A 115,343-nucleotide genomic window follows, 5' to 3' on the forward strand; every position below is an offset into this window, starting at 1 on the left:
GCCGTCAGGGGAGTCGAGGGCGATCCTGTGGAGGGCGTCTTCATCCGCGCCCCCTGGGTCGAGTCCGTCGGAGCCGAGGCCGAGGTGCTCGCCGAGCACGACGGCCACATCGTCGCGGTCCGCCAGGGCAACGTGCTCGCCACGTCGTTCCACCCGGAGCTGACCGGAGACCACCGCGTGCACGCGCTCTTCGTCGACATGGTCCGCGAGAACCGGACGCCGTAGTCCTTGTAGGATCTGCGGCGGTACCCCTCAGGCTCTCCCAGCGCCGGGGGAGTCCGTTCAGGATTGGGTTACGCGAAGGAGACAGGCAGATGTCCGGCCACTCTAAATGGGCTACGACGAAGCACAAGAAGGCCGTGATCGACGCCAAGCGCGGCAAGCTCTTCGCGAAGCTCATCAAGAACATCGAGGTCGCGGCCCGCATGGGCGGCGTCGACATCGAGGGCAACCCGACGCTCTACGACGCCATCCAGAAGGCGAAGAAGCAGTCGGTCCCCAACAAGAACATCGACTCCGCGGTCAAGCGCGGCGGCGGCCTGGAGGCCGGCGGCGCCGACTACGAGACGATCATGTACGAGGGTTACGGCCCCAACGGTGTCGCGGTGCTCATCGAGTGCCTCACCGACAACCGCAACCGCGCCGCCTCCGACGTCCGCGTCGCCATGACCCGCAACGGCGGCAACATGGCCGACCCCGGCTCGGTGTCGTACCTGTTCCACCGCAAGGGCGTCATCATCGTCCCCAAGGGCGAGCTGACCGAGGACGACGTGCTCGGCGCCGTCCTGGACGCCGGTGCCGAGGAGGTCAACGACCTCGGTGAGTCCTTCGAGGTGCTCAGCGAGGCCACCGACCTGGTCGCGGTCCGTACCGCCCTCCAGGAGGCCGGCATCGACTACGACTCCGCCGACTCCAACTTCGTCCCGACCATGCAGGTCGAGCTGGACGAGGACGGCGCCAAGAAGATCTTCAAGCTGATCGACGCCCTCGAGGACAGCGACGACGTCCAGAACGTCTTCGCCAACTTCGACGTCAGCGACGAGGTCATGGAGAAGGTCGACGCGTAACGCGCCGCGAGCTTCGCAGTGGTCATGGGCCGACGGGGAATCCCGTCGGCCCGTCGCCGTTGCCGGGGCCCGGTTGCGGGGCGTTGTCGGTGGCACCCGATAGCCTGCACAAACAAGTGATCGAGTCCAGGGGGCAGCAGGTGCGCGTACTCGGGGTCGACCCCGGACTGACGCGGTGCGGGGTGGGTGTGGTCGACGGGGTCGCGGGGCGCCCGCTCACCATGGTCGGCGTCGGGGTCGTCCGTACGCCCCCCGATGCCGAGCTGAGCCACCGGCTGCTCGCCGTGGAGCAGGGCCTCGAACAGTGGCTGGACGAGCACAAGCCCGAGTTCGTCGCCGTGGAGCGGGTCTTCAGCCAGCACAACGTCAGCACCGTCATGGGCACCGCCCAGGCCAGCGCCGTCGCCATGCTGTGCGCCGCCCGGCGCGGCATCCCCGTCGCCCTGCACACCCCCAGCGAGGTCAAGGCCGCCGTCACCGGCACCGGCCGCGCCGACAAGGCCCAGGTCGGCGCCATGGTCACCCGGCTGCTCCGGCTCAGCGCGCCCCCCAAGCCCGCCGACGCCGCCGACGCCCTCGCCCTCGCCATCTGCCACATCTGGCGCGCCCCCGCGCAGAACCGGCTCCAGCAAGCGGTCGCCCAGCACACAGCCCGGCACACCGCCCACGCAACGAAAGGCCGAACGGCATGATCGCCTTCGTCAGCGGCACCGTCGCCGCCCTCGCCCCCGACTCGGCGGTCGTCGAGGTCGGCGGGGTCGGCATGGCCGTCCAGTGCACGCCCGACACCCTGGCGAAGCTCCGCCTCGGCCAGGAGGCCCGGCTGCACACCTCCCTCGTCGTCCGCGAGGACTCCCTCACCCTGTACGGCTTCGCCGACGACGACGAGCGCCAGATCTTCGAGCTGCTCCAGACCGCCAGCGGCGTCGGCCCCCGCCTCGCCCAGGCGATGCTCGCCGTGCACCGCCCGGACGCGCTGCGCCGCGCCGTCGCCACCGCCGACGAGAAGGCCCTCACCGCCGTGCCCGGCATCGGCAAGAAGGGCGCGCAGAAGCTGCTGCTGGAGCTGAAGGACCGGCTCGGCGCCCCCATCGGCGCCCCCGTCGTCGGCGCCCCGGTCACCCAGGGCTGGCGCGACCAGCTGCACGCGGCCCTCATCGGCCTGGGCTACGCCACCCGCGAGGCCGACGAGGCCGTGTCCGCGGTGGCCCCCCAGGCCGAGGCGGCGGGCGGCACCCCCCAGGTCGGCCAGTTGCTCAAGGCCGCCCTCCAGACCCTGAACCGCGCCCGCTGACGCGCCACTGCTAGGAGCACCTGAAGTGAACTGGGACGACACGACGGACGGCGCCGCCGCGGAACGGCTGGTGGACACCGCCGCCGACCGGGAGGACCAGGCCGTCGAAGCCGCCCTGCGCCCCAAGGACCTCGGCGAGTTCATCGGCCAGGAGAAGGTCCGCGAACAGCTCGACCTCGTGCTGCGCGCCGCACGCGCGCGTGGCGCCACCGCCGACCACGTCCTGCTCTCCGGCGCGCCCGGCCTCGGCAAGACCACCCTGTCGATGATCATCGCGGCCGAGATGGGCGCCCCCATCCGCATCACCTCCGGCCCCGCCATCCAGCACGCCGGCGACCTCGCCGCGATCCTCTCCTCCCTCCAGGAGGGCGAGGTCCTCTTCCTGGACGAGATCCACCGCATGTCCCGGCCCGCCGAGGAGATGCTGTACATGGCGATGGAGGACTTCCGGGTCGACGTCATCGTCGGCAAGGGCCCCGGCGCCACCGCCATCCCGCTGGAGCTGCCCCCGTTCACCCTGGTCGGCGCCACCACCCGAGCGGGCCTGCTGCCGCCCCCGCTGCGCGACCGCTTCGGCTTCACCGCGCACATGGAGTTCTACGAGCCGCGCGAGCTCCAGCGGGTCGTGCACCGTTCGGCCGTCCTGCTGGACGTCGAGATCGAGCCGTCCGGCGCCGCCGAGATCGCCGGCCGCTCCCGCGGCACGCCCCGTATCGCCAACCGGCTGCTGCGCCGGGTGCGCGACTACGCCCAGGTCAAGGCGGACGGCCTGATCACCGAGGACATCGCGGCCGCCGCCCTCGCCGTCTACGAGGTGGACGCGCGCGGCCTCGACCGGCTCGACCGGGGCGTGCTGGAGGCGCTGCTGAAACTGTTCGGCGGCGGCCCGGTGGGCCTGTCGACACTGGCCGTCGCGGTGGGGGAGGAGCGGGAGACGGTGGAGGAGGTCGCCGAACCGTTCCTGGTGCGTGAGGGCCTGCTCGCCCGCACCCCGCGCGGGCGCGTCGCCACCCCCGCCGCCTGGGCGCATCTGGGCCTCACCCCGCCCCAGGGACGGGCCACGGGAAACGGACAACAGGACCTGTTCGGGGCGTGAGACGGGCGCATTGGCCCCAGGAGGAACCCAGGTGCCATGCTGAGCGTTGTTCCATGCACGCGGACTCGCTTAGACTCCGCCGATGCCGCCCTTGTGGGCGACGCCGACCAGCCCCCTCCAACAGGCCGCTCACCGCGCGGTCGCGCGAAGGAAATTCCGTCTCGTGAATGTCTATACCCTTCTCCCCTTCATCGTGCTCATCGCGGTCATGTTCCTGATGACGCGCTCGGCCAAGAAGAAGCAGCAGCAGGCCGCCAACATGCGTAACGAGGTGCAGCCCGGTTCGGGCGTCCGCACGATCGGGGGGATGTACGCGACGGTCAAGGAGGTCTCGGAGGACACCGTCCTCCTCGACGCCGGGCCGGGCGTCGAGCTGATCTTCGCGAAGAACGCGATCGGCGCCGTCCTCTCCGACGACGAGTACAACCGCATCATCCACGGCGTCGAGCACGACCTTAAGTCGGACTCCGACCTCGTCCCGGACGACGCCTCCTCCCTCACCGGGACCGACGCCGACCAGGCCGACCACAAGGCCGTCGACTTCGGCAAGAAGGACACCGCCGAGGACGCCGCTCCGGCCGAGGACAAGACCGTCGCCGAGACGGCCGAGGCCGCCGACAAGGCCGAGGTCAAGGACGACGCCGTCGCCGACAAGGCCGAGCCCGCCGAGGCGCCGAAGAAGACCGACGGCGACACCGACGCGAAGTAGTCACGTCTCCGGGGCGTCCCGGCGCCTTTCACCGGGCGCGCGGCACGCCCCGGACGCCTCTGTTTCCCGCACGGAATCCCGACACCATGTCATGGCCACCGGCGCCCACGGCGTACCGGGAGGCCCGAGAGGGAGTACGAGAAGGTGGCAGCACCTAAGAAGGGCCGGGGCGCGAGCGCCCAGAGCAAGCCAGGGCGCTCGCTGGTCCTCATCCTGATCGCCATCGTGGCGATGACCGGAGGCATGTTCCTCTCCGGCCACACCACCCCGCGTCTCGGCATCGACCTTGCCGGCGGTACGAGCATCACGCTCAAGGCGAAGGCCGACCAGGGGTCGGCGATCAACAAGGCCAACATGGACACCGCGGTCGACATCATGAACCGCCGTGTCAACGGCCTTGGTGTCTCCGAGGCCGAGGTGCAGACCCAGGGCGACGATCACATCATCGTCAACATCCCCAAGGGCACCAACTCCAAGGAGGCCCAGCAGCAGGTCGGCACCACCGCCAAGCTGTACTTCCGCCCGGTCCTGGCCAGCGAGCCCAGCGGCGGCGCGACCCCCAAGCCGTCGCCGAGCACCTCCTCCGGCGCCAGCGGCTCACCGAGCCCGTCCGCCAGCCCCTCCGGCGACCAGAAGGCGTCCGCGCCCTCCGGTGCCGCCTCGCCGAACGCCTCGGCCACCTCGCAGGGCCGCGCCGTCAGCGACGCGCTGAAGGCCGACGCCACCCCGTCGCCCACCGGCTCCCCGAGCACCAAGCCCTCCGGCGCCCCGGCGAGCCCCTCCGCGCCCGCCACCGGTGACACCGCGAAGCTCCAGGCCAAGTACGCGGCCCTGGACTGCAGCACGCCCGCCGAACGCGCCAAGGTCGGCCAGGCCGGCAAGCCCGGCGAGCCCGCCGTGGCCTGCGGTGAGGTCAACAAGGTCTGGTACAAGTACCTCCTCGGCCCCGCCGCCGTGGACGGCACCGAGGTGAAGAACGCCAAGGCGGTCTTCGACACCCAGGGCGCCTCCGGCTGGCAGGTGCAGATGAACTTCACCTCCTCCGGCGCCAAGAAGTTCGCCGACATCACCGGCGAGCTGGCCAAGAACCAGCCCCCGCAGAACGAGTTCGGCATCGTCCTCGACGGCGACGTGGTCTCCAGCCCGTTCGTGCAGCAGGCCATCACCGGCGGCCAGGCGGAGATCTCCGGCAGCTTCAAGCAGGAGGAGGCCCAGAGCCTCGCCAACATGCTGTCCTACGGCGCGCTCCCGCTGTCCTTCCAGGAGGAGACCGTCACCACGGTCACCGCCGCGCTCGGTGGCGAGCAGCTCAAGGCCGGTCTCCTCGCCGGTGCCATCGGCCTCGTCCTGGTCGTGATCTACCTGGTGGCCTACTACCGCGGCCTGTCGCTCGTGGCCATGGCCTCCCTGCTGATCTCCGCGATCCTCACCTACGTGATCATGTCGCTGCTCGGCCCGGCCATCGGCTTCGCGCTGAACCTGCCCGCCGTCTGCGGTGCCATCGTCGCCATCGGTATCACCGCGGACTCGTTCATCGTGTACTTCGAACGCATCCGGGACGAGATCCGCGAGGGCCGTACGCTGCGCCCCGCCGTCGAGCGGGCCTGGCCGCGCGCCCGGCGCACCATCCTGGTCTCCGACTTCGTGTCGTTCCTCGCCGCCGCGGTGCTCTTCATCGTCACGGTCGGCAAGGTCCAGGGCTTCGCGTTCACGCTCGGCCTGACCACCGTCCTCGACGTCGTGGTGGTCTTCTTCTTCACCAAGCCGCTCATGACGCTGCTCGCCCGCCGCAAGTTCTTCGCGGACGGCCACAAGTGGTCCGGGCTCGACCCGCAGAGCCTGGGTGCCAAGCCGCCGCTGCGCCGCACCCGCCGTCCCTCCGGTCCCTCCGCGGGCCCCGTCGACCCCAAGGGGGCGTGAGCGATGTCGAAACTCGGTAACCTCGGCGCGCGGCTGCACCGCGGTGAGGTCAGCTACGACTTCATCGGCAAGCGCAAGATCTGGTACGGCGTCTCCATCCTGATCACCATCACGGCCATCCTCGGCCTGGCGGTGCGCGGGCTGAACATGGGCATCGACTTCCAGGGCGGTGCCGTCTTCACCACGCCGACCAAGATGAGCGCCTCGGTCGCCCAGGTCGAGGAGTACGCCCGCGACGCCTCCGGCCACGAAGCGGTCGTGCAGAAGCTCGGCAACGGCAGCCTGCGCATCCAGATCGCCGGCATCGACACGGGCAAGTCCGACGAGATCAAGGAGACTCTCGCCAAGGACCTCAAGATCGACTCCGAGCGCCTGAACGCCGACCTGGTCGGCCCGAGCTGGGGCGAGCAGATCGCCAACAAGGCGTGGCAGGGCCTGGCGATCTTCATGGTGCTCGTGGTGATCTACCTGGCGATCGCCTTCGAGTGGCGCATGGCCATCGCGGCCCTCGTCGCGCTGATCCACGACATCACCATCACCGTCGGCATCTACGCCCTCGTCGGCTTCGAGGTCACGCCCGGCACGGTGATCGGTCTGCTGACCATCCTCGGTTACTCGCTCTACGACACGGTCGTCGTCTTCGACAGCCTCAAGGAGCAGACCAAGGACATCACCAAGCAGACCCGCTTCACCTACAGCGACATCGCCAACCACTCGATCAACAGCACCCTGGTGCGCTCCATCAACACCACGGTGGTCGCACTGCTCCCGGTGGCGGGCCTGCTGTTCATCGGCGGCGGTTTCCTCGGAGCGGGCACCCTCAACGACATCTCCCTGTCGCTGTTCGTCGGCCTCGCGGCCGGCGCGTACTCCTCGATCTTCATCGCCACGCCGCTCGTCGCCGACCTCAAGGAGCGCGAGCCCGCGATGAAGGCCCTCAGGAAGCGGGTCCTGGCCAAGCGTGCCCAGGCCGCGGCCGGAGAGGCGCAGGGGGAGTCCCGGTCCGCCGCCGGAGAACCGTCCGACGACGCGTCGCCCGCCGTGGTGGGCCCGCGCGACCAGTCCGCGCCCCGCAACCGGGGCCGCGGCCGACCCTCTGGAAAGCGCCGATGACCTCCATCCAGGAGCTGCTGCTCAGCCGTATCCGCGACGTGGCCGACTACCCGGAGCCGGGCGTGATGTTCAAGGACATCACCCCGCTCCTGGCCGACCCCGCCGCGTTCACGGCCCTCACCGACACGCTGGCCGAGCTCGCCACGAACACCGGGGCGACCAAGATCGTCGGCCTGGAGGCACGGGGCTTCATCCTGGGCGCGCCGGTCGCCGTCCGCGCGGGCCTCGGCTTCATCCCCGTCCGCAAGGCCGGCAAGCTCCCCGGAGCGACGCTGCGCCAGGCGTACGACCTGGAGTACGGCTCGGCCGAGATCGAGGTGCACGCCGAGGACCTGTCCGACGGTGACCGCGTCTTCATCGTCGACGACGTGCTCGCCACCGGCGGCACCGCCGAGGCCGCGATCAAGCTGATCGAGCGCGCCGGCGCGCGGGTCTCCGGCGTCGCCGTCCTCATGGAGCTGGGCTTCCTCGAAGGCCGCGCCCGCCTGGAGCCCGCCCTGAACGGCGCGCCCCTGGAGGCGCTGCTCCAGGTCTGACCGATCCGAGCGGACCGTGAGCGGCCGCGAGCGCGGGCCAAGCCTTCCCCGGCCCGCGCTCGCGGCCGCTCCGCGTCCCGGGGCCGGGCCCGCGGAATCCCCCAGCCGCCCCACGTGTTCCACTGGTGGACCGCTCTCCCGTCAGGCTGAAGGAGATGGTGAGGCGCGGGATCGCTACCATGGGGTTTCCGGAGCCTGACCGGGGGACCCGGACCGCGCACTAGGAGTCCTCTTGCCAGACGAGGCCCAGCCACTGACCGCCGCCAAGCCGGAGCCCGCTTCGGCCCCCGCGGTGAAGCCCGCGCCGAACGCGTCCGACGCGAAGAACGACGCGCGCGGATCGGTCGAGCACGCCCAGTCCGCGCCGGTGGAGAAGAGCGCCGACACCGTGCGCCCCAAGCCGGCCCCCGTGCGCCCGGCGGCCGGTCAGGCCACGCCCCGCTCCGGCTCCTCCAACCGCGTCCGCGCCCGCCTGGCCCGCCTCGGCGTGCAGCGCGCCAACCCGTACAACCCGGTGCTGGAACCGCTGCTGCGGATAGTGCGCAGCAACGACCCCAAGATCGAGAACGCGACGCTCCGCCAGATCGAGCGCGCCTACCAGGTCGCCGAGCGCTGGCACCGCGGCCAGAAGCGCAAGAGCGGCGACCCGTACATCACACACCCGCTCGCCGTCACCACCATCCTGGCCGAACTGGGCATGGACCCGGCCACGCTGATGGCCGGGCTGCTGCACGACACCGTCGAGGACACCGAGTACGGCCTGGACGACCTGCGCCGGGACTTCGGTGACGTGGTCGCGCTGCTCGTGGACGGCGTCACCAAGCTGGACAAGGTCAAGTTCGGCGAGGCCGCGCAGGCCGAGACCGTGCGCAAGATGGTCGTCGCCATGGCCAAGGACCCCCGCGTCCTGGTCATCAAGCTCGCCGATCGCCTGCACAACATGCGCACCATGCGCTACCTCAAGCGCGAGAAGCAGGAGAAGAAGGCGCGCGAGACCCTGGAGATCTACGCGCCGCTCGCCCACCGGCTGGGCATGAACACCATCAAGTGGGAGCTGGAGGACCTGGCCTTCGCCATCCTCTACCCCAAGATGTACGACGAGATCGTGCGGCTCGTGGCCGAGCGCGCCCCCAAGCGCGACGAGTACCTGGCCATAGTCACCGACGAGGTGCAGGCCGACCTGCGCGCCGCCCGCATCAAGGCGACCGTCACCGGCCGCCCCAAGCACTACTACAGCGTCTACCAGAAGATGATCGTCCGCGGCCGTGACTTCGCGGAGATCTACGACCTGGTCGGCATCCGCGTCCTGGTGGAGACCGTCCGGGACTGCTACGCGGCGCTCGGCACGATCCACGCGCGATGGAACCCGGTCCCCGGCCGGTTCAAGGACTACATCGCCATGCCGAAGTTCAACATGTACCAGTCGCTGCACACGACGGTCATCGGACCCAACGGCAAGCCGGTCGAGCTCCAGATCCGCACCTTCGACATGCACCGCCGCGCCGAGTACGGCATCGCCGCGCACTGGAAGTACAAGCAGGAGGCCGTCGCCGGCGCCTCCAAGGTGCGCACCGACGCGCCGAAGACCTCCGGCAAGGGCAAGGACGACCACCTCAACGACATGGCGTGGCTGCGCCAGTTGCTCGACTGGCAGAAGGAGACCGAGGACCCCGGCGAGTTCCTGGAGTCCCTGCGCTTCGACCTGTCCCGCAACGAGGTCTTCGTCTTCACGCCCAAGGGCGACGTGATAGCGCTCCCGGCCGGGGCCACCCCGGTCGACTTCGCCTACGCGGTGCACACCGAGGTCGGCCACCGCACCATAGGAGCGCGGGTCAACGGGCGCCTCGTACCGCTCGAATCCACCCTGGACAACGGCGACCTGGTGGAGGTCTTCACCTCCAAGGCGCCCGGCGCCGGACCGTCCCGCGACTGGCTGGGCTTCGTCAAGTCACCGCGCGCCCGCAACAAGATCCGCGCCTGGTTCTCCAAGGAGCGCCGGGACGAGGCGATCGAGCAGGGCAAGGACGCGATCGTCCGCGCGATGCGCAAGCAGAACCTGCCCATCCAGCGCATCCTGACCGGCGACTCCCTGGTCACGCTCGCCCACGAGATGCGCTACTCCGACATCTCCGCGCTGTACGCGGCGATCGGCGAGGGCCATGTCTCCGCGCAGAACATCGTGCAGAAGCTGGTCCAGGCGCTCGGCGGCGAGGAGGCGGCCACCGAGGAGATCGAGGAGCCGGTCCCGCCGACCCGCCGCAGCCGCAAGCGCCGCTCCAGCTCCGACCCCGGCGTCGTCGTCAAGGGCGTCGACGACGTGTGGGTGAAGCTGGCCCGCTGCTGCACCCCGGTACCCGGCGACCCGATCATCGGCTTCGTCACGCGGGGTAGCGGCGTCTCGGTGCACCGCAGCGACTGCGTCAACGTGGAGTCCCTGTCGCGGGAGCCCGAGCGCATCCTCGACGTCGAGTGGGCGCCCACCCAGTCCTCGGTCTTCCTGGTAGCCATCCAGGTCGAGGCGCTGGACCGCTCCCGGCTGCTCTCGGACGTCACCCGCGTCCTGTCCGACCAGCACGTCAACATCCTGTCCGCGGCCGTGCAGACCTCCCGCGACCGGGTCGCCACCTCCCGCTTCACCTTCGAGATGGGCGACCCCAAGCACCTCGGCCACGTCCTGAAGGCCGTCCGAGGCGTGGAGGGCGTCTACGACGTCTACCGCGTCACCTCGGCCCGCAACCGCACCTAGCGACCGCATACGCCGAGGGCTCCGTACGCTGCGTACGGAGCCCTCGGCGTATGCGGTGGGGGATAAGTCAGCCCCCGAACTCCTGGAGGCCCTTCAGAGCCTGGTCCAGCAGCGCCTGGCGGCCCTCCAGCTCACGCTCCAGCTTGTCGGCGCGGGAGTTGTTGCCCTGGGCGCGCGCCTGCTCGGCCTGGCCGCGGAGCTTGTCCACGGCGGCCTGGAGCTGACCGGTCAGACCCGCGGCACGCGCACGCGCCTCCGGGTTGGTCCGGCGCCACTCGGTCTCCTCGGCCTCCTGGATCGCCCGCTCGACCGCGTGCATCCGGCCCTCGACCTTGCCACGTGCGTCCCTCGGCACATGACCGATGGCCTCCCACCGCTCGTTGACCGAACGGAAGGCGGCACGCGCGGACTTCAGGTCCCCGACCGGAAGGATCTGCTCGGCCTCATCGGCCAGCGCCTCCTTCAGCTTCAGGTTCTCCCCCTGCTCCGCGTCCCGCTCGGCGAACACCGAGCTGCGCGCGGCGAAGAACACGTCCTGCGCGCCCCGGAAGCGGTTCCACAGGTCGTCCTCGTTCTCGCGCTGGGCGCGGCCCGCGGCCTTCCAGTCCGCCATCAGCTCGCGGTACCGGGCCGCCGTGGTGCCCCAGTCCGTCGAACCGGACAGCGCCTCCGCCTCCGCTACCAGCCGCTCCTTGACGCGCCGGGCGTCCTCGCGCTGCGAGTCCAGCTGCGCGAAGTGCGCCTTGCGGCGCTTGGAGAACGCCGACCGGGCGTGCGAGAAACGGTGCCACAGCTCGTCGTCGGACTTGCGGTCCAGCCGGGGCAGCCCCTTCCAGATGTCCACCAGGGCCCGCAGCCGCTCACCGGCCACCCGCCACTGGTCGGACGCCGCCAGCTGCTCCGCCTCCGCGACCAGCTCCTCCTTGGCCTTGCGGGCCTCGTCGGACTGCTTGGCCCGCTGCGCCTTGCGCTCCTCGCGGCGTGACTCGACCTGCTGGACGAGCTTGTCCAGGCGGGTCCGCAGCGCCTCCAGGTCGCCCACCGCGTGGTGCGCGTCCACCTGCTCGCGGATGTGACCGATCGCGGTCTGGGCGTCCTTGGCGGACAGATCGGTGGTCTGCACACGCTTCTCGAGGAGGCCGATCTCGACAACCAGGCCCTCGTACTTGCGCTCGAAGTAGGCAAGCGCCTCCTCGGGGGAGCCGGCCGCCCACGATCCGACGACCTGCTCGCCCTCGGCCGTACGCACGTACACGGTCCCCGTCTCGTCGACGCGGCCCCACGGGTCGCTGCTCACAGCGCCTCCTCCACATGATGCCTGCGAGGTGCCTCCCGGCCCCCTGGCATCGTCCACAGTTTCGTCATCGCCAACATAGGCGACCAGCAGGTTGCCTGTCCGCATCCGGCGGCAGCGAATTCCGCAGGCGACCGGCCCGCGAGCGCGGACCGGAACGCCGCGGCGGCGTCAGGACTTCGTGACCGTCGCCTTGTCGATCACGACCGTCGCGTTCGGGGCGCCGTCGCCCTGGCCGGTGTTCTCGCCCGCCTTGGCGATCTTGTCGAGCACCTTCAGCCCGGCCTTGTCGATCGTGCCGAAGGGGGTGTACGACGGCGGCAGCGGGCTGTCCTTGAAGACCAGGAAGAACTGGCTGCCGCCGGTGTGCGGCTGCCCGGTGTTGGCCATCGCCACCGTGCCCGCCGGGTACGTGTTCTTCTTGAGGCTCTTGTCCTTCAGATTCTCGTCCGGGATCGTGTAGCCCGGCCCGCCGGTGCCGGTGCCCGTCGGGTCGCCGCACTGCAGGACGTAGATCCCGTTCGTGGTCAGCCGGTGGCACTTGGTGTGGTCGAAGAAGCCCTTGTCCGCGAGGTAGGAGAAGGAGTTCACCGTGTGCGGGGCCGCCGAAGCCTTCAGGTCCACACCGATGTCACCGCAGGTGGTGGCCAGCTTCATGGTGTAGTCGGCCGACGTGTCGATCGACATCGCCGGCTCCTTCTTCCAGGACTGCTTCTTCACCGAGCCCTTGGCCGGCTTCGCACACGGGTCCGGCGCCTTGCTCGGGCTCGCGTTCGCGCTCGGCGACGCGGCGGCCGCGTCCACCTTCTTGTCGTCGTCGCCCTTCATCACGCCCGTCGTGTACAGCGCCACGCTGCCGATCACGATCACGCCGAGCACCGACGCGATCACCGAGTTGCGCATGCGCGCCTTGCGTCGCGAGTCCGTGCGCCGCTGCTGCTGCCGCAAGAACTTCTCCCGTGCGAGCTGACGCCGTCGCTGCTCCTGGCTGACCACCGGGTTCTCTCCTCATGCGTGTCGTATGCCGACCGGTACGCGTGCGTCCTGTGATCCGACAGGCGCGTGTAGCCCCGTACCGTATATGGGTTCGCTGAGGAAACGGCAGCGCCGGTAGGCTCTGGGACCACGGGCCGCCCGCGCGCGAGCCCTCCCGTACCGACACAACGAAGGACGATCGTGCTCATTGCCGGGTTCCCCGCCGGGGCCTGGGGGACGAACTGTTATCTCGTCGCCCCCGCCGCCGGTGAGGAGTGCGTGATCATCGACCCCGGCCATCAGGCCGCCCCCGGCGTCGAGGAAGCGCTGAAGAAGCATCGCCTCAAGCCCGCCGCCGTCGTCCTCACCCACGGCCACATCGACCATGTCGCCTCCGTCGTCCCGGTCTGCGGCGCGCATGACGTGCCCGCCTGGATCCACCCCGACGACCGCTACATGCTGAGCGACCCCGAGAAGGCGCTCGGGCGGTCCATCGGCATGCCGCTCATGGGCGAGCTGACCGTGGGGGAGCCGGACGACGTCCGGGAGCTGACCGACGGGGCGAAACTCCAGCTCGCCGGGATGGACTTCTCCGTCGCGCACGCGCCGGGCCATACCAAGGGGTCGGTGACCTTCCGGATGCCCGAGAGCGCCGACATCCCGTCGGTCTTCTTCTCCGGGGATCTGCTGTTCGCCGGCTCCGTGGGACGCACCGACCTGCCGGGCGGATCGGCACAGGACATGCTCGGGTCGCTGGCGCGCGTGTGCCTGCCGCTCGACGACTCCACCGTGGTGCTGTCCGGCCACGGCCCCCAGACCACCATCGGCCAGGAACGCGCCACCAACCCCTATCTGCGGCAGGTGGCCGCCGGCCAGGGAGCCGGCCCGGCTCCCCGACGAGGAATGTGACGAGAGAGCTTCCGTTGAGCACCTTCAAGGCCCCCAAGGGCACGTACGACCTGATCCCGCCGCAGTCCGCCAAGTACCTCGCCGTGCGCGAGGCCATCGCCGCCCCCCTGCGCGACTCCGGGTACGGCTACATCGAGACCCCCGGCTTCGAGAACGTCGAGCTGTTCGCGCGCGGGGTCGGCGAGTCCACCGACATCGTCACCAAGGAGATGTACGCCTTCGAGACCAAGGGCGGCGACCGGCTCGCCCTGCGCCCCGAAGGCACCGCCTCCGTGCTCCGCGCCGCCCTGGAGGCCAACCTCCACAAGGCGGGCAACCTCCCGGTCAAGCTCTGGTACTCCGGCTCCTACTACCGCTACGAGCGCCCGCAGAAGGGCCGTTACCGCCACTTCTCCCAGGTCGGCGCCGAGGCGATCGGTGCCGAGGACCCCGCGCTCGACGCCGAGCTGATCATCCTGGCCGACCAGGCGTACCGCTCGCTGGGCCTGCGCGAGTTCCGCATCCTGCTCAACAGCCTGGGCGACAAGGAGTGCCGTCCGGTGTACCGGGCCGCGCTCCAGGACTTCCTGCGCGGACTCGACCTCGACGAGGACACCCTGCGCCGCGCCGAGATCAACCCGCTGCGCGTCCTGGACGACAAGCGCGAGTCGGTGCAGAAGCAGCTCACCGGCGCCCCCCTGCTGCGCGACTACCTGTGCGACGCCTGCAAGGCGTACCACGAGGAGGTCCGCGAGCTGATCACCGCGGCCGGCGTCGCCTTCGAGGACGACGCCCGGCTGGTCCGCGGCCTGGACTACTACACCCGCACCACCTTCGAGTTCGTCCACGACGGCCTCGGCTCCCAGTCCGCCGTCGGCGGCGGCGGACGCTACGACGGCCTCTCCGAGATGATCGGCGGCCCCGCGCTGCCCTCCGTCGGCTGGGCGCTCGGCGTCGACCGCACCGTCCTCGCCCTGGAGGCCGAGGGTGTGGAGCTGGACCTGCCGTCCGCCACCAGCGTCTTCGCCGTCCCGCTCGGCGATGAGGCCCGCCGGGTGCTGTTCGCCAAGGTCACCGAATTGCGCAAGGTCGGCATCGCGGCCGACTTCTCCTACGGCGGCAAGGGCCTGAAGGCCGCGATGAAGGCCGCCAACCGCTCCGGCGCCCGCTACACGCTGGTGCTCGGCGAGCGCGACCTCGCCGAGGGCCTCGTCCAGGTCAAGGACATGGAGTCCGGCGAGCAGACCGCGGTCGGCATCAACGAGGTCGTCGCGGAGCTGGAGTCCCGGCTCTGACCCCTCCGGGGCAGCGAGCGGTCGACGGGCCGGGCGGCGGACAGCCGTCCGGCCCGTCACCGTTCGATCGCCTGTGCTGCCGTCCGGGCCGAACCGGCCGAAAATAGAGGCAGCGTGCCCCGCCCGCTTCGAACTTATGCACAGCGAACGGTGCGCGGGGGCGCCTGTGCGGCACAATGACCGATGCCCGAAGCAGGTCCGATCTAGCGAGTGACGGAATCGGCGTGATGAGCAAGACGACAGTCAACGACGTCTCCACGGAGTCCGGGCCCGAACGTGCTCGCGGCACGGCCCGCGTCGAGGGCGGCAGCCGCGCCTTCGCCCTGATGCTGCTGATCACCGGCGCGGCCGGACTGCTCGCCGCCTGGGTCATCACGATCGACAAGTTCAAGCTGCTGGAAGCCAAGGTCGAGGGCAAGACCTTCGTCCCCGGCTGCAGCCTCAACCCGGTCGTCTCCTGCGGCAGCGTCATGGAGAGCAAGCAGGCCGCCGCCTTCGGCTTCCCCAACCCCATGCTGGGCCTGGTCGCCTACGGCATCGTGATCTGCGTCGGTGTGAGCCTGCTCGCCCGCGCCCGCTTCCCCCGCTGGTACTGGCTGACCTTCAACGCCGGCACGCTCTTCGGGGTCGCCTTCTGCACCTGGCTCCAGTTCCAGTCCCTGTACCGGATCAACGCCCTGTGCCTGTGGTGTTCGCTGGCCTGGGTCGCCACGATCATCATGTTCTGGTACGTGACCTCGTTCAACGTGCGTCAGGGCTTCCTGCCCGCCCCACGCCCGCTGAGGTCCTTCTTCGGCGAGTTCACCTGGGTCCTGCCCGTGCTGCACATCGGGATCATCGGCATGCTGATCCTGACCCGCTGGTGGAGCTTCTGGACGAGCTGACCGGGCTGGCCGAGCCGGCGACCGGCGGGGCCGTTGTCAGTGGCGTGATTTAGGGTTTTCAGCGTGGAAGCCGACCTGTTCACCGCCGCAGCCGAAGAACGCCAGGAGAAGGACCCCGCGGGCAGTCCCCTGGCGGCGCGCATGCGCCCGCGCACTCTGGACGAGGTGGTGGGCCAGCGCCATCTGCTCAAGCCCGGCTCACCGCTGCGCAGACTGGTCGGCGAGGGCGGCGGCGGCCCGGCCGGACCCTCCTCGGTGATCCTGTGGGGCCCGCCCGGCACCGGCAAGACCACCCTCGCCCATGTGGTGTCCAGGGCCACCGACCAGCGCTTCGTGGAGCTGAGCGCCATCAGCGCCGGCGTCAAGGAGGTCCGCGCGGTCATCGACGGCGCCCGCCGTGCCACCGGCGGCTTCGGCAAGGAGACCGTCCTCTTCCTCGACGAGATCCACCGCTTCAGCAAGGCCCAGCAGGACTCCCTGCTCCCGGCCGTGGAGAACCGCTGGGTCACCCTGATCGCGGCCACCACCGAGAACCCTTACTTCTCGATCATCTCCCCGCTGCTCTCCCGCTCCCTGCTCCTCACCCTCGAACCGCTCACCGACGACGACGTGCGCGAGCTGGTGCGCCGCAGCCTCACCGACGAGCGGGGCCTCGGCGGCGCGCTCACCCTCCCCGAGGAGGCCGAGGAGCACATCCTCCGGGTCGCCGGCGGCGACGCCCGGCGCGCCCTCACCGTCCTGGAGGCCGCCGCCGGCGCCGCCCTCGACAAGGGCGAGAGGGAGGTCGGCCTGCAGACGCTGGAGGAGACCGTCGACCGCGCCGCCGTGAAGTACGACCGCGACGGCGACCAGCACTATGACGTGGCCAGCGCCCTGATCAAGTCCATCCGGGGCTCCGACGTGGACGCGGCCCTGCACTACCTGGCCCGGATGATCGAGGCCGGCGAGGACCCGCGCTTCATCGCCCGGCGCCTGATGATCTCCGCCAGCGAGGACATCGGCGTCGCCGACCCGGGCGCCCTGCCGATAGCCGTCGCCGCCGCCCAGGCCGTCGCCATGATCGGCTTCCCCGAGGCGTCGCTCACCCTCAGCCACGCCACCATCGCGCTCGCGCTCGCCCCCAAGTCCAACTCCGCGACCATCGCGATCCGCGAGGCCATGGCCGACGTGCGCAAGGGCCACGCGGGACCGGTGCCCCCGCACCTGCGGGACGGCCACTACAAGAGCGCCAAGAAGCTCGGCCACGCCCAGGGCTACGTCTACCCGCACAACCAGCCCGACGGCATCGCCGCCCAGCAGTACGCCCCGGACGCCCTCAAGGACCGCGAGTACTACACCCCCACCCGGCACGGCGCCGAGGCGCGGTACGCGGACGCGGTCGAATGGACCAGGAAGCACCTCGGTCGAAAGCGGTCCTGAGCGCCCTGTAGACTGCCTCGAAGTGCTGAGTCCCGTGTCCGGGCCCTCGTCTCGGGGGAACGGCTCACCAGAGCGGGACATCCAGCCGGAGAGTCCGGCCCTCGGGCGGGGTTCTCCAGGAGCGTCGCGCACCGTCGAAGGTGTCGCGGGCAGCCCACCACCCTCCGGCAGCAGCCGGAACGGGCCGGTGGGCCACTCGCGTGCTGCACGTATGTGCCCAGTTCGGGGAACGGCTGCCCGGCCCGTCCGATGAGGACAGGCAGGGTCTCCCCGGCTGCGGATGCGACCTCCCCTAACCCTGGTGAAGCCGTATTCGCACAGATAAAACGAGGTGTTTGGTTCATGGCGAACCAGTCCCGCCCCAAGGTCAAGAAGTCGCGTGCCCTCGGCATCGCGCTGACCCCGAAGGCCGTCAAGTACTTCGAGGCCCGCCCCTACCCGCCGGGCGAGCACGGCCGCGGCCGCAAGCAGAACTCGGACTACAAGGTCCGTCTGCTCGAGAAGCAGCGTCTGCGCGCGCAGTACGACGTGTCCGAGCGCCAGCTCGTCCGCGCCTACGACCGTGCCTCCAAGGTTCAGGGCAAGACCGGTGAGGCCCTGATCATCGAGCTCGAGCGCCGCCTCGACGCGCTGGTCCTGCGTTCGGGCATCGCCCGCACGATCTACCAGGCCCGCCAGATGGTCGTCCACGGCCACATCCAGGTCAACGGCCAGAAGGTGGACAAGCCCTCCTTCCGTGTCCGTCCGGACGACGTCGTGCAGGTCCGCGACCGCTCCAAGGACAAGACGCTCTTCCAGGTCGCCCGCGAGGGTGGCTTCGCCGCCGACGGCGAGACCCCGCGCTACCTGCAGGTGAACCTCAAGGCCCTGGCGTTCCGCCTGGACCGTGAGCCGAACCGCAAGGAGATCCCGGTGATCTGCGACGAGCAGCTCGTCGTCGAGTACTACGCCCGCTGATCCCAGCCCCGGCGCAGCACCACAGCCCGCCGTCCCCCCGCCCTCCGGCGGACGGGACGGCGGGCTCGCGCGTTCCCGGAACCCGCGCCCCCGCCGGGGCCCGGTAATCCGGTACGGAGCCCCGCCCATGGCGCGATAGGCTCGGTGCACGAATTTATCGATGCTCAAGCACGTTTCAGGGAGCTGGTGCGCACAGTGTCCGGTGGAGAGGTTGCCGGGATCCTGGTGGCCGTCTTCTGGGCGATCCTGGTCTCCTTCCTCGCCGTAGCGCTGGCGAGGCTGGCCCAGACGCTCAAGGCGACCACCAAGCTGGTGGCGGATGTGACCGACCAGGCCGTCCCGCTGCTGGCCGACGCGTCCACGGCGGTGCGCTCGGCGCAGACCCAGATCGAGCGGGTCGACGCGATCGCCTCCGACGTGCAGGAGGTGACGTCGAACGCATCCGCGCTCTCCTCCACCGTCGCCTCCACCTTCGGCGGCCCCCTGGTCAAGGTGGCCGCCTTCGGCTACGGCGTCCGCCGCGCGCTCGGCGGCCGCGACGAGGCCACGCCCGCGAAGACGCCGCGACGTACGGTGATCGTGGGCCGGACGGTCCCGGCCGCACGGCGGGGCAAGCGAAAGAAGGACTGAGAACCGCGATGTTCCGCCGTACGTTCTGGTTCAGCACGGGCGTCGCCGCCGGTGTGTGGGCCACCACCAAGGTCAACCGCAAGCTGAAGCAGCTGACTCCCGAGAGCCTCGCCGTCACCGCGGCCAACAAGGCCCTGGAGACCGGTCACCGGCTCAAGGACGCGGCGGTCGGCTTCGCGCTCGACGTCCGCGACAACATGGCCCAGCGGGAAGCGGAGCTTGAGGAAGCGCTCGGCATCCACGAGAACCCCGCCCTGCCGGAGCCCCGGCGGATCACCGCCATCGAGAACAACAGCAGCACAGTGAAGTACATCGAGAACACGACGTACTCGTACAACCGGAATGAGGACCACTGATGGAGTCGGCCGAGATTCGCCGCCGCTGGCTGAGCTTCTTCGAGGAGCGCGGGCACACCGTCGTCCCTTCGGCGTCGCTCATCGCGGACGACCCGACTCTGCTCCTCGTCCCGGCCGGCATGGTGCCCTTCAAGCCCTACTTCCTGGGTGAGGTCAAGCCCCCCTTCGCGCGCGCCACCAGCGTGCAGAAGTGCGTGCGCACGCCCGACATCGAAGAGGTCGGCAAGACCACCCGCCACGGCACCTTCTTCCAGATGTGCGGCAACTTCTCCTTCGGCGACTACTTCAAGGAAGGCGCCATCAAGTTCGCCTGGGAGCTGCTCACCAGCCCCCAGGACAAGGGCGGTTACGGCCTCGACCCCGAGCGCCTGTGGATCACCGTCTACAAGGACGACGACGAGGCCGAGCGCATCTGGCACGACGTCGTCGGCGTGCCCAAGGAGCGCATCCAGCGCCTGGGCATGAAGGACAACTACTGGTCCATGGGCGTCCCCGGCCCCTGCGGCCCCTGCTCCGAGATCAACTACGACCGCGGCCCCGAGTTCGGCGTCGAGGGCGGCCCCGCCGTCAACGACGAGCGGTACGTCGAGATCTGGAACCTCGTCTTCATGCAGTACGAGCGGGGCGAGGGCATCGGCAAGGACGACTTCGAGATCCTCGGGGACCTGCCGAGCCAGAACATCGACACGGGCCTCGGCCTGGAACGCCTCGCCATGATTCTGCAGGGCGTGCAGAACATGTACGAGATCGACACCTCCATGGCCGTCATCGAGAAGGCCACCGAGCTGACCGGCGTGGCCTACGGCGACGCCCAGGCGTCGGACGTCTCCCTGCGCGTGGTCACCGACCACATGCGCACCGCCGCCATGCTGATCGGCGACGGCGTCACCCCCGGCAACGAGGGCCGCGGCTATGTGCTGCGCCGCATCATGCGCCGCGCCATCCGCAACATGCGCCTGCTGGGTGCCACCGGTCCGGTCGTCAAGCCGCTGATCGACGTCGTGATCGCCATGATGGGCCAGCAGTACCCCGAGCTGATCACCGACCGCGAGCGCATCGAGAAGGTGGCCGTCGCCGAGGAGAACGCCTTCCTCAAGACGCTCAAGGCCGGTACCAACATCCTCGACACCGCCGTCACCGAGACCAGGCAGTCCGGTGGCAGCGTCCTCTCCGGCGACAAGGCGTTCCTGCTCCACGACACCTGGGGCTTCCCGATCGACCTCACCCTGGAGATGGCCGCCGAGCAGGGCCTCGCCGTGGACGAGGCCGGGTTCCGCCGCCTGATGAAGGAGCAGCGGGAGCGCGCCAAGGCCGACGCCCGCGCCAAGAAGACCGGCCACGCCGACCTCGGCGCCTACCGTGAGATCGCGGACGCCTCCGGCGCCACCGACTTCATCGGCTACAGCGACACCGAGAGCGAGACCACCATCGTCGGCATCCTCGTCGACGGTGTCTCCTCCCCGGCCGCCACCGAGGGCGACGAGGTCGAGATCGTCCTCGACCGCACCCCGTTCTACGCCGAGGGCGGCGGCCAGATCGGTGACACCGGCCGCATCAAGGTCGACACCGGTGCCGTCATCGAGATCCGCGACACCCAGAAGCCGGTGCCGGGCGTCTACGTCCACAAGGGCGTCGTCCAGGTCGGCGAGGTCACGGTCGGCGCCAAGGCCCAGGCGTCCATCGACGCCCGCCGCCGCAAGGCCATCGCCCGCGCCCACTCGGCCACCCACCTCACCCACCAGGCGCTGCGCGACGCCCTCGGCCCGACGGCCGCCCAGGCCGGTTCGGAGAACCAGCCCGGCCGCTTCCGCTTCGACTTCGGCTCCCCGGCCGCCGTTCCGACGGCCGTGATGACCGACGTCGAGCAGAAGATCAACGAGGTGCTCTCCCACGACCTGGACGTGCACGCCGAGGTCATGGGCATCGACGAGGCCAAGAAGCAGGGCGCCATCGCCGAGTTCGGCGAGAAGTACGGCGAGCGGGTCCGCGTGGTCACCATCGGCGACTTCTCCAAGGAGCTGTGCGGCGGCACGCACGTCCACAACACCGCCCAGCTGGGCCTGGTGAAGCTGCTCGGCGAGTCCTCCATCGGCTCCGGCGTACGCCGTATCGAGGCGCTGGTCGGCATGGACGCCTACAACTTCCTCGCCCGTGAGCACACGGTCGTCAACCAGCTCAGCGAGCTGGTCAAGGGACGCTCGGAGGAGCTGCCGGAGAAGGTCTCCGCGATGCTCGGCAGGCTGAAGGACGCCGAGAAGGAGATCGAGAAGTTCCGCGCGGAGAAGGTGCTCCAGGCCGCCGCCGGTCTCGCCGAGTCCGCCAAGGACGTGCGCGGGGTCGCCCTGGTCGCCGGTCAGGTCCCGGACGGCACCGCCCCGGACGACCTGCGCAAGCTGGTCCTGGACGTGCGCGGGCGCATCCAGGGCGGCCGGGCCGCCGTGGTCGCCCTGTTCACGGTGAACAACGGCAAGCCGCTCACCGTCATCGCCACCAACGAGGCGGCCCGCGAGCGCGGCCTCAAGGCCGGTGAGCTGGTCCGCACCGCCGCCAAGACCCTCGGCGGCGGCGGTGGCGGCAAGCCGGACGTCGCCCAGGGCGGCGGCCAGAACCCGGCCGCCGTCGGCGAGGCCGTCGACGCCGTCGAGCGCCTCGTCGCCGACACGGCGAAGTAGGCCCGGCACCATGCGCAGAGGACGCCGGCTCGCCATCGACGTCGGGGACGCCCGGATCGGGGTCGCCTCGTGCGACCCCGACGGGATCCTCGCCACTCCGGTGGAGACGGTTCCCGGACGTGACATCCCGGCCGCGTACCGCAGACTGCGGCAGCTGGTCGAGGAGTACGAACCGATCGAGGTCGTCGTCGGCCTGCCTCGCTCCCTCAAGGGGGGCGAGGGCCCGGCGGCGGTCAAGGTGCGCGCGTTCACGCAGGAGCTGGCGCGCGGCATCAAGCCGGTGCCGGTACGGCTGGTGGACGAGCGGATGACCACGGTGACGGCCAGCCAGGGACTGCGCGCCTCGGGCGTGAAGTCCAAGAAGGGCCGTTCCGTCATCGACCAGGCGGCGGCGGTCATCATCCTCCAGCAGGCCCTGGAATCCGAACGGGTGTCAGGTGAAGCACCCGGTGAGGGCGTCGAAGTGGTCATCTGATCGCGGTGCGGTAACGTTCCGCGCGATGCGGCGGTGTTCGAACAGCCGCCGCACAGCAAGAGGCGGAACGGAAGCCGGTCCTGGAGCCGGGCGACCGTCGACCTCGCGGCTCTAGGGGATCGATGACTGAGTATGGCCGGGGCCCAGGCACCGAACCGTGGCATCCGGAGGACCCGTTGTACGGGGACGGCGGATGGGGAGCGCAGCAGGCCCACGGGGGCCAGCAGCACCCCTACGGCGGCCAGCCGCAGCATCCGCAGCACCAGCAGTACGGCGAATGGTCCCAGGACCAGCAGCCGGGCTACGGCGGCCAGCAGTACCCGCAGTACGACGGGCAGGGCCAGCAGCACTTCGATCCCCAGCAGACCGGTCAGCAGCACCAGCATCACCAGCAGCACCAGGGCGGCTGGGACGCGACGGGCACCCACGGCCATGTGCCCTACGCCGCCGACCCGGGCGACCCCTACGGGCAGCACCCCGCGGCCTACGGCGCCGAGCAGCCCGACCACTACGTCACCGAGGACGCCTACCCGCCGCCCCAGCCCCCCGGCCACCGGCACCCCGAACCGGACCACGAGGCCGGCTGGGACCCCCAGGCGGACCCCGACGAGCACCCCCTGCCCGCCGGAGGCGACGACGACGGCGACCCCGAGGCCGACGGCCGGGAGCCGCGCACCGAGCGGCGCGGCAAGGGCCGCAAACCCGTCAAGAGCAAGAAGGGGCGCACCGGTTGCGCCCTGATGGTCGTCATCGTGGTCTTCGGCGGCGGTCTCGGCGGCGTGGCCTACTTCGGCTACCAGTTCTACAAAAATCGTTTCGCCCCGGCCCCGGACTACGCGGGCAGCGGCAACGGCGAAGCGGTGACGGTCGAGATCCCCAAGGGCGCGGTCGGCGTCGACATCGGCCGCGAGCTGAAGGAGGCCGGCGTCGTCCAGAGCGTCGACGCCTTCGTCTCCGCCCAGCTCGCCAACCCCAAGGGCAAGTCCCTCCAGGACGGCGTCTACACGCTCCAGAAGCACATGTCCGCCGCGAGCGCGGTGGAACTGATGCTCAGCCCGAAGAGCCGTGACAACCTCGTCATTCCCGAGGGGAAGCGCAACATCTGGGTGTACCAGGCGATCGACACCCGCCTGAAGCTCGCCAAGGGCACCACGGCGAAGATCGCCAAGGACGACTGGAAGGACCTTGGCCTGCCCTCCTGGGCGAACAGCGACAAGGACGTCAAGGACCCCCTCGAGGGCTTCCTCTACCCGTCCAGCTACGCGGTGGCGAAGGGCATGAAGCCCGAGGCCGTCCTGAAGAGCATGGTCGAGCGCTCGAACGAGCAGTACAAGAAGTACGACCTCGCGGGCAAGGCTCAGGACCTGGGCCTGGACAGTCCGCTCCAGGTGCTCACGGTGGCGAGCCTCGTGCAGGTCGAGGGCAAGTACAAGCACGACTTCGGCAAGGTCGCCCGCGTCGTGTACAACCGTCTCAAGCCGGACAACGTCGAGACGGCGGGCAGGCTGGAGTTCGACTCCACGGTCAACTACCTGAAGGGTCAGAGCACCCTGGACGTCGGCTCGGTCGCCGATCTGCGGAAGATCGCCGATCCGTACAACACGTACGACATCAAGGGACTTCCGCCGGGTCCCATCAGCAACCCCGGCAGCGAAGCGATCGAGTCCGCGCTGAACCCCACCCCGGGTCCTTGGTACTACTTCGTGTCGATCAACGAGAACGAGACGGTGTTCGCCGTCACCAACGAAGAGCACAACCGGAACGTGGAGAAATACCAGGAGGCCCGGAAGCAGGCGGGTAACTGATGACTGCAGGGGCAACCGACCTCCGCCGGGCCGCCGTGCTCGGCAAGCCCATCGCCCACTCGCTCTCCCCGGTGCTGCACCGGGCGGCCTACGCCGAACTCGGGCTCACGGACTGGTCGTACGACCGGTTCGAGGTCGACGAGGCGGGGCTGCCGGGCTTCTTCGAGGGGCTGGGGCCCGAGTGGGCGGGCCTGTCGCTGACCATGCCGCTGAAGCGGGCGGTCATGCCGCTGCTGGACGAGGTCAGTGAGACGGCCGCCTCCGTGGACGCGGTCAACACGGTCGTGTTCACCGAGGACGGGCGCAAGGTCGGCGACAACACCGACATCCCCGGCATGGTGGCCGCCCTGCGGGAGCACGGCATCGAGGAGGTGGAGTCCGCCGCGATCCTCGGCGCCGGCGCCACCGCCTCCTCCGCGCTCGCCGCGCTGTCCCGGATCTGCGCCGGCGAGGTCGTGGTGTACGTCCGCAGCGCCGCCCGCGCCGCCGAGATGCGGGAGTGGGGCGAACGGCTCGACGTGGAGGTCCGCACCGCCGACTGGGCGGACGCGGCCGAGGCGCTGCGGGCACCCCTGGTGATCGCCACCACGCCGGCCGGCACCGCGGACGCCCTCGCCACCGCCGTACCCGAGCGCCCGGCCACCCTCTTCGACGTGCTGTACGACCCCTGGCCCACCGAGCTGGCCGCCCGCTGGTCCATGTTCGGCGGTGCCGTGGTCGGCGGTCTGGACCTGCTCGTCCACCAGGCCGTGCTCCAGGTGGAGCGGATGACCGGCCGCACCCCGGCCCCGCTGGAGGCCATGCGGCACGCGGGCGAACGGGCCCTCGCCGCCCGCTGAGTGCCCGCCGCCCGGCCCCGCACCCAGGTCCCGGTATCCGGACCGAGGCCCGGATACCGGGCACGGCGTGGGAGGATCGGAGGTGGCGGGCCGGGATCGCGCACCCGGCCGAGCCGCCGCCGCGGGCGCGGACACGCGTGAGCGGGGCAGTAGTGGGCGCGAGAACTGAGGAGCACCGTTGAGCAGGCTGCGTTGGCTGACCGCGGGGGAGTCCCACGGTCCCGCACTCGTCGCGACGCTGGAGGGTCTTCCCGCCGGCGTGCCGATCACCACGGAGATGGTGGCGGATCATCTCGCGCGGCGGCGGCTCGGCTATGGGCGTGGCGCGCGGATGAAGTTCGAGCGTGACGAGGTCACGTTCCTCGGCGGTGTACGGCACGGGCTCACGATGGGCTCCCCGGTGGCGGTCATGGTGGGCAACACCGAGTGGCCGAAGTGGGAGCAGGTCATGTCGGCCGACCCGGTGGACGAGGAGGTGCTGGCCGGTCTCGCGCGCAACGCCCCGCTGACCCGCCCGCGCCCCGGCCACGCGGACCTCGCCGGCATGCAGAAGTACGGGTTCGACGAGGCCCGGCCGATCCTGGAGCGCGCCTCCGCGCGGGAGACGGCGGCGCGGGTCGCGCTCGGCGCGGTGGCGCGGTCGTACCTGAAGGAGACCGCCGGGATCGAGATCGTCAGCCACGTCGTGGAGCTGGCCTCCGCGAAGGCGCCGTACGGCGTGTACCCCACCCCGGCGGACGTCGAGCGGCTCGACGAGGACCCGGTGCGCTGCCTGGACGCGGACGCGTCGAAGGCGATGGTCGCGGAGATCGACCAGGCCCACAAGGACGGCGACACCCTCGGCGGTGTGGTCGAGGTGCTGGCGTACGGCGTCCCGGTCGGCCTCGGCTCGCACGTGCACTGGGACCGCAGGCTGGACGCCCGGCTGGCTGCCGCCCTCATGGGCATCCAGGCGATCAAGGGCGTCGAGGTCGGCGACGGCTTCGAGCTGGCGCGGGTGCCGGGCTCGAAGGCGCACGACGAGATCCTCGCCACCCCCGAGGGCATCAAGCGCGCCACCGGCCGCTCCGGCGGCACCGAGGGCGGTCTGACCACCGGTGAGCTGCTGCGGGTGCGCGCGGCCATGAAGCCGATCGCCACCGTGCCGCGCGCGCTGGCCACGGTCGACGTCGCCACCGGCGAGGCCGCGCAGGCGCACCACCAGCGCTCCGACGTGTGCGCCGTCCCGGCCGCCGGCATCGTGGCCGAGGCGATGGTGGCCCTGGTCCTCGCGGACGCGGTCGCGGAGAAGTTCGGCGGCGACAGCGTGGCCGAGACCCGCCGCAACGTCCGCTCCTACCTCGAGAACCTGGCGATCGGATGAGCGCCGTGCCCGTGGTCGTCCTGGTGGGGCCGATGGGCGTGGGCAAGTCCACCGTGGGGCGGCTGCTGGCCGACCGGCTGGGCGCCGCGTTCCGGGACACCGACGACGACATCGTGGCCCATGAGGGCCGCACCATCGCCGAGATCTTCGTGGACGACGGCGAGGACGTCTTCCGCGCGCTGGAGAAGCGCGCGGTGGCCGCGGCGGTCGCCGAGCACGCGGGCGTGCTCGCGCTGGGCGGCGGCGCCGTCCTCGACGCGGACACGCGGGCGCTGCTGTCCGCGCAGCGGGTGGTCTACCTCTCGATGGACGTCGAGGAGGCCGTGCGCCGCACCGGGCTGAACGCCGCCCGGCCGCTGCTCGCGGTCAACCCGCGCCAGCAGTGGCGCACGCTGATGGACGCCCGCCGCCATCTGTACGAGGAGGTCGCCACCGCCGTCGTGACGACCGACGGGCGCGGCCCCGAGGACGTCGCCCGAGCCGTCCTGGACGCACTGGAGTTGAAGGAAGCATGAGCGAGGCAGTCACCCGCATTCAGATCGCCGGGACGGCCGGCACCGAGCCCTACGAGGTTCTGGTGGGCCGCCAGTTGCTGGGCGAGCTGGCCGGGCTGATCGGTCCCAAGGCCAAGCGGGTCGCCGTCATCCACCCCGAGGCCCTCGCCGAGACCGGGGACGCGCTCCGCGCCGACCTGGCCGGGCAGGGCTACGAGGCGGTCGCCATCCAGGTGCCGAACGCCGAGGAGGCGAAGACCGCCGAGGTCGCCGCCTACTGCTGGAAGGCGCTCGGCCAGTCCGGCTTCACCCGCACCGACGTGGTCGTGGGTGTCGGCGGCGGCGCCAGCACCGACCTCGCCGGGTTCGTCGCCGCCACCTGGCTGCGCGGGGTGCGCTGGATCGCCGTCCCGACCACCGTGCTGGCCATGGTGGACGCGGCGGTCGGCGGCAAGACCGGCATCAACACCGCCGAGGGCAAGAACCTCGTGGGTGCCTTCCATCCCCCGGCCGGCGTCCTGTGCGACCTGGCCGCGCTGGACTCGCTGCCGGTGCACGACTACGTCTCCGGGCTCGCGGAGGTCATCAAGGCCGGCTTCATCGCCGACCCGGTGATCCTCGACCTGATCGAGTCCGACCCCGAGGCCGCCCGCACCCCGGCCGGTCCGCACACCGCCGAGCTGATCGAGCGCTCGATCCGGGTCAAGGCGGACGTGGTCTCCTCCGACCTCAAGGAGTCCGGCCGCCGGGAGATCCTCAACTACGGCCACACCCTCGGCCACGCCATCGAGAAGAACGAGCGGTACAAGTGGCGGCACGGCGCCGCCGTCGCCGTCGGCATGCACTTCGCCGCCGAACTCGGCCGCCTGGCGGGCCGGTTGGACGACGCCACCGCCGACCGGCACCGCGCGATCCTCGAATCGGTCGGCCTGCCGCTGCACTACCGGCACGACCAGTGGCCCAAGCTGGTGGAGGCGATGAAGGTCGACAAGAAGTCCCGCGGCGACATGCTGCGCTTCATCGTCCTGGACGGCCTCGCCCGGCCCACCGTGCTGGAGGGCCCCGACCCGGCCGTCCTCCTCGCCGCCTACGGCGAGGTCGGCCAGTAGGTCCCGTACCGCCCGGTGTGCCCGATTACCCACCTGGGGCGGGCACTTCGCACCGCCCCAGGCCGTTTCACCAAACGACGGCCGGGGGCGGTACCGTTCGGTAGGGTGCGGGCTCCGTACCCGCCTTCCGGCGCCGAGTGTGTGTACGAGATGGAGTGGCAACGGATGCAGCACGCAGTGGGATCTCCGCTGCCGCCGCCCCACCAGCCGGGGCACGGGCCGCACACCGGCTGGGCACCGGCCGCGGGGGCGCCGCAGGGTCCGGCCGCCGGGCCACCGGGGTTCTCCGGAGCGGGCCCCGTACCGCCGGCGCCGCCCACACCTCCGGCTCCGCCCGCGCAGGTTCCGGCCCCGCAGCACCCCCTGGCCCCGCAGCACCCCGTGCCCTCGCAGCACCCCCTGGCCCCGCCGCCCGCGCCCGACGTCTCCGGGCATGTGAGGCTGCCGCCCGGCGGTCCCGTCGGTGTTCCCACGGCGCCGCCCGCGATGACCGCCCCCGACCCGTCCGCCACCACGCTCGCCGTGCTGCTGATCGGCCCGGCGGGCGCGGGCAAGACCAGCGTGGCCAAGTACTGGGCCGACCACCGCCGGGCCCCCACCGCCCACATCAGCCTGGACGACGTCCGCGAGTGGGTCCGCTCCGGCTTCGCCGACCCGCAGACCGGGTGGAACGACCACTCCGAGGCCCAGTACCGCCTGGCCCGCCGCACCTGCGGCTTCGCCGCCCGCAACTTCCTGGCCAACGGGATCTCCTGCATCCTCGACGACGCCGTCTTCCCGGACCGCCCGGTCGTGGGGCTCGGCGGCTGGAAGCGCCATGTGGGCCCCGGCCTGCTCCCGGTGGTCCTCCTGCCGGGCCTGGACATCGTCCTGGAGCGCAACGCCGAGCGCTCCGGCAACCGCCGTCTCACCGACGAGGAGGTGGCCCGCATCCACGGCCGTATGGCCGGCTGGTACGGCTCCGGGCTGCCCATCATCGACAACTCCCAGCTGGACGTCCCCGGCACCGCACGGGTGCTGGACGAGGTCCTGGCCCGCGCGATCGCCAGCCCGCCGAACTGGTAGGGACGCCGCCCCCAGCAAGGCGGGCCGCCCACTCGGCCCCCGCCAACCGGCACGAACCGGACATAACTTCTACGCTCGTCTCATGTCAGAGGTGTACGCGACCCGTCGATCCCGGCTGAGGGAACGCTGCAACGCGGCCGGTACCGCGGCAGCGCTCATCTCCCGCCCCGCCAATGTGCGCTACCTGGCGGGCGCCGCGCCCCAGGGCGCCGTCCTGCTGCTCGGCAGGCACCAGGACCAGCTGGTGTGCCCCGTCCCGCCGGAGGACCGGCCCGTGGACGGGCGCCCCGACGAATCCCTGGTCCTGCACGTCCTGTCCGCCCCCGGCCGCGACCCGGCCGTGGCTGCCGCCGACCTCGCCGGGAACCAGGGCAGCGACGCCCTCGCCGTGGAGGAGCACCACCTCACCGTCGCCCGGTACCGCGCCCTCGACGCGGTCGCGCCCGGACTGCGCCTCGCCGGGCTCGGCACGGCCGTGGAGCAGCTCAGGCTGGTCAAGGACGAGGAGGAGATCTCCTGTCTGCGCATCGGCGCGGAGATCGCCGACCAGGCCCTCGGTGAGCTGCTGGAGTCCATCCTGGTCGGCCGCACCGAGCGGCATCTCGCGCTGGAGCTGGAGCGCCGGCTGGTCGACCACGGCGCCGAGGGTCCGGCCTTCCCGACCTCGGTCGCCACCGGTCCCAACTCCGGCCGCTGCGGCCACCGTCCCACCGACCGCCGGGTGGAGGAGGGCGACTTCCTCTCCGTCTGCCTCGGCGCCGCCTACCGCGGCTACCGCTGCGAGATCGGCCGTACCTTCGTCATCGGCACCTCGCCCGCCGACTGGCAGATCGAGCTGTACGACCTGGTGTTCGCCGCCCAACGGGCCGGGCGCGAGGCCCTCGTTCCGGGCGCCGCCTGCCGCGACGTGGACCGCGCCGCGCGCCAGGTGCTGGACTCCGCCGGATACGGCGCCGCCCTCCAGCCGGTCACCGGACACGGCGTCGGACTCGAAATAGACGAGGACCCGCAGCTCGCCCCCGCGGCCATGGGTAAACTTGACGCTTGCGTGCCGGTCACCGTCGAGCCGGGGGTCCACCTTCCGGGCCGGGGCGGAGTCCGGATCGATGACACGCTCGTCGTCCGCCCCGAGGCGGACGGCGGACCCGAGCTACTCACCATCACGACCAAGGAACTGCTCGCCCTGTAGACAGGTGCGTGCGCCGGGGTCCTACGTCAGTCCAGGAGATTCCGCAACCGTGGCTTCCACGAACGACCTCAAGAACGGCATGGTGCTCAAGCTCGACGGGGGCCAGCTTTGGTCCGTCGTCGAGTTCCAGCACGTCAAGCCCGGTAAGGGCCCGGCCTTCGTGCGCACCAAGCTCAAGAACGTCCTCTCCGGCAAGGTGGTCGACAAGACCTTCAACGCCGGTGTCAAGGTCGAGACGGCCACTGTCGACAAGCGCGACATGCAGTTCTCGTACAAGGACGGCGAGTACTACGTCTTCATGGACATGGAGACGTACGACCAGCTGCACATCGACCCGAAGGCCGTCGGCGACGCCGCGAACTTCCTGATCGAGGGCTTCACCGCCGTCGTCGCGCAGCACGAGGGCGAGGTGCTCTTCGTCGAGCTGCCGGCCGCCGTCGAGCTGGTCATCTCGGAGACTGAGCCGGGCGTCCAGGGCGACCGCTCCACCGGTGGCACCAAGCCCGCCACGCTGGAGACCGGCCACCAGATCCAGGTCCCGCTCTTCATCACGACCGGCGAGAAGATCAAGGTCGACACTCGCACGAGCGACTACCTCGGCCGGGTGAACAGCTAACCGTGGCCGCCCGCAACACGGCCCGCAAGCGCGCCTTCCAGATCCTCTTCGAGGGTGACCAGCGCGGCACCGACGTCATCACGGTTCTCGCCGACTGGGTCCGGCTCTCCCGGAGCGACACCCGGCAGCCCCCCGTGAGCGAGTACACGATGCAGCTCGTCGAGGGGTACGCGCAGCGCGCCCGCCGTATCGACGACCTGATCGCCCAGTACGCGGTGGGGTGGACGCTCGACCGGATGCCGGTCGTCGACCGCAACCTGCTGCGCCTCGGCGCGTACGAGCTGATCTGGGAGGACGAGACCCCGGACGCGGTCGTCCTCGACGAGATGGTGCAGCTCGCCAAGGAGTTCTCCACGGACGAGTCGCCGGCGTTCGTGAACGGCCTCCTGGGCCGCTTCAAGGAGCTCAAGCCGTCCCTGCGCCGGGATGAGGCGTAAACGGTACGACAAGACGCCGGAGGGCCCGCAGCGCGCCTGCTGCGGGCCCTCCGGCGTCTTCGCCACCATCGGAAAAACCGCCGGGGTGGCCGGAACCGCAAAGTTCCGGCCACCCCGGCGGCACGTTTCTGCTCAGGTGCGGGACGGTCAGCCCTCGTCGTGCGCCACCGCGCGGCGCGCGTCCGCGTCCAGGACGCCCCAGCTGATCAGCTGCTCGGTGAGGACCGAGGGGGACTGGTCGTAGATGACGGCGAGGGTGCGCAGGTCGTCCTGGCGGATCGACAGCACCTTGCCGTTGTAGTCACCGCGCTGGGACTGGATCGTCGCCGCGTACCGCTGGAGGGGGCCCGCCTTCTCGGCCGGCACCGTGGACAGCCGCTCCAGGTCCAGGACCAGCTTCGGCGGCGGCTCGGCGGCCCCGCCCGGCGTGGTGCCAGGCAGCAGCTCCTGCACCGGAACGCCGTAGAAGTCGGCCAGCTCGGCCAGGCGCTGCACGGTCACGGCACGGTCGCCGCGCTCGTAGGAACCGACCACCACGGCCTTCCAGCGTCCCTGGGACTTCTCCTCGACGCCGTGGAGGGAAAGGCCCTGCTGGGTGCGGATGGCCCGGAGCTTGGCCCCGAGCTGTTTGGCGTATTCGCTGGACATATAGCTCCCGGACACTGTGTAGACGCGGTCGGCAGGTGTTCCCACCGCGCGGCTGGTAACTCACTGTGAGGTTACGCAGCGTGATTCTCCTGCGTCAAGCCGAATGGTCCACACCGACTCTTCCGTGGTAGTGGCGGCCCGTTGGGCCAAGCGGGTGAACGGGGCCTCCCGGCGACCTGCTAGTGTGGATGGCGCAAATCCGACGTCCTTTAAAGTCCGTCCCGTGAGGCGGAGAAGGGGGTCCGTTTCGTATGGACACGCACGCCAATCCGCTCAACTCCGATGCCCGGCCCGTGCTCGAAGGGCCCGACATCGCCCGCGTTCTCACCCGCATCGCCCACGAGATCGTCGAACGCGCCAAGGGCGCCGACGACGTGGTGCTCCTCGGCATTCCCACGCGAGGCGTCTTCCTCGCCCAGCGGCTCGCCGTCAAGCTGGAGCAGGTCACCGGCCGGAAGATCCCGGTCGGCTCGCTCGACATCACCATGTACCGCGACGACCTGCGCATGCACCCCCCACGCGCCCTCGCCCGCACCGAGATCCCCGGCGACGGTGTCGACGGCCGCCTGGTGGTGCTCGTCGACGACGTGCTCTTCTCCGGCCGCACCATCCGAGCCGCCCTCGACGCCCTGAACGACATCGGGCGCCCCCGCGCGGTCCAGCTCGCCGTCCTCGTCGACCGCGGACACCGGGAACTGCCGATCCGCGCCGACTACGTCGGCAAGAACCTCCCCACGTCGCTGCGGGAGACGGTCAAGGTCCAGCTCGCCGAGGAGGACGGTCGGGACACCGTGCTGCTCGGTGCCAAGTCTGCCGACCAGTAGCGAACAGAGGCGTACGGGCCGCTCCGGCGTGCCCTCACAGCGCCCCGCTCCGCCCGAATCCTCCCGTTTGAACTGCCTTACGGAGCCTGACAGATGCAGCGTCATCTCATCTCGGCCGCCGACCTCACCCGCGACGACGCCGTCCTGATCCTCGACACCGCCGAGGAGATGGCCAGGGTCGCGGACCGGCCGATCAAGAAACTGCCGACCCTGCGCGGCCGCACGGTCTGCAACCTCTTCTTCGAGGACTCGACCCGCACCCGGATCTCCTTCGAGGCCGCCGAGAAGCGCCTCTCCGCCGATGTCATCAACTTCGCGGCCAAGGGCTCCAGCGTCTCCAAGGGCGAGTCCCTGAAGGACACCGCCCAGACGCTGGAGGCGATGGGCGTGGACGCCGTCGTCATCCGGCACAGCGCCTCCGGCGCCCCCTACCGCCTCGCCAACTCCGGCTGGATCGACGCTCCCGTCATCAACGCCGGCGACGGAACCCACCAGCACCCCACCCAGGCCCTGCTGGACGCCTTCACCATGCGCCGCCGCCTGATCGGCCCCGACGCCGGACTCGGCCACGACCTCGCGGGCAAGCGCGTCACCCTCGTCGGCGACGTGCTGCACAGCCGCGTGGCCCGCTCCAACGTGGACCTCCTGCACACCCTCGGCGCCGAGGTCACCCTCGTCGCCCCGCCCACCCTGGTGCCGGTCGGCGTGGAGACCTGGCCCTGCGAGGTGTCCTACGACCTCGACTCGACGCTGCCCAAGTCCGACGCGGTGATGATGCTCCGCGTCCAGCGCGAGCGGATGAACGCCGCGTTCTTCCCCACCGAGCGCGAGTACTCCCGCCGCTACGGCCTCGACGGCGACCGCATGGCCCGGCTGCCGGAGCACGCCATCGTCATGCACCCCGGCCCGATGGTCCGGGGCATGGAGATCACCGCCGAGGTCGCCGACTCCGACCGCTGCACGGTCGTGGAGCAGGTCGCCAACGGCGTCTCCATCCGCATGGCCGTCCTCTACCTGCTGCTCGGCGGCAACGAGCCCGCCGGCACCGCCCACCTTCGTACCGAGGAGAAGTAAGACCCATGAGCAAGATCCTGATCCGTGGTGCGAAGGTGCTCGGGGGCGAGCCGCAGGACGTACTGATCGACGGCGAGCTGATCGCGGCGGTCGGCACCGGCCTCGACGCCGAGGGCGCGGAGGTCGTCGAGGCCGACGGCCGGGTGCTGCTGCCGGGCCTGGTCGACCTGCACACCCATCTGCGCGAGCCCGGCCGCGAGGACTCCGAGACCGTGCTCACCGGCACCCGCGCCGCCGCCTCCGGCGGCTTCACCGCCGTCTTCGCCATGGCCAACACCTTCCCCGTCGCCGACACCGCCGGCGTGGTCGAGCAGGTCTGGCGGCTCGGCAAGGAGTCCGGCTACTGCGACGTACGCCCCATCGGCGCCGTCACCGTGGGCCTGGAGGGCCGGAAGCTCGCCGAGCTGGGCGCCATGCACGACTCCGCCGCGCAGGTCAGCGTCTTCTCCGACGACGGCAAGTGCGTGGACGACGCGGTCATCATGCGCCGCGCGCTGGAGTACGTGAAGGCGTTCGGCGGCGTCATCGCCCAGCACGCCCAGGAGCCCCGGCTCACCGAGGGCGCCCAGATGAACGAGGGCGTCGTCTCCGCCGAGCTGGGCCTCGGTGGCTGGCCGGCCGTCGCCGAGGAGTCGATCATCGCGCGGGACGTGCTGCTCGCCGAGCACGTCGGCTCCCGCCTGCACATCTGCCACCTCTCGACGGCCGGCTCGGTGGAGATCATCCGCTGGGCCAAGTCCCGCGGTATCCAGGTCACCGCCGAGGTGTGCCCGCACCACCTGCTCCTGACCGAGGAGATGGTGCGCACCTATAACCCCGCCTACAAGGTCAACCCGCCGCTGCGCACCGAGCGCGACGTACGCGCCCTGCGCGAGGCGCTGGCCGACGGCACGATCGACATCGTCGCCACCGACCACGCCCCGCACCCGCACGAGGACAAGGACTGCGAGTGGGCCGCGGCCGCCATGGGCATGGTCGGCCTGGAGACCGCGCTGTCCGTGGTGCAGGAGACCATGGTCGAGACCGGCCTGCTTGACTGGGCCGAGGTCGCCGACCGCATGTCCTTCGCGCCCGCCAGGATCGGCGAGGCCACCGGCCACGGCCGCCCGGTCGCGGCGGGCGAGCCCGCCAACCTCACCCTCGTGGACACGGCCTACCGTGGACAGGTGGACCCCGCGCGCTTCGCCTCGCGCAGCCGCAACACCCCGTACGAGGGCCGCGAGCTGCCGGGCCGTGTCACCCACACCTGGCTGCGGGGCAAGGCCACGCTCATGGACGGGAAGCTCACGTGACACCTGCAACTCAGCTCGCCGTATCGCTCGCCGCGGGACTGGCGGACGAGAAGAAGTCGGCCGCGGTGACCGACTGGGCCGCCCGCCTGGGCTGGCTCATCGGACTGGCCCTCTTCGTCGCCCTCGTCTACTGGCTGATGCGCGAGGGCTGGAAGTGGCGCGGCACCCTCCAGAGCGACCTGCCCGAGCTGCCCGAGGTGCCGGAGAACCCCGGCCCCGCGAAACTGACCATGAGCGGCCGCTACCACGGCTCCACCACCGCCGGGCAGTGGCTGGACCGGATCGTCGCCCACGGCCTGGGCTCCCGCAGCCGGGCCGAGCTGACCCTCACCGACGCGGGCCTGGCCGTCGAGCGCCCCGGCGCCACCGACTTCCTCATCCCCGTCGACGCGCTGCGCGGCGCCCGGCTCGACAAGGGCATCGCGGGCAAGGTCCTCACCGAGGGCGGACTGCTCGTGGTGACCTGGGCGCACGGCGAGAAGCTGATCGACTCCGGCTTCCGCTCCGACCACGCCGCCGAACACACCACCTGGGTCGAGACCCTGAACCAGATGACCAGCCACACGGAAGGCGCACGATGACGACCTCCACCAGGGGAGCCGCCAGGACTCCCGCCGTACTCGTCCTGGAGGACGGCCGCACCTTCCGCGGCCGCGCCTACGGGGCCGTGGGGGAGACCTTCGGCGAGGCCGTGTTCTCCACCGGCATGACCGGCTACCAGGAGACCCTGACCGACCCCTCCTACGACCGCCAGATCGTCGTCGCCACCGCCCCGCAGATCGGCAACACCGGCTGGAACGACGAGGACGACGAGTCGAGGCGCATCTGGGTCTCCGGCTACGTGGTGCGCGACCCCGCGCGCGTGCCGTCCAACTGGCGCTCCCGGCGCTCCCTGGACGACGAGCTGACCGCCCAGGGCGTCGTCGGCATCAGCGGCATCGACACCCGCGCCCTCACCCGCCACCTGCGCGAACGCGGCTCCATGCGCGCCGGGATCTTCTCCGGCGACGCGCTGGCCCCCGACGCCGAGCTGGTGACGCGGGTCCAGGCCCAGCCGCACATGAAGGGCGCGAGCCTCTACGAGGAGGTCGCCACCAAGGAGGCGTACGTCGTCCCCGCGGTCGGCGAGAAGAAGTTCACCGTCGCCGCGATCGACCTCGGCATCAAGGGCATGACCCCGCAGCGGATGGCCGAGCGCGGCATAGAGGTGCACGTGCTCCCGGCGACCGCCACGGCCGAGGACGTCTACGCCGTGGACCCCGACGGTGTGTTCTTCTCCAACGGCCCCGGAGACCCGGCCACGGCCGACGGCCCGGTGGCCCTGATGACCGCCGTCCTGGAGCGGAGGACGCCGCTGTTCGGCATCTGCTTCGGCAACCAGATCCTCGGCCGCGCGCTCGGCTTCGGCACCTACAAGCTGAAGTACGGCCACCGGGGCATCAACCAGCCGGTCCAGGACCGCACCACCGGCAAGGTGGAGGTCACCGCGCACAACCACGGCTTCGCCGTCGACGCCCCGCTCGACCGGGTCAGCGAGACGAAGTTCGGCCGCGCCGAGGTCTCCCACGTCTGCCTGAACGACGACGTGGTGGAGGGACTCCAGCTGCTCGACCAGCCCGCCTTCTCCGTCCAGTACCACCCCGAGGCGGCGGCCGGTCCGCACGACGCCGCCTACCTGTTCGACCGCTTCACGTCTTTGATGAGCACAGTCCGGGAGGGCCAGCGTGCCTAAGCGCTCCGATATCCAGTCCGTCCTGGTCATCGGCTCCGGCCCGATCGTCATCGGTCAGGCCGCCGAGTTCGACTACTCCGGCACCCAGGCGTGCCGCGTGCTCAAGGCCGAGGGCCTGCGCGTGGTCCTCGTCAACTCCAACCCCGCGACGATCATGACCGACCCGGAGATCGCCGACGCCACCTACGTCGAGCCGATCACCCCCGAGTTCGTCGAGAAGATCATCGCCAAGGAGCGCCCCGACGCCCTCCTGCCCACCCTGGGCGGCCAGACCGCCCTGAACACCGCCATCTCCCTGCACGACAGCGGCGTGCTGGAGAAGTACGGCGTCGAGCTGATCGGTGCCAAGCCCGAGGCGATCCACAAGGGCGAGGACCGCGACCTCTTCAAGGGCGTCGTGGAGGAGGTCCGCAAGAAGACCGGCCACGGCGAGTCCGCCCGCTCGGTCATCTGCCACACCATGGACGACGTCCTGCAGGGCGTCGAGACGCTCGGCGGTTACCCCGTCGTCGTCCGCCCCTCCTTCACCATGGGCGGCGCCGGCTCCGGCTTCGCCCACGACGAGGACGAGCTGCGCCGCATCGCCGGCCAGGGCCTCACGCTCTCCCCGACCACCGAGGTGCTCCTGGAGGAGTCCATCCTCGGCTGGAAGGAGTACGAGCTGGAGCTGATGCGCGACAAGAACGACAACGTCGTGGTCGTCTGCTCCATCGAGAACTTCGACCCGATGGGCGTGCACACCGGCGACTCCATCACCGTCGCGCCCTCGATGACGCTCACCGACCGCGAGTACCAGCTCCTGCGCGACGTCGGCATCGCGATCATCCGCGAGGTCGGCGTGGACACCGGCGGCTGCAACATCCAGTTCGCCGTCAACCCCGAGGACGGCCGGGTCATCGTCATCGAGATGAACCCGCGCGTCTCCCGGTCCTCCGCGCTCGCCTCCAAGGCCACCGGCTTCCCGATCGCCAAGATCGCCGCCAAGCTGGCCGTCGGCTACACCCTGGACGAGATCCCCAACGACATCACCCGGGAGACCCCGGCCTCCTTCGAGCCCACGCTCGACTATGTCGTCGTCAAGGCCCCCCGGTTCGCCTTCGAGAAGTTCCCGCAGGCCGACTCCACGCTGACCACCACCATGAAGTCGGTCGGCGAGGCCATGGCCATCGGCCGCAACTTCACCGAGGCGTTCCAGAAGGCGCTGCGCTCGCTGGAGAAGAAGGGCAGCCAGTTCACCTTCGTGGGCGAGCCCGGCGACAAGACCGCCCTCCTCGAAGAGGCGGTGCGCCCCACCGACGGCCGGATCAACACCGTCATGCGGGCCATCCGCGCGGGCGCCACGCCGGAGGAGATCTTCGAGTACACGAAGATCGACCCGTGGTTCGTGGACCAGCTCTTCCTGATCAAGGAGACCGCCGACGAGCTGGCCGAGGCCCCCGAGCTGACCGCCGAACTGCTCGCCGAGGCCAAGCGGCACGGCTTCTCCGACCTCCAGATCGGTGAGATCCGGGGCCTGCGCGAGGACGTCGTCCGCGAGGTCCGGCACGTCCTCGGCATCCGCCCGGTCTACAAGACGGTCGACACCTGCGCCGCCGAGTTCGCCGCGCAGACGCCGTACTTCTACTCCTCCTACGACGAGGAGAGCGAGGTCGCGCCGCGCGAGAAGCCCGCCGTGATCATCCTGGGCTCCGGCCCCAACCGCATCGGCCAGGGCATCGAGTTCGACTACTCCTGCGTCCACGCCTCCTTCGCGCTCTCCGACGCCGGGTACGAGACCGTGATGGTCAACTGCAACCCGGAGACCGTCTCCACCGACTACGACACCTCCGACCGGCTCTACTTCGAGCCGCTCACCCTGGAGGACGTGCTGGAGATCGTCCACGCGGAGTCCCTCGCCGGCCCGATCGCCGGTGTGATCGTGCAGCTCGGCGGCCAGACCCCGCTGGGCCTCGCGCAGGCGCTGAAGGACAACGGCGTGCCGGTCGTCGGCACCCCGCCCGAGGCCATCCACGCCGCCGAGGACCGGGGCGCCTTCGGCCGCGTCCTCGCCGAGGCCGGCCTGCCCGCCCCCAAGCACGGCACCGCCACCACCTTCGCCGAGGCCAAGGCCATCGCGGACGAGATCGGCTACCCGGTCCTGGTCCGGCCCTCCTACGTCCTCGGCGGACGCGGCATGGAGATCGTGTACGAGGAGGAGCGGCTCTCCGCCTACATCGAGGAGTCCACCGAGATCAGCCCGTCCCGGCCGGTCCTCGTGGACCGCTTCCTGGACGACGCCATCGAGATCGACGTCGACGCCCTCTACGACGGCGAGGAGCTGTATCTCGGCGGCGTCATGGAGCACATCGAGGAGGCCGGCATCCACTCCGGCGACTCGGCGTGCGCCCTGCCCCCGATCACGCTCGGCGGCTTCGACATCAAGCGGCTGCGCGCCTCCACCGAGGCCATCGCCAAGGGCGTCGGCGTACGCGGACTGATCAACATCCAGTTCGCCATGTCGGGCGACATCCTCTACGTCCTGGAGGCCAACCCGCGCGCCTCCCGCACGGTCCCCTTCACCTCCAAGGCGACCGCAGTCCCGCTCGCCAAGGCCGCCGCCCGCATCTCGCTGGGCACGAGCATCGCCGAGCTGCGCGCCGAGGGGCTGCTGCCCGCCACCGGCGACGGCGGCGAACTCCCGCTGGACGCGCCGATCTCCGTCAAGGAGGCCGTGATGCCCTGGTCCCGGTTCCGGGACATCCAGGGCCGCGGTGTGGACACCGTGCTCGGCCCGGAGATGCGCTCCACCGGCGAGGTCATGGGCATCGACTCCGTCTTCGGCACGGCCTACGCCAAGTCGCAGGCGGGCGCGTACGGCCCGCTGCCCACCAAGGGCCGCGCGTTCATCTCGGTCGCCAACCGCGACAAGCGCTCGATGATCTTCCCGGCCCGCGAGCTGGTCGCCCACGGCTTCGAGCTGCTGGCCACCTCCGGCACCGCCGAGGTCCTCAAGCGCAACGGCATCAACGCCACCGTCGTGCGCAAGCAGTCCGAGGGCACCGGCCCCGACGGCGAGCGGACCATCGTCCAGCTCATCCACGACGGCGAGGTCGACCTCATCGTCAACACGCCCTACGGCACCGGCGGCCGCCTCGACGGCTACGACATCCGCACGGCGGCCGTGGCCCGCTCGGTCCCCTGCCTGACCACCGTCCAGGCGCTCGCCGCCGCCGTCCAGGGCATCGACGCCCTCGGCCGCGGGGACGTGGGCGTCCGCTCCCTCCAGGAGCACGCGGAACACCTGAACGCGGCCCGCGACTAGCCGCGCCGAGGGGGACACCGGAAACGGTGTCCCCCTCTTCATGAGGCACGCCCGCCCCGACCGGCCCCTTTGAGGACTCCCCACATGTACAAGCTGTTCTTCCGGCTGCTCTTCAAGCGGATGGACCCGGAACAGGCGCACCACCTCGCCTTCCGCTGGGTCCGCGCCCTCGCCCGCGTCCCCGTCCTGCGCACCTTCGCCGCCGCCGCGCTCGCCCCCCGGCATACGGAACTGCGCACCGAGGCCCTCGGCCTGCGCATGCACGGCCCCTTCGGGCTCGCGGCCGGCTTCGACAAGAACGCGGTCGGCATCGACGGCCTGTCGATGCTCGGCTTCGACCATGTCGAGATCGGCACCGTCACCGGCGAGGCCCAGCCCGGCAATCCGAAGCAGCGGCTGTTCCGGCTGGTCGCCGACCGCGCCCTGATCAACCGCATGGGCTTCAACAACGAGGGCTCCCTCGCCGTCGCCGCCCGGCTCGCCTCCCGGCGCCCGGTCTTCCGTACGGTCGTCGGCGTCAACATCGGCAAGACCAAGGCCGTCGCCGAGGCGGACGCCGTCGCCGACTACGTGAAGTCCGCCGAGCGGCTCGCCCCGCACGCCGACTACCTCGTGGTGAACGTCTCCTCCCCGAACACCCCGGGTCTGCGGAACCTCCAGGCCACCGAGGCGCTGCGCCCGCTGCTGAGCGCCGTGCGCGAGGCCGCCGACCGCGCCACCGGGGACCGCCGCGTCCCGCTCCTGGTGAAGATCGCCCCCGACCTGGCGGACGAGGACGTCGACGCCGTCGCCGACCTCGCCGTGGAACTCGGTCTTGACGGCATCATCGCCACCAACACCACCATCGCCCGCGAGGGCCTCGGCCTGCGCTCCGCGCCCTCGCTGGTGAAGGAGACCGGCGGCCTGTCCGGCGCCCCGCTGAAGGCACGCTCCCTGGAGGTGCTGCGCCGCCTGTACGCGCGCGTGGGTGACCGCATCACCCTGGTGGGCGTCGGCGGCGTGGAGACCGCCGAGGACGCCTGGCAGCGCATCCTGGCCGGCGCCACCCTGGTCCAGGGCTACAGCGCCTTCGTCTACGAGGGCCCCTTCTGGACCCGCGCCGTCCACAAGGGCCTCGCCGCCCGGCTGGCCGCCAGCCCCTACGCCACCCTCGCCGACGCGGTCGGCGCCGATGTCAGGAACTCCGCATGAGCGAGCCTTTCGGTACCCGTCTGCGCCACGCCATGGACGAGCGCGGCCCGCTGTGCGTCGGCATCGACCCGCACGCCTCGCTGCTCGCCGACTGGGGCCTGAACGACGACGTGAACGGCCTGGAGCGGTTCAGCCGCACCGTCGTGGAGGCGATCGCCGACCGGGTCGCCGTCATCAAGCCGCAGAGCGCGTTCTTCGAGCGGTTCGGCTCGCGCGGTGTCGCCGTCCTGGAGCGCACGGTGGCCGAGGCCCGCGCGGCGGGCGCCCTGGTCGTGATGGACGCCAAGCGCGGCGACATCGGCTCCACCATGGCCGGGTACGCGGAGGCGTTCCTGCACAAGGACGCCCCGCTGTTCTCGGACGCGCTCACCGTCTCCCCGTACCTCGGCTACGGCTCGCTCGCCCCGGCGTTCGAGCTGGCCCGCGAGAACGGCGCCGGGCTGTTCGTGCTCGCGCTGACCTCCAACCCGGAGGGCCCCGAGGTGCAGCACGCGGTCCGCGCGGACGGCCGTACGGTCGCCGCGACCGTGCTGGGCCACCTCGCCGCCGAGAACGCGGGTGCCGAGCCCCTCGGCTCCTTCGGCGCGGTCGTCGGCGCCACCGTGGGCGACCTGTCCTCCTACGACCTCGCCATCAACGGCCCGCTGCTCGCCCCCGGCGTCGGCGCGCAGGGCGCGACCCCGGCCGACCTTCCGGCGGTGTTCGGGCGGGCCGTGGGCAATGTGGTGCCGAACGTCAGCCGGGGTGTGCTGCGGCACGGTCCCGGCATCGAGGCGCTGCGGGCGGCCACCGGGACCTTCGCCACGGAGATCCGGGCCGCCGTCGCGGGTGTCTGAGCACGGCGGACGGGCTCGACCGGGGGTCCGAGAGACGAATACATCCCCGAATCATGGGCAGTATGCCGGAAAAGTCCGGCCTCACGGAGGCTGACCAGGACTTTTCCGCTGTTCTCGCTGACTCCGGCGAACTTGCCCGCTAGTCTCCGAGCAGTGAGAGCGGGCGAGCGTGTTGCTCGTCGCTCCCCAGGTGTGGGGCGACTAGGTTCCTCACCGGTCCGTATCCGACAGTTCGACATCCGAGGTGACGTAGGCGTGGCTCTTCCGCCCCTTACCCCTGAACAGCGCGCAGCCGCGCTCGAAAAGGCCGCCGCGGCTCGCCGGGAGCGGGCCGAGGTCAAGAATCGACTCAAGCACTCCGGCGCCTCGCTGCACGAGGTCATCAAGCAGGGCCAGGAGAACGAGGTCATCGGCAAGATGAAGGTCTCGGCCCTGCTGGAGTCCCTGCCGGGCGTGGGCAAGGTCCGCGCCAAGCAGATCATGGAGCGTCTGGGCATCTCCGAGAGCCGCCGTGTCCGCGGTCTCGGTTCCAACCAGATCGCTTCCCTGGAGCGTGAGTTCGGCAGCACCGGCTCCTGAGTCCGGGCGCTGCCCGGACCGGAGTCCCGGACACTCCGGGATTGCTGGAATAATCGCTGCATGGCTGGAACATTCCGGGGGACGTCCCCCGTACCCCCGGACGCACGTCCGCGGCTGACCGTGCTCTCCGGCCCCTCCGGGGTCGGTAAGAGCACGGTCGTCGCCCATATGCGCAAGGAACACCCCGACGTCTGGCTGTCGGTGTCCGCGACCACCCGCAAGCCGCGCCCCGGCGAGGAGCACGGCGTCCACTACTTCTTCGTCAGTGACGAGGAGATGGACAAGCTGATCGCCAACGGCGAGCTGCTGGAGTGGGCCGAGTTCGCCGGCAACCGCTACGGCACGCCCCGCGCGGCCGTGCTGGAGCGGCTGGAGAAGGGCGAGCCGGTGCTGCTGGAGATCGATCTCCAGGGCGCCCGTCAGGTCCGCGAGTCGATGCCCGACGCCCAGCTGGTGTTCCTGGCCCCGCCCTCCTGGGAGGAGCTGGTGCGCAGGCTCACCGGTCGCGGCACCGAGTCGCCCGAGGTCATCGAACGCCGGCTGGAGGCGGCCAGGACGGAACTGGCGGCCGAGCCCGAGTTCGACGTGACCCTGGTCAACACCTCCGTCGAGGACGTGGCCGCGGAGCTGCTAGCCTTGATGGACGTTGTGTGATCGTGACCGCCGTCCGTCAATCGGACCCACCGGTCGCGGCGATTCTCACCGACTGAATCTTTCCCACCCATCGGAAGGCAGAGCGTGTCCTCTTCCATCACCGCGCCCGAGGGCATCATCAACCCTCCGATCGACGAGCTCCTCGAGGCCACCGACTCGAAGTACAGCCTCGTGATCTACGCGGCCAAGCGTGCCCGCCAGATCAACGCGTACTACTCGCAGCTCGGTGAGGGTCTCCTCGAGTACGTCGGTCCGCTCGTCGACACCCACGTCCACGAGAAGCCGCTGTCGATCTCCCTGCGGGAGATCAACGCCGGTCTGCTGACGTCCGAGGCCATCGAGGGCCCGGCCCAGTAGTTCCTTCTGGTTGCGGTCGTACTTTCAGATCGCGGCTGACTTATCCACAGGCCCGGCAGTCACCCTGCCGGGCCTGTGGTGTGTCATGGGTGTCATAGGTTCTCGAAGGTTCTCGAAAGTCCGGGGAGAGACGGTGGACAAGCCGAAGGTCGTACTGGGCGTCAGCGGTGGCATCGCGGCGTACAAGTCCTGTGAGCTGCTCAGACGGTTCACCGAGTCGGGCCATGACGTGCGGGTGGTGCCGACCGCCTCCGCGCTGCACTTCGTCGGCGCCGCCACCTGGTCCGCGCTGTCGGGCAACCCGGTCTCCACCGAGGTCTGGGACAGCGTGCACGAGGTCCCGCACGTCCGCATCGGCCAGCACGCCGACCTCGTGGTCGTCGCGCCCGCCACCGCCGACCTGCTCGCCAAGGCCGCGCACGGCCTCGCCGACGACCTGCTCACCAACACGCTGCTCACCGCGCGCTGCCCGGTGGTCTTCGCCCCGGCGATGCACACCGAGATGTGGGAGCATCCCGCCACCCAGGAGAACGTGGCCACCCTGCGCCGCCGGGGTGCGGTCGTCATCGAGCCCGCCGTCGGCCGCCTCACCGGCGTCGACACCGGCAAGGGCCGGCTGCCCGACCCGGCGGAGATCTTCGAGGTCTGCCGCCGGGTACTGACGCGGGGTGTGGCCGAGCCCGACCTCGCGGGCCGCCATGTGGTGGTCTCGGCGGGCGGTACCCGTGAGCCGCTCGACCCGGTGCGCTTCCTCGGCAACCGCTCCTCCGGCAAGCAGGGCTACGCCCTCGCCCGGACCGCCGCCGCGCGCGGGGCCCGCGTGACATTGGTCTCGGCCAACGCCGAGCTGCCCGACCCGGCGGGCGTGGACATCGTGCGCGTCGGCACCGCCGTCCAGCTGCGCGAGGCGGTGCTCAAGGCCGCGGCCGACGCCGACGCCGTGGTCATGGCCGCCGCCGTCGCCGACTTCCGCCCGGTCGCCTACGCGAGCGGGAAGATCAAGAAGAAGGACGGCCAGGAGCCCGAACCGGTCGCCCTGGTGCGCAACCCGGACGTGCTCGCGGAGGTCGCCGCCGAGCGCGCCCGTCCCGGCCAGGTCGTCGTCGGCTTCGCCGCCGAGACCGACGACGTGCTCGCCAACGGCCGCGCCAAGCTGGCCCGCAAGGGCTGCGATCTGCTCGTGGTGAACGAGGTGGGGGAGCGCAGGACCTTCGGCTCGGAGGACAACGAGGCCGTCGTCCTCGGTGCCGACGGCACCGAGACGGCCGTTCCGCACGGACCGAAGGAAGCCCTCGCCGACATCGTCTGGGACCTGGTGGCGGCCCGGCTGAGCTGAACCGGCTGGGCCGTACGGGACGGTCATTTTCGGCCACCCGGAGTCTTTTTTTCATACCGCGATGGCGCGTGGCGGCTCTGGTCAACGCCACGCAGCAGCGTGCAGAATGCCTGTGCCGCAGGTCACAGCGTTCTCGCTGGTCGAGAACGGGTGGCCTTGTGGGCAGGTGCGACCGATAAACTGTTCACGGACGACGTTGGGCGCAGCTCCCGACGTGGTCCTTCAATGATCAGACAGCAGCCGCTGCAACCCCAGGGAGCGTTGTGTCCCGTCGCCTGTTCACCTCGGAGTCCGTGACCGAAGGTCACCCCGACAAGATCGCTGACCAGATCAGCGACACCATTCTCGACGCGCTGCTCCGCGAGGACCCCTCGTCCCGCGTCGCCGTCGAGACGCTGATCACCACCGGCCTGGTGCACGTGGCCGGCGAGGTCACGACCAAGGCTTACGCGCCCATCGCCCAGCTGGTGCGCGAGAAGATCCTGGAGATCGGCTACGACTCCTCCAAGAAGGGCTTCGACGGCGCCTCCTGTGGCGTCTCGGTGTCCATCGGCGCGCAGTCCCCGGACATCGCGCAGGGCGTCGACACGGCGTACGAGTCCCGTGTCGAGGGCGATGAGGACGAGCTGGACAAGCAGGGCGCGGGCGACCAGGGCCTGATGTTCGGCTACGCGACGGACGAGACGCCGACGCTGATGCCGCTGCCGATCTTCCTGGCGCACCGCCTGTCCAAGCGCCTCTCCGAGGTCCGCAAGAACGGCACCATCCCCTACCTGCGCCCCGACGGCAAGACCCAGGTCACCATCGAGTACGACGGCGACAAGGCCGTCCGCCTCGACACCGTCGTGGTCTCCAGCCAGCACGCCTCCGACATCGACCTCGAGTCGCTGCTCGCGCCCGACATCCGCGAGTTCGTGGTCGAGCCCGAGCTGAAGGCCCTGCTGGACGAGGGCATCAAGATCGACACCGAGGGCTACCGCCTGCTGGTCAACCCCACCGGCCGTTTCGAGATCGGCGGCCCGATGGGCGACGCCGGTCTCACCGGCCGCAAGATCATCATCGACACCTACGGCGGCTTCGCCCGCCACGGTGGCGGCGCCTTCTCGGGCAAGGACCCGTCCAAGGTGGACCGCTCGGCCGCGTACGCGATGCGCTGGGTCGCCAAGAACGTCGTGGCGGCGGGCCTCGCCTCGCGCTGCGAGGTCCAGGTCGCCTACGCGATCGGCAAGGCCGAGCCGGTCGGTCTCTTCGTGGAGACCTTCGGCACCGCCAAGATCGAGCCCGAGAAGATCGAGAAGGCCATCGACGAGGTCTTCGACCTCCGCCCCGCCGCGATCATCCGCGACCTCGACCTGCTGCGCCCGATCTACGCCCAGACGGCGGCCTACGGCCACTTCGGCCGTGAGATCCCCGACTTCACCTGGGAGCGCACGGACCGCGTCGACGCCCTGCGCAAGGCCGCCGGCGTCTGACCCGAACCGCGAGAACCGAGGCCCGGCGTCCCCGAAGGGGAGCCGGGCCTCGGCATGCTCCGGGCGTCACGGCGGGCGGTGTTGTCAGTGGGGTTTGGTAAGAATGCAAGCGTGAGCAGCGAGAACGGGCCGGGGGACGGCGGGGCCGAGGGGCCGCCGCCGGAGCAGCTCGCGCTCATCCGGGAGAGCGTGCGCGGCGCCGACGTACCGCGCGCCAAGCCGCGCACCTGGCGCGGGGCCGCGCTCGCCAAGGACCGGCCCGTGGCCCGGGTGCTCGTCGACAAGGGCGTGCTCCACCTCGACCGCTACTTCGACTACGCCGTGCCCGAGGAGCTGGACGCCGACGCACAGCCCGGCGTGCGGGTCCGCGTACGGTTCGGCGCCGGACGGCACCGGGTGCGGGACGGACGCCGCGAGGGCGGCGGCCTCATCGACGGCTTCCTGATCGAGCGGCGGGCCGAGTCCGACTACGCGGGCCCGCTGGCCGCCCTCGCCCAGGTCGTGTCCCCGGAGCCGGTGCTGAGCGAGGAACTGCTCGGACTCGCCCGCGCCGTCGCCGACCGGTACGCGGGCAGCCTCGCCGACGTGCTGCAACTGGCCGTGCCGCCGCGCAGCGCCCGCGCCGAACGCCGCGCCTCCCCGGAGCCCCTCCCGGCGCCCCCGGCCCCGGAGGCGGGCACCTGGGCCCGCTACGAGCACGGTCCCGCCTTCCTCGACGCCCTGGCCTCCGGCGGTTCGCCCCGGGCGGTGTGGAACGCCCTGCCGGGACCCGAGTGGAGCGAGGAGACCGCCCGCGCCGTCGCCGCCACCCTCGCCTCGGGACGCGGCGCGCTGGTCGTCGTCCCCGACGGGCGGACCGCCGCGCGGGTCGACGCCGCGCTGACCGAGCTGCTCGGCAAGGGCCGCCACGCGCTGCTCACCGCCGACGCCGGACCCGAGAAGCGGTACGCGCAGTGGCTCGCGGTACGGCGCGGCTCCGTCCGCGCCGTCGTCGGCACCCGCGCCGCCATGTTCGCCCCCGTACGGGACCTGGGCCTCGTGGCCATCTGGGACGACGGCGACGACAGCCACAGCGAACAGCACGCCCCCCAGCCGCACGCCCGCGACGTCCTGCTGCTGCGCGCCTCGCTGGACAAGTGCGCCTTCCTGGTCGGTGGTTGGAGCTGCACGGTGGAGGCCGCACAGCTCGTCGAGACCGGCTGGGCGCGGCCCCTGACCGCCGGCCGCGACCAGGTCCGCCGGGCCGCCCCACTGGTACGGACCGTCGGCGACGGCGACCTCGCGCGCGACGAGGCGGCCCGCGCCGCCCGCCTGCCCAGCCTCGCCTGGCAGGCCGTCCGGGAGGGTCTGAAGACCGGCCCGGTGCTGGTGCAGGTGCCCCGGCGCGGGTACGTGCCGCGCCTGGCCTGCGCCCAGTGCCGGGCGCCCGCGCGGTGCGCGCACTGTGCCGGGCCGCTCCAGGCGCAGGACGCCGGGGCGCTGCGCTGCGAGTGGTGCGGGCGGGAGGAGCACTCCTGGCACTGCCCCGAGTGCGGCGGCTTCCGGCTGCGGGCCCAGGTCGTCGGCGCGCGCCGGACCGCCGAGGAGCTGGGGCGCGCCTTCCCCGCCGTCCCCGTACGCACTTCCGGCCGCGAGCATGTCCTCGACACCGTGCCGGACGCGCCCGCGCTGGTCGTGAGCACACCGGGCGCCGAGCCGGTCGCCGAGGGCGGCTACGCGGCCGCGCTGCTGCTCGACGGCTGGGCGATGCTCGGCCGGCCGGACCTGCGCTCCGGCGAGGACGCGCTGCGCCGGTGGATCGGGGCGGCCGCGCTGGTACGGCCGCAGGGGGAGCGGGGGACCGTGGTGGTCGTGGCCGAGCCGACGCTGCGGCCCGTGCAGGCGCTGGTGCGGTGGGACCCCGTCGGGTTCGCGGTGCGCGAGCTGGCCGAGCGGGCCGAACTGGGCTTCCCCCCGGTGTCGCGGATGGCCGCCGTGTCCGGGACGCCCGAGGCGGTCGCCGAGTTCCTCGCCGCCGTCGAATCGCCCCCGGACGCCGAGGTGCTGGGCCCGGTGCCGCTGCCCCCGACCCTGCCCGGCCGCCCGCGCAGGCCCGGCGCGCCACCGCCGGGGGAGCAGTGGGAACGGGCGCTGATCCGGGTACCGCCCGGCAGCGGCTCCGCGCTGGCCGCCGCCCTCAAGACGGCCCAGGCGGCCCGGATGGCCCGCGGCAGCGCGGAGCCGGTCCGGGTGCGGGTCGACCCGCCGGACATCGGCTGAGGCCCTGTCCGGGCATACGAACGCCCTCCCGGTCGGTGCCGGGAGGGCGGGGTGGGGCCGGTTCAGCCGTTGCGCGGGCCGGGGAAGGCGGGGGGCCTCGGGTCGTCGCGCAGCGTGGGGCTGCCCGTCGGCTGGGTCGGCATGGAGCGGGCCGCCGGGACGGTCGGCATGCCGGTGTTGATGGTGCGGGTGCCCGAGGGCTCGGTGGCCCGCTCGGCCTCGGCCGCGGCCTGGGCGGCGGCCCGGCGGGCGCCGTAACGGCGGTGCACGGCCTGCTTGGTGACGCCGAGCGCGGAACCCACCGCGTCCCACGAGAAGCCGAGCGAGCGGTCGAAGTCCACCGCCGCCGTCACCAGGGTCTCGACGCTGTCCCGGAGTTCCTGGGCGAGGCGGACCGTCGGGGCGGGGGCGCGTCCGTAGACGACGAAGCCGGTGGACGGGCCGGAGCGGCGGGGGCGGTAGACGTTGCCGAGCTGGGCGGTGAGGGTGCGCAGTGCGTCCACCTGCCGGCGGACCCGCTCGATGTCCCGCACCAGCAAGTGCAGGCTGGCACGGGCCTGGGCGTCGTGGGTTGCGTGGTCGGCCATGAACAAGCCTCTCGAACCGGCGTTGAAAGGAAGTGGGCGGCTGAAGCGGCCCGAGGTGGTCAACTCTCTCTTGACCAACGCGTGGACGCTCCGCTGGTCACGGGGTGGGGGCGTGCGGAGTGTGTTTGTACGCCGGGGTCTCCCACCGCGCACCACCCGTTTGCTGTTGGTCGAGGGGCGGACAACATGTGGGGGCCGATCGCCGTCGCCGGCCGACGGTCGTCGTGGCCGCAGGCAGTCATAGACTTGTCCGCTGCCCGTCCGCCGCCGATCGAGAGGCTCGATCCCGCCCATGAAGCTCGTCTTCGCCGGTACCCCCGAGGTCGCCGTTCCCGCCCTGGACGCTCTGATCGCCTCCGGGCGGCACGAGGTGGCCGCCGTCGTCACGCGGCCCGACGCGCCCGCCGGGCGGGGCCGCAGGCTGGTCGCCTCGCCCGTGGCCGAGCGGGCCGAGGAGGCCGGGATCGAGGTGCTGAAGCCGGCCAGTCCCCGCGACCCGGCGTTCCTGGAGCGGCTGAAGGAGATCGGCCCGGACTGCTGCCCGGTCGTCGCCTACGGCGCCCTGCTGCCCCGCGTCGCCCTCGACATTCCCGCCCACGGCTGGGTCAACCTGCACTTCTCGCTGCTGCCCGCCTGGCGCGGAGCGGCGCCCGTGCAGCACTCGATCATGTCGGGCGACGAGATCACCGGCGCCGCCACCTTCCTCATCGAGGAGGGCCTGGACTCCGGCCCGGTCTACGGCACCGTCACCGAGGAGATCCGCCCCACCGACACCAGCGGCGACCTGCTCACCCGGCTCGCCTTCGCCGGGTCCGGGCTGCTCGTCGCGACCATGGACGGCATCGAGGACGGCGCCCTGAAGGCCGTACCGCAGCCGGCCGACGGCATCACCCTCGCGCCGAAGATCACCGTCGAGGACGCCCAGGTCGACTGGGCGGCGCCGGCGCTGCGGGTCGACCGGATCGTGCGCGGCTGCACGCCCGCGCCCGGCGCCTGGACCACCTTCCGCGGCGAGCGGCTCAAGCTCGTCCAGGCCGCGCCCGTGCCCGACCGCACCGGCCTCGCCCCGGGCGCGCTCGCCGTCGGCAAGAACAGCGTGCACGTGGGCACCGGCTCGTACGCCGTCGAGCTGCTGTGGGTGCAGGCCCAGGGCAAGAAGCCGATGCGGGCCGCCGACTGGGCGCGCGGGGCCCGTATCGCCGAGGGCGAGACGCTCGGCGGCTGACACCCCGCGAGTGGGGGGTGACGGTCCGCCGACGTACGCTGGTGATCGCACCCCCCTCTGCACATCCGGAGCACCTTTCTCGTGAGCGAGCAGTCCCGTCGGCCGCACCGGCCCGCCAAGCCCTACCGGCGCCCCCAGAAGGACCCCGTCCGCGTCCTCGCCTTCGACGCGCTGCGCGCGGTGGACGAACGGGACGCCTACGCCAACCTCGTGCTGCCCCCGCTGCTGCGCAAGGCGCGGGAGAACGGCGACTTCGACGCGCGGGACGCCGCCCTCGCCACCGAGCTGGTCTACGGCACGCTGCGCCGCCAGGGCACGTACGACGCGATCATCGCCCGGTGCGTCGACCGGCCGCTGCGCGAGGTGGACCCGCCGGTGCTCGACGTCCTGAACCTGGGTGCGCACCAGCTGCTCGGGACCCGTATCCCCACCCACGCCGCCGTGTCGGCCTCGGTCGAGCTGGCCCGCGTGGTGCTCGGCGACGGGCGGGCCAAGTTTGTCAACGCCGTGCTGCGCAAGATCGCCCAGCACGACCTGGACGGCTGGCTGGAACTGGTCGCGCCGCCCTATGACGAGGACCCCGAGGACCATCTCGCCGTCGTCCACTCCCACCCCCGCTGGGTCGTCTCCGCGCTGTGGGACTCCCTCGGCGGCGGCCGCGCGGGCATCGAGGAGCTGCTCGCGGCGGACAACGAGAGGCCCGAGGTCACCCTCGTCGCGCGGCCCGGCCGGTCCACCACCGAGGAGCTGCTGACCGAGGACGCCGCCGTGGCCGGCAACTGGTCGCCGTACGCGGTGCGGCTCACCGAGGGCGGCGAGCCGGGCGCGGTGGAGGCCGTGCGCGAGGGACGGGCCGGTGTGCAGGACGAGGGCAGCCAGCTCGTCGCCCTCGCCCTCGCCAACGCGCCCCTGGAAGGCCCCGACGAGAAGTGGCTCGACGGCTGTGCCGGCCCCGGCGGCAAGGCCGCGCTGCTGGCCGCCCTCGCCGCCGAACGCGGCGCCACGCTCCTCGCCTCCGAGAAGCAGCCGCACCGCGCGGGCCTGGTGGCCAAGGCGCTGGCGGGCAACCCCGGCCCCTACCAGGTGATCACCGCCGACGGCACCCGCCCGCCGTGGCGCTCCGGCACCTTCGACCGCGTACTGATGGACGTCCCCTGCACCGGCCTCGGCGCCCTCCGCCGCCGTCCCGAGGCCCGCTGGCGCCGCCGCCCCGAGGACCTGGAGAACTTCGCCCCGGTCCAGCGCGCCCTGCTGCGCACCGCCCTGGACTCCGTCCGCGTCGGCGGAGTGGTCGGCTACGCGACGTGCTCCCCGCACCTGGCCGAAACCCGCGCGGTGGTGGCCGACCTCCTCAAGCAGCACCCCGAAGCCGAACTCATCGACGCCCGCCCCCTCCTCCCCGGCGTCCCCGACCTCGGCGAGGGCCCGGACATCCAACTCTGGCCCCACATCCACGGCACGGACGCGATGTACCTGGCCCTGATCCGCCGCACGGCGTGAGGCATAGTTCCGGGCGCCCTTGAAACCCCGCTTGGGGCAGCCAAACCAGGGGCGCCCGGAACGGCGCGACAAGCCCCAGCGGGCCCGCACCCGAACAACAACCACACCTCCCACGGCCCGACGCCGCTCCCCCCGGAGGGGCATGGCAGGCTTGGGGGCATGGCCGCGCAGATCAACCCCAGCATCCTGTCCGCAGACTTCGCCCGCCTCGCCGACGACGCGAAGGCGGTCGAGGGCGCCGACTGGCTCCATGTCGACGTCATGGACAACCACTTCGTCCCGAATCTCACGCTCGGCACCCCGGTCGTGGAGTCCCTGGCCCGCGCCACGGACATCCCGCTGGACTGTCACCTGATGATGGAGGACCCCGACCGCTGGGCCCCGCAGTACGTGGAGGCGGGCGCCTCCTCGGTGACCTTCCACGTGGAGGCCGCCCACGCCCCGATCCGGCTCGCCCGTGAGATCCGCGCCAAGGGTGCCCGCGCCGCCATGGCCCTGAAGCCCGCGACGCCGATCGAGTCGTACGAGGACATGCTCCCCGAGCTGGACATGCTGCTGATCATGACGGTCGAGCCGGGCTTCGGCGGGCAGGCGTTCCTCGACATCACGCTGCCCAAGATCCGCCGCACCCGCGAGCTGATCGCCAAGCACGGCCTCCAGATGTGGCTCCAGGTCGACGGCGGTGTCTCGGCCGAGACGATCGAGCGGTGCGCGGAGGCCGGAGCGGACGTCTTCGTGGCCGGATCGGCCGTGTACGGGGCCGAGGACCCGGCCGAGGCGGTGCGGGCACTGCGCGCGCAGGCGGACCGGGCGATCGCTGATTCGTCCTGGGCGTGCGGCCACTGAGCCACGCCGAGGTGAACGGTTGAGAGAAGGCCACCCATCAGGGCGGATCCGCGGCGCCGGATCTGCGAGGATGAACGGCGAATCCAGAGTGTGAACAGCAGTGAGGAGATCGCCGTGTCGGGTATGTCGGCGGGCCGGTCAGCCATGCGGATGGGGCCCGCTGAGCTGGTGCAGGCGGCGGCCATGGCCCGCCGCTTCTACCTGGAGGGCAAGTCCAAGATCCAGATCGCGGAGGAGTTCGGCGTCAGCCGCTTCAAGGTGGCCCGGGTCCTGGAGACCGCCCTCGAACGGGATCTCGTACGCATCGAGATCCGCGTCCCGGCCGAACTGGACGCCGAGCGCTCGGACGCGCTCCGTGCCCGGTACGGCCTCAGACACGCCGTCGTGGTCGAGTCCCCGGCCGACGCCGAGGAGACCCCCGACCCGGAGAACCTGGGCGAGGTCGCCGCCGACCTGCTCGGTGAACTCGTCGACGAGGGCGATGTCCTCGGCCTCGCCTGGGGCCGCTCCACCATCCACATGGCGGCCGCGCTCGACCGGCTGCCGCCGTGCACGGTGGTGCAGCTGACGGGCGTGTACGACGCCGGGACGGCGGAGCGCGGCTCCGTCGAGGCCGTCCGCCGCGCCGCCCAGGTGTCCGGCGGCGACGCCCACCCCATCTACGCGCCGATGCTGCTGCCGGACGAGGCCACCGCCGCCGCCCTGCGCAACCAGACCGGGATCGCCCGCGCCTTCGAGTACTTCGACAAGGTCACGGTCGCCTGCGTCTCCATCGGCTCCTGGGAACCGGGCATCTCCACGGTGCACGACATGCTCAGCGACGAGGAGCGCGCGCACTACGCCTCGCTCGGTGTCGCCGCCGAGATGTCCGCGCACCTCTTCGACGCCGACGGCCGCCGCATCGGACGGGACCTGGGGGAGCGGTGCATCACGGTCAAGACCGACCAGCTGCGCCGTATCCCGGAGGTCGTGGCCATCGCGGGCGGCCAGCGCAAGGGCCCGGCGATCGACGCGGTGCTGCGCTCCGGGCTGGTCACCAGCCTGGTGACGGACACCTCGGCCGCTGACTACCTGCTCACCGCGGGCCCCACACCGAAGCCCGCGCTCAGCCGCGCGGACCCGGACGGGGTCTGAGCCCGGGCGGGGCGGAATCCGGCGGAACGCTGCCACGGCGGGCGGGCCGTGGCAGCATCTGCGGCATGCTGTCGCGGTTCGTCCCCCAGATCCTCCAAAGAAGCAGAGGCCGGGCGCCCCTGCGCCTGCTCGCCGGTGTGCTCGCCGTCCTCGGTGTCCTGCTGGCCGGCTGCGCCGGGCCGGACACGGCCACCGAGCCGCCGGCCGCCTCGCGGAAGGCCAGTCCCGCCACCTCGGCCCCGGCGTGGGCCAAGGGCATGGCCACCGTCCCCGAGTCCCGGCTGCCCGCCGAGGCCCGGCGGACCCTCGCCCTCATCGACAAGGGCGGCCCCTACCCGTACTCACGGGACGGGATCGTCTTCGGGAACTTCGAGAGGCATCTCCCGGGGCACCCGCGCGGCTACTACCACGAGTACACCGTGCCCACCCCCGGCGTCGGCAGCCGGGGTGCCCGGCGCATGGTCACCGGGGACGGCGGGGAGTTCTACTACACCGATGATCATTACAACTCGTTCCGGGCGGTGCTGAGATGAGTGAAGACCTTGTCGACCGGTACGCGGTCACCCTCGACCTCAAGGGGGTCCGCGACAAGGCCGGACTGATGGACCAGGTCGTGAACGCGCTGAACCTGCCCGACTGGTTCGGCCGCAACTGGGACGCCCTGCTGGACTCCCTCTCCGACACCACCGTCTGGCCCCCGGCCGCCATCGAGCGCGGGCTGCTGGTCGTCGTGCGGAACTGGGAGCCGTTCGCCGAGCTGAACGGGCAGGAGTGGCGCATCGCGCGGGACGTGTTCTCCGAGGCGGTCGACCGCACCTCCTTCCTCGACGTGATGCTCGCCCTTGGAGGAACCTCCGAGCTGTGACCCGGTGTCCCTGGAGGTTCAGCGGGGGCATGATCAGGCCCCTGGCATGGGAGAATGAGGTACGTGCTCTTTCCCCCTGGCGCACCCGTCAGGGGGTCACCTCTGATCGACCGGGATGTGCGGCACGTGCGTTTCCTCAATGACATCCAGCCCGCCTACGACCTGACGTACGACGACGTCTTCATGGTGCCGAGCCGTTCCGCGGTCGGCTCGCGGCAGGCGGTGGACCTCGGCTCTCCCGACGGCACCGGCACCACCATTCCGCTGGTCGTCGCCAACATGACCGCCATCGCGGGGCGCCGGATGGCGGAGACGATGGCCCGGCGCGGCGGCCTGGTGGTCATCCCGCAGGACATTCCCGACGACGTGGTCGCCGAGGTCGTCGCCTGGGTGAAGAGCCGTCACCTCGTGCTGGACACCCCGATCGTGCTGTCCCCGCACCAGACCGTCGCCGACGCGCTGGCCCTGCTGCCCAAGCGGGCGCACAACGCCGGGGTCGTCGTGGACGCCGACTACCGCCCCGTCGGTGTCGTCACCGACCAGGACCTCAGCGGGGTCGACCGCTTCACCCAGCTCGAAGTGGTCATGTCCCGCGACCTGCTGCTGCTCGACGCCGGCATCGACCCGCGCGAGGCGTTCAACACCCTGGACGCGGCCAACCGCCGTTACGCCCCGGCCGTCGACGCCGAGGGCCGTCTCGCGGGCATCCTCACCCGCAAGGGCGCCCTGCGCGCCACCCTGTACACCCCGGCGGTGGACGCCGACGGCAAGCTGCGCATCGCGGCGGCCGTGGGCATCAACGGCGACGTGGCGGGCAAGGCCAAGCAGCTGCTCGACGCGGGCGTGGACACCCTCGTCATCGACACCGCGCACGGCCACCAGGAGTCGATGATCAACGCGGTCCGCACCGTGCGCGCCCTCGACCCGCAGGTGCCGATCGTCGCGGGCAACATCGTCTCCGCCGAGGGCGTCCGCGATCTGATCGAGGCGGGCGCCGACATCATCAAGGTCGGTGTCGGACCGGGCGCGATGTGCACCACCCGGATGATGACCGGCGTGGGCCGCCCGCAGTTCTCCGCCGTGCTGGAGTGCGCGGCCGAGGCGAAGAAGTACGGCAAGCACGTGTGGGCCGACGGCGGCGTCCGCCACCCGCGCGACGTGGCCATGGCCCTCGCGGCCGGTGCCTCCAACGTCATGGTCGGCTCCTGGTTCGCGGGCACCTACGAGTCGCCCGGCGACCTTCAGCAGGACGCCAACGGCCGCCTGTACAAGGAGTCGTTCGGCATGGCGTCCGCGCGCGCGGTGCGCAACCGCACCTCCGAGGAGTCGTCGTACGACCGCGCCCGCAAGGGGCTCTTCGAGGAGGGCATCTCCACCTCCCGCATGTTCCTCGACCCGGCCCGGCCGGGCGTGGAGGACCTGGTCGACTCGATCATCGCGGGCGTCCGCTCCTCCTGCACCTACGCGGGCGCCGGCTCGCTGGAGGAGTTCGCGGACAAGGCCATCGTCGGCATCCAGAGCGCGGCCGGGTACGCCGAGGGCATGCCCCTGCACGCCAGCTGGAGCTGACCCCGCACACGCGGTGACCTGGGAGCTCTCCAGGTGTGGGGACGGGTGGGGCTCGTGTTCTACTTCGTAGGAGAAGTGACCGAACCGAAGAAGTGAACCACCCCCTGTGCTGAACGATCTCGACGAACGCATCGTGCACGCCCTCGCCGAGGACGCCCGCCGCTCCTACGCGGACATCGGGCAACTGGTCGGCCTGTCCGCACCCGCCGTGAAGCGGCGCGTGGACCGGCTGCGGGCCACCGGAGCCATCACCGGATTCACCGTCCGCGTGGACCCGGCGGCCCTCGGCTGGGAGACGGAGGGGTACATCGAGATCTACTGCCGCAGCAACACCTCGCCGGAGACCATCCTGCGCGGTCTGGAGCGCTACCAGGAGGTCGTGGCCGCCTCCACCGTCACCGGGGACGCGGACGCCATCGCCCAGGTCTTCGCCTCCGACATGCGCCACTTCGAGCGGGTCCTGGAGCGCATCGCCGGGGAACCCTTCGTGGAGCGGACCAAGTCGGTGCTGGTGCTCTCGCCGCTGCTGCGGCGCTTCTCGTCGGGTGCGCCGGGCTGATCGCGGGGCCGGGCTACCTACGGTAACCATTGCGCTCCCCGGAGCGATCCCGTAGGTTGTCCGGCACTTTCTACCGACTGGTAACCGGCAGGTGATCCATGCGTTGGCCCGTCTGCCGTCCCCGTACCGTCCGCGCCCGCATCATCGCCCTCGCCCTGGCTCCGGCCCTCGCCCTGACCGTGCTGTGGAGCTTCGCCATGGTCTCCGTCACCGGCGAGTTACGGGCCCTGATCCGGCTCCAGGGGGTGTACGAGGACTACGGCACCCCCGTGGACACCGCGATCGGGCAGATCCAGATCGAGCGCCGGATGTCCGCCGCCTACCTCGGCGACCCGCGCGCGACCGCACCGGCGGCCGCCCTCCTCGCCCAGCAGCGCCGCACCGACCGCGCGGTCACCGCCATGCGGCGGGCCATGGCGAGCGGCGACCGGGACCGGCTCACCGCCCGCCAGCGCCGGGCCCTGGACACCATGGTCACGGCCACCACGAAGCTGGAGGCGCTGCGCCGCGACGTGCTGTCCCGGCGGATCGGCTGGGACCGGGCCGTCACCCGGTACAGCGCCCTGGTCGAACCGGGCTTCGCCGTCCAGTCCGCGCTCACCGCCCTCCAGGCCGGACAGCTCGCCCGCGAATCCCAGACCGTCATCGAGCTCGTGCGGGTAAGGGAGTTCGTCTCCAGGGAGGACGCTCTGGTCGCCGGGGCACGGGCGGCCGGCACCCTGACCGCGGCCGAGTACGGCCTGCTGACCGCCACCATCGAGGACCGCCGCCTCTTCGAGCGGACCTACGCACCCGACCTCCCCGCCGACTCCCGCGCCCTGTACGAGAAGTTCCGCGACGGCGACCTGCACCGGGCGCTGGAACGCGCCGAGGACGCGCTGCTCACCGCCGGGGTCGGGGGCGCGGACCAAGCCGTCGCCGCGGACACCTGGCGGTCGGTCGCGGACCGGGCCGTGCACAGCTACATGCGGCTGTGCTCCAGCGCCGCCGAGCACTCCGCCGCACGCGGACGCGCCTTCGCCTACCGGGAGTTGACCAAGGCCGCCGTCGTCGGGGCGGTCGGACTGGCCGCCGCGTCGCTCTCCCTGTGGCTCGCGGTACGCGGCGCCCGGCGCGTCTCCCGCCGGCTGGAGAACCTGCGCGACGCCGCCGACCTGCTCAGCACCCGCCAACTCCCGGACGTGATGCGGCGCCTGAGCGCCGGTGAACAGGTCGACGCGGCCGCTGAGGCCCCGCCGCTGACCGTCGACGAGGTGCGCGACGACGAGATCGGCCAGGTCGGCCGCTCCTTCAACACCGCCCGGCTCGCCGCCGTGGAGGCCGCCGTCCATCAGGCCACCCTGCGCCGGGGCCTGTCCGCGGTCCTGCTCAACATCGCCCGCCGCAACCAGGCGCTCGTACACCGGCAGCTGAAACTCGTCGACACCCTGGAGCGCCGCACCGACGACCCGGACATGCTGCGTGAGCTGTTCCGGATCGACCACCTCACCACCCGGATGCGCCGCCACGCGGAGAGCCTGATCATCCTCTCCGGCGCGGCACCCGGCCGCCGCTGGCGCGGGCCCGTACCGGTCGCGGACGTGGTCGCCTCGGCGGTCGGCGAGATCGAGGCGTACACCCGCGTGGTCGTGCCGCCGATGCCGGGGGCCGGGATCGCGGCCGACGCCGTCGCCGACGTGGTGCACCTGCTCGCCGAACTGCTGGAGAACGCCACCCTGTTCTCGCCCCCGCACACCGAGGTCACCCTGCGCACCGAGCACGAGGACGGCCGGCTCGTCCTGCGGGTCGACGACCGGGGCCTCGGTCTCGACGCCGGACAGCGCGAAGAGGCCCAGCGCACCCTGCGCGACCCGGACGCCTTCGACCCCACCCGGCACGACCGGCTCGGCCTGTACGTGGTCGGCCGCCTCGCCGCCCGGCACGGCATCGAGGTGAGCCTCGGGGAATCCCCCTACGGAGGCACGACCGCCACGGTGCGGCTCCCCGCAGGGGTACTGGCGGCCGTCGAACACGCCGGGGCCCGGCCCTCGGGCCGGGCGGCGACGGCACCGCAGAGCCCCCGCAGACCGGTACGCGCGCCGGTACCGGTGTCCGGCACCCCCGGCACCGCCGCGCTGCCCACCCGCACCCGGCAGGCGTCGCTCGCACCGGAACTCCGCACCGACCCGCCGCCCACCGACGACGCCCCGCTCGGCGCGGCCGACCCCGAGGAGATGCGGGCGCTGTTCGCCGCCTTCCAGCGGGGCCTGCACGACGGCCGCAACGGCCTGCCCGCCGACGCCGGCGCCCGCAATCCCGCCGACGTCAACGCCGACGAAGGGACGGACACCGACGATGTACGGTGACGATCTGAACCCGGAGAACCCGGCCGTGCCCCAGGGCGCGCCCGGCACCGACCTGGGCTGGCTGCTCGACGATCTCGTGTCGCGCACCGAACACGTCCGCCAGGCCGTGCTCCTCACCGCCGACGGGCTGCCGCTCAGCAGCTCCGACGGCATGCGCCGCCGCGACATCGAGCACCTGTCCGCCGTCTGCTCGGGCCTCCAGGGGCTCGCCGACTCGGCGGGGGAGCGGTTCGCCTCCGGCGAGGTCCGGCAGACCATGGTCATGCTGGAGGACGCCTACCTCTTCATCACGCCCGCCGGACACGGCAGCCGGCTCGCCGTGCTGTGCGAGGCCCGCACCGACGTGGGGCAGCTCGCCCACGAGATGGCCCTCCTCGTCCGCCGCCTCGGCCGCCATCTGGACGCCGCGGCCCGCTCGGCGCCGTGACCGGCGGTGGACGAGGAGTTCTGGTACGAGGAGGACACCGGGGCGATGGTCCGCCCCTACACCGTGACCCGAGGCCGCACCCGGCCCTCGGACCGGCACGCCATCGACCTGATGTCACGGGTCACGGCACTGGAGCCCGGCCCGGACGGCCCCGGCGTCGACCACGCCCGCGCGGCGCTGCTCGGCCATGTCCGGCGGGGTCCGCGCCCGGTGGTCGAGCTGGCGGCCGACGCCGACCTGCCCCTCACCGTCGTCCGCGTGCTCCTCGGTGACCTCGCCGAACAGGGCCTGATCCGCATCGACGCGCCCCGCCGCCTCCCGGTCCACGACGCCGCCGACCCCGAACTGCTGCGGGAGATCGTGCGCCGACTGCGCGAGCTGTAGTTGTTTCTACGCGCGTGCATCCAGGGCAGGCGCAATGAATCGCCGCTTCCGGCCGCGTCGACGCAATGAACCGCCCACCGGCGCGCAACAGGTGCTTCTTGTCCGGGTGAGCGCGCCGACCGTACCGTCTTACTGGCTTCTCGATGCCACCCGAACCCCCATTTTTCCGGTGAGGATCACCCATGCGCACCGCCCTGCTCCAGAGCTCCGGCCACCCCGGCTCCGTCGTCGAGAACCTCAAGGTCCTCGACGAGGCCGCGGGCCGCGCCGCCGAGGCGGGCGCCGGGCTGCTGGCCGCACCGGAGATGTTCCTGACCGGGTACGCCATCGGCGGCGACATCCCGCACCTCGCCGAGCCCGCCGACGGCGACTCGGCCGACGCCGTCGCCGACATCGCCGCCCGGCACGGCCTCGCCATCGCCTACGGCTACCCCGAGCGCGACGGCGACACCGTGTACAACTCCGCCCAGCTCATCTCCGCCGAGGGCGCCCGTCTCGCCAACTACCGCAAGACCCACCTCTTCGGCTGCTTCGAGCGCGACCACTTCACCCCGGGCGAGCAGCCGGTCGTCCAGACCGAGCTGAACGGCCTGACCGTGGGCCTGATGATCTGCTACGACGTCGAGTTCCCGGAGAACGTACGCGCCCACGCGCTGGCCGGCACCGACCTGCTGATCGTGCCGACCGCGCAGATGCACCCGTACCAGTTCGTGCCGGAGTCGATGATCCCGGTGCGCGCCTTCGAGAACCAGATGTACGTGGCCTACGTCAACCGGGTCGGCCGTGAAGGGGAGTTCGAGTTCGTCGGGCTGTCCACGCTGGCCGGCCCCGACGGTGTCGCCCGGGTCCGCGCCGGGCGCTCCTCGGCCCAGCTGGTGTTCGCCGACGCCGACCCGGCCTTCCTGGCCGCCTCCCGTGAGGCCAACCCGTACCTGAACGACCGCCGCCCCGGCCTGTACGGGTCCCTCACCCGCACCGCCTGAACCTCCCGCCCCCCTCTTCAGTTCTTCGCAGTTCCTCGCAGTACTTCCGCGCAAGGAGTCCGTACCCCATGACGTCCACGGTGCCCAACGCCGTCGAGCACGCCGCCGAGCAGCAGCCGCCGATCACCATGTTCGGCCCGGACTTCCCCTACGCCTACGACGACTTCCTCGCCCACCCGGCGGGCCTCGGCCAGATACCGGCCACCGAGCACGGCACCGAGGTCGCCGTCATCGGCGGCGGCCTGTCCGGCATCGTCGCCGCGTACGAGCTGATGAAGATGGGCCTCAAGCCCGTCGTCTACGAGGCCGACCAGCTCGGCGGACGGCTGCGCACGGTCGGGTTCGAGGGCTGCGACGAGTCGCTGACCGCCGAGATGGGCGCGATGCGCTTCCCGCCGTCCTCCACGGCCCTCCAGCACTACATCGACCTCGTCGGCCTGCACACCACTCCCTTCCCCAACCCGCTGGCCGAGGGCACCCCGTCGACCGTCGTGGACCTCAAGGGCGAGTCGCACTACGCGGAGACCGTCGCCGATCTGCCGCAGGTCTACCGGGATGTCGCCGCCGCGTGGAACAAGTGCCTGGAGGAGGGCGCCGACTTCTCGGACATGAACCGGGCCATGCGCGAGCGTGACGTGCCGCGCATCCGCGAGATCTGGGCGAACCTGGTCGAGAAGCTCGACAACCAGACCTTCTACGGCTTCCTCTGCGACTCCGAGTCGTTCAAGTCCTTCCGGCACCGCGAGATCTTCGGCCAGGTCGGCTTCGGCACCGGCGGCTGGGACACCGACTTCCCCAACTCCATCCTGGAGATCCTGCGCGTCGTCTACACCGAGGCCGACGACCACCACCGGGGCATCGTCGGCGGCTCCCAGCAGCTCCCGCTGCGGATGTGGGAGCGCGAGCCGGAGAAGATCGTCCACTGGCCCTACGGCACCTCGCTGGCCTCGCTGCACGTGGGCGGCGAGCCCCGCCCGGCCGTGACCCGGCTGAACCGCACCTCCGGCAACCGGATCACCGTCACCGACGCCAACGGCGACATCCGCACCTACCGGGCGGCGATCTTCACCGCCCAGTCCTGGATGCTGCTCTCCAAGATCGCCTGCGACGACTCGCTCTTCCCGATCGACCACTGGACCGCGATCGAGCGCACCCACTACATGGAGTCCAGCAAGCTCTTCGTGCCGGTCGACCGGCCTTTCTGGCTGGACAAGGACGAGGAAACCGGCCGGGACGTCATGTCGATGACGCTCACCGACCGGATGACGCGCGGCACCTACCTGCTGGACGAGGGCCCGGACAAGCCGGCCGTCATCTGCCTCTCCTACACCTGGTGCGACGACAGCCTGAAGTGGCTGCCGCTGTCCGGACACGAGCGGATGGAGGTCATGCTGAAGTCGCTCGGCGAGATCTACCCGAAGGTCGACATCAGGAAGCACATCATCGGCAACCCGGTGACCGTCTCCTGGGAGAACGAGCCCTACTTCATGGGCGCGTTCAAGGCCAACCTGCCCGGCCACTACCGCTACCAGCGCCGCCTGTTCACGCACTTCATGCAGGACCGGCTGCCCGAGGACAAGCGGGGCGTCTTCCTCGCCGGGGACGACATCTCCTGGACGGCCGGCTGGGCCGAGGGCGCGGTCCAGACCGCGCTGAACGCGGTCTGGGGCGTCATGCGCCACTTCGGCGGCGAGACCGACCCGACCAACCCCGGCCCCGGCGACCTCTACGACGAGATCGCGCCCGTCGAGCTGCCCGAGGACTGATGTCCGAGGACTGAGCGGGAGCGGGGGCGGCCGGGACTTCAGACCCCGGCCGCCCTCGCCTTCTCGTAGACCTCGGCCGCGGTGTCCTTCAGCTCCGCCGCGTCCCGCGCGTCGCTCTGGACGTCGAGGAGTATCTCCGCGTCCGGGACGATGCCGGTGTGCGCCGCGATGTCGGCCACGATCTGGTCGGTGTCCCCCTCGAACAGCGGGCGGTCCGCGCCGGTGTACGGCTTGGGGGCCACCCGCGCGTTCACCCTGATGACCGTGCGGACCGGCTCCGCGCGGCCGCGCTCCTCGGCCAGCTCCCGCAGGTCGCGCCACTGGGCGGCGAGCTGCTCCGGACCGTACGCGCCCGGCAGCCAGCCGTCGGCCTGGTCCACCAGCCGCCGCATCGCCCGCCGGTTCCCCGCGGCCAGCAGGACCGGGACCGGCCGCACCGGCTTCGGGCCGACGATCGCGGAGGCGATGTCGGTGGTCTTCCCGTGATGGACGACCGGATCGGGACCCCACACCGCCCGGCACACCGCGATCACCTCGTCCAGCGCCGTGCCGCGCTCCTCGAAGGGGAGCACCCCCGAGGCCGCGTACTCGTCCAGGGACCAGCCCGTGCCGAAGCCCGCGATGACCCGGCCGCCGCTCACCACGTCCAGCGTGGCCAGGGACTTGGCGAGCTGGAACGGCAGGTGCAGCGGGGCGACCAGCACGCTGGAGCCCAGCTCGGACCGCGAGGTCGCGGTGGCGGCCAGGGTGAGGGTGACCAGCGGGTCGGCGACGCCCCGGTACCCCTCCGGCCAGGGCAGACCCGGTATGCCGTACAGCCCCTGGGTGGCGGGCTCCGGGACCAGGGCCCGCTCGAAGACCCACAGGCTGTCGTAACCGATCTCCTCGGCGGCGCGCGCCACGTCGGGCACGTCCCTGCCGATGTCGTACTGGCGCATCTGGGGAAGGCCGAGGCCGAGCCTGGTCGTCATACCGGTGCTCCTTCGCGTCGGGATGTCCCTTCAACGCGCGGCCCTCGCCCGGCTGTTCCGAAAGTCACCCGTTGGGGTGACTTCAAGCCACCTCAGTCGCCGAGCGGCGTCAGCAGCATCCGGCCCGCGAAGCCGACCGCCGCGTCCAGCCGGGCGGTGAACTCCTCGGCCACGTCGCCGCAGCGGCGCAGCGCCCACAGCACACGGGCCGCCGACCAGGTGGCGTCGCGGGCCCGCTCCAGGCTCCACGCGCCCAGCAGATGGGTGATCGGGTCGGCGATCTGGAGCAGGTCGGGACCCGGCATCAGATCCTCGCGGATGCGCTCCTCCAGCGCGACCAGCAGTTCGCCGACCCGGTCGAACTCGTCCTCCAGCTCGGCCGGAGCGCACCCCAGCGCCCGGCAGGTGTCGACCACGGCGAGCGCCAGGTCGTGCCCGATGTGCGCGTTGATGCCGGCCAGTGCGAACTGCAGGGGCCGTACGCCGGGATGGCGGCGGAGCTGGAACAGCGGGCGCCAGCAGGCGGGCGGACGGCGGTCCTCGGTGACCGCGTCCACGGCCGCCAGGTACCGTTCCGCGAACCGCACGTCCAGCGCGGCCGCCGCGCACGGGTCCGGGAACTCCCCGGCGTCCAGCCGCCGGTCCACCTCCTCGGTGACGGCGAGGTAGACCCGGTTGAACACGGCGACCCCGTCCCGCTCGGGCAGCTCCGTGCCGAGCGCGCGCATCCGGGACAGGACGGCGTCGACGGGGGTGGTGGTGTATCGCGGCAGCGCCATGGGGGAAGGGTGGCAGCCGCGCACCGGGCGGTGGGCCCACCGGCCCGGTGCTTCGCCAAAACGAGCGAACGCCGGGCCGGTACGGCTGCCGTTACGGCTTGCCGGACCCGTCGGAGGGGCCCTCGGCCGACTCGTCGTACGACGACGTGCCCTCGTCCAGCAGCGGCTGCTGTGTCTTCAGGTGTGCCGGGGCGAAGGCGCGCAGGGCGTGGTAGCCGGTGATGACCACCAGGGTGCCGAGCGCGATGCCGCTCAGGGAGAAGGTGTCGGTGAACTTCATGGTGACGTTGCCGACGCCGATGATGATGCCCGCGGCCGCCGGGACCAGGTTCAGCGGATTGCGCAGGTCCACCTTGCCGTGCAGCCAGATCTGCGCGCCGAGCAGGCCGATCATGCCGTACAGGATGACGGTGATGCCGCCGAGGACACCGCCGGGGATCGCGGCCACCACCGCGCCGAACTTGGGGCAGACACCGAAGAGCAGGGCGAAGCACGCGGCGGCCCAGTAGGCGGCCGTGGAGTAGACGCGGGTCGCGGCCATCACGCCGATGTTCTCGGAGTAGGTGGTGTTCGGCGGGCCGCCCACCGCGGTGGACAGCACGGAGGCGACGCCGTCCGCCGAGATCGCGGTGCCGAGCTTGTCGTCCAGGGAGTCGCCGGTCATCTCGCCGACCGCCTTGACGTGGCCCGCGTTCTCCGCGACCAGGGCGATCACGACGGGCAGCGCGACCAGGATCGCGGACCACTGGAAGGACGGCCCGTGGAAGGTGGGCAGCCCGATCCAGTCCGCGTTGGAGACGCCGGAGAGGTCCAGACGCCAGTGGTCGGTGACCTTGCCGCTCGCGTCCGCCGAGTGGATCTTGCCGAGGGTCAGGTCGAAGATCCAGGAGATGAGGTAGCCGAAGACCAGGCCCAGGAAGATCGCGATGCGCGACCAGAAACCCCGCAGGCAGACGACGGCCAGACCGGTGAACAGCATCACCAGCAGCGCCGTCCACTGGTCCTGCGGCCAGTACGTCGTGGCGGTCACCGGGGCCAGGTTGAAGCCGATCAGCATGACCACGGCGCCCGTGACGATGGGCGGCATCGCGGCGTGGATGATCCGCGCGCCGAACCGCTGTACCGCGAGACCCACCAGGAACAGCGCCACGCCGACGACGAGGATCGCGCCGGTCACGGTCGCGCTGCTGCCGCCGTCCGCGCGGATCACGGCGGCGACGCCCACGAAGGACAGGGAGCAGCCCAGGTAGCTGGGAATCCGGCCCCGCGTGGCGAGCAGGAAGATCACCGTCGCCACACCCGACATCATGATCGCCAGGTTGGGGTCCAGGCCCATGAGCACGGGGGCGACGAAGGAGGCTCCGAACATCGCCACGACGTGCTGGGCGCCCAGTCCCATCGTGCGCGGCCAGGTCAGCCGTTCGTCGGGGCGTACCACCGCTCCGGGTGCGGGTGATTTCCCGTCACCGTGCAGCTTCCAGCGCACGCCGAGGTCCATGGTGGGGTTTCGCTTTCTCTGTACTGAAGACGGTCTGCACCATTGTCAGGGGTACGAAGGTGCGCTTCGCGCCCGCGGTCCCCTTCGCGCGCCGGGAACGCGCGTCCGGAGCGCCCGCCGACGACCCGGTCTGACCAGGGGAGTTCCCCGCCAGGGGTCCTGAGCGGGCGCTTAGTATGTAGGTGTCCGGGGGCGCGCGCCGCCCCACCCGCCACGCCCGGGAGTCCCGCCCGTGACCGCCGAAGCCCCGACCGTCCCCGCCGTCCCCTACGGGCAACTGGTCCCCGTCGCCGTGCACTTCGACGATCTGGACGCGCTCGGACTCCTGCACAACGCCCGCTGTCCGCTGCTGGTCGAGCGTGCCTGGACCGAGCTGTGGAACGGCCACGGGGTCCGCTTCGACGGTGACTGGGCGGCGGCCGGCGACGCCTGCAACGCGGTCCGCGAACTCGTCATCGGCTACGAGACACCCGTCACCCGCCCCGGCACCTACGCCGTCCACCTCTGGCTGGAGCGGCTCGGCACCACCGGCCTCACCTACGGCTTCCGCCTCTGCTCGGCCGACGGCGCCACGACCTACGCGCGCGGCACCCGCGTCCTGGTCCGGCTGGACGCGGCCACGCTGCGGCCCGCGCCCTGGAGCGAGGGGTTCAGGACGGTGGGCCGGGAACTGCTGCGGCCTTCGGACTGACCTCGGTGCCGCCGCGCTCGGCGGTGCGCAGCACGCCCGCGAACGCGGCCAGCGCGCAGGCCAGCACGGTCACCACGATGAACGACACGGTCAGGCTGGTCATCTGGGCCACCCCGCCGATCAGGCTCGGCGCGATCAGCCCCGAGGTGTAGGTGATGGTGGCCACGCCCGCGATGGCCTGGCTCGGGTTGGGGCCCGCGTGCCCGGCGGCCGCGAAGCACAGCGGGACGACCACCGCGATGCCGAGGCCCATCAGCGCGAAGCCGGTCATGGCCAGCGGCGGCCGGTCCGCGAGGACCACCAGCAGCCCGCCCAGCCCGGCCAGCAGGCCGCCCGCCCGGACGGTCCGTACCGCGCCGAAGCGGTTCACCACCGCGTCCCCGGCGATCCGGGCGACGGCCATGGTCAGCATGAACCCGGTCGTCGTGGCGGCCGCCAGGCCCGGCGAGCCGTCCAGCCGGTCCCGCAGGAACACCGCCGACCAGTCCAGGCTGGCTCCTTCCGCGAACACCGCGCAGAAGCCGACCGCGCCGATCAGCAGGGCCGAGCGGGGCGGCAGCGCGAACCTCGGCGGCGGCTCCTCGTCCTCGGCGGGCTGCACGTCCAGCACCCAGGCACAGGCCAGCAGGCCCAGCACGGTGAGCACGGCGGCGGCCAGCACATGGTGCAGCCGTGCGTCCGAGCCCAGGTGGGCGGCGAGCGTGCCCGCCGCCGAGCCGGTCAGCGCGCCCGTGCTCCACATGCCGTGCAGCCCCGACATGATCGACTTGCCGAGCAGCCGCTCGATCTCCACCCCGAGCGCGTTCATCACCACGTCCGCCATGCCGGAGGCGGCGCCGAAGGCGAACATCCCCAGGCAGAGCGTGATCAGGTTCGGCGCCAGCGAGGGCAGCACCAGGGAGAGCGTCCACAGCGCGAGCAGCCCGCGCAGGGCGGTACGGCTGCCGAAGCGGTGACTGATCCGTCCCGCCAGCGGCATCGCGCAGGAGGCGCCGAGCGCGGTGAAGGCCAGGGCGAAGCCGAGCTGTCCCGTGCTCAGTCCGGCGTGGTCCTGAATCCAGGGCACCCGGGTGGCGAAGGAACCCGTCACGGCACCGTGCACGGCGAACACGGCGGCCACGGCGTACCGGGCACGCCTGACCTCCCCGGCCGGCCGGCTCACGTCACCCATGTTCACGTCCCTCCCCAGGGAGTCGCCCGCTGTACCGTCCTCGGCACCCGCGCAAACTATCAGGGACCCTGCCTGATAGATAGAGTGCCTACGGCAGCCCGCCTCTGGGAGGATTCCCGTCATGCCCGCATCACCGAGCACCGCACGGGCCATCAACGACCGGCTCGCCCTGCGGCTGTTGCAGCACGAGGGCCCGCTGACGGCGGGACAGCTCAAACAGCTCACCGGCCTGTCCCGGCCGACCGTGAGCGACCTCGTCGAACGCCTCACCGTCTCCGGCCTGATCCGGGTGGTGGGGGAGTCCGGCGAACAGCGCCGTGGCCCCAACGCCCGGCTGTACGGCATCGCCGCCGACCGCGCCCATCTCGCCGCCCTCGACGTACGCACCGGGGGAGTCCTCGTGCTCGTCTCCGACCTCGTCGGGCGGGTGCTCGCGGAGGTGGCGGTGCCCATCGACGCCGAAAGCGGCACCGGGCCGGCTGTCGAGCAGGCGGTCGCCGCAGTGGAGGAGGCGGCGCGGAAGGCGGGCCCGGACGTCTGGACCGGGCTGCACACCGTCGGCATCGGCGCGCCCGGACTGGTCGACCCCGCCACCGGAGACCTGCGTGACTCCAGCGGGCTGCCCGCCTGGCACCGCAGCCTGGTCGCCGCGCTCCAGCGGCGGCTGCCCGAGGCACGGGTCACCGTGGAGAACGAGACCAACCTCGCGGCCCTCGCCGAGCAGCGCGAGGGCGCCGCCCGCGACCGGGACACCTTCGTCCTCCTCTGGCTCGGGCACGGTGTCGGCGCCGCCGTCGTCCTCGACGACCACCTCCGCCGGGGCGCCTCCGGCGGCGCGGGCGAGATCGGCTTCCTGCCCGTCCCCGGCACCGGCTCGCTGCCCTCCGCCACCGACTGCGACGGCGGCTTCCACGCCCTGACGGGCGCCGCCGCGATCGGCGCCCTCGCCCGTGAACACGGGCTGCCGGTCAAGGGTCCGCTGGACGGGCCGGGCGCCGCTCGGCTGGTCGCGGAGGCGGTCGCCGACGGTGCCGCGCCCGCCGCCCGCTTCCTCGACGCCCTCGCCGACCGCCTCGCCATCGGCGCCGCCGCCGTGACCGCGATCCTCGACCCCGGCTGCGTGGTGCTCGGGGGCGAGGTCGGCCAGGCCGGGGGAGAGGCGCTCGCGGCGCGGGTCGGCGCCCGGCTGGGGCGGATGTCCCCGCTGGTCACCGAGGTGCGCCCCGGCGCCCTCGGGGGTGCGGCGGTGCTGCGGGGCGCCCTGCTGACGGCCCGCGACCGGGCACAGGACGAGCTGTTCGCGCCGTAGGAGGCTCAGCCGCGGTCCCGTAGGGCGCTCACGCCGTCGATGTCGTTGAAGTGGTGGTGGACGTGCCTGTTTCCGGCGACCGGCAACCTCAGCCGAACCGGCGGGCCAGGTACTCCTCGAACGTCCCCTTCCCCACCGCCTGTTCCGGTGCCAGATGCCCGCCGGCGCGGAACGCCCCGTACGTCCGCCCGGCCAGCGGGACCTCCAGCAGGCGGCGTCGCCTGCCGGTGGCGTGCAGGTAGGCGCGGGCCAGGGAAGGCACCGAACGGACCTCGGGACCGCCGATGTCGGGCACGCGTCCCGCGGGCGCGGCGAGCGCCAACTCGGCCAGCCGGTCGGCCACTTCGGCCACTTCCACCGGTTGGTCCGCCAGCCCGGCCGGGAGCAGGGCCAGCGGGGGCGCGGTCAGCTTGCCCAGGAAGGTGACCATCAGGTCGTGGAACTGGGTCGTACGCAGCACGGTCCAGCCGAGCCCCGACTCCTCGATCCGCCGCTCCACCGCGAGCTTGGCGCGGTAGTAGGGCAGCGGCACCCGGTCCACGCCGACGATGGAGATGTACACCAGATGCGCCACCCCGGCCCGCCGCGCGGCCCGGGTGAGCCGCTCGGCGGCCTTCTCGTCGCCGCCGCCCGGCGAGCTGGCGCAGTGCACCACGCGCTCCACGCCCGCCAGCGCCGCGTCCAGCGCGGGTCCGCCCGCGCGCAGATCGACCGCGTACGGCTCGCTGTGCCGGCTGAGCACCCGCACCTCGTGGCCGTCCGCCCGCAGCTTCTCGGCCACCAGCCGTCCGAGCGTGCCCGTGCCACCCGTCACCAGGATCGTGGTCATGCCGTTCGCCTTCCCTGAAGGTCTCGGGCGCCCCGGTCGGCACGCCCCTGACCTTGTGACGGCGCCACCCCCGGGAAATGTGACATGCCCCGGCCGTGGCGGCCACCGGGGTGCTGGGGTGACCCGGCGGCGGGCAAGGGCCTTCGTCACCGCCGCCGGGTCCGGTCGCACCATAAAAGGACTAGACCACTCCGGTCAATAGGTCCGGACCAAGCTCAATTGCCTTGTGATGCGGGGGTGTTGGCTCGGGCGTTCACTCGGACGGCTTGGCTGTGAGGCAGCACACACCGGTCACCTGTATGGCCGACGGGCGGGCGTGGCAGACTTGCCGTGTACCAGAAGCAGCGCACTCCGGGGTCGGTGAAAGTCCGAACCGGCGGTTACAGTCCGCGACCCGGTCGCTTCCAGCGGCCGGTTGACCAGGTGAAATTCCTGGACCGACGGTTAAAGTCCGGATGGGAGGCAGTGCGCGGCGGGCGAGCATCACCATGCGCGCCGCCGTATTTCCGGTCTCGTCCGTATCCGGACGGGTCCGTCTCGGCGTCGTGAACCGGTGCGTTCCACCCGTCCATGCCGTCGTCATCGACCGGCCCCCGGAGTCCGTGCCCGAAGAGGCAGGAGGACCGGGGAAGTGTTCACCGGAATCGTGGAAGAGCTGGGCGAGGTCACCGCCGTCGAGAACCTCGGCGACGCCTCCCGTTTCCGGCTCCGTGGCCCCGTCGTCACCGAAGGCGCCCGGCACGGAGACTCCATCGCCGTCAACGGCGTCTGTCTCACCGTGGTCGACCACGAGGGCGACGAGTTCACCGCCGACGTGATGGCCGAGACCCTGAAGCGCTCCAGCCTCGGCGCGCTCGCCGTCGGCTCCCGCGTCAACCTGGAGCGCCCCACCGCCGTCGGCGCCCGCCTCGGCGGCCACATCGTGCAGGGCCATGTCGACGGCACCGGCGAGGTGCTGGCCCGTACCCCGTCCGAGCACTGGGAGATCGTGAAGATCTCGCTGCCCGCCGCCCTCTCCCGCTACGTCGTGGAGAAGGGCTCCATCACCATCGACGGCATCAGCCTCACCGTGGTCGAAGCGGGCCCCGACTTCCTCACCGTCAGCCTCATCCCCACCACCCTCGCCCTGACCACGCTCGGCCACAAGCAGCCCGGCGACCCGGTCAACCTCGAGGTCGACGTCATCGCCAAGTACGTCGAGCGGCTGCTCGCGGCCGGACAGGAGGCAGGCGCGTGAACTCGCTCAACACCGAGGCGTTCACCCTGCTCGGCCAGCACATCCTCTGGTCGGACATGATCGGCAACCTCTTCGGCCTGGCCGCCCTCGCGCTCGGCTGGCGCCGCTCGCTGTGGACCTGGCCGGTCCAGCTCGTCTCCGGCCTGATCCTCTTCGCCGCGTTCTACGGCCACCTCGCCGGCAGCGCGGGCAAGCAGGTCGTCGTCATGGCCGTCGCCGTCTACGGCTTCTGGCAGTGGAGCCGCAACCGCGGCAAGGCCGCCGACGGCCACATCGCCCCCCGCTTCGCCACCTGGCGCGAACGCGCCATCATGGCCGCCGCGGCCGCCGCCGGCACCGTCGCCGTCGCCCTGCTCTTCACCGCGTACCCGTCCCTGTCCTGGGACCCCTGGCCGGACGCCTACATCTTCGTCGGCACCATCGTCGCCATGTACGCCCAGGCCAAGGGCATGGTCGAGTTCTGGATCGCCTGGCTGCTGGTCGACCTCGTCGGCGTCCCGCTCAACTTCACAGCCGGCTACGCCTTCTCCGGCTTCGTCTACGTGATCTACGGCGCGCTCGTCCTGTGGGGCATGCGCGACTGGTGGCTGCGCTCCCGCAAGGACACGCGGCCCGTCCTGGAAGGAACGCCCGCATGACCTCGGCACCCCCGCTGCACCCCGGCGACAGCATCGAAGACTTCCGCCTCGACCCCGTCGAGCAGGCGATCGCCGACATCGCCGCGGGCCGCCCCGTCGTGGTCGTGGACGACGAGGACCGCGAGAACGAGGGCGACCTCGTCATCGCCGCCGAGAAGGTCACCCCCGAGATCGTCGCCTTCATGATGAGCGAGTGCCGGGGCCTGATCTGCGCCCCCATGGAGGGCGCCGAACTCGACCGGCTGCGGCTGCCGCAGATGGTCGAGGACAACACCGAGTCGATGAAGACCGCCTTCACCGTCTCCGTGGACGCCTCGCCCCTGCACGGCGTCACCACCGGCATCTCCGCCGCCGACCGCGCCACCACCCTGAAGCTGCTGGCGAGCGGCACCGCGAAGCCCACCGACCTGGTCCGCCCCGGCCACATCTTCCCGCTGCGCGCCAGGGAAGGCGGCGTCCTCGTCCGCGACGGACACACCGAGGCCGCCGTCGACCTCGCCCGCCTCGCCGGGCTCCGCCCCGCCGGAGCCATCGTGGAGATCGCCGGCGAGGACGGCCGCATGCTGCGCCTGCCCGAGCTGATCCCCTTCGCCCGCAAGCACGGCCTGACGATCATCTCCATCGCCGACCTCGTCACCCACCTGCGCGTCCCCGCGCCCGCCGTCGAGCACGAGCAGGCCGTGACCGCGCCCCTCGTGGCCGCGCCCACCGTGCGCCGCGAGGCCGAGACCAGCCTGCCCACCCGCCACGGCACCTTCACCGCCTACGGCTACCGGGCCCCCGACGGCGTCGAACACGTCGCCCTCGTCCACGGCGACCTCGGCGACGGCACCGGCGTGCTCGCCCGCGTCCACTCCGAATGCCTCACCGGAGACGTCTTCGCCTCCCTGCGCTGCGACTGCGGCCCCCAGCTCGAGGCCGCCCTCGCCCGCATCCACGCCGAGGGCCGGGGCGTCGTCGTCTACCTGCGCGGCCACGAGGGGCGCGGCATCGGCCTGCTGTCCAAGCTGCGCGCCTACGAACTCCAGGAGCGCGGCCGGGACACCCTCGACGCCAACCTGGAACTCGGCCTGCCCGCCGACGCCCGCGACTACGCGGCCGGCGCCCAGATCCTCGCCGACCTCGGCGTGCGCGACGTCCGCCTGATGACCAACAACCCCGACAAGACCGACGCGCTCACCCGGCACGGCATCCAGGTCACCGGCCGCGAGCCGATGCCGGTCCACGCCGACGAGCACAACGTCCGGTACCTGCGCACCAAGCGCGACCGGATGGGCCATGACCTGCCCTGGCTGGACACCCCCACCGTGTCCACCTGCGGCAACCAGTAAGCGAACAGCACGAAGGAGCAACGTGAGCGGCAAGGGTGCACCGGAACTGTCCGTACGCAATGTGAGCGACCTCAGGGTCGCCGTCATCGCGGCGCAGTGGCACGACAAGGTGATGGACGGCCTGGTGAACGGCGCCCTGCGCGCCCTGCACGACCTCGGCATCGACGAGCCGACCCTGATCAGGGTCCCCGGCAGCTTCGAACTCCCCGTCGCCGCCAAGGTCCTGGCGGGCCGCGGCTACGACGCCGTCGTCGCCCTCGGTGTCGTCATCCGCGGCGGCACCCCCCACTTCGACTACGTGTGCCAGGGGGTCGCCCAGGGCCTCACCCAGGTCTCGGTGGAGACCGGCGTCCCCGTCGGCTTCGGCGTCCTCACCTGCGACACCGAGGAGCAGGCCCTGGACCGGGCCGGCATCGAGGGCTCCAGCGAGGACAAGGGCCACGAGGCCGTCACCGCGGCGGTGGCCACTGCGGCCACCCTGCGCTCGGTGTCCGAACCCTGGCACTGAGACACCGCCCGGACCGCGTAGGGTGAGGACCACCATGTCCAATAAGACGTTCGAGGAGCTCTTCACCGAGCTCCAGCACAAGGCAGCCACCGGCGACCCCGCCACCTCCCGCACCGCCGAACTGGTCGGCAAGGGCGTCCATGCCATCGGCAAGAAGGTCGTCGAAGAGGCCGCGGAGGTCTGGATGGCCGCCGAGTACGAGGGCAAGGAAGCGGCCGCCGAGGAGATCTCGCAGCTGCTCTACCACGTCCAGGTGATGATGGTCGCCCGCGGTATCTCGCTGGACGACGTCTACGCCCACCTGTGATCCGTCGCCCCACACGCCTCACCCACCGCACCACCCCGTCACTCGAAGGAAGCCGTCCTCATGCTGCGCATCGCCGTCCCCAACAAGGGTTCCCTGTCCGGACCTGCGGGGGACATGCTGCATGAGGCCGGCTACCGGCAGCGCCGGGAGTCCAAGGAACTGCGGACCGTGGACCCGGTGAACGAGGTCGAGTTCTTCTACCTCCGCCCCCGGGACATCGCCATCTACGTCTCCTCCGGGCAGCTCGACATCGGCATCACCGGCCGCGACCTGCTGATCGACTCCGGCGCCGGCGCCGAGGAGATCCTCCCGCTCGGCTTCGCCCGCTCCACCTTCCACTTCGCCGCCCGGCCCGGCACGTTCGCCGGCACGGCCGACCTCAAGGGCCGCACGGTCGCCACCTCCTACGAGGGCATCGTCGGCCGCCACCTCGCCGACAACGCCATCGACGCCTCCGTGGTGCACCTCGACGGCGCGGTGGAGACCGCGATCGAGCTGGGCGTGGCGGAGATCATCGCGGACGTGGTGGAGACCGGCACCTCACTGCGCAACGCCGGCCTCGAGGTCTTCGGCGAGCCCATCATGAAGTCCGAGGCCATCGTCATCCGCCGTACCGGCGCGGAAGCCGAGGAGCCGAAGGTCCAGCAGTTCCTGCGCCGCCTCCAGGGCGTCCTGGTCGCGCGGACCTACGTGATGATGGACTACGACTGCCGGGTCGAGCAGCTGGAGAAGGCCGTCGCGCTCACGCCCGGCCTGGAGTCCCCGACCGTCTCCCCGCTGCACAACGAGGGCTGGGTCGCCGTCCGCGCCATGGTCCCCGCCAAGGAGGCCCAGCGGATCATGGACGACCTGTACGCCATCGGCGCCCGGGCCATCCTGACCACGGCCATCCACGCCTGCCGTCTCTGAGGAACCCGAACCAGATGTCCGAGCTTCCCCAGCCACCCGCCCAGCCCGCCCTGCCGGTCACCTTCCGGCCGGGACACACCCGGGTGATCCTGCTCACCGCCGGTGTGGCGATCTTCGTGGTCGTCGCCGTCATCGCCCTGCTGCTGGACCTCGGCCCGGGGGAGCGGCTCACCTTCATCCTCACCGGGGCCCTCATGGCCTGGGTGCTGGCCCGGCTGGCCCGTGTGAAGGTCGTCGCCGAGCAGTCCGGCGTCACCGTCGTCAACATCGCGGGCAGCCGGCGCCTGGCCTGGGCCGAGATCGTCCAGGTCAACCTGCGTCCGGGTGACCCCTGGGTGTTCCTCGACCTCAGCGACGGCACCAGCCTGGCCGCGCTCGGCATCCAGCCCGGCGTCGCCAAGCAGCGCGCCATCGCCGACGCGCGGACCCTGCGCACACTGGTGGAGCAGCAGGCGCCGCGCGATCCGGAGCTGCCCCGCGCTTGAGTCCCGGGCGGGCTCAGGGGCCCCTCGGGGTCCCGCATCAGGGGCCATTCAGGGGCGGCCACCCTTGCCGCACCTGCCCCGGTCTTGACTAATCTGTTGGCGGAGGCGTTTCCATGGCGCCTCCGCCTCCGTCGTGCCACGCCCGGCGCGCGGAGGTTTTCCCTGCTATCCGAGGAGTGACCCTCTCCGGCGATGGACGGATCGTCCTGTAGTACCTGCGCCGCCCCCTGCCGACATACCGCGGACCCGGTCCGCGTGCACGCGGAGGCGGCGGCATCATGAGCACCCCCCTGCTGCTCCTAGGAGCGGCCTTCCTGCTGATCCTCGCCAACGGCTTCTTCGTGGCCGCCGAGTTCGGCCTCGTCACCGTCGAGCGCCAGGACGCCGAGCAGGCCGCGGCCGAGGGCGACACACGCGCCCGTACGGTCGTGGAGTCGCTGAAGGAACTCTCCTTCCAGCTCTCCGGCACCCAGCTCGGCATCACCATCACCTCGCTCGTCGTCGGCATGCTCGCCGAACCGGCCCTGGCCGACCTGCTCAGCGGGCCCTTCAGGGCGCTCGGTGTGCCCGAGGGCGCCGTCTCCGGTGTCGCCGTGGTCGTCGGCATGCTGCTGGCCTCCGCGATCCAGATGGTGGTCGGTGAGCTGGTCCCCAAGAACTGGGCGGTGTCCAAGCCGCTCCAGGTCGCACGGTTCGTCGCGGGCCCGCAGCACCTGTTCTCGCGGCTGTTCCGGCCGGTGATCGCCGTGCTCAACACGGTCGCCAACCGGCTGGTGCGCGCCCTCGGTGTCGAGCCGGCCGACGAACTGGCCTCGGCCCGTACCCCCGGCGAGCTGGTCTCCCTGGCCCGGCACTCCGCCCAGGCCGGAGCGCTGGAGCAGGACACGGCCGACCTGTTCGTCCGCACCCTGTCCCTCGGCGACCTGACCGCCCAGCACGTCATGACCCCGCGCGTGAAGGTCAGCGCGCTCCAGGACTCGGCCACCGCCGAGGACGTCGTCAACCTCACCCGTGCCACCGGCCTGTCCCGCTTCCCCGTCTACCGGGAGAAGATCGACGAGATCGTCGGCATGGTCCACCTCAAGGACGCGCTGGCGGTCCCGGCGCACGAGCGCCTGCGTACGCCGGTCGCCCGGATCGCCGGCAAGGCGCTGCTGGTCCCCGAGACCCTGCCGGTGCGCCCCCTGCTGACCCGGCTGCGCAGCGAGCAGCCCATCGCGGTCGTCGTCGACGAGTACGGCGGCACCGCGGGCGTGGTCACGCTGGAGGACATCGTCGAGGAACTGGTCGGCGAGGTCCGCGACGAGCACGACCGCCAGGACGTGCCCGAACTCGCCCCCGCCCCGCCCGAGGACGGCCGGCCCGCCTGGGACGTGGACGGCGGCTGCCGCGTCGACGTCCTCACCCGCATAGGTCTCGACGCCCCCGAGGGGCCCTACGAGACCGTCGCCGGACTCGTGGCCGACCTGCTCGGCCGCATCCCGGCCCCCGGCGACCGGGCCGAACTGCCCGGCTGGCGGCTGTCCGTGCGCCAGGTCCGCCACTACCGCGCCGAGCGGGTCCGCCTGGTCCGGACGGCACCCATCGCCCAGCCGACGGAGGCCGCCCGATGAGCGTCGTCCAACTCCTCTTCGCCGCGCTGCTCGTCCTCGCCAACGGATTCTTCGTCGGCGCCGAGTTCGCGCTCGTCTCCGTCCGCCGCAGCCAGATCGAGCCGCTCGGCACCGCGCGCGCCCGCCAGGTGCTGCACGGTCTGGAGCGGCTGCCGCAGATGATGGCGGCCGCCCAGTTCGGCATCACCGTCTGCTCACTGACCCTGGGCGCGGTGGCCGAGCCGACCGTGGCCCAGCTGCTGGAGCCGGTGTTCGAGGCGGTCCACCTCCCCGAGGGTGTGATCCACCCGCTGGGCTATGTGATCGCGCTGGCCGCGGTGGTCTTCTTCCACCTGGTCATCGGCGAGATGGTGCCGAAGAACCTGGCCATGGCCGCGCCGGAGAAGGCCGCGCTGTGGCTCGGCCCCGGCCTGGTGTACTTCGCCCGGATCTGCAGGCCGGTCACCGTGGCGCTCGGCGCCTGTGCGCGGGGCATCCTGCGGCTCTTCCACGTCGAGCCCAAGGACGAGGTCGAGGCCGTCGTCACCAGCGAGCAGCTCAACCGCCTGCTGGAGGACTCGGGCCAGGCCGGCCTGCTCGACCCGGAGGCGCGGGAGCGGCTGGAGGACGCGCTGGAGCTGGGCTCCCGCCCGGTCACCGACGTCCTCCTCAAGCGCGAGTCCCTGGTGACGGTGCCCCCGTCGGTGACACCGGGGGAGATCGTCGAGCTGACGGCGCGCACCGGCTACTCCCGCTTCCCGGTGGCCGCCGGCACGGGCGCCTTCATGGGGTACGTGCATGTGAAGGACGTCCTCGACCTGGAGGACTCCACCCGGGCCGTGCCGCAGCACGTCTGGCGTCCGATGGCCACGCTCCGCGCGGAACTCCCGCTGGACGACGCGCTGACCGTCATGCGCCGGGCCGCCACGCATCTGGCCCAGGTGGCGGACGCCTCCGGCCGGGTACTCGGCCTGGTCGCGCTGGAGGACGCCCTGGAGCTGCTGGTGGGCGAGGTCCACGACCCGGCCCACCCGGACACCCCGGAGCCCGCGCCGAAGACGGAACCGGTGCCCCTGCGCCCGGCCCCCGCCCGGCCACGCCAGAGCGGCGAACCGGAACAGGCACTGGCCACCTAGGCCGCACCAGCCGCAGGGCCCGTCACATCGCCGACGGGTCCTGCGGTGCCCGGCCCGACAGCACCTCGCCGTACGCCTGCATCAGGTCAGGCAGCCGCAGGGTGGCCAGGTCCTCGCGGGAGAGCACGCCCGGACAGGTGGACAGCCGCAGATCCCGGTACGCGCAGCTCTTCTCGTACATCGTGCGCAGGAACCGGCCGTTGCCCAGTTCGTCGATCCAGCCCTGGTCGACCACGTGCCCGGCGATGGAGCGCAGCTCCTCCACTGCCTCCTCGTCCCACTCGTCGCCGTTCTCCGCCGCGAGCACCCGGCCGATCTCGGTGAGTTCGGCGGGCCGGTAGGAGGGGAAGTCCACACGGGTCGTGAAGCGGGACGACAGACCGGGGTTGGCCGCCAGCAGCCGGTCCATGCCCTCGGGGTACCCGGCGAGGATCACCACCAGGTGGTCCCGGTTGTCCTCGGCCCGCTTCAGCAGCACCTGGAGCGCCTCGTCGCCGTACGCGTCGCCCTTGCCGTACCCGGAGTTGGACAGCGCGTACGCCTCGTCCACGAAGAGCACCCCGCCGATGGCCGAGTCGATCAGCTCATTGGCCTTCACGGCGGTCTGGCCCAGGTACTCCCCGACCAGATCGGCCCGCTGCGCCTCCACCAGGTGATCGCCGCCGAGCAGCCCCAGCGCGTAGAAGACCCGGCCGAGGATGCGGGCCACCGTGGTCTTGCCGGTGCCGGAGGGGCCGGAGAAGACGAAGTGCCGTTTCGGCGGCTGCACCGGCAGCCCCTGCCCGGCACGCAGCCGGGCCATGTTCAGCTGCGCGGAGAGCGCCTTCACCTGCCGCTTGACGGGTTCCAGACCCACCATGCGTTCCAGCTCCGCGAGCGCCTCCTCCAGTAAGGCCGGATCGGTCGGCCCGGCCGGCAGGTGCGGGGAGGACACACCGCTCTTCACCCGGACCGTCCGGTCCGGCACCGAGGGGAGCGGCCCGGTCGGCAGGTCGGGCTCGGAAAGCCGCAGATCGCGGCCCTCGGTGCCGAACACCGGGTCGAGGGTGTCGGGGCCGTCCATCGTGTCCTGCCCGGCGCCGGACAGGGTGATCGCCGCGAAGTCGGCCGGGTCGTCGTACCCGTCGCCCTCGGCGATGGCGGCGAGCCGGGCGGAGGTGTCCATGAAGGCCGGGTCGACCCGGTGCACGGCCCGGTACAGCGGCAGCGCGGCGGCGCTGCGGCCGGTCCCCTCGTGGGCGCGGGCCAGCCAGTACCGGAGCTCCTTGCGCTGCGGCTGTTCGCTGCGGCAGCGCATCAGGGCGGCCGCGAGCAGCGGCTCGGCCTGCCCGAACGTCTCCAGCCGGACCCGGGCCATGCCGCCGAACAGGCCCGCCTCTATCCCGAGCAGGGGGTCGTCCAGCAGCGGGTCGGTGTGCCGGACCAGCTGGTCCCAGTCCTTGACCAGATAGGCGCGGCAGGCGTGCAGGAACCGCACCTGCGGGTCGGTGTCCACGGGCGGCAGCCCGGCCAGCGCCCGGTCCAGCTCCGGCACATGGCGGCCGTCCAGCCAGTGCGAGGCGTGCGCCAGCAGCAGATCGCGGGGGCTCTCCAGCACCGGCTGCACCCACCAGCCCAGCCAGTACCAGGAGTTGAGGGCGCGGCGGTGCCGGGCGCGCTGCTCGCCGAAGCGGTCGCGGTGCCGGAACATCCTGAGCAGCGCGGTGGTCGTGTCGACCCTGAGCGCGTGCAGTCCGAGCCAGGCGTCGGCCATCCCCGGGTCCATCCGCGCCGCGGCGCGGAACTCCTCCTCCGCCTGCGGGTAGGCGCCCATTGTGTAGGCGTCCACGCCTCGCATCCAGGCGAGGTCGGCCGGGGCCTCGGGGCCCCGCGTGCCGAAGTCCATCACGTCCCCCACGAACCGTGCCCCCCGTTGGTTGCCCGCCGGGCAGGCGCTCGGCGGTCTCCGCGGTCGAACCGCTGTACCGCGGACCGGAGTTGCAGGTGCGCGAGGCAGCCGCTCGAAGGTCGCACCGAGGGCATCGTACCCGTGGGAACACCGGCTGCCGAAGGGTGCCGCAGACGGTGTTTGACGAGGTGGGAGCATGCGGGGCGCAAGGGGCGCGGTCACCGAGGGTGATCAGATCGATGCGTCCGGCTCCCCGGAAACCGGCTCGGGGCAGTACGAAGCCCCCGATCACGGGGGAACGATCGGGGGCTTCGTGTCTTCGGACGGTCCGCGACGGGCCGTGTGTAGAGAACGTAAGACCTGTACGGGCGCCGGGTCAAGCGAAGTTGGACCCCTGAACGAAGTTCCGATGCCACCGTCTTCACAAGTTCAGCACACAGCGGATGAGCCGTCACCGTGAGTGAAAATTCGGATGGGGCGAGCTCGGTCAGAGGGGGCTCGCGGGCCCGGGCAGCACCTCGTACCCCGCCGGCGTCGCGCGCACCAGGAGGTGTGCGTGGGGGCGCGAGGGGTCGGCGGCGAAGTGGGCGCGCTCCGCCGCGGTCCAGCCGTCCCAGAACGCCCGCTGCGCGGCGCCGTCCCAGAACGCCCGCTGCGCGGCGCCGTCCCGGCGGCGGCCGCGCGCCCAGGACTCCCGCGCGGGCAGCTCCATCCACAGCAGCGACGCCAGGTGCGGGCGCAGCTCCCGGCGTCCCGCGCCCACGCCCTCGACCAGGATCACCGGGGCGGGCGGCAGGGTGCGGAGCGGGCCGAAGGCGCGCAGGTTCCAGTCGTAGGGGGCGTACCGCGCGCTCTCACCCCGGCCCAGCGGCTCGATCACCTCGGCGGTGAACCGGCCGGTCCAGGCGAAGAGTTCGGCATGACTGGCGATGTCGTCCAGGTGCAGCACCGGCGCCCCGCCGAGCGCGGCGGCCAGCTGTCCGGCGAAGGTGGACTTCCCGGAGCCCGCGTGCCCGTCGACGCCGATCAGCCGGACCGGCCCCAGTGACGGGGGGAGGCCGCGCAGGCGGCCGGCGAGGTCGCGAATGGTGATTCCTGAGGTGTGGTGCGGTGTGGGGGAGTTCTGCCGGAAACAGTCTAGTAGGGGCCGATGGGGGCGGTGCCCGGCGGCGGGAAAACGCCACTTCCCGAACCGCCCGCTGACCCAAGGTCAATCGGTGGAGATTTTCACTCGGAATCCGCCGACCGATATGTGAAATTAGGCGTTCCAGGTGCGTCGGCCGGTGAGTAAGGTGCGTCCTGCACAACTGCGACGCGTCGTATCGGGACGGACAGGGGAGCATGGCCGCGGAGTTATTCGAGGGGCAGTACGTCTGGCACCCGGCGGCCGACGACCGCGTCCTGGCGAGCGTATGCGTCGATGTGCGTGCCGGACGTCATCGCTACGCCTACGAGGCCCTCGCCGAGACCCGGTCCGATTTCGCGCTGCGCGCCCACCGCTCGCTGGTGCTGGCCTCGGAGGCCGCCGGCACCGACCTCGTGGAGCGCTGGCTCGCCGAGGAGCCGTCGCCCGAGGCCGCGCTGATGTGGGCCCGTGTGGCCGTGCAGCGCGCGATGCGGGCCGCCGACGCGCGCGACGAGCGCGCCGAGGCGCTGGAGCGGATCGCGCTGACCGCCTGCGAGCGTGCCGCCGCCCTCGCCCCCGGCGACCCCACGCCGTGGGTCGCCAAGCTGGCCATGGCCCGGCTGCACCAGCTGCGCGAACCGGCGCCGCAGGGCCTGCTCACCGCGCCGCCCGGCCCCTGGCGGCTGTTCGCCCACATCCTGTCCCTGGACCCCTGGCACCGCGAGGGCCATCACCGCTTCCTCTCCTTCTTCTTCACCCGGCACGGCGGCTCGGTCAACGCCGCCTGGGACGTGGCCGCCTTCCTCAGCCAGCGCGCGCCCGCCGACTCCGCGCTCAGACTGCTGCCGCTGGTCGCGCTGGTGGAGAGCTACAACCCGACCCAGCTCCTCGCCGACCGGGTCTGGGAGCAGCCACAGTGGCGCTCCACCGCGCTGGCCGCCTACCGCAACTGGCTGCCCGCGGTGGCCGGTTGCCGCTTCACCCCGGTGCTCGACCTGGCCTACCTCGCGCACGCGCTGGTCATGGGCCAGAGCGAGTTCGAGGCACGTGCGGTCTTCGCGGCGATGGGCCCGTACGCCTCGCGCATGCCCTGGAGCGCCTTCGGCGACCCCGCCGAACAGCTCTCCCGCGCCCGGCGCGCCTGCGGTCTGCCCGTCCCCGGACCCGCCTGAGAACCACATCTACCGCGTCCACCCCCAACAGAAAGGCAGATCAGTGTCGGAACGGATATCGCCGCCAGGGGCCAAGGCTCCGGCGGCCGAGGACCCGGTCGTGCTCGACGACGACGCGACCCTGCACGCGATGGGTTATCCGCGTAAACTCACGCGTCGTTTCAAGGCGTTCGACAATTTCGCGATCTCCTTCACCATCATCAATATCCTCTCGGGTATTTTCTCGTCCTTCGGATTCGGCCTGAGTGCGGGTGGCCCCCGTGTTCTCGTGTTCGGCTGGATCGGGGTTTCGGTGATGGTGCTGTTCATCGGCGCCGCCATGGCGGAGGTCGCCTCCGCCTATCCGACGAGCGGGGCGCTTTATTTCTCCGCCGGTAAACTCGCCAAGCGGCACAAGGGCGCCTGGTCCTGGTTCACCGGCTGGCTGAACTTCGTCGGCCAGATCGGCGGCACCGCCGCCACGGGTTACGCCGCCGCCACCTTCATCCAGGCGTTCGTCGCCCTGCAGTGGCCGTCGTACGAGCCCACCGCCCACCAGACGGTACTGATCACCGCGCTGATCATCGTGCTCCAGGGGTTCGCCAACACCTACACCGTCCAGCTCGTCGCGGTGCTGAACCGGATTTCTGTGTGGTGGCTGCTGATCGGACTCGTGGTGATCGTGGGCGCACTCATCGTGATTCCCGATCATCATCAGTCGGCGTCCTTCGTGACGCATTTCGAGAACAACACCGGCTTCACCAACGGTCTTTACGGCGGCATGCTGGGCCTGCTGGTCACCAGCTGGACCTTCACCGGCTTCGACGGCAGCTTCCACATGTCGGAGGAAACGGTCCAGGCGACGGTCAACGCGCCGAAGGGCATCACCCGCGCCATCGGCTATTCGGCGATCACCGGCCTGATCCTGATGCTCGCGCTGGTCTACAGCATTAGCGACTACACCAAGGTGGCCGGTTCGGACGCCCCTCCCGTCCAGATTCTCATCGACGGGCTCGGCCTCGGCACCGCCAAGGCCATGCTGCTCATCGTCATCGGCGCCATGCTCTTCTGCGGCCTCGCCAACCTCACCAGCAACACCCGGCAGATCTTCGCCTTCTCGCGGGACGGTGCCATGCCCGGCTCCCGCTGGTGGCACTCGGTCTCCACGCGCACCCGTACGCCCGTCAAGGCGGTGTGGCTCGCCGTTGCCTGCTCGCTCGCCCTGGTGGTGCCCGGCTGGTGGTCCCACACGGCGTTCACGGCGATCGTCAGCGTCAACGTGGTCGGGCTGTTCCTCGCCTACGCGGTGCCGATCTTCCTGCGGCTGCGCCTCGGCGACGCGTTCCAGCCCGGCCCCTGGCACCTGGGCCGCTGGGGCAAGCCGATCGGCTGGGTCGCGGTGACCTGGATCCTGCTCAGCAGCGTCCTGTTCATGCTCCCGCAGGCGTCCCCGATCACCGCGGACTCCTTCAACTACGCGCCGATCGCGCTGGCGGCCGTCCTGCTCATCGCCACGGTGTGGTGGTTCACCACGGCCCGCCGCCGCTTCCAGGGGCCGGTCAGCTACGGCCGCCCCGACGAGGTCGCGGCGATGGACCTGGTCTGAGTTTCCGGATGACATGAGCCTGCCATGGCGGGCTCGCCACGGCCCCGGTGCGCGGCGTCCCGCCCGCACCGGGGCCGTCCTGTGCCGGTCCGCCGATCCCTCCGACGGAACGGGCTTCATTGGCCAAGACCAATATTCATGGGCGCGGCATGCGCCGAAGTGCTGGCAGGGGCATGTCGCCTGCCCCATAGTTGGCGCACAACCGTGCACCTGAACCGTCCCGACCCGGACACCTGGGGGTAGTCGCGCCCATGAGCAGAGCCCAGCAGCCGTCCCGCCGAACCGTTCTCGCCGCAGCCTTCGCCGTCGCGGTGGCCGCCGGAACGGTACCCGCGGCCGCCGCCACCGCACCGGCGGCCGCCGACGCCGACGACTCGGGCCGCGCGCCCGCCCGTCCCGTCGACAACCGCGCCTGGACCACGTATCCCGACTGGCGCGGCGGCACCGGACGCGGCGTCCGGACCGTCCCCGGCCGCCGTCCCGGCGTCGCCATCGGCGCGCCCGTGGGCCGCACCGACTACACCGACCCGCACACCGGCACCACCGCCACCTGGGAGTACGCCACCTGGACCTCCCCGGTCCACCGGCTCGGGGTGCCCGCCACCGAGCTGATCGCCTCCTGGAACGCGGACACCCCGGCCGGGACCTGGCTCCAGATCGAGCTCCAGGCCACGTACTCCGACGGCACCGCCGCCCCCTGGTACGTGATGGGCCGCTGGGCCGCGGGCGACGAGGACATCAAGCGGACCTCGGTGGACGACCAGAGCGACGGCAAGAGCTCGGTGTGGACCGACACCTTCGCCATCGACGACGCGAGCACCGGCCTGCGCGCGGTGGCGTACCGGCTGCGGCTCACCCTGTACCGGACGCCGGGCACCCGCCGCACCCCGACCGTGTGGCGGGTCGGCGCGATGGGCTCCGACATCCCCGACCGCTTCACCGTCCCGGCGTCCACCCCCGGCCTCGCCCGCGAACTCGTCGTACCGCGCTACTCGCAGGAGATCCACAAGGGCCAGTACCCGCAGTACGACAACGGCGGCGAGGCGTGGTGCAGCCCGACCTCCTCGCAGATGATCATCGAGTACTGGGGCGGCCGGCTCACCCCGGAGCAGCTCTCCTGGGTCGACCCCACCTATGCCGACCCGCAGGTGGACCACGCGGCCCGGTACACCTACGACCACCAGTACACCGGCTGCGGCAACTGGCCGTTCAACGCCGCCTACGCGGCCACCTTCCCCGGCATCCAGGGCGTGGTGACCCGGCTGACCTCGCTCACCGATCTGGAGACCCTGATCGCGGCGGGCATCCCGGCCATCACCTCCCAGTCCTTCCTCAAGACCGAGCTGGCCGGAGCCGGTTACGGCACCTCCGGCCACCTGATGACGGTCATCGGCTTCACCGCCGCCGGCGACATCATCGCCAACGACCCGGCCTCACCCAGCGACGCCGAGGTGCGCCGGGTCTACGCACGCCGGGAGTGGGAGAACATCTGGCTGCGGACGAAGCGCTACGACGCGGACGGCAAGGTCAGAAGCGGTACGGGCGGTGTCTGCTACCTGTACTTCCCGGCCCGGCCGACCCCGCGTCAGCTGCGCGCGCTCGCGGCGGTGGGCGTGCGCTGACGTGCCGGGCGGCGGGCGGGCTCCGGTCCGCCCGCCGCCCGCCACGTGCGCCCCCGACGGCGCCCTCCGGCCCGCCCGGCGCCCTCTGTCATACTGCGAGGTCCTGCCAACTGCCGAGACCAGGGTCGAAAGTGAACATGCGTCAACAGCGTGCCGCCGCCCACCCTCCGGCCCACGGCCCGGGCCGCGCGGGAGGCGCCCCCGTGCGGGCGCGCGGCACCGAACGCTCCGCGGCCCGCCGTGCCGAGCTCATCGCCATCGGGCGCGCGCTGTTCGCGGACACCTCCTACGACGCGCTGTCCATGGACGACATCGCCCGCCAGGCCCATGTCGCCAAGGGCCTGATCTACTACTACTTCCGCTCCAAGCGCGGCTACTACCTGGCGATCGTCCAGGACTCCGTGGCCGAGCTGGTCGCCTTCGCCGCCAGCGGTGCCGAGCTGCCCGCCGTGGACCGCCTCCAGCGCACCATCGACGGCTATCTCCGCTTCGCCGAGCACCACCAGGCCGCCTACCGCACCATCGTCAGCGGCGGCGTCGGCTTCGACGCTGAGGTGCACGCCATCCGGGACGGGGTGCGCGAGGCCATCGTCGCCACCATCGCCGACGGCGCGTACGGCAGGACCGACATCGGCCCGCTGGCCCGCACCGGACTGTTCTCCTGGGTGTGCAGCGTCGAGGGCACCACGCTCGACTGGATCGGCCGCCCCGAGCTGACCCGCGCCGCCCTCGGCGAGCTGCTGGTGAAGACGCTCGGCGGCACCCTGCGCGCCGTCGAGGAGCTGGACCCCTCCTGCCCGGCCCCGCCGCCGGCCCGCCGCGACGGCTGAAAGAGTCCCCGGAACAGCCCCGGCTGGATTCTTGAAGTAAGCGGTCGTTAACTGGTGACGGGAGGTCCCCGATCGGGCATACTCACGGCACAAGCCGCTGGTCAGCCGCTTCCGAGACCCGGAAGCCCGCCCTCGGCGCAACCGGAGCGATCGCGCGGAGCCGCCCCACCCAAGGCGCACATCCGTCGATGTGCCCGCACAGGGAGGAGTCCGACGCCATGTCCGACCGCGAAACGCAGCCGGTGGAGCGTCAACTGCCCACGGACGAGGCGAGGGATCTGCTCGCCCTGGTCCGGGACATCGCACAGCGCGAGATCGCGCCGAAGGCGGCCGAGGAGGAGGACGCCGGACGCTTCCCCCGCGAGGTCTTCACCCTGCTCTCGGAAGCGGGCCTGCTGGGCCTGCCCTACGACCCCGAGCACGGCGGCGGCGAGCAGCCCTACGAGGTCTACCTCCAGGTGCTGGAGGAGCTGGCCGCGGCCCGCCTCACCGTCGGCCTCGGCGTCAGCGTGCACACCCTCGCCTCGTACGCGCTCGCCACCCACGGCACCAAGCAGCAGCAGGTCGAGCACCTGCCCGCCATGCTCGGCGGCGGCCTGCTCGGCGCCTACTGCCTGTCGGAGGCGTCCTCCGGCTCCGACGCCGCCTCCCTGCGCACCAGGGCCGTCCGGGACGGCGACGACTGGGTGCTGAGCGGCACCAAGGCGTGGATCACCCACGGCGGCATCGCCGACTTCTACACCGTGATGGCCCGCACCGGCGAGGACGGCCCGCGCGGCATCACCGCCTTCCTGGTGCCCGGCGACGCCGAGGGCCTGAGCGCGGCCGCGCCGGAGAAGAAGATGGGCCTCAAGGGCAGCCCCACCGCCCAGGTTCACCTGGACGGCGTACGCGTCCCGGACGAGCGCCGCATCGGCGAGGAGGGCCAGGGCTTCGGCATCGCCCTGTCCGCCCTCGACTCGGGCCGGCTCGGCATAGCCGCCTGCGCCATCGGAGTCGCCCAGGCGGCTCTGGACCAGGCGGTGTCCTACGCGGCCGAGCGCCGGCAGTTCGGCCACCCCATCGCGGACTTCCAGGGACTGCGCTTCATGCTGGCCGACATGGCCACCCAGATCGAGGCCGGCCGGGCGCTGTATCTGGCCGCGGCCCGGCTGAAGGACGCGGGCAGGCCGTTCGCCAAGCAGGCCGCCATGGCCAAGCTGCACTGCACCGACACGGCGATGCGGGTCACCACCGACGCCGTGCAGATCCTCGGCGGGTACGGCTACACCGCCGACTTCCCGGCCGAGCGCTACATGCGCGAGGCCAAGGTGCTCCAGATCGTCGAGGGCACGAACCAGATCCAGCGGATGGTCATCGCTCGTCATCTGGCGGGGCCGGAGAGTCGCTGAACTGCCCCCTGCGCACGGTCGGGGCCGCCAGCTCGGTCCACTCCGGGTCATGGCGCCCCGGCAGTGTGCGGCCCCGGTCGGCCCAGATCCGCATCAGCTCGGTGTAGATGGGCGGGTCCGGGTGCTGCGGGGACGAAGCCGATTCCGCGGGCCGGGGCAGGTAGACGCGGCGCTGACGCCCGGTGGCCGTCTGAGTGGGAGTCATGCCTGGCCAACGCGAGCGTGGCCGGGCGGGTCACCGGCGCGGGGAATCGAGCGTCAGTTCAGCGCCGTCCACACCCCGCCCGAACGCGGTGACCCCGCAGCAGGGCGCGCTGCGCCCTGCTGCGGGGTCACGGGAACGTTCGCGGCCCTGACGGGCTCAGGCGGCGGCCTGGCCGCGCATGAACGGCATCTGCAGCGGACGCGAGCCCGCACCGCCCACGTGTGAGAAGGGCTGTGTCCGCCAGTCCAGGCCCTGGGGGAGCGTCAGGAGCAGGGCGGTGTCCTGCTCCTGCGGCGTGAAGGACTCGTCGGCGGGGCGGGCGTCGGCCGCCGCGCGGCCCGTGCCGGCGCAGGCCGTCAGCCCGAACGGGTTCCACGGCGACGCGCACAGCGCGTGCTCCGGAAGGGACTCCTCGTCCGCCAGCAGCGCGATGGCCTGCGCGCAGTCCGGGCAGATCACCCGGTACATCTCGAAGGTGTCGTAGTCGGCGTCGAGGCCGTAGGCGTCACCGGAGTCGGGTTCGACGCACTCCGGCTCGGGCTCGACGACCGACTGCTGCCGCTTGGCGACGGAGCGCACGGGGCGCTTGACACTCTGCATGGGATTCTCCCCCTAAGGCTGGGCCGTGAAGGCACTGCGGCCTCGACCACAGCAAGCACTTCCCGTCGAGTCTCGCCGGTAATCGTGAGAACCTCACGGAGCGCGTTCAAGTGGTGTGGCGTTCGTCACAGGCTAACGGTGGATATCCGCCCAGATGCCGCGAGCCGCGCCATCGGAGATCCCCGAAGCTCTCCCGCGCGCACGCGCGCGCGTCGGCACGGTAGGTTTTGGCGGCATGGAGGAGCTGGATCGTCAGATCGTGCAGCTGCTCGTCAAGGACGGGCGGATGAGCTACACGGACCTGGGCAAGGCCACGGGCCTGTCCACGTCAGCCGTGCACCAGCGGGTGCGCCGGCTCGAACAGCGGGGTGTCATCCGCGGCTACGCCGCCGTCGTCGACCCCGAGGCCGTCGGGCTGCCGATGACCGCGTTCATCTCCGTCAAACCCTTCGACCCCAGCGCCCCCGACGACATCGCCGAACGGCTCGCGGGCGTCCCCGAGATCGAGGCGTGCCACAGCGTCGCCGGCGACGAGAACTACATCCTCAAGGTGCGGGTCGCCACCCCGCACGAACTGGAGGAACTGCTCGCCCGGCTCCGCTCCCTGGCCGGGGTCTCCACCCGGACCACGGTCGTGCTGTCCACGCCGTACGAGGCACGCCCGCCGAAGATCTCCTGAGCCACCCGACACGCGCCCCGGTACCGGGCGCCTCGCGGGTACGGGAGAGACTGGTGGGCATGAGTGAGCAGCCCGCCGACCCCACGACCGTCCTCCTGCGCCGAGGAGAGGTCCACAGCCCCGCCGACCCCTTCGCCACCGCGATGGTGGTGGAGCGCGGCCAGGTCGCCTGGGTGGGCTCCGAGGGCGCCGCTGACGCCTTCGCCGACGGGGTGGACGAGGTGATCGACCTCGACGGCGCCCTGGTCACCCCCGCCTTCACCGACGCCCACGTCCACACCACCGCCACCGGACTCGCCCTGACCGGGCTCGACCTCTCCGGCGCGCCGACGCTGGAGGCGGCCCTCGGCCTCGTCCGGGACTTCGCCGCCGCCCGCCCCGCCGACCGTGTCCTGCTGGGCCACGGCTGGGACTCCGCGCGCTGGCCCGGGGGCCGCCCGCCGGCCCGCGCCGAACTGGACGCCGCCACCGGGGGCCGCCCGCTCTACCTCTCCCGCGCCGACGTCCACTCGGCCGTCGTCACCACCGCCCTGCTGGACCTGGTGCCGGCCGGCGTGAGCCGGGCCGACGCCCCGCTCACCGCCGACGACCACCACACCGTCCGCGAGGCCGCCCTGGGCGCGCTCGCCCCGGCCCAGCGCGCCGAGGCCCAGCGCACCGCGCTCGCCCACGCGGCCTCCCTCGGCATCGGCTCGGTGCACGAGTGCGGCGGCCCCCAGATCTCCTCCGAGGACGACTTCACCGGCCTGCTGAGGCTCGCCGAAGGGCTGCCCGGCCCCCGCGTCGTCGGCTACTGGGCCGACCGGGATGTCGACAAGGCGCGCGAACTGGGCGCGGTGGGCGCGGCCGGCGACCTCTTCGTGGACGGCGCCCTCGGCTCCCACACCGCCTGCCTGCACCAGCCGTACGCCGACGTCCCACACACCGGCACCGCCTACCTGGACGCCGGCGCGGTCGCCGAACACGTCGTCGCCTGCACCGAGGCCGGGCTCCAGGCGGGCTTCCACGCCATCGGTGACGCCGCCGTCACCGCCGTCGTCGAGGGCGTCCGCGCCGCCGCCGAGAAGCTCGGCCTCGCCCGCGTCCGGGCCGCCCGGCACCGCGTCGAGCATGCCGAGATGCTCACCCCCGACACCGTCGCCGCCTTCGCCGAGCTGGGCCTGATCGCCTCCGTGCAGCCCGCCTTCGACGCCGTCTGGGGTGGCGACGACGGCATGTACGCGCGCCGCCTGGGCGTCGAGCGGGCCCGCACCCTCAACCCGTACGCGGCCCTGCTGCGCGCCGGGGTGCCGCTCGCCTTCGGCTCCGACAGCCCGGTCACCCCGCTCGACCCCTGGGGCACCGTCCGCGCCGCCGCCTTCCACCGCACGCCCGAACACCGGGTCTCCGTGCGGGCCGCGTTCACCGCGCACACGCGCGGCGGCTGGCGCGCCATCGGCCGGGACGACGCGGGCGTCCTGGTGCCGGGCGCGCCCGCCGACTACGCGGTCTGGCACACCGGCGACCTGATCGTGCAGGCCCCCGACGACCGGGTGGCCCGCTGGTCCACCGATCCGCGCTCCGGCACCCCCGGCCTGCCCGACCTCACCCCCGGCACCGGACTCCCGGTCTGCCTGCGGACGGTGGTCGGGGGACGGACGGTGTTCGTACGGCCGGGCGAGTGATCTCCCGCCCCGGCGTCCCGCCGAACGGGTGGCCCCGCCCGGGCGTCCGACCTGCGCATCCCCGCCGTTTTCCGCGCCCTGACCGGCGTACGCGCAGGCCAGAGGGCTGTTGACAGCCGACAGCGGCGGGCCGGTAGGTTCGGCCGAGTCCACCAACGGACGTTCGACCGGGGAGTGTTCGCGCACTCGTCGCAGCGCCACTGGGTCAGGACGGTGTGCCGTACCGGGGCACCGTCGACGGCAGCCAGGCGCAGTGCTCGCGCCGACGAGGGAGCGCTCCGGCCGGTCGGCAAGGTGTGACCCGGATGGGGCCCGCGCGCTCAGTAGACAACGGCTCTCGGTCGACCCGCAGCCAGCGGGTCCCAGGCCGGCCCGAAGAACGCCGGGCCCCCATCCGCCGCGGGAAACCCGCCGAGAAGCCTCCGAGAAGCCTCCGAGAAATCTCTGAAAAGTTGCCGAAAAGCGCGTTCCTACCCCGATCGCCGGCTTCCGACACCGCCCGCGGCCCGTGCCGCAGCGTCATCGCAGGCCGTGGCCACTATGGTGGACGCCTGCGCACGACATGAAGGGGCAGCAGTGAACGACGGCGACGGGACCCTCTCGGCCAAGGCCAGGGGGCGGCAGTTCGGTCCGCTCGGCACGGCCTTGGTGATCATTCCGACCTACAACGAGGCGGAGAACATCAAGGCCATCGTGGGCCGGGTACGCAAGGCCGTCCCCGAGGCGCACGTCCTCGTGGCGGACGACAACAGCCCGGACGGCACCGGCAAGCTGGCCGATGAGCTGGCCGTCGCGGACGACAACGTCCAGGTGCTGCACCGCAAGGGCAAGGAGGGCCTGGGTGCCGCCTACCTCGCCGGCTTCCGCTGGGGCCTCGAGCATGGCTACGGCGTGCTGGTCGAGATGGACGCCGACGGCTCCCACCAGCCCGAGGAACTGCCCCGCCTGCTGACCGCCCTCAAGGGTGCCGACCTGGTGCTCGGCTCGCGCTGGGTGCCCGGCGGCCGGGTGGTGAACTGGCCCAGGTCCCGTGAGGTCATCTCCCGGGGCGGCAGCCTCTACTCCCGCATCGCCCTCGACCTGCCGCTGCGCGACATCACCGGCGGCTACCGCGCCTTCCGCGCCGAGACGCTCCAGGGGCTCGGTCTGGAGGAGGTCGCCTCGCAGGGCTACTGCTTCCAGGTCGACCTGGCCCGCCGCGCGGTCAAGGCCGGCTACCACGTGGTGGAGGTCCCCATCACCTTCGTGGAGCGCGAGTTCGGCGACTCCAAGATGAGCCGGGACATCCTCGTGGAGGCCCTGTGGCGGGTCACCGCGTGGGGCGTGGGCGACCGCGTCGGCAAGATCAAGGCCAAGGGCAGGTAGCGCCCGACGGGCCCGGCGGGCGTGGATGATCCACCCCTTATGCGGCGCTGAGCCGGGCCCAGGCACACTGGAAGCATGACGACTGGCGCACCCACCCCTCCGCGGACCGGACGGCCCAAGCGCTCGGCGCTGCGCACGTATCTGCCGCTCGCCATCGCGGCTTGGCTGATGCTGGAGATCTGGCTGCTCATCCTGGTCGCGGACGCGGCCGGGGGCCTCGCCGTGTTCCTGATCCTGGCCGCGGGCTTCGTCGCGGGCGCGGTCGTCGTGAAGCGGGCCGGCCGGCGCGCCTTCCGGAATCTGGACGAGGCGTTGCGCCGCGGCACCGCGCCCGCCTCCGGCGGTGGCAGCAACGGCCTGCTGATGCTCGCCGGGCTCCTCCTGATGCTCCCCGGCATGCTCTCCGACGTGGCCGGACTGCTCCTGCTGCTGCCCCCGGTGCAGAACCTCGTACGCCGCCGCACCGAGCACGTGGTGAGCCGCAAGCTGGGCGGGGCCAGGCAGGGTTCCCTCGGCGACGCCTTCCAGCAGGCCCGTATCCACCGCCCGGACGGCAAGGTCGTGCAGGGCGAGGTCATCCACGAGCGCCGCGACGACCCCACCGACGAGCCCCGGCCGCCGCTGAACCGCTGAGCCGGGGCGGGTCTCGCGCTCGGGCGGGGTCCGGACAGCACAGAACCGCGGGCGCCGTACATCGTGACGATGTACGGCGCCCGCGGTTCTACTGTGCGCTCGATCCGGCGCAGCCCCTCGGGGCTACGCGGACTTGCGGCTGTCGCGCGGGTGTACCGCGATGTTCATCGCGCCCGAACGCAGGACCGCCAGGCGCTCCTCGAGGACCTCTTCGAGTTCCTCGCGGGTGCGCCGCTCCATCAGCATGTCCCAGTGGGTACGCGCGGGCTTGGCCTTCTTCTCCTCAGGGCCGTTGCCGTCGACCAGGAGTGCCTGGGCCCCGCAGACCTTGCACTCCCACTCCGGCGGAATCTCCGCCTCGACCGAGAAGGGCATCTCGAAACGATGCCCCTTCTCGCATGCGTACTCCACGGCCTGGCGCGGGGCCAGGTCGATACCGCGGTCCGTCTCGTAGCTGGTCACCACGAGGCGCGTACCGCGAAGAGCTCGCTCACTCATGAATCGTGCCTCCCGGGCTTGTCGCCCACAGGACAGGTGTCGCTGTCGTCGTCATCCGGTCAACGTCCGGTCGGCGGTAAAGATTCCCGTCCGGAGTCCCGTTCCGGGCCGCGCGTCGCCGTCGTAGTCGCCCCTTGTTCTACCCACAGGCGTCCGGTTTGTCACATCTGCTCGCAGATATGACCCAGCGTTTCACTGTCTTTGACGCGCAGTAACGGTACGCCTGGCAGGCCAAACGCGTACACTACCGCCCTTTCGTGTTGAACGCTAAATTCTCTCCGGGACCTGATTCCCCGCCTCGTCGATCGCACGCCGCACCGGCACCCGCGCCAGCAGGACGAAGCCGATCACGAAGAAGGCCACCAGCGAGACGATCGCGGAACGGTAGCTTCCGGTCAGCTGGTAGGTCACCCCGAACAGCAGCGGACCGAGCCAGCTCATGCCCCGGTCACTCAGCTCGTACGCGGCGAAGTACTCCGCCTCCTTGCCCGACGGCACCAGATGCGAGAACAGCGAGCGGGACAGCGCCTGGCTGCCGCCGAGCACCAGCCCGATCGCGGCCGCCAGCACGTAGAAGAACACCGGCGCCCCGGCGGGCAGGAAGTACCCGGCGGCCAGGGTGAGCGTCCAGGCCACCAGTGAGCCGAGGATCGTGCGCTGGGCGCCGTGGACCCGCGCCAGCCGGCCCATCGCCAGCGCGCCCGCCACCGCCAGCACCTGCACCAGCAGCACCGCGCCGATCAGCGTGGACTGGCCGAGCCCCAGCTCCTCCGAGCCGTACACCGACGCCTGGGTGATCACCGTCTGGATGCCGTCGTTGTAGACGAGGTACGCCAGCAGGAAGGCGAGGGTGCGGGGGTGGCGGCGCATGTCCTTCACCGTCGCCGCGAGCTGGCGCAGGCCGGTCGGGGCGGCGCCCTCCACGCGCGCGTGCCGGTCGCGCAGTCTGCGCAGCGGGATCAGCGCGAAAGCTCCCCACCACAGTCCGGCCGAGGCCAGGCACACCCGCACGGCCGCGGTCTGGGAGAGCCCGAAGGAGTCGTGGGCCGAGTACAGCACCAGGTTGGCGACCAGCATCAGGGAGCCCGCCGCGTAGCCGAAGGCCCAGCCGCGCGAGGAGACCGCGTCGCGTTCGGCGGGCGGGGCGATCTGCGGCAGATAGGAGTTGTAGAGCATCATCCCGACCGACTGCGCCGCGTTGGCCACCACCAGCAGCAGCCCGCCGAGCAGATAGCGGTCGCCGTCCAGGAAGAACATGCCCGTGGTCGCGGCCGCCCCGGTGTACGCGGCCGCCGCCAGCAGCGGCTTCTTGCGGCCCGTACGGTCGGCCAGGCTCCCCACCAGGGGCATCACCAGCACCGCGACGATCACGGACAGGGAGACGGTGTACGCGAAGAACGAGCCCGCCCGCACCGGCACCCCGAGCGGGTGCACATAGCCGTCGGCGTCGGCCGCGTGCCGGGCCACGGCGGTGAGATACGGGCCGAGGAACACGGTCAGGACGCTCGTGGAGTAGACCGAGCACGCCCAGTCGTACATGTACCAGCCGCGTTGCTCGCGCCGTAGCCCCGCCGTCTCCTCGGGCGCCCCCGCCCGCACGGTGTCGATACCCACCCCGCGCCCTCGCTTCCCCGCCGCAGTGCCGTGCCAAGGCGGGGGAGGCGTCACGGGCCGGGTCAGACCCAGACGCCGCGGTCCTCCATGACCTCGCGCAACGTGTCGATGTGATCGGTCATGATGCCATCGACTCCCAGATCCAGGAGCCGGTGCATCCGCCCGGGTTCGTTGACCGTCCACACATGCACCTGGAGCCCGAGCGCGTGCGCCGCCCGCACGAAGCGCCGGTCGGCCACCGGGACGCCCGACTGGGCCTCCGGCACCTGCGCCGCGACGGCGGAGCCGCGCACCGGGGCGGGCAGCCCCCAGGAGCGCAGCCGCAGCCCCAGTACGCCGAGGGTGCCGAACGAGGTGGCCAGCCTCGGCCCGGCCAGCCGCTGTGCGCGCCGCACCCGCGCCTCCGAGAAGGAGCCCAGGCAGACGCGGTCCCAGGCGTCCGTGCGTCCGACCAGGTCCAGGAAGGGCAGCAGGGCGGCCTCCGCCTTGACGTCCACGTTCCAGCGGACCTCGGGGAAGGTCTCCAGCAGCTCCTCGAAGAGCGGTACGGGCTCCTTGCCGCCCACGCGCGCGTGCCGGACGTCCGCCCACGGCAGGTCCGCGATGCGGCCGGTGCCGTCGGTGACCCGGTCCAGGGAGTCGTCGTGGAAGGCGACGAGCGTGCCGTCCGCGGTGAGGTGGACGTCGGTCTCGATGTAGCGGTAGCCCCGCTCGACCGCCCGGCGGAACTGCGCCACGGTGTTCTCCACCCCCTCCGCCGCCCCGCCCCGGTGGGCGAAGGCGATGGGGCCGGGATGGTCCAGGTACGGATGGCGTATCGGCTCGGTCACCGGCGCAGTATCGCGCGCTCCGGCGCGCTGGTGGCAACCACCCTGGTTGTCGCGGGCGCCGGGCGCAGCGCGAAGACACGCAGGAAGAACTGGGCGAGGGGGCCGATCGAGAGCGCGTACAGCACGGTGCCGACGCCCACCGTGCCGCCGAGGGCGAAGCCGGTCGCCACCACGGTGACCTCCACACAGGTGCGGATCAGCCGGATCGAGCGGCCGGTGCGGCGGTGCAGTCCGGTCATCAGACCGTCGCGCGGGCCGGGGCCGAAGTCCGCCGCGATGTACAGACCGGTCGCCGCGCCGTTGAGCACGATCCCGGAGACCAGCAGCGTGATCCGCGCCGCCAGGCCGTGCGCGCCGGGCAGCACGGACAGGGTGGCGTCCATGGCGAACCCGATGACCAGCACATTGGAGACCGTGCCCAGGCCGGGACGCTGGCGCAGCGGTATCCACAGCAGCAGGATCGCGGCGCCGAGCAGGGTCAGGACCACGCCCATGCTGAGGCCGGTGAGGCCGGCGAGCCCCTGGTGCAGCACATTCCACGGCTCCAGGCCGAGGCCCGACCTGACGAGCAGCGCCGAACTCGCCCCGTACAGCGCGAGTCCGGCGTAAAGCTGGAACAGCCGGCGGCCGAGACGGCCTGGAGTGGACATGGGATACCCCCCTGGGGTGGTGACAGTGGACTGACCCGTGCCACTCTGTGGCTTGGGACGGACGGCCATCCATGGCCAATCCGGGGAAGGTGGACTGATCTTCATGGCGCATTGGACCTCTGCGGTGGGTGCCGCACAGCTCGCCCGGCTGCTCGGCTCCCAGCAGGACCGCCCGGGCGGCCCCGGCACGCGCCGCCCGCCCGCCTACCGTGCCCTGGCCGACGGCGTCCGGCTGCTCGTCCTCGAAGGGCGGGTCCCTGTGGCCGCCCGGCTGCCCGCCGAACGCGAACTGGCCCTCGCCCTCTCCGTCAGCCGCACCACCGTCGCCGCCGCGTACGAGACCCTGCGCACCGAGGGCTTCCTGGAGTCCCGGCGCGGTGCGGGCAGCTGGACGGCCGTCCCGGCGGGCAACCCGCTGCCCGCGCGCGGACTGGAGCCCCTCCCGCCCGAGGCGCTCGGCTCCATGATCGACCTGGGCTGCGCGGCCCTTCCGGCCCCCGAGCCGTGGCTCACCCGCGCGGTCACCGGCGCGCTGGAGGACCTGCCGCCCTACGCCCACACCCACGGCGACTACCCGGCCGGGCTGCCCGCGCTGCGCGCCATGATCGCCGAGCGGTACACCGCGCGGGGCATCCCCACCATGCCCGAGCAGATCATGGTGACCACCGGTGCGATGGGCGCCATCGACGCCATCTGCCATCTCTTCGCGGGCCGGGGCGAGCGGATCGCCGTGGAGTCGCCCTCCTACGCCAACATCCTCCAGCTGATGCGGGAGGCCGGCGCCCGGCTCGTCCCCGTCGCCATGGCCGAGGGGCTCACCGGCTGGGACCTCGAACGCTGGCGCCAGGTGCTGCGCGAGGCCGCGCCCCGGCTCGCCTACGTCGTCGCCGACTTCCACAATCCGACGGGCGCGCTGGCCGACGAGGACCAGCGGCGCCGGCTCGTCGACGCGGCCCGCGCGGCCGGGACCGTGCTGGTCGCCGACGAGACGATGAGCGAGCTGTGGTTCGAGGAGGAGCTGGGCCGGAACATGCCGCGCCCGATGTGCGGCTTCGACCCGGCCGGTTCCACCGTCATCACGGTCGGCTCGGCCAGCAAGGCGTTCTGGGCCGGGATGCGCATCGGCTGGGTGCGCGCCGCCCCGGACGTCATCCGCAGCCTGGTCTCCGCGCGGGCCTACGCCGACCTCGGCACGCCCGTCCTCGAACAGCTCGCCGTGCACTGGCTGTTCAGCAGCGGCGGCTGGGAGCAGGCCGTGGCGCTCCGCCGCGCCCAGGCCCGCGAGAACCGTGACGCCCTGATCACCGCCCTCCGCCGCGAGCTGCCCGACTGGGAGTACGAGGTGCCGTCCGGCGGTCTGACCCTCTGGGTCCGCGCCGGCGGCCTCTCCGGCTCCCGCCTCGCCGAAGTGGGTGAGCGCGTGGGCGTCCGCGTCCCCTCCGGCCCCCGCTTCGGCGTGGACGGCGCCTTCGAGGGGTACTTGCGGCTGCCGTTCACGGTGGGCGGCGCGGTGGCGGACGAGGCGGCCTCCCGGCTGGCGTCGGCGGCCCGGCTGGTGGAGTCGGGGGTCACCGGGGGCGGGGAGGCGCCGGGGGCGTTCGTGGCGTAGGGGTGCCGCGGTCCCTGCCGTGCGGTCGGCATGCCGCCGTGTTCGGGGTGGTCACACGCGAACGTGCCCGCTCCGAGGGATGGGAGCGGGCACGTTCGTATGTGCGGATCAGGCCCGGTCCGCCGGGATGGCTTCCGCCGGTTCGGCAGGGGAGACGACCTCGGGGGAGCGCGGTGTGTCCGTCTCGGCGGGCGTCGTGCGGGGGGGGAGCAACGACAGGACCGCCTGGCGGGCCGGTTCGGGGGTCGCCTCGTCGTAGGGGTCCGGGGTGGCCGGGACCTGGAGGCGGTGGACCGGGCCGGAGCCCAGGCGGGCGTAGCCGCGGCCGGGGGGGATCTGGTCCGGCGGTGTGGTGTGCGGAGGGGCGCCCAGGAACGCGGCGACCTGCTGGGGGGACGACGGGCCGAGGACCACCCGCGCTCGGGTGTGCTGGCCGATCGCCTCGCTCAGGTTGTCCGCGCTGTCGAACTGCTCGGCCACCACCACCGTCACCCCCGCCGCGCGCCCGTGCCGCAGCGGGACCTGCAGCAGGGCCTGCGGGTCGGTGCGGTGCTCCGCCTCCGCGAGGTGGGTGAAGACGGTCGGGCGGTCCAGGAGGACCCACAGGGGACGCGTGGTGTCCTCCGGCGGCGGACTGCCCGCCTGCCGGGCCTGGTTGACCGCGATGAGCCGCCGCTCGGTCTCCTGCGCGGCCCACTCGAGACCGGCCACCGCCCCCGCCGGGGCGCATTCCACGGCCAGCACGCCCTCCCGGCCGATCAGGCACGAGTACTCACCGGCGCCGCCGCCGTCGACGATCATGACGTCGCCGTGCCGCAGCGCCTGGAGGGCGATGGAGCGCACCAGCGTGGACGTACCGCTGCCGGGCTGGCCCATGATCAGCAGATGCGGCTCCGGCGACCGGCTGCCGGTGCGCCAGACCACCGGAGGTACGTCGCGCTCCTCCTCGCCGTAGGAGAGCGGGAGCGTGCGCTGCACTTCGTCGGGGTCGGTGAAGCCGAGCACCGTCTCACCCGGCGCGGTGACGAAGCGCTGGGCGGTGATGCCGGTGGGCAGGGCGGCGAGGACGCTCAGCGTGAGCCGGTTGCCCTCCTCCTCCCACGCGAAGCGGTACTCCCGGCCCCGCCCCGCCTTCGCGGTCAGCAGCCGCTCGACCCGCGCGCGGGTCCCCGGGTCGCCGTCCGGGAAGTACGCCGGGTAGCGGATGACGATGCGCTCGAGCCGCCCGCCGTCGTCGAACTCGTGCTCCGTGAAGACCGCCTCCCACTCGCCGCCGTGCGCGTACAGCGGCGCCGGGTCGTCGGCGATGGAGAAGCACGGCACCAGGGCCTCGTACAGCGACTGGAGCCGTTCCAGCTGCGCGTCGTCGGGGCCCTCGGGGGCGGCCGGGACGTGGTCGCGTCCGTACCAGGCCGCCGCCACCATCAGGCTCACGGCGGCCAGCAGCGGGCCGTACGGCATCAGCGCCACGGCCATGATCACGGCGGCCGCCAGGAACAGCAGCGGGCCCCGCTTGTCCTTGGGGGTGGCCGCCCACTTGGCGCGTCCGGCCAGGGCCAGCCGGCGCAGGCCGCGCGAGATCGTGATCAGGGGGTGGAGGACGTCCGTGGCGCTGTCTGCCGCCGTCCGGGCCAGCTCCCGGCTCCGGGCGAGCTGTGTGCGGGCGATCTGCGCACTGTCCTTGCTCAGAATGCGGGGGAGTGGGCGCCGGGCCACTGCTGTCTCCTGTTGGTGCGTACGGGCGTGGGGGACTCCCCCTCGGACGGGACCCGCCGGTCCGCGTGGCCTCGGGGGAGGGGCGGGTCAGAACTTGATGCCGCCGAGGAGGCTCGCCAGGCTCTCGCCGCCCGCTTTGATGCTGGGGGCGATGGCCGTGCTCGCCAGATAGAAGCCGAACAGGGCCGAGACGACGGCGTGCGAACCCTTGAGTCCGTCCTTGCGGAAGAACAGGAAGACGATGATGCCGAGCAGGACCACGCCGGACATGGAGAGGATCATTTGGGACCTCCTGGTGTCGAAGGGGGGACAGTCACCATGAGTACTTCCAGGATCACAGAATGTATCCATACGATAAAAGGTGCAAGTGGGTGAAATTCGGTGTTTTTCCCACGGGTGGTGGAGCTGTCGATCACCCGGCCGGGCAGCGCGCCCGCGCCGGTGCGCGAGCCAGTACGCTGGCGATTCACCCGAACGGAAGTCATGAGAGGCGGTCCGGCCGATGAGCGAAGCCCCCGACCCGGAGGTCGTGGAGCTGGCGACCAAGATCTTCGATCTGGCCCGGCAGGGGCGGACCGAGGAGCTGGTGGCGTACGTCGACGCGGGCGTCCCGGTCGGCCTCACCAACGACCGCGGTGACTGCCTCGTGATGCTCGCCGCGTACCACGGGCACGCCGACGCGGTCCGGGCGCTGCTCCAGCGCGGCGCCGACGCCGACCGGATCAACGACCGGGGGCAGACCCCGCTCGCCGGAGCCGTCTTCAAGGGCGAGACGGCGGTCATCCGGGCCCTGCTCGATCATGGCGCCGATCCGGCCGCGGGAACCCCCTCGGCCGTCGACACCGCCCGCATGTTCGGCAAGACGGAACTGCTGGAACTGTTCGGCGCGCGCTGATACTTCGGCAACCGGCCCCTTCGGGGGGCGGAGATCAACGGGGGGAGGCGGAGGGGGACCGCCGGGAAATACGGTCGCGGCGGCACAAACCGCGGGTCATCATGACGACGTGATTCACGGACGCGATGGCTGGGCAGGTGTTGCCGCACCACGCGGGCCGTGAAGCGGCCCGCAAGGGGCCCCGACGAGAGGCAGAGAGAAATGGGTAGCAGCAAGCAGAAGACGGCGGGCGCTCCGACGTTGTGTCACGCGGCCAGGTGATGAGTGATCCCCGGTTGCGTCGACGCTTGATGTGAGGCTGTTTCCCATGTTCGATCCGGTCATAGCGCCCAGCGGTACCCTGCTCGGCCTGCTCCAGCGGGGCCGGGGCGACGGCACCCTGCACGCGCTCACCGCCCCCCGCGCGGAAGCGCTCCAGGCCCTCGACCACTGCGTGCTCCACGATCCCCGCCACGACTGGCAGGTGGAGAACCGCTCCCTGTACTACGCACGCCTCTATCTCGACCTGCACGGCGAGCTGGACGCCATCGAGGCCCACCTCCTCGACTCCGAGGACGCCCTGCACACCGACGAGTCCCGCACCGGACTCGCCCTCGCCGTCCTCGGCCACCTCGCCTCCTACGGCAGGCTCGACGCGCTCGCCCTGCTGCGCCGGTACGCCGCCCAGGGCGCCAACTGGGCCTGGGCGCTGGACGAGCTGGCCCTGCGCGACGACGACGCGGGCCTGCGCGCCCTCGCCGCCCCCGTACTGGCCCGCTTCGGCACCGACCCGGCCGGCGAGGCCGAGCTCGCCGCCGTCGTCCGCGATGCCTTCGAACCGAGGCCCTGGCGCCTGTGGGCCGACGACCCGCGCGAATCCGTCTCCACCCGCGTGCGGGCCGCCCGCGAGGCCGGCAGCTTCGACCGCTGGCAGCAGCAGATGCGGCCCACAGGGCCCCGCCCCGGCTGGAGCGTGGACGCCGTCTTCGCGTGGGCCCAGCAGGGCATCGAGCGCGGCGCCGCCCTCCATGTCCCCGCCGCCCGCTGTCTGGTCGCCGTCGCGGCGCCCGAGGACCGGCCGGAGATCCTCGCCGCCGCCCGCTCCGGCATCGACGGCGCCCGCTGCACCGCCCTGCGCTACCTCGCCGACAGCGAGGCGCCCGAGACGCTCGACCTGGTCGAGGCCGCCGTCGCGGACGGGCCCAGGGTCGTCGTGGACGCCGCCCTCGACGCCTTCGAGCGGATGCGGACCCCGGCCGCCGTCGACCGCGCCCGCCGCTGGGCCCAGCGGCCCGACGCGCTCGGCGCCGCCGCCGGACGCGTCCTGGCCTGCCGGGGCGGCGCCCAGGACAGCGACCTCGTCCTCGGCGCCCTGCGCGAGGCCGTACGGGGCGAAGGCCCCGACGCGCAGACTCTGTGGACCCTCGTCGACGGCGCCGGGCGTCTCGGCATCGCCTGCGCGGCGCCCGTGCTGCGCCATGTCTACCGGGAGACGGCCTCCTCCCATCTGCGGGGCCGCGCCGCCCGCGCCCTCGCCGCCACCGACCCGTCCTTCGCCGCCGGGTTCGCCGTCGAGTGCCTCTGGGACTGCGAGGAGACCACCCGCGAACTGGCCGCCCGCCACGCCGAGACCGGCGACGCCCGCGTCGTCGAACGCCTCCGCCGCCTGGCCGCCGACCCCGCCGAGGAGGACGAGGTCCAGACAGCGGTCCGCAGCCGCTTCGAACAGGACCCGCAGACCCTGTGAGGGCGGGGGGCTCGCCGGAACACCGGCGGGCCCCCGCCCGGTCAGCGGCGGCGTACGGGCACGAAGCGCAGCGGGGTGCCCGGCCTCGCCTGGGCCGCGCCCGCCAGGTCCGCCGGGTGGACCACCGCCGGGACCGGGTAGCCGCCCGTCGTCGGGTGGTCGGCCAGGAAGATCAGGGGATGGCCGTCCGGGGGAACCTGGATCGCCCCCGACACCATGCCCTCGCTGGGGAGTTCGCCCGCGCGGGCGCGCTCCAGGGTGGGTCCCTCCGTGCGCAGGCCGATGCGGTTGCTCGCCGGGGAGACCCGGTAGGTGCGGGTGGTCAGGTTTCTCAGGGCCCGCGGGGTGAACCAGTCCTCGCGGGGGCCCAGAGTGATCCGCAGGACCAGCTCGGTCGGCGGCGCGGGCTGTGGGGCGGTGTCCAGGCGGGCCGGAGGGGCGGTCGGGGGACCGAGCGGGAGCACCACGCCGTCCGTGAGGGGCGGTGGGCCCAGGCCCGACAGGAGGTCCGTGGCGCGGCTGCCGAGCACCGGTTCCACCGCGACACCGCCCGACACCGCGACATAGGTCCGCACCCCCGCCACGGCCGCCCCCACCTCCAGCACCTCGCCCGCCGGCACCCGGACCGGCGCGCCCCAAGGGGCCGGGCGCCCCCCCACCGTCACCGGGCAGGGCGCGCCGCCCACCGCGACGGTGACCGCCGAACGGGCCCGTACGGCACAGCCGTCGAGCGTCGTCTCCAGTACCGCCGCGTCCGGGGAGTTGCCGGACAGCCGGTTGACGAGCGCCGCGGCGGGCGGATCGAGCGCGCCGGAGCGGGGGACGCCCAGGTGGGCATGGCCGGGCCGCCCCCGGTCCTGCACGGTCGTCAGCGCACCCGCCCGCACCACCACCAGCGCACGGTCCGTCACGCGACCTCCACCGGGACGAAGCGCACGCGCGTGCCCGGTGCCAGCAGGGCGGCCGGTTCGCGCGCGGTGTCCCACAGCACGGCCTCCGTGCGGCCGATCAGCTGCCAGCCGCCCGGCGACGAGCGCGGATACACGCCGGTGTACGGTCCGGCCAGCGCGACCGACCCGGCCGGCACCGCCGTACGCGGGGTGGCCCGGCGCGGTACGTACCGGTGCTCGGGCAGGCCGGTGAGGTAGCCGAAGCCGGGGGCGAAGCCGCAGAAGGCCACCGTGAACTCCGTGTCCGCGTGGATCTCGGCCACCTCGCGCGCGGACACGCCCCAGCGGGCGGCGACCTCCGCGAGGTCCGGTCCGTCGTAGCGCACCGGGAGTTCGACCGGGGCGGAGGCGGCCGGGGGAGCGGGCGGCACCTCGGCGGCGGTGAGTTCGGCGGCCCGGCGTACCGGGTCGTCCACGCCGTCCAGCAGGACCGTACGGGCCGCCGGGACGATCTCGCGGGCGGACAGCGAGCCCGCGGCGCGCCGCCGCAGCAGCTCGGTGTGCAGCGCCCGCGCCTGCTCGGCGGAGCCGACCTCCACCAGCAGCGCGTGCTCGCCCACCGGCAGCGCCCTCACGCGAACGCCTCCACCGGCACGCCCGCCGAGGCCAGCCGGGTCCGTACCCGCCGGGCCAGCTCGACCGCGCCGGGGGTGTCGCCGTGCAGGCACAGGGAACGGGCCCGTACCCGGATGCGGGCCCCCGAGAGCGCGTCCACCTCACCGGAGCGGGCGAGGTCCAGTGAGCGCGCCACCACCGCCTCCGGGTCGCTGACCACGGCACCCTCCCGGTCGCGCGGCACGAGCGTGCCCTCGTCGGTGTAGGCGCGGTCCGCGAACGCCTCCGGTACCGCGCCGAGGCCCGCCTTCGCGGCCACCTCCAGCAGGCGCGAGCCGGGCAGCCCCAGCACCGGCAGCCGGGCGTCCGCGAGGAGCACCCCCTCGACCACCGCGCGGGCCTGCTCCTCGTCGCGCACGACCCGGTTGTAGAGCGCGCCGTGCGGCTTGACGTACGCCACACAGGCGCCCGCCGCCCGCGCGAACACCTCCAACGCGCCTATCTGATAAGCGACTTCGGCGGACAGCTCGGCGGACGGCACCTCCATCGCGCGCCGCCCGAAACCGGCGAGGTCCCGGTAGGACACCTGGGCGCCGATCGTCACCCCGCGCGCGGCGGCCAGCTCGCACACCCGGCGCATGGTGGCCGCGTCCCCGGCGTGGAAGCCGCAGGCCACATTGGCGCTGGTGACGACCGACAGCAGCCCCTCGTCGTCGGTCAGCCGCCAGCGGCCGAAGCCCTCGCCGAGGTCGGCGTTGAGATCGACCGGTTCGATCACGGTCATCGGGTACGGCACCTCCATTGCTCGGACACGCGGGATCAGTCGACGCCGACCACGCGGTACTGCTCGTCGCGCGCGTCGGTCAGGAACATCTGCCCCGGCGCGTGGGTGAGGGCGAACGGCGGCCGGGACGCCATCACCGCGGCCTGCGGGGTCACCCCGCACGCCCAGAACACCGGGATGTCGTCCGGCGCCATGTCCACCGGATCGCCGAAGTCGGGCCGGGCCAGATCGGCTATGCCGAGGGCGGCCGGGTCGCCGCAGTGCACCGGGCCGCCGTGCACGGCGGGCAGCAGCCCGCTCTCCCGGATCGCCGCCCGCAGATGCTCCGGCGGCACAGGGCGCATCGACACCACCATCGGCCCGCGCAGCCGCCCCGCCGGACGGCACTGCCGGTCGGTCACGTACATCGGCACATTGCGGCCCTGTTCGACATGGCGGATCGGCACACCCGCCCCGGCGAGCGCCCACTCGAAGGTGAAGCTGCACCCCAGCAGGAACGCCACCAGGTCGTCCCGCCAGTGCTCCCGCGCGTCGGCGGGCTCGGCCACCAGCTCGCCGTCCCGCCACACCCGGTAACGCGGCAGATCGGTGCGCAGATCCGCGCCCGGCGCGAGGACGGTGGTGACCGCGCCCGCGTCCGTCACGTCCAGCACCGGGCACGGCCGCGGGTTGCGCTGGCAGAACAGCAGCATGTCGTAGGCCCAGTCGGCGGGCACCGCGATCAGGTTGGCCTGCGTGTGGCCCGCGGCGACGCCCGCCGTGGGCCCCGCCAGACCCGCCCGGAAGCGGGCCCGCGCGGTCCGCGGGCTCCACTCCCGCGCGCCGGCGTCGGCCAGGGTCACCGGCCGGTCGCCGGTCAGGTCGGGGCGCGTCACGCCAGTTCCCGCCCGCGCGTCTCCGGCAGCCCGAACAGCGCCAGCGCCGCCAGCCCGTAGCCGGCCGCGCCGAACGCCAGCGCGCCGCCCAGGCCCCAGCTGTCGGCCAGGAAGCCCACCAGCGTCGGGAAGACCGCGCCCACCGCGCGCCCGGTGTTGTAGGTGAAGCCCTGCCCCGTACCGCGCACCGGGGTCGGGTACAGCTCGCTCAAGTAGGAGCCGAAGCCGCTGAAGATGGCCGACATGCAGAAGCCGAGCGGGAAGCCCAGCACCAGCAGCAGGGTGTCCGCGCCGGACGGGATGTTCGCGTACGCCAGCACACAGACCGCCGACAGCAGCGCGAACAGCCAGATGGTGCGGCGCCGGCCCAGCCGGTCGGTGAGGTGGCCGCCCGTCAGATAGCCGAGGAAGGCTCCGGAGATCAGCAGCGCCAGATAGCCGCCGGTGCCGACGACCGACAGCCCGCGCTCGGTCTTCAGATACGTCGGCACCCAGGTCGCCAGCGTGTAGTAGCCGCCCTGCACCCCGGTGGACAGCAGACTCGCGAAGAGCGTGATGCGCAGCAGGCCCGGCTCCCCGGCCGTGCCCGGCCGGAAGATCGCCGCGAACGAACCGCGTTCCGGGCTGCGTTCACGGGCCGCCGCGGCCTCGGGCGCGTCGTGCACCTGGCGCCGCAGCCACACCACCAGCAGCGCGGGCAGCGCCCCGGTCCAGAACATCACCCGCCAGGCGAGGTCCTCGCCGACGAAGGAGAACACCAGCGTGTAGACGATCGCCGCCAGACCCCAGCCGACCGCCCAGGAACTCTGCACGACGCCGAGGGTGCGCCCCCGGTGCCGCGCGCTCGCGTACTCGGCGACCAGGATCGCGCCGACCGCCCACTCGCCGCCGAAACCGAGCCCCTGGAGGGCCCGGAAGAGGAGCAGCGTCTCGTAGTTGGGGGCGAAGCCGCAGGCGACCGTGAACACCGCGTAGGTGACGACGGTGATCATCAGGGCCCGGACCCGGCCGATCCGGTCCGCGACCACACCCGCCAGCGCGCCGCCCACGGCGGACACCACCAGCGTGACCGTGGTGAACAGACCGGTCTGGCCGCTGTCCAGGTGGAAGTACGCGGCCAGCGCGACCATGGTCAGCGGCAGCGTGAAGTAGTCGTAGGAATCGAGGGCGTAGCCGCCGAAGGCCCCGGCGAAGGCGCGGCGGCCGCGTGGGCCGAGGGCGCGGAACCAGCCCAACGGCCCTTCTTCGTGCACGGATCGATCCGGGACGGCGGTCAGCTCGGGTGGGGGAGTCGTGCTCATGGGCGGCACCTCGCAGAAGCGTGAGGGGGGTGCGGGTCGGTGAGCAGTGCGGGTCGTGCGGTGCGGGCCTCGTGGGGAAGGGCCGTGCGGAGCACCGTAGAGGATCGTTCAACGATCCTTCAATGGGTACGTTGTTCCGGCCCCGGCTGTGCGGTTGAATTCCGGGCATGGCAGAGCAGTTGACCCAACTCGCCGACGATCGCGCCCTCCTGGGCCGTACCAGCACCGCCGAACGCGTCTCCGACATCCTCCGGAGCCGCATCGCGGAGGGCTATTTCCCGCCAGGTACCCGGCTGTCGGAGGACAGCATCGGCGGCGCCCTCGGGGTGTCCCGCAACACCCTGCGGGAGGCGTTCCGGCTGCTCACCCATGAACGGCTGCTCGTCCACGAACTCAACCGGGGCGTCTTCGTCCGGGTGCTGAGCGTCGCGGACGTGGAGGACATCTACCGCACCCGCACCCTGGTCGAGTGCGCCGTCGTACGCGGCCTCGGCGAGCCTCCGTACGTCCTCGACGGACTCGCCGACGCGGTCACCGAAGGAGAGTCGGCCGCGCGGGAGAATGACTGGAAATCGCTGGGGACGGCCAACTTCCACTTCCACCGGGAACTGGTCGCGCTGGCCCGCAGCGAACGCACCGACGAGCTGATGCGCAGCGTGTTCGCCGAACTCCGGCTCGCCTTCCACCACGTGGACCACCCGCGCCGCCTCCACGAGCCCTACCTCGCCCGCAACCGCCAGATCCTCGACGCCCTGCGCGCCGGAGACCGGGACGCGGCGGAAGAACTGCTGGCGACCTACCTCGCCGACTCCCTCGAACGGGTGCTGGAGGTCTACCGGCGCCGGGTCGACGAGGAGTGACACGACGGACGTCCCGGCCGCCGGTACGGGGGGTCTGGCGCCGCTGTGACGGCCGTCGCTTCCGCACCGTTTGGGTTGTTGTCGGACCGAGGACCTAATCTGTGCACCGTGACTTCGCCTGCACCGACGGACCGCGTTCCGCCCCAGCTCAGCGCGGCGCCGCGCCCCGCGCCGGGCCCGGCCGCCGACGAGGGCCTGGCGCGGCGGCTGCGCGCGCTCGCCTGCACGGCGCCGCTGCACGACCTGGACGCCCGCAAGGCCAACCTGGCCGGTGAGTACTCGACGTACGGCATGGCCGAGGTGGCGCTCGCCGCCATCGACCTCGTCACGCTCAACATGGACTTCGACACGGGCGCCGACCACGAGCAGATCGTCGCCCGGCTCGTCCCCCGCATCGCCGCCCAGGCCCCCCACCGCACCACCGCCGAGCACGAGCGCGTGGCCCGCTGGGTGATGGAGAACCTGATCAACGTCGGCAGCGCCGACCGGGGCTTCCGCGCGGTGTACGGCACCTTCGCCTCCGACGGCACCTATGTCCGCCGCGACTACGACTTCAAGCTCATCGAAGAGGTCCCCGGCCCCGGCGGCACGGTCTACCTGCGCACCACCGACGAAGCCGTCAACGTCCTCGTCGGCGCCCTCGACACCGACGTCACCAGCGCCCAGATCGCCGCCGAGGTCAAGCTGGAGGTGCTGATCAACCGGGGCCGGCTGGCCGACGCCCAGCTCGCCGCCGAGCAGGCCCGCTACCGCACCGTGCAGTACTCCGAGACCCTGCGCCGCGCCCTGGACGCCACCCGGCGCAACGTCCGCGCGGTCGACTGGCTCAACTCCGTGCCCGACATGATCGCCGAGGCGCTGGACCACGTGGCCGACCGTTACCGCCACGAGAACGCGATCCTCACCAACATCCGCAAGGCCCGCGACGAGACCGAGGAGCCCGAGCACAAGCGGCGCGCCGCCGAGCTGGTCGACATCGTCAAGGACTGCATCCGGCGCCACACCCAGCTCCAGTCCCGGCTGCTTGAAGCGGGGCCGCTGTTCCGGGCGGAGCAGGACCGGCAGGCGTTCGCCACGCCTACGGGTGCCTCCGGTCTCGACCTGTATGGCCATCTGGTCGCACCTGTGCTGCCGTTGCCGCTCCAGCAGGCGATCCGGGTGACCGACGCGTTCTTCGCCAGTGGGGTGGGGTTGCGTACGCCGGTGTCGGTGCGGGTGGGGGACCTTGTCGACATTCTGCTGACTCCGCCGGTCGAGCGGGAGCATCTCGGGGCGGAGATGCCCGAGCCGGATCTCATCGCCACGCCGGATGACAGTCGGTTCTCCGAGGAGCAGGTCGCTGCCGCCCGGGCTTTGCTGGATTTGCCGGCCGACGCTCCTCGGAGACTGTCCGGGCTGCTTGCGGAGGCTCGGGGTGCTGAGGGGTTCGAGCTGGCGTATCTCGTCGCGCTGATGGCTATTCACGCGGCCAGTCCTGCTGTGGGGACCGCTTATCGGCAGGGGGAGGCGAAGTTGTTGTTCGCTGTCGATGACGGTGCGGAGCTGGACGATCCGGATTTTGGTGGGGCGGATCTGATCGTGGGGACTGCCTTGTTGGATGCGGTGGGGATGGCCAGCGATCGGGCGGTGGCGGGATGAGTGGCTTTCCCGCCGTCGTGGCTGGTCGCGCCCGCGCGGCGGAGCCGCATGATCGAACACAGCCCCGCGCCCCTGGGTGGGCTCCAGTTACCCCCTGTTTCGAGTTCAAGGAGTTTGCGTCGTGACCGAGCACGTCGAGTGGAGTGACGTCGAAGCGCCGGCGCCGCCGCCGGCCGTCACCCCTGCCGACGCCGCCGACGCGGCCCGGCTCGTCGCCTTCGGGCTGCAGCCCAAGCTGCAGCCCGCCCGCGACCAGGAGTACACCGAGCTGCTGCGGCGGTACCGGGAGGACGGTTCGTTCGCTCGGCTCGCCGATGCCGTGGCGACCGGGCTCGGGCTCGTCGTGCTGGAGGTGTCGCCGCGCGCGGGGATGGCCGTGACGGCCGCCGAGGACTCGGTGTTCGCCGTGCGGATGGGCGACTACGCCCGCCGTACCACCGCCGACTCCGCCGACCGGTTCCTGCACGGCCTCGCCCACCTGGCCGTCGCCGCGCTGGCCTTCCCGCGCCCCGAGGACCTGGCCGACGACTCCTACATCGGCCGCGTCACGGTCAACGGCGTCGACGCCTTCGTACGGCAGGCGTGCCGCAGGCTGGAGGAGCGGGCCGAGCAGTCCGGGGAGAACACCGACCCGGTCACCGACGCCCCCGGGCTGGAGGCCGCCTGGCGTATCTGGGCCCGGCGCAGCGCCACCGGTGCCACCAAGGACGCCCGCCGCCCGGCCGCCTCCACCACCGGCATCGTCGCCAAGGCGCTCGGATTCCTCACCGACTCCGGCTTCCTCCAGCGCACCGGCGACGACCACGGCGGCACCTACCGCACCACCGCCCGCTACCAGCTCCAGGTGCGGGACATGGCGGGCGGCGCCGCGCTCGGCGAACTGCTGGAGCTGGGCGTCGTGACCGAGACCGGCGGCACCGCCAGCCTGCTGCCCGCCGAGGACACCGACGACCTGGACCTGGTGGCCGACGCCGGACTGCCCTTCCACTCCTGACCCGCCCTTCCCCGACGACCGCACCTTTTCGAAGACTTACGACGAGAGTCCGCCATGTACGAGCTGTCCCGCGTCCGCCTCTACTCCATCGGGCCCGCCGGCGCGCGCTACGCCGACACCGTGCTCGACATGCGCGGCGTGGGCGCGCCCGTGCCCGACCCGGCCCCCACACAGGCGGAGTTCTTCGAGGAGGAGCCGGTCGGCCCGCCGCGCCGCCCCGCGCCCGCCGGTGTGCTGTTCCTGGAGAACGGCGGCGGCAAGTCCGTCCTGCTCAAGCTGATCTTCTCGGTGATGCTGCCCGGCCACCGCAACACCCTGGGCGGCGCCAGCTCCGGCGTGCTGCGCAAGTTCCTGCTCGCCGACGACTGCGGGCACGTCGCGCTGGAGTGGCAGCATGTGCAGACCGGCGAGTGCGTGGTCGTCGGCAAGGTCAGCGAATGGCGCGGCCGTCAGGTCTCCAACGACCCGCGCAAGTTCGCCGAAGCCTGGTACTCCTTCCGGCCCGGCCCCGGTCTGAGCCTGGACAACCTGCCCGTCGCCGAGGCCACCGCCGTCCGGCCCCCGGTGGAGGGCGCCTCCGGCGCGCAGGGGCGCCGCCGCACCATGAAGGGCTTCCGTGACGCCCTCACCGAGGCGGGCAAGAACTACCCGCACCTGGAGGCGCACTGGGAGGAGACCCACGAGCGCTGGACCGAGCACCTCGGCGATCTGGGCCTGGACCCCGAACTCTTCCGCTACCAGCGCGAGATGAACGCCGACGAGGGCGAGGCGGCTGGTCTCTTCGCGGTCAAGAAGGACTCCGACTTCACCGACCTGCTGCTGCGCGCCGTCACCGACACCCGCGACACCGACGGCCTCGCCGACCTGGTCAGCGGGTTCGGCAACAAGCTGGGCCGCCGCGCCGAACTCATCGCGGAACGGGACTTCACGGCCGGCTCGGTCGACCTGCTCGGCCGCATCGTCGAGGCGGCCGACGCCCGCACCCGCGCGCGGGACGTGCACACCGGCGCCGAGCGCCGCACTCGCACCCTGGCCCGGCGGCTGTCCGCGCGGGGCGTGCGCGAGCGGGTCCGCGCCTCCGACCTCGCCCAGCGGGTCACGGCCGCCGCCTACGCCGTCACCTACTCCGAGGGCGCCCGCGAGCGCAGCGCGCTGGTCGCGGCCGAACTCGCCTACCGGCACGCCTCGCTGGCGCTGGCCGCCGCCGAGAAGGCCGCCGCCGCGCAGAAGCGCGAACTGGCCGACGCCCGCACCCTGTACTCCGCCTGGCAGGCCGCCGAGGCCGTACTGCGCCACCGCGCCGCCGCCGACCGCGTGGCCCGGGTCTCCGTCGCCATCCAGGAGGCCGAGCGGGACGCCGCGCCCGCGCTCGCCGCCCGCGCCAGGGCCGCCGTCGACCTCGTACGCGCCCTGCACGCCGCCGCCGGGAACGCCGAGGCGCTCGCCAACGAGGAGGAGGAGCGCTCCGCCGCCCTCCAGGAGGTCAGCGACAGCGCCTACCGCGACTCCACCTCCGCCGCCACCGACGCTCAGCGCGCCCGCAGCGAGATCGGGCACCTGCGCCAGCGCCTCACCGAGGTCGAGCAGGAGACGGCCGAGGCCGTCCGCGCGGGCTGGCTGGACGACAGCGCCCCCGACGCCGACCCCGCGCGGGCCGCGCTCGCCGCGAGCGACGCCGCGAAGACCACCGTCGCCGCCTGGGACACCGCCCGCGAGGCGGCCCGCGCGGCCGTCGAGCACGCCCGTGAGACGGCCGCCGCCGAGTCCCGCGCCGAACTCACCGCCGCCCGCGCGGCCGACGCCGCCACCGCCGCCGAACGCGCCCACGACGCCGAACGGCGGCTCGCTGAGGCGCTCGCCGCCGAGGAGCGGCTCGCGGAACTGCTCAGCCTGCCCGCCGCCGGCGCCGCCCGCTCGGCCATCCCCGCCCCGCGCGACGGCTCCGGCTCCGCCGAGCCCGTACGCGACAGCGCCACCGAGGGCCCCCTCACCGCCGAAGAACTGGACCGCTTCGCCGACGAACTGCGCGGCCTCCTCGACGACGCCGTGTCCGCCGCCGAACGCACCCTGTTCGACCTGCGCACAGCCGCCGCCGACGACACCCGCATCCTCTCCGCCCTCGGCGACGGCGGCCTGCTCCCGCCCGGCCCCGACGTACTGGCCACCGTGGAGTTCCTGGGCGAGCACGGCATCCCCGCCCTGCCCGGCTGGCGCTACCTCGCCCAGGCCGTCGACCCCGCCGACCACGCGCGCGTGCTCGCCACCCGTCCCGAACTGGTCGACGGTGTGATCATCACCGACCCGGACACCCACGCCCGCGCCCGCGAGGTCCTGGGCGAGGCGGCCCTGCTGCCCCGCTCCGCCGTCGCCGTCGGCACCGCCGCCGCCCTCCTCGCCCCGGCCCCCGCAGCGGACGCGCAGCCCTCAGACGTCTTTCTCGTGCCGCCGAACCCGGCCATGCACGACGAACACGCCGCCGACGAGGAACGCCAGGCGCTGCGCGCGCGGGCCACCGAACGCGACGACGAGATCCGGACGCTCGCCGCCCGCCTCGGCAAGGACCGCGAACTCGCCGCCCGCCTCGCCTCCTGGCGCACCGGCTGCCCCGCCGGACGGATCGTCGAACTCGCCGCCGGCGCCGAGGAGGCCCGCGCCTTCGCCGACGAGACCGAAGCCGAACTCACCGAGGCCCGCACCGCCCGCGCGGAGGCCGAGGAGACCGCCGCCGAGGCCACCCGGCTGCGCGACGAACGGCAGGAGGCCGCCCAGCGCGCCAGCCGCGTCGCGGACGCCCTCGCCGGACTCGCCCACCGGCTGCGCGAACGCGCCACCTGGCAGGTCAGGCTGCGCGAACTCGCCGACGACGCCGCCGAGTCCGAGGCCCGTACCCAGTCCTGCCTGGAACGCGCCCGCGCCGCCGACGAGGACCGCCGCGCCACCCAGCGCGCCGCCGACGACGCCCGCCGCACCGCCCGCGCCCTGCGTGCCGAGCGCGCCGAGATCGCGGGCGCCCCCGACGACGTGCCCGAGGCCGAGGAGGGTGCCTCGAAGACGTCCCTGCCCGCGCTCCGCGAGGCGTACCGGGCCGCCTCCCAGTTGTACGAGAAGGTCGGCGTCGGCGCCGACCTGCGCGCCGAACAGGCCCGCGCCGAGAGCGACGAGAGCGCCGCCCGCGCCGACCTGGACCGGCTCAGCAACAAGGTCCGCACCCGCGCCGAACAGCTCCTCCAGTCGACCGACGGCTCCGACGGCCCCTCGCGGCAGTCGGCCGCCGCCCGCGCCGAGGAACTGGTGCAGCTGCTGGAGACCCGCATGTCGACCGCGAGCGAACAGCTCGGCCGGCTGCGCGGCGAGGCCGAACGGCACGCCCCCGAGGAGGGTGAGGCGCACACCGAGCTGTCCGAGGAACTGGTCCCGCGCGACGCCGAGCACGCCCAGGCCCTGCTGCGCACCGCCACCGCCGAACTCGCCACCCGCACCGAGGCGCTGACCGAGGCCCGCGACGCCCACACCGAGCTCCAGCAGGCCCACCGGGCCGCCGAGGACGGCGCCGGAGGCTTCGACGAGATCGCGGCGATGCTCCGCGACCAGCTGCGTGAACCGGCACCCGAGGACGAGCGGGAGGACCCCGAGCCGTATTCCGGCACCCTGGAGGAGGCCCGGCAGTCGGCAGCCGAGGCCCGCCGCTCGCTGCGCGGCTGCGCCGCCGACCTCTCCACCGCCGACACCGCCGTCCGCGAGGCCGGCGACATCCTGGTCCGGCACGCCAACTCCACCCGCTACGAGCAGGTCCGCACCCCCGCCCGGCAGCAGATCCGCGAGCTGCCCGCCGCCGCGATCCCGGAGCACGCCCAGAAGTGGGCCGACGCCTTCGCGCCCCGGCTGCGCGTCCTCACCGACGAGCTGGCCCAGCTGGAACGCAACCGCGACTCGATCGTGGACCGGCTCCGCGGCCTGGTCGAGTCCTCCCTCGCCACGCTCCGCTCCGCCCAGCGGCTGTCCCGGCTGCCCGAGGGGCTCGGCGAGTGGTCCGGCCAGGAGTTCCTGCGCATCCGCTTCGAGGAGCCCGACCACGCCACGCTGGCCGAGCGCCTCGGCGAGGTCATCGACGAGGCCACCCGTGCCGCCGTCAAGAAGAACTCCGACCTGCGCCGGGACGGCATGTCCCTGCTGCTGCGCGGAGTCGCGGCCGCGCTCCAGCCCAAGGGCATCGCGGTGGAGATCCTCAAGCCGGACGCCGTGCTGCGCGCCGAGCGCGTACCCGTCGGCCAGATGGGCGACGTGTTCTCCGGCGGCCAGCTGCTCACCGCCGCCATCGCGCTGTACTGCACGATGGCCGCCCTGCGCTCCAACGACCGGGGCCGCGACAAGCACCGGCACGCCGGCACGCTGTTCCTGGACAACCCCATCGGCCGCGCCAACGCCACGTATCTGCTGGAGCTCCAGCGGGCCGTGTCCGACGCGCTCGGCGTCCAACTGCTTTACACCACCGGCCTGTTCGACACCACCGCGCTGGCCGAGTTCCCGCTCGTCATCCGGCTGCGCAACGACGCCGACCTCCGGGCGGGGCTGAAGTACATCAGCGTCGAGGAACACCTCCGGCCCGGCCTGCCGCAGCAGCCGCAGGCGGGGGAGGCGGTACGCAGCGAGATCACCGCGACCAGGATGTACAAGCGGCCGTCGGCGGGCGTTTCCTAGGTGGAGGCCGG

At 72.2% G+C, this 115,343-nt stretch carries 104 protein-coding genes, 1 pseudogene and 1 riboswitch (1 of these 106 cut by a window edge); of the genes and pseudogenes, 82 read left to right on the plus strand and 23 right to left on the minus strand.

The genetic code is table 11. The features are described from left to right. The 10 genes from pdxT to ACIGA3_RS20145 form a co-directional block, all read left to right on the plus strand. Positions 1-225: the final stretch of a pyridoxal 5'-phosphate synthase glutaminase subunit PdxT gene (gene pdxT / locus ACIGA3_RS20100; protein ID WP_399717268.1), read on the plus strand. It extends 372 nt beyond the left edge of the window; 225 of the gene's 597 nt are visible here — the last part of the coding sequence; the start codon falls outside the window, past its left edge; its stop codon occupies positions 223-225. 89 nt (positions 226-314) lie between these two features. Then, entirely contained in the window at positions 315-1,067 is a 753-nt protein-coding gene (locus ACIGA3_RS20105; protein ID WP_399717270.1) for a YebC/PmpR family DNA-binding transcriptional regulator, read from the plus strand. A gap of 140 nt (positions 1,068-1,207) precedes the next feature. Continuing rightward, positions 1,208-1,759: a crossover junction endodeoxyribonuclease RuvC gene (gene ruvC / locus ACIGA3_RS20110; RefSeq protein ID WP_399717624.1), complete on the plus strand. Its 552-nt coding sequence runs from the start codon at positions 1,208-1,210 to the stop codon at positions 1,757-1,759. Beyond that, positions 1,756-2,361, plus strand: coding sequence for a Holliday junction branch migration protein RuvA (gene ruvA / locus ACIGA3_RS20115; RefSeq protein WP_399717271.1), 606 nt, complete (start codon positions 1,756-1,758; stop codon positions 2,359-2,361). Before ruvC ends, ruvA begins: the two co-directional genes overlap by 4 nt. 25 nt (positions 2,362-2,386) lie before the next feature. After that, a complete protein-coding gene (gene ruvB / locus ACIGA3_RS20120; protein ID WP_399717274.1) occupies positions 2,387-3,457 on the plus strand; it encodes a Holliday junction branch migration DNA helicase RuvB in 1,071 nt (356 codons plus the stop codon). 163 nt (positions 3,458-3,620) lie between these two features. Continuing rightward, positions 3,621-4,166: a preprotein translocase subunit YajC gene (gene yajC / locus ACIGA3_RS20125; protein ID WP_399717277.1), complete on the plus strand. Its 546-nt coding sequence runs from the start codon at positions 3,621-3,623 to the stop codon at positions 4,164-4,166. Positions 4,167-4,310: 144 nt separating this feature from the next. Further along, positions 4,311-6,086, plus strand: a complete 1,776-nt coding sequence (secD, locus tag ACIGA3_RS20130; protein ID WP_399717279.1) for a protein translocase subunit SecD — start codon at positions 4,311-4,313, stop codon at positions 6,084-6,086. 3 nt (positions 6,087-6,089) lie between these two features. After that, on the plus strand, positions 6,090-7,199 hold the full coding sequence (secF, locus tag ACIGA3_RS20135; protein WP_399717282.1) for a protein translocase subunit SecF: 1,110 nt from the start codon (positions 6,090-6,092) through the stop codon (positions 7,197-7,199). After that, positions 7,196-7,735, plus strand: coding sequence for an adenine phosphoribosyltransferase (locus tag ACIGA3_RS20140; protein WP_399717285.1), 540 nt, complete (start codon positions 7,196-7,198; stop codon positions 7,733-7,735). Before secF ends, ACIGA3_RS20140 begins: the two co-directional genes overlap by 4 nt. Before the next feature lie 232 nt (positions 7,736-7,967). Continuing rightward, positions 7,968-10,481, plus strand: coding sequence for a RelA/SpoT family protein (locus ACIGA3_RS20145; RefSeq protein ID WP_399717287.1), 2,514 nt, complete (start codon positions 7,968-7,970; stop codon positions 10,479-10,481). A 67-nt stretch (positions 10,482-10,548) separates the two neighbouring features. Here ACIGA3_RS20145 and ACIGA3_RS20150 read toward each other — a convergent pair whose 3' ends face one another. Beyond that, a complete protein-coding gene (locus tag ACIGA3_RS20150; protein ID WP_399717289.1) occupies positions 10,549-11,778 on the minus strand; it encodes a DUF349 domain-containing protein in 1,230 nt (409 codons plus the stop codon). 168 nt (positions 11,779-11,946) lie between these two features. After that, positions 11,947-12,771: a peptidylprolyl isomerase gene (locus ACIGA3_RS20155; protein ID WP_399717291.1), complete on the minus strand. Its 825-nt coding sequence runs from the start codon at positions 12,769-12,771 to the stop codon at positions 11,947-11,949. Positions 12,772-12,951: 180 nt separating this feature from the next. Here ACIGA3_RS20155 and ACIGA3_RS20160 point away from each other — a divergent pair, with 180 nt between their 5' ends. From ACIGA3_RS20160 to nusB, 18 genes are all read left to right on the plus strand, one after another. Next, positions 12,952-13,659 carry an MBL fold metallo-hydrolase gene (locus tag ACIGA3_RS20160; protein ID WP_399717294.1) on the plus strand — a complete coding sequence of 236 codons (708 nt, stop codon included), beginning with the start codon at positions 12,952-12,954 and terminating at the stop codon, positions 13,657-13,659. Between the two features lie 14 nt (positions 13,660-13,673). Beyond that, a complete protein-coding gene (hisS, locus tag ACIGA3_RS20165; RefSeq protein ID WP_399717297.1) occupies positions 13,674-14,933 on the plus strand; it encodes a histidine--tRNA ligase in 1,260 nt (419 codons plus the stop codon). A gap of 227 nt (positions 14,934-15,160) precedes the next feature. Then, complete coding sequence (locus ACIGA3_RS20170) at positions 15,161-15,817, plus strand: vitamin K epoxide reductase family protein (protein WP_399717299.1); 657 nt, start codon at positions 15,161-15,163, stop codon at positions 15,815-15,817. Positions 15,818-15,880: 63 nt separating this feature from the next. Next, complete coding sequence (locus tag ACIGA3_RS20175; RefSeq protein ID WP_399717300.1) at positions 15,881-17,236, plus strand: replication-associated recombination protein A; 1,356 nt, start codon at positions 15,881-15,883, stop codon at positions 17,234-17,236. A gap of 342 nt (positions 17,237-17,578) precedes the next feature. Then, a complete protein-coding gene (gene rpsD / locus ACIGA3_RS20180; protein ID WP_399717303.1) occupies positions 17,579-18,193 on the plus strand; it encodes a 30S ribosomal protein S4 in 615 nt (204 codons plus the stop codon). A 186-nt stretch (positions 18,194-18,379) separates the two neighbouring features. Then, positions 18,380-18,823, plus strand: a complete 444-nt coding sequence (locus tag ACIGA3_RS20185) for a DUF948 domain-containing protein (protein WP_399717306.1) — start codon at positions 18,380-18,382, stop codon at positions 18,821-18,823. An 8-nt stretch (positions 18,824-18,831) separates the two neighbouring features. Further along, on the plus strand, positions 18,832-19,179 hold the full coding sequence (locus ACIGA3_RS20190; RefSeq protein WP_399717309.1) for a hypothetical protein: 348 nt from the start codon (positions 18,832-18,834) through the stop codon (positions 19,177-19,179). Beyond that, positions 19,179-21,851 carry an alanine--tRNA ligase gene (gene alaS / locus ACIGA3_RS20195; protein WP_399717311.1) on the plus strand — a complete coding sequence of 891 codons (2,673 nt, stop codon included), beginning with the start codon at positions 19,179-19,181 and terminating at the stop codon, positions 21,849-21,851. Before ACIGA3_RS20190 ends, alaS begins: the two co-directional genes overlap by 1 nt. A gap of 10 nt (positions 21,852-21,861) precedes the next feature. After that, positions 21,862-22,326, plus strand: a complete 465-nt coding sequence (gene ruvX / locus ACIGA3_RS20200; protein ID WP_399717314.1) for a Holliday junction resolvase RuvX — start codon at positions 21,862-21,864, stop codon at positions 22,324-22,326. A gap of 122 nt (positions 22,327-22,448) precedes the next feature. Beyond that, positions 22,449-24,131, plus strand: a complete 1,683-nt coding sequence (gene mltG, locus ACIGA3_RS20205) for an endolytic transglycosylase MltG (protein WP_399717316.1) — start codon at positions 22,449-22,451, stop codon at positions 24,129-24,131. After that, the gene (locus ACIGA3_RS20210; protein WP_399717319.1) at positions 24,131-24,970 is read left to right on the plus strand and encodes a shikimate dehydrogenase; all 840 of its coding nucleotides are present in this window, start codon (positions 24,131-24,133) and stop codon (positions 24,968-24,970) included. The genes mltG and ACIGA3_RS20210 overlap by 1 nt, the downstream gene beginning before the upstream one ends. Positions 24,971-25,148: 178 nt before the next feature. Further along, positions 25,149-26,333: a chorismate synthase gene (gene aroC / locus ACIGA3_RS20215; protein ID WP_399717322.1), complete on the plus strand. Its 1,185-nt coding sequence runs from the start codon at positions 25,149-25,151 to the stop codon at positions 26,331-26,333. Beyond that, entirely contained in the window at positions 26,330-26,848 is a 519-nt protein-coding gene (locus ACIGA3_RS20220; RefSeq protein ID WP_399717325.1) for a shikimate kinase, read from the plus strand. Before aroC ends, ACIGA3_RS20220 begins: the two co-directional genes overlap by 4 nt. After that, positions 26,845-27,936, plus strand: a complete 1,092-nt coding sequence (gene aroB / locus ACIGA3_RS20225) for a 3-dehydroquinate synthase (protein ID WP_399717327.1) — start codon at positions 26,845-26,847, stop codon at positions 27,934-27,936. Before ACIGA3_RS20220 ends, aroB begins: the two co-directional genes overlap by 4 nt. 165 nt (positions 27,937-28,101) lie before the next feature. Continuing rightward, positions 28,102-29,001, plus strand: coding sequence for a Pro-rich N-terminal domain-containing protein (locus tag ACIGA3_RS20230; RefSeq protein WP_399717330.1), 900 nt, complete (start codon positions 28,102-28,104; stop codon positions 28,999-29,001). A gap of 82 nt (positions 29,002-29,083) precedes the next feature. Next, positions 29,084-30,190, plus strand: coding sequence for an aminopeptidase P family protein (locus tag ACIGA3_RS20235; RefSeq protein WP_399717333.1), 1,107 nt, complete (start codon positions 29,084-29,086; stop codon positions 30,188-30,190). Positions 30,191-30,239: 49 nt separating this feature from the next. After that, positions 30,240-30,806, plus strand: a complete 567-nt coding sequence (gene efp, locus ACIGA3_RS20240; protein WP_399717336.1) for an elongation factor P — start codon at positions 30,240-30,242, stop codon at positions 30,804-30,806. 2 nt (positions 30,807-30,808) lie between these two features. Beyond that, a complete protein-coding gene (gene nusB, locus ACIGA3_RS20245; protein WP_399717339.1) occupies positions 30,809-31,243 on the plus strand; it encodes a transcription antitermination factor NusB in 435 nt (144 codons plus the stop codon). A gap of 147 nt (positions 31,244-31,390) precedes the next feature. Here nusB and bldD read toward each other — a convergent pair whose 3' ends face one another. Continuing rightward, positions 31,391-31,891, minus strand: a complete 501-nt coding sequence (gene bldD / locus ACIGA3_RS20250; protein WP_399717342.1) for a transcriptional regulator BldD — start codon at positions 31,889-31,891, stop codon at positions 31,391-31,393. A 251-nt stretch (positions 31,892-32,142) separates the two neighbouring features. Between bldD and pyrR the strand changes: the two genes are divergently transcribed. The 14 genes from pyrR (at position 32,143) to ACIGA3_RS20320 (ending at position 48,798) form a co-directional block, all read left to right on the plus strand. Next, complete coding sequence (pyrR, locus tag ACIGA3_RS20255) at positions 32,143-32,715, plus strand: bifunctional pyr operon transcriptional regulator/uracil phosphoribosyltransferase PyrR (protein ID WP_399717344.1); 573 nt, start codon at positions 32,143-32,145, stop codon at positions 32,713-32,715. Between the two features lie 93 nt (positions 32,716-32,808). Beyond that, positions 32,809-33,789, plus strand: coding sequence for an aspartate carbamoyltransferase catalytic subunit (locus tag ACIGA3_RS20260; RefSeq protein WP_399717347.1), 981 nt, complete (start codon positions 32,809-32,811; stop codon positions 33,787-33,789). 5 nt (positions 33,790-33,794) lie between these two features. After that, positions 33,795-35,081, plus strand: coding sequence for a dihydroorotase (locus ACIGA3_RS20265; protein WP_399717349.1), 1,287 nt, complete (start codon positions 33,795-33,797; stop codon positions 35,079-35,081). Further along, positions 35,078-35,662, plus strand: a complete 585-nt coding sequence (locus ACIGA3_RS20270; RefSeq protein WP_399717351.1) for a hypothetical protein — start codon at positions 35,078-35,080, stop codon at positions 35,660-35,662. The genes ACIGA3_RS20265 and ACIGA3_RS20270 overlap by 4 nt, the downstream gene beginning before the upstream one ends. After that, entirely contained in the window at positions 35,659-36,813 is a 1,155-nt protein-coding gene (carA, locus tag ACIGA3_RS20275) for a glutamine-hydrolyzing carbamoyl-phosphate synthase small subunit (protein ID WP_399717354.1), read from the plus strand. Before ACIGA3_RS20270 ends, carA begins: the two co-directional genes overlap by 4 nt. Next, positions 36,806-40,114, plus strand: a complete 3,309-nt coding sequence (gene carB / locus ACIGA3_RS20280; protein ID WP_399717357.1) for a carbamoyl-phosphate synthase large subunit — start codon at positions 36,806-36,808, stop codon at positions 40,112-40,114. Before carA ends, carB begins: the two co-directional genes overlap by 8 nt. A gap of 84 nt (positions 40,115-40,198) precedes the next feature. Then, positions 40,199-41,305, plus strand: a complete 1,107-nt coding sequence (locus ACIGA3_RS20285) for a quinone-dependent dihydroorotate dehydrogenase (protein WP_399717360.1) — start codon at positions 40,199-40,201, stop codon at positions 41,303-41,305. Then, positions 41,302-42,141, plus strand: a complete 840-nt coding sequence (pyrF, locus tag ACIGA3_RS20290; RefSeq protein ID WP_399717363.1) for an orotidine-5'-phosphate decarboxylase — start codon at positions 41,302-41,304, stop codon at positions 42,139-42,141. Before ACIGA3_RS20285 ends, pyrF begins: the two co-directional genes overlap by 4 nt. A 255-nt stretch (positions 42,142-42,396) precedes the next feature. Continuing rightward, complete coding sequence (locus ACIGA3_RS20295; protein WP_030810589.1) at positions 42,397-42,720, plus strand: integration host factor; 324 nt, start codon at positions 42,397-42,399, stop codon at positions 42,718-42,720. A 60-nt stretch (positions 42,721-42,780) separates the two neighbouring features. Then, entirely contained in the window at positions 42,781-43,374 is a 594-nt protein-coding gene (gene gmk, locus ACIGA3_RS20300; protein ID WP_399717366.1) for a guanylate kinase, read from the plus strand. Positions 43,375-43,458: 84 nt separating this feature from the next. Then, positions 43,459-43,731: a DNA-directed RNA polymerase subunit omega gene (gene rpoZ / locus ACIGA3_RS20305; RefSeq protein WP_039649019.1), complete on the plus strand. Its 273-nt coding sequence runs from the start codon at positions 43,459-43,461 to the stop codon at positions 43,729-43,731. A gap of 133 nt (positions 43,732-43,864) precedes the next feature. Beyond that, positions 43,865-45,067 carry a bifunctional phosphopantothenoylcysteine decarboxylase/phosphopantothenate--cysteine ligase CoaBC gene (coaBC, locus tag ACIGA3_RS20310; RefSeq protein ID WP_399717370.1) on the plus strand — a complete coding sequence of 401 codons (1,203 nt, stop codon included), beginning with the start codon at positions 43,865-43,867 and terminating at the stop codon, positions 45,065-45,067. Positions 45,068-45,330: 263 nt separating this feature from the next. Further along, entirely contained in the window at positions 45,331-46,539 is a 1,209-nt protein-coding gene (metK, locus tag ACIGA3_RS20315) for a methionine adenosyltransferase (RefSeq protein ID WP_399717373.1), read from the plus strand. Between the two features lie 111 nt (positions 46,540-46,650). Then, complete coding sequence (locus ACIGA3_RS20320) at positions 46,651-48,798, plus strand: primosomal protein N' (protein ID WP_399717375.1); 2,148 nt, start codon at positions 46,651-46,653, stop codon at positions 48,796-48,798. 62 nt (positions 48,799-48,860) lie between these two features. Here the strand turns inward: ACIGA3_RS20320 and ACIGA3_RS20325 are convergent, their stop codons facing one another. Then, positions 48,861-49,385, minus strand: coding sequence for a hypothetical protein (locus ACIGA3_RS20325; protein ID WP_399717377.1), 525 nt, complete (start codon positions 49,383-49,385; stop codon positions 48,861-48,863). Between the two features lie 292 nt (positions 49,386-49,677). Between ACIGA3_RS20325 and fmt the strand changes: the two genes are divergently transcribed. From fmt to ACIGA3_RS20390, 13 genes are all read left to right on the plus strand, one after another. Continuing rightward, positions 49,678-50,610, plus strand: a complete 933-nt coding sequence (gene fmt, locus ACIGA3_RS20330; protein WP_399717380.1) for a methionyl-tRNA formyltransferase — start codon at positions 49,678-49,680, stop codon at positions 50,608-50,610. Between the two features lie 81 nt (positions 50,611-50,691). Then, the gene (locus tag ACIGA3_RS20335; RefSeq protein ID WP_399717382.1) at positions 50,692-52,110 is read left to right on the plus strand and encodes an RsmB/NOP family class I SAM-dependent RNA methyltransferase; all 1,419 of its coding nucleotides are present in this window, start codon (positions 50,692-50,694) and stop codon (positions 52,108-52,110) included. Between the two features lie 159 nt (positions 52,111-52,269). Beyond that, positions 52,270-52,956 (plus strand): ribulose-phosphate 3-epimerase, encoded by a 687-nt coding sequence (rpe, locus tag ACIGA3_RS20340; RefSeq protein WP_399717385.1) that lies wholly within the window; start codon positions 52,270-52,272, stop codon positions 52,954-52,956. A 90-nt stretch (positions 52,957-53,046) separates the two neighbouring features. After that, on the plus strand, positions 53,047-54,090 hold the full coding sequence (locus tag ACIGA3_RS20345; protein WP_399717386.1) for a sugar-binding transcriptional regulator: 1,044 nt from the start codon (positions 53,047-53,049) through the stop codon (positions 54,088-54,090). A gap of 65 nt (positions 54,091-54,155) precedes the next feature. Then, the gene (locus ACIGA3_RS20350; RefSeq protein WP_399717389.1) at positions 54,156-54,623 is read left to right on the plus strand and encodes a ribonuclease domain-containing protein; all 468 of its coding nucleotides are present in this window, start codon (positions 54,156-54,158) and stop codon (positions 54,621-54,623) included. Beyond that, entirely contained in the window at positions 54,620-54,955 is a 336-nt protein-coding gene (locus tag ACIGA3_RS20355) for a barstar family protein (protein ID WP_399717392.1), read from the plus strand. Before ACIGA3_RS20350 ends, ACIGA3_RS20355 begins: the two co-directional genes overlap by 4 nt. A 126-nt stretch (positions 54,956-55,081) precedes the next feature. Further along, positions 55,082-56,524, plus strand: a complete 1,443-nt coding sequence (locus tag ACIGA3_RS20360) for a GuaB1 family IMP dehydrogenase-related protein (RefSeq protein ID WP_399717394.1) — start codon at positions 55,082-55,084, stop codon at positions 56,522-56,524. 106 nt (positions 56,525-56,630) lie between these two features. Further along, entirely contained in the window at positions 56,631-57,083 is a 453-nt protein-coding gene (locus tag ACIGA3_RS20365) for an Lrp/AsnC family transcriptional regulator (RefSeq protein WP_030810550.1), read from the plus strand. A 98-nt stretch (positions 57,084-57,181) separates the two neighbouring features. Beyond that, positions 57,182-59,428, plus strand: a complete 2,247-nt coding sequence (locus tag ACIGA3_RS20370; RefSeq protein WP_399717398.1) for a nitrate- and nitrite sensing domain-containing protein — start codon at positions 57,182-57,184, stop codon at positions 59,426-59,428. After that, positions 59,418-59,855: a roadblock/LC7 domain-containing protein gene (locus tag ACIGA3_RS20375; RefSeq protein ID WP_393915410.1), complete on the plus strand. Its 438-nt coding sequence runs from the start codon at positions 59,418-59,420 to the stop codon at positions 59,853-59,855. The genes ACIGA3_RS20370 and ACIGA3_RS20375 overlap by 11 nt, the downstream gene beginning before the upstream one ends. 6 nt (positions 59,856-59,861) lie before the next feature. Beyond that, positions 59,862-60,239: a DUF742 domain-containing protein gene (locus ACIGA3_RS20380; protein WP_399717401.1), complete on the plus strand. Its 378-nt coding sequence runs from the start codon at positions 59,862-59,864 to the stop codon at positions 60,237-60,239. 182 nt (positions 60,240-60,421) lie between these two features. After that, positions 60,422-61,222, plus strand: coding sequence for a carbon-nitrogen hydrolase family protein (locus ACIGA3_RS20385; protein ID WP_399717404.1), 801 nt, complete (start codon positions 60,422-60,424; stop codon positions 61,220-61,222). Positions 61,223-61,290: 68 nt separating this feature from the next. Then, complete coding sequence (locus ACIGA3_RS20390) at positions 61,291-62,988, plus strand: flavin monoamine oxidase family protein (RefSeq protein ID WP_399717407.1); 1,698 nt, start codon at positions 61,291-61,293, stop codon at positions 62,986-62,988. Positions 62,989-63,026: 38 nt separating this feature from the next. On the opposite strand, the gene ACIGA3_RS20395 is transcribed toward ACIGA3_RS20390, so the two are convergent. The 3 genes from ACIGA3_RS20395 to ACIGA3_RS20405 form a co-directional block, all read right to left on the minus strand. After that, on the minus strand, positions 63,027-63,959 hold the full coding sequence (locus ACIGA3_RS20395; RefSeq protein ID WP_399717409.1) for an LLM class F420-dependent oxidoreductase: 933 nt from the start codon (positions 63,957-63,959) through the stop codon (positions 63,027-63,029). 92 nt (positions 63,960-64,051) lie between these two features. Then, the gene (locus ACIGA3_RS20400) at positions 64,052-64,738 is read right to left on the minus strand and encodes a DUF5995 family protein (RefSeq protein ID WP_399717412.1); all 687 of its coding nucleotides are present in this window, start codon (positions 64,736-64,738) and stop codon (positions 64,052-64,054) included. Positions 64,739-64,829: 91 nt separating this feature from the next. Next, a complete protein-coding gene (locus tag ACIGA3_RS20405; RefSeq protein WP_399717415.1) occupies positions 64,830-66,236 on the minus strand; it encodes a uracil-xanthine permease family protein in 1,407 nt (468 codons plus the stop codon). Positions 66,237-66,468: 232 nt separating this feature from the next. Between ACIGA3_RS20405 and ACIGA3_RS20410 the strand changes: the two genes are divergently transcribed. Continuing rightward, a complete protein-coding gene (locus ACIGA3_RS20410) occupies positions 66,469-66,927 on the plus strand; it encodes an acyl-CoA thioesterase (protein ID WP_399717418.1) in 459 nt (152 codons plus the stop codon). On the opposite strand, the gene ACIGA3_RS20415 is transcribed toward ACIGA3_RS20410, so the two are convergent. Next, positions 66,887-68,098 carry an MFS transporter gene (locus ACIGA3_RS20415; protein ID WP_399717420.1) on the minus strand — a complete coding sequence of 404 codons (1,212 nt, stop codon included), beginning with the start codon at positions 68,096-68,098 and terminating at the stop codon, positions 66,887-66,889. The two genes, ACIGA3_RS20410 and ACIGA3_RS20415, sit on opposite strands and share 41 nt — an antisense overlap. 121 nt (positions 68,099-68,219) lie before the next feature. On the opposite strand from ACIGA3_RS20415, the gene ACIGA3_RS20420 reads away from it, so the two are divergent. Further along, the gene (locus ACIGA3_RS20420; RefSeq protein ID WP_399717423.1) at positions 68,220-69,407 is read left to right on the plus strand and encodes an ROK family transcriptional regulator; all 1,188 of its coding nucleotides are present in this window, start codon (positions 68,220-68,222) and stop codon (positions 69,405-69,407) included. An 88-nt stretch (positions 69,408-69,495) separates the two neighbouring features. On the opposite strand, the gene ACIGA3_RS20425 is transcribed toward ACIGA3_RS20420, so the two are convergent. Continuing rightward, a complete protein-coding gene (locus ACIGA3_RS20425; RefSeq protein WP_399717426.1) occupies positions 69,496-70,236 on the minus strand; it encodes an SDR family oxidoreductase in 741 nt (246 codons plus the stop codon). 342 nt (positions 70,237-70,578) lie between these two features. Further along, positions 70,579-70,709: riboswitch (FMN riboswitch) on the plus strand. A 158-nt stretch (positions 70,710-70,867) separates the two neighbouring features. On the opposite strand from ACIGA3_RS20425, the gene ACIGA3_RS20430 reads away from it, so the two are divergent. From ACIGA3_RS20430 to ACIGA3_RS20470, 9 genes are all read left to right on the plus strand, one after another. Then, a complete protein-coding gene (locus ACIGA3_RS20430; protein WP_399717429.1) occupies positions 70,868-71,473 on the plus strand; it encodes a riboflavin synthase in 606 nt (201 codons plus the stop codon). Further along, positions 71,470-72,111, plus strand: a complete 642-nt coding sequence (locus tag ACIGA3_RS20435; RefSeq protein WP_399717432.1) for a nicotinamide riboside transporter PnuC — start codon at positions 71,470-71,472, stop codon at positions 72,109-72,111. Before ACIGA3_RS20430 ends, ACIGA3_RS20435 begins: the two co-directional genes overlap by 4 nt. After that, positions 72,108-73,442 (plus strand): bifunctional 3,4-dihydroxy-2-butanone-4-phosphate synthase/GTP cyclohydrolase II, encoded by a 1,335-nt coding sequence (locus ACIGA3_RS20440; protein ID WP_399717434.1) that lies wholly within the window; start codon positions 72,108-72,110, stop codon positions 73,440-73,442. Before ACIGA3_RS20435 ends, ACIGA3_RS20440 begins: the two co-directional genes overlap by 4 nt. Positions 73,443-73,464: 22 nt before the next feature. Beyond that, positions 73,465-73,950, plus strand: coding sequence for a 6,7-dimethyl-8-ribityllumazine synthase (gene ribH / locus ACIGA3_RS20445; protein WP_399717436.1), 486 nt, complete (start codon positions 73,465-73,467; stop codon positions 73,948-73,950). A 34-nt stretch (positions 73,951-73,984) separates the two neighbouring features. Continuing rightward, positions 73,985-74,257 (plus strand): phosphoribosyl-ATP diphosphatase, encoded by a 273-nt coding sequence (locus tag ACIGA3_RS20450; RefSeq protein WP_006378313.1) that lies wholly within the window; start codon positions 73,985-73,987, stop codon positions 74,255-74,257. A 60-nt stretch (positions 74,258-74,317) separates the two neighbouring features. Then, entirely contained in the window at positions 74,318-75,166 is an 849-nt protein-coding gene (gene hisG, locus ACIGA3_RS20455; RefSeq protein ID WP_399717439.1) for an ATP phosphoribosyltransferase, read from the plus strand. Positions 75,167-75,180: 14 nt separating this feature from the next. Further along, the gene (locus ACIGA3_RS20460; RefSeq protein ID WP_399717442.1) at positions 75,181-75,651 is read left to right on the plus strand and encodes a PH domain-containing protein; all 471 of its coding nucleotides are present in this window, start codon (positions 75,181-75,183) and stop codon (positions 75,649-75,651) included. A 278-nt stretch (positions 75,652-75,929) separates the two neighbouring features. Beyond that, positions 75,930-77,264, plus strand: a complete 1,335-nt coding sequence (locus tag ACIGA3_RS20465; protein WP_399717445.1) for a hemolysin family protein — start codon at positions 75,930-75,932, stop codon at positions 77,262-77,264. Beyond that, positions 77,261-78,379, plus strand: coding sequence for a hemolysin family protein (locus tag ACIGA3_RS20470; RefSeq protein ID WP_399717447.1), 1,119 nt, complete (start codon positions 77,261-77,263; stop codon positions 78,377-78,379). Before ACIGA3_RS20465 ends, ACIGA3_RS20470 begins: the two co-directional genes overlap by 4 nt. Before the next feature lie 22 nt (positions 78,380-78,401). On the opposite strand, the gene ACIGA3_RS20475 is transcribed toward ACIGA3_RS20470, so the two are convergent. Further along, positions 78,402-80,264 carry an AAA family ATPase gene (locus ACIGA3_RS20475; protein ID WP_399717626.1) on the minus strand — a complete coding sequence of 621 codons (1,863 nt, stop codon included), beginning with the start codon at positions 80,262-80,264 and terminating at the stop codon, positions 78,402-78,404. 432 nt (positions 80,265-80,696) lie between these two features. Next, positions 80,697-81,360, minus strand: a pseudogene (locus tag ACIGA3_RS20480) (uridine kinase). Positions 81,361-81,608: 248 nt separating this feature from the next. Between ACIGA3_RS20480 and ACIGA3_RS20485 the strand changes: the two are divergent. From ACIGA3_RS20485 to ACIGA3_RS20505, 5 genes are all read left to right on the plus strand, one after another. Then, positions 81,609-82,565 (plus strand): hypothetical protein, encoded by a 957-nt coding sequence (locus tag ACIGA3_RS20485; protein ID WP_399717450.1) that lies wholly within the window; start codon positions 81,609-81,611, stop codon positions 82,563-82,565. Positions 82,566-82,608: 43 nt separating this feature from the next. Beyond that, positions 82,609-84,150 (plus strand): amino acid permease, encoded by a 1,542-nt coding sequence (locus tag ACIGA3_RS20490; RefSeq protein WP_399717452.1) that lies wholly within the window; start codon positions 82,609-82,611, stop codon positions 84,148-84,150. Between the two features lie 251 nt (positions 84,151-84,401). Next, positions 84,402-85,772: a peptidase C39 family protein gene (locus ACIGA3_RS20495; RefSeq protein WP_399717455.1), complete on the plus strand. Its 1,371-nt coding sequence runs from the start codon at positions 84,402-84,404 to the stop codon at positions 85,770-85,772. Between the two features lie 137 nt (positions 85,773-85,909). Further along, positions 85,910-86,602 (plus strand): TetR/AcrR family transcriptional regulator, encoded by a 693-nt coding sequence (locus ACIGA3_RS20500; protein ID WP_399717457.1) that lies wholly within the window; start codon positions 85,910-85,912, stop codon positions 86,600-86,602. 218 nt (positions 86,603-86,820) lie between these two features. After that, positions 86,821-87,993, plus strand: coding sequence for an acyl-CoA dehydrogenase (locus tag ACIGA3_RS20505; protein WP_399717460.1), 1,173 nt, complete (start codon positions 86,821-86,823; stop codon positions 87,991-87,993). Between the two features lie 361 nt (positions 87,994-88,354). On the opposite strand, the gene ACIGA3_RS20510 is transcribed toward ACIGA3_RS20505, so the two are convergent. After that, entirely contained in the window at positions 88,355-88,798 is a 444-nt protein-coding gene (locus ACIGA3_RS20510; protein WP_399717462.1) for a hypothetical protein, read from the minus strand. Between the two features lie 235 nt (positions 88,799-89,033). Between ACIGA3_RS20510 and ACIGA3_RS20515 the strand changes: the two genes are divergently transcribed. The 4 genes from ACIGA3_RS20515 to fxsA all read left to right on the plus strand — a co-directional run bounded on the left by ACIGA3_RS20515 (position 89,034) and on the right by fxsA (position 93,139). Beyond that, entirely contained in the window at positions 89,034-89,477 is a 444-nt protein-coding gene (locus tag ACIGA3_RS20515; protein ID WP_030810457.1) for an Lrp/AsnC family transcriptional regulator, read from the plus strand. Positions 89,478-89,536: 59 nt separating this feature from the next. Continuing rightward, entirely contained in the window at positions 89,537-91,141 is a 1,605-nt protein-coding gene (locus ACIGA3_RS20520) for an amidohydrolase (RefSeq protein ID WP_399717466.1), read from the plus strand. Positions 91,142-91,717: 576 nt separating this feature from the next. Beyond that, the gene (locus ACIGA3_RS20525) at positions 91,718-92,506 is read left to right on the plus strand and encodes a polyprenol monophosphomannose synthase (RefSeq protein WP_399717469.1); all 789 of its coding nucleotides are present in this window, start codon (positions 91,718-91,720) and stop codon (positions 92,504-92,506) included. Between the two features lie 75 nt (positions 92,507-92,581). Continuing rightward, positions 92,582-93,139 (plus strand): FxsA family membrane protein, encoded by a 558-nt coding sequence (fxsA, locus tag ACIGA3_RS20530; RefSeq protein WP_399717472.1) that lies wholly within the window; start codon positions 92,582-92,584, stop codon positions 93,137-93,139. A 123-nt stretch (positions 93,140-93,262) separates the two neighbouring features. Here fxsA and ACIGA3_RS20535 read toward each other — a convergent pair whose 3' ends face one another. The 4 genes from ACIGA3_RS20535 to ACIGA3_RS20550 all read right to left on the minus strand — a co-directional run bounded on the left by ACIGA3_RS20535 (position 93,263) and on the right by ACIGA3_RS20550 (position 96,731). Beyond that, positions 93,263-93,637 (minus strand): RNA polymerase-binding protein RbpA, encoded by a 375-nt coding sequence (locus ACIGA3_RS20535; RefSeq protein ID WP_042173984.1) that lies wholly within the window; start codon positions 93,635-93,637, stop codon positions 93,263-93,265. 267 nt (positions 93,638-93,904) lie between these two features. Then, on the minus strand, positions 93,905-95,251 hold the full coding sequence (locus ACIGA3_RS20540; protein ID WP_399717476.1) for an MFS transporter: 1,347 nt from the start codon (positions 95,249-95,251) through the stop codon (positions 93,905-93,907). Between the two features lie 62 nt (positions 95,252-95,313). Next, the gene (locus tag ACIGA3_RS20545) at positions 95,314-96,081 is read right to left on the minus strand and encodes a glycerophosphodiester phosphodiesterase (RefSeq protein ID WP_399717477.1); all 768 of its coding nucleotides are present in this window, start codon (positions 96,079-96,081) and stop codon (positions 95,314-95,316) included. Next, entirely contained in the window at positions 96,078-96,731 is a 654-nt protein-coding gene (locus ACIGA3_RS20550) for a YitT family protein (protein ID WP_399717479.1), read from the minus strand. The genes ACIGA3_RS20545 and ACIGA3_RS20550 overlap by 4 nt, the downstream gene beginning before the upstream one ends. 103 nt (positions 96,732-96,834) lie before the next feature. On the opposite strand from ACIGA3_RS20550, the gene ACIGA3_RS20555 reads away from it, so the two are divergent. Further along, complete coding sequence (locus ACIGA3_RS20555; RefSeq protein WP_399717482.1) at positions 96,835-98,340, plus strand: PLP-dependent aminotransferase family protein; 1,506 nt, start codon at positions 96,835-96,837, stop codon at positions 98,338-98,340. A gap of 108 nt (positions 98,341-98,448) precedes the next feature. Here ACIGA3_RS20555 and ACIGA3_RS20560 read toward each other — a convergent pair whose 3' ends face one another. Next, positions 98,449-100,056 (minus strand): hypothetical protein, encoded by a 1,608-nt coding sequence (locus ACIGA3_RS20560; protein WP_399717485.1) that lies wholly within the window; start codon positions 100,054-100,056, stop codon positions 98,449-98,451. Positions 100,057-100,143: 87 nt separating this feature from the next. Further along, the gene (locus ACIGA3_RS20565) at positions 100,144-100,338 is read right to left on the minus strand and encodes a hypothetical protein (RefSeq protein WP_030810431.1); all 195 of its coding nucleotides are present in this window, start codon (positions 100,336-100,338) and stop codon (positions 100,144-100,146) included. 220 nt (positions 100,339-100,558) lie between these two features. On the opposite strand from ACIGA3_RS20565, the gene ACIGA3_RS20570 reads away from it, so the two are divergent. Next, positions 100,559-100,951 (plus strand): ankyrin repeat domain-containing protein, encoded by a 393-nt coding sequence (locus tag ACIGA3_RS20570; protein WP_399717488.1) that lies wholly within the window; start codon positions 100,559-100,561, stop codon positions 100,949-100,951. A 307-nt stretch (positions 100,952-101,258) separates the two neighbouring features. After that, positions 101,259-102,677, plus strand: a complete 1,419-nt coding sequence (locus ACIGA3_RS20575; protein ID WP_399717491.1) for a HEAT repeat domain-containing protein — start codon at positions 101,259-101,261, stop codon at positions 102,675-102,677. Positions 102,678-102,718: 41 nt separating this feature from the next. Here the strand turns inward: ACIGA3_RS20575 and ACIGA3_RS20580 are convergent, their stop codons facing one another. From ACIGA3_RS20580 to ACIGA3_RS20600, 5 genes are read right to left on the minus strand one after another with little or no spacing between them, the layout of a single operon-like run. After that, positions 102,719-103,588 carry a biotin-dependent carboxyltransferase family protein gene (locus tag ACIGA3_RS20580; RefSeq protein ID WP_399717494.1) on the minus strand — a complete coding sequence of 290 codons (870 nt, stop codon included), beginning with the start codon at positions 103,586-103,588 and terminating at the stop codon, positions 102,719-102,721. Next, a complete protein-coding gene (gene pxpB, locus ACIGA3_RS20585; protein WP_399717497.1) occupies positions 103,585-104,202 on the minus strand; it encodes a 5-oxoprolinase subunit PxpB in 618 nt (205 codons plus the stop codon). Before pxpB ends, ACIGA3_RS20580 begins: the two co-directional genes overlap by 4 nt. After that, positions 104,199-104,957, minus strand: a complete 759-nt coding sequence (locus ACIGA3_RS20590) for a LamB/YcsF family protein (RefSeq protein ID WP_399717628.1) — start codon at positions 104,955-104,957, stop codon at positions 104,199-104,201. The genes pxpB and ACIGA3_RS20590 overlap by 4 nt, the downstream gene beginning before the upstream one ends. 44 nt (positions 104,958-105,001) lie before the next feature. Further along, positions 105,002-105,841, minus strand: coding sequence for a putative hydro-lyase (locus ACIGA3_RS20595; protein ID WP_399717500.1), 840 nt, complete (start codon positions 105,839-105,841; stop codon positions 105,002-105,004). Beyond that, positions 105,838-107,142 (minus strand): MFS transporter, encoded by a 1,305-nt coding sequence (locus ACIGA3_RS20600; protein ID WP_399717503.1) that lies wholly within the window; start codon positions 107,140-107,142, stop codon positions 105,838-105,840. The genes ACIGA3_RS20595 and ACIGA3_RS20600 overlap by 4 nt, the downstream gene beginning before the upstream one ends. Positions 107,143-107,309: 167 nt before the next feature. Here ACIGA3_RS20600 and ACIGA3_RS20605 point away from each other — a divergent pair, with 167 nt between their 5' ends. From ACIGA3_RS20605 to ACIGA3_RS20620, 4 genes are all read left to right on the plus strand, one after another. Beyond that, positions 107,310-108,002 (plus strand): GntR family transcriptional regulator, encoded by a 693-nt coding sequence (locus tag ACIGA3_RS20605; protein WP_399717506.1) that lies wholly within the window; start codon positions 107,310-107,312, stop codon positions 108,000-108,002. Positions 108,003-108,110: 108 nt separating this feature from the next. Next, on the plus strand, positions 108,111-109,640 hold the full coding sequence (locus ACIGA3_RS20610) for a hypothetical protein (RefSeq protein ID WP_399717508.1): 1,530 nt from the start codon (positions 108,111-108,113) through the stop codon (positions 109,638-109,640). A 121-nt stretch (positions 109,641-109,761) separates the two neighbouring features. Continuing rightward, positions 109,762-110,634: a hypothetical protein gene (locus tag ACIGA3_RS20615; protein WP_399717510.1), complete on the plus strand. Its 873-nt coding sequence runs from the start codon at positions 109,762-109,764 to the stop codon at positions 110,632-110,634. Between the two features lie 54 nt (positions 110,635-110,688). Then, a complete protein-coding gene (locus ACIGA3_RS20620) occupies positions 110,689-115,332 on the plus strand; it encodes a hypothetical protein (RefSeq protein WP_399717513.1) in 4,644 nt (1,547 codons plus the stop codon). Positions 115,333-115,343: the final 11 nt, after the last annotated feature.

This window comes from Streptomyces sp. NPDC085596 (assembly GCF_044541565.1).
In the GTDB taxonomy this organism is placed as follows: Bacteria; Actinomycetota; Actinomycetes; order Streptomycetales; family Streptomycetaceae; genus Streptomyces.

Coding starts and splice junctions, on each gene's coding strand:
- ACIGA3_RS20105 (WP_399717270.1), top strand. CDS start 315: ATGTCCGGCCACTCTAAATGGGCTACGACGAAGCACAAGAAGGCCGTG.
- ruvA (WP_399717271.1), top strand. CDS start 1,756: ATGATCGCCTTCGTCAGCGGCACCGTCGCCGCCCTCGCCCCCGACTCG.
- secF (WP_399717282.1), top strand. CDS start 6,090: ATGTCGAAACTCGGTAACCTCGGCGCGCGGCTGCACCGCGGTGAGGTC.
- ACIGA3_RS20140 (WP_399717285.1), top strand. CDS start 7,196: ATGACCTCCATCCAGGAGCTGCTGCTCAGCCGTATCCGCGACGTGGCC.
- ACIGA3_RS20170 (WP_399717299.1), top strand. CDS start 15,161: ATGAGCAAGACGACAGTCAACGACGTCTCCACGGAGTCCGGGCCCGAA.
- rpsD (WP_399717303.1), top strand. CDS start 17,579: ATGGCGAACCAGTCCCGCCCCAAGGTCAAGAAGTCGCGTGCCCTCGGC.
- ACIGA3_RS20190 (WP_399717309.1), top strand. CDS start 18,832: ATGTTCCGCCGTACGTTCTGGTTCAGCACGGGCGTCGCCGCCGGTGTG.
- alaS (WP_399717311.1), top strand. CDS start 19,179: ATGGAGTCGGCCGAGATTCGCCGCCGCTGGCTGAGCTTCTTCGAGGAG.
- ruvX (WP_399717314.1), top strand. CDS start 21,862: ATGCGCAGAGGACGCCGGCTCGCCATCGACGTCGGGGACGCCCGGATC.
- mltG (WP_399717316.1), top strand. CDS start 22,449: ATGACTGAGTATGGCCGGGGCCCAGGCACCGAACCGTGGCATCCGGAG.
- ACIGA3_RS20210 (WP_399717319.1), top strand. CDS start 24,131: ATGACTGCAGGGGCAACCGACCTCCGCCGGGCCGCCGTGCTCGGCAAG.
- ACIGA3_RS20220 (WP_399717325.1), top strand. CDS start 26,330: ATGAGCGCCGTGCCCGTGGTCGTCCTGGTGGGGCCGATGGGCGTGGGC.
- aroB (WP_399717327.1), top strand. CDS start 26,845: ATGAGCGAGGCAGTCACCCGCATTCAGATCGCCGGGACGGCCGGCACC.
- ACIGA3_RS20230 (WP_399717330.1), top strand. CDS start 28,102: ATGCAGCACGCAGTGGGATCTCCGCTGCCGCCGCCCCACCAGCCGGGG.
- ACIGA3_RS20235 (WP_399717333.1), top strand. CDS start 29,084: ATGTCAGAGGTGTACGCGACCCGTCGATCCCGGCTGAGGGAACGCTGC.
- bldD (WP_399717342.1), bottom strand. CDS start 31,891: ATGTCCAGCGAATACGCCAAACAGCTCGGGGCCAAGCTCCGGGCCATC.
- pyrR (WP_399717344.1), top strand. CDS start 32,143: ATGGACACGCACGCCAATCCGCTCAACTCCGATGCCCGGCCCGTGCTC.
- ACIGA3_RS20260 (WP_399717347.1), top strand. CDS start 32,809: ATGCAGCGTCATCTCATCTCGGCCGCCGACCTCACCCGCGACGACGCC.
- ACIGA3_RS20265 (WP_399717349.1), top strand. CDS start 33,795: ATGAGCAAGATCCTGATCCGTGGTGCGAAGGTGCTCGGGGGCGAGCCG.
- carA (WP_399717354.1), top strand. CDS start 35,659: ATGACGACCTCCACCAGGGGAGCCGCCAGGACTCCCGCCGTACTCGTC.
- ACIGA3_RS20285 (WP_399717360.1), top strand. CDS start 40,199: ATGTACAAGCTGTTCTTCCGGCTGCTCTTCAAGCGGATGGACCCGGAA.
- pyrF (WP_399717363.1), top strand. CDS start 41,302: ATGAGCGAGCCTTTCGGTACCCGTCTGCGCCACGCCATGGACGAGCGC.
- gmk (WP_399717366.1), top strand. CDS start 42,781: ATGGCTGGAACATTCCGGGGGACGTCCCCCGTACCCCCGGACGCACGT.
- ACIGA3_RS20325 (WP_399717377.1), bottom strand. CDS start 49,385: ATGGCCGACCACGCAACCCACGACGCCCAGGCCCGTGCCAGCCTGCAC.
- fmt (WP_399717380.1), top strand. CDS start 49,678: ATGAAGCTCGTCTTCGCCGGTACCCCCGAGGTCGCCGTTCCCGCCCTG.
- rpe (WP_399717385.1), top strand. CDS start 52,270: ATGGCCGCGCAGATCAACCCCAGCATCCTGTCCGCAGACTTCGCCCGC.
- ACIGA3_RS20350 (WP_399717389.1), top strand. CDS start 54,156: ATGCTGTCGCGGTTCGTCCCCCAGATCCTCCAAAGAAGCAGAGGCCGG.
- ACIGA3_RS20355 (WP_399717392.1), top strand. CDS start 54,620: ATGAGTGAAGACCTTGTCGACCGGTACGCGGTCACCCTCGACCTCAAG.
- ACIGA3_RS20370 (WP_399717398.1), top strand. CDS start 57,182: ATGCGTTGGCCCGTCTGCCGTCCCCGTACCGTCCGCGCCCGCATCATC.
- ACIGA3_RS20375 (WP_393915410.1), top strand. CDS start 59,418: ATGTACGGTGACGATCTGAACCCGGAGAACCCGGCCGTGCCCCAGGGC.
- ACIGA3_RS20385 (WP_399717404.1), top strand. CDS start 60,422: ATGCGCACCGCCCTGCTCCAGAGCTCCGGCCACCCCGGCTCCGTCGTC.
- ACIGA3_RS20390 (WP_399717407.1), top strand. CDS start 61,291: ATGACGTCCACGGTGCCCAACGCCGTCGAGCACGCCGCCGAGCAGCAG.
- ACIGA3_RS20395 (WP_399717409.1), bottom strand. CDS start 63,959: ATGACGACCAGGCTCGGCCTCGGCCTTCCCCAGATGCGCCAGTACGAC.
- ACIGA3_RS20400 (WP_399717412.1), bottom strand. CDS start 64,738: ATGGCGCTGCCGCGATACACCACCACCCCCGTCGACGCCGTCCTGTCC.
- ACIGA3_RS20405 (WP_399717415.1), bottom strand. CDS start 66,236: ATGGACCTCGGCGTGCGCTGGAAGCTGCACGGTGACGGGAAATCACCC.
- ACIGA3_RS20415 (WP_399717420.1), bottom strand. CDS start 68,098: ATGGGTGACGTGAGCCGGCCGGCCGGGGAGGTCAGGCGTGCCCGGTAC.
- ACIGA3_RS20420 (WP_399717423.1), top strand. CDS start 68,220: ATGCCCGCATCACCGAGCACCGCACGGGCCATCAACGACCGGCTCGCC.
- ACIGA3_RS20425 (WP_399717426.1), bottom strand. CDS start 70,236: ATGACCACGATCCTGGTGACGGGTGGCACGGGCACGCTCGGACGGCTG.
- ACIGA3_RS20440 (WP_399717434.1), top strand. CDS start 72,108: ATGACCTCGGCACCCCCGCTGCACCCCGGCGACAGCATCGAAGACTTC.
- ACIGA3_RS20450 (WP_006378313.1), top strand. CDS start 73,985: ATGTCCAATAAGACGTTCGAGGAGCTCTTCACCGAGCTCCAGCACAAG.
- hisG (WP_399717439.1), top strand. CDS start 74,318: ATGCTGCGCATCGCCGTCCCCAACAAGGGTTCCCTGTCCGGACCTGCG.
- ACIGA3_RS20460 (WP_399717442.1), top strand. CDS start 75,181: ATGTCCGAGCTTCCCCAGCCACCCGCCCAGCCCGCCCTGCCGGTCACC.
- ACIGA3_RS20465 (WP_399717445.1), top strand. CDS start 75,930: ATGAGCACCCCCCTGCTGCTCCTAGGAGCGGCCTTCCTGCTGATCCTC.
- ACIGA3_RS20470 (WP_399717447.1), top strand. CDS start 77,261: ATGAGCGTCGTCCAACTCCTCTTCGCCGCGCTGCTCGTCCTCGCCAAC.
- ACIGA3_RS20475 (WP_399717626.1), bottom strand. CDS start 80,264: ATGGACTTCGGCACGCGGGGCCCCGAGGCCCCGGCCGACCTCGCCTGG.
- ACIGA3_RS20485 (WP_399717450.1), top strand. CDS start 81,609: ATGGCCGCGGAGTTATTCGAGGGGCAGTACGTCTGGCACCCGGCGGCC.
- ACIGA3_RS20495 (WP_399717455.1), top strand. CDS start 84,402: ATGAGCAGAGCCCAGCAGCCGTCCCGCCGAACCGTTCTCGCCGCAGCC.
- ACIGA3_RS20500 (WP_399717457.1), top strand. CDS start 85,910: ATGCGTCAACAGCGTGCCGCCGCCCACCCTCCGGCCCACGGCCCGGGC.
- ACIGA3_RS20505 (WP_399717460.1), top strand. CDS start 86,821: ATGTCCGACCGCGAAACGCAGCCGGTGGAGCGTCAACTGCCCACGGAC.
- ACIGA3_RS20510 (WP_399717462.1), bottom strand. CDS start 88,798: ATGCAGAGTGTCAAGCGCCCCGTGCGCTCCGTCGCCAAGCGGCAGCAG.
- ACIGA3_RS20515 (WP_030810457.1), top strand. CDS start 89,034: ATGGAGGAGCTGGATCGTCAGATCGTGCAGCTGCTCGTCAAGGACGGG.
- ACIGA3_RS20520 (WP_399717466.1), top strand. CDS start 89,537: ATGAGTGAGCAGCCCGCCGACCCCACGACCGTCCTCCTGCGCCGAGGA.
- fxsA (WP_399717472.1), top strand. CDS start 92,582: ATGACGACTGGCGCACCCACCCCTCCGCGGACCGGACGGCCCAAGCGC.
- ACIGA3_RS20535 (WP_042173984.1), bottom strand. CDS start 93,637: ATGAGTGAGCGAGCTCTTCGCGGTACGCGCCTCGTGGTGACCAGCTAC.
- ACIGA3_RS20550 (WP_399717479.1), bottom strand. CDS start 96,731: ATGTCCACTCCAGGCCGTCTCGGCCGCCGGCTGTTCCAGCTTTACGCC.
- ACIGA3_RS20555 (WP_399717482.1), top strand. CDS start 96,835: ATGGCGCATTGGACCTCTGCGGTGGGTGCCGCACAGCTCGCCCGGCTG.
- ACIGA3_RS20565 (WP_030810431.1), bottom strand. CDS start 100,338: ATGATCCTCTCCATGTCCGGCGTGGTCCTGCTCGGCATCATCGTCTTC.
- ACIGA3_RS20570 (WP_399717488.1), top strand. CDS start 100,559: ATGAGCGAAGCCCCCGACCCGGAGGTCGTGGAGCTGGCGACCAAGATC.
- ACIGA3_RS20575 (WP_399717491.1), top strand. CDS start 101,259: ATGTTCGATCCGGTCATAGCGCCCAGCGGTACCCTGCTCGGCCTGCTC.
- ACIGA3_RS20600 (WP_399717503.1), bottom strand. CDS start 107,142: ATGAGCACGACTCCCCCACCCGAGCTGACCGCCGTCCCGGATCGATCC.
- ACIGA3_RS20605 (WP_399717506.1), top strand. CDS start 107,310: ATGGCAGAGCAGTTGACCCAACTCGCCGACGATCGCGCCCTCCTGGGC.
- ACIGA3_RS20620 (WP_399717513.1), top strand. CDS start 110,689: ATGTACGAGCTGTCCCGCGTCCGCCTCTACTCCATCGGGCCCGCCGGC.